The sequence below is a fragment of the Micromonospora sp. DT31 genome (assembly GCF_049841795.1).
Lineage (GTDB): Bacteria > Actinomycetota > Actinomycetes > Mycobacteriales > Micromonosporaceae > Micromonospora.
This window is the reverse complement of sequence record NZ_JBNCKZ010000001.1, coordinates 115,343-230,685: the sequence shown is the minus strand read 5'-3', so window position 1 is coordinate 230,685 and position 115,343 is coordinate 115,343. Positions and strand designations below refer to the sequence as shown.

Genomic DNA, 115,343 nt, shown 5'->3' with positions numbered 1-115,343 from the left:
CCGCCGGCACGAGCGGCGGCACCTCGACGCCGGCCTCCTGCAACGCCGCCCGCCAGCCCTCGATCCGGCCGGCGCTGTCGAACCAGTCCGACGGGCCGGACACGTGCCAGACCGTGCGGTGCCCGGCGTTCAGGAGATGCTCGGTGGCGGCCCGGGCACCGGCGACCTGGTCGACGGTCACCAACGGGATCGGCCGGCGCGGATCGCCGTCGACGGTCACCAGGGGCACGTCGTGCGGCAGACGTTCGAGCGCCTCCCCGGCGGACTCCACAGGCGCGATGACCACGATGCCGGCCACGCGGTGCGCCAGGTGCCGTTCCACGGCCGCCGAGATGGAACGGTGGTCCAGGTCGCTGACGCTGCCCACGCTGACCGCGAAGCCGGCCTCGGCGGCGGTCTGCTCCAACGCGGCCAGCAGGGACGCCGGGCCGTAGAGCGTGGTGTTCTGGGCGACCACACCGATCACCTGGGAACGGCCGGTCACCAGCGCGCGGGCCGCCCGGTTGGGTCGGTAACCGAGTTCGGTGATGGCGGCCTGGACCCGCAGTCGCGTCTGCTCACGCACATTGGGGTGTCCATTGAGGACGCGCGACACCGTCTGGTGCGAAACACCGGCGAGGCGGGCCACGTCCGTCATCGCAGGACCGCGCACGGCCACCTCACTCTCGCAACTGCCCGCAGTGGCCGCACCCGGTCGACCATGACCGGACCGGCCCGGGTGGCGACAGTCTACGCCAGCCGTCCCACCGGGAACGGCACCACCGAACCGTCGATAGGCAGCCGTGGCGTCGCAATACGAGGAATCGGCGACGACTCCTTCCCCTCCCCCGCCCGGAACCGCTTCACGGCAGGTCGGCGCGGGTGCGATCGGGCCCGGGGCGAGGCTTTTCGGGTGGTGCCGAAATCCCGCCCCGGGCAATTGACGGATCTGTCAACGGCGTCGAATGGTGACCGTTGTCACGGCGTTGTCAGCGAGAACTGCCGCACCGTCACCGCGCCACCGAGCGATTGCGTGGCGTAGTTGAAGAAGCCGAACCGATAGCCCATGAAGAACTGCCACGCGTTGTTGAGCGTCAACGCGTTGCCCAACGGGACGTAGGTGACCCCGTCGGTGCTGTAGGAGAACCGCGCCTGCCGGCCCGAGCCGGGTCGGATGTCGGCGTTGGCCCGCAACCAGATCCGCCCGCCGGAGACCGCCGCGCCGGCGACTTCCGTACCGGTGCTCGTGGTGTTCCAGTCCGCGCCCATGGTCAGGCCGTTCGTCATCACCACCCGGGTGGCGCCGTTGTCCCGCCGCACCCCGATCCAGGCCGAACTGTCCCGCAGCATCGCCAGGCCGGCCCGGTCACCGTCGCGCATGCCCGAGTAGTCCAGCTCGATCGTGCCGGTGGAGCTGGGGCCCTGGATGCGGTGGGTCAGGGTGTTGCGGGCCCGGTAGAGGTCGTTGGTCACGGTGGCGGTCTGCAACCGCAGGCCGTCGTTCACCGACCACCGGCTGTTGTCCGGGTTGTGGTTCCACTCGTACTGCACGCCGAGCGTGGTGCCGGGGAACGTGTCGGTGCCGGTGAGCGGCTTGACCGGCCGCGTCGGCAGCGGGTTGGGGTAGCTGGCGCCCCACGCCCCGTTGACGGTCTGCACCTGCGGCCAGCCGTCGGCGGTCCAGGTGATCGGCGCCAGCGTCGGCATCCGCCCGCCCGGGTACGCGTCGGTGAACGCCATGTAGTACCAGGCGCCGGTCTGCGTCTGCACCAACCCGCCCTGGTGCGGCACGCCGCCGCCGGAGATCGGGCCGGGCAGGTTGAGCAGCACCTGCCGCTGCTCGTACGGGCCGAACGGGCCGTTCGTGGACTTGAGCACGTACTGGCCGTTGGCCGGGCGGGTGAGCCAGATGTAGTACGCGCCGTTGCGCTTGTAGAAGCGCGCCCCCTCCAGCGTGCCGATGCTCGACGGGGTCTGGTAGACCTGCTGCGCCCGCACCTGGGTGCGCCCGTCGGCGGAGAGCTGGGCCACGCTTATCGTGCCGTTGCCGTACGCCACGTACATGGTGTCGTTGTCGTCGATCAGCATGCCGGCGTCGTAGTAGCAGTTGGGGATGGTGCTCAGCCGGCTCCACGCGCCGTCGACCGCGCCTGCGGTGTAGATGTGGGTCTGGGCGAAGTCGATGCACCCGGCCCAGTAGAACGTGCGGTTGCTCGGCCGGTAGTTAAGCGTCGAGGCCCAGATACCGTCCACGTACGCCTGGCTGCCGCTGGGCAGGTCGTACTTCGTGCCGAAGTCCAGCCGTGGCACCGAGTGTCCGGCGAACTCCCAGTTCACCAGGTCCCAGGAGCGCAGCACCGGTGCGCCGGGCGAGTAGTGCATGGTCGAGGCGGACATGTAGTAGACGTCGCCGACCCGGATGATGTCGACGTCGGCGAAGTCCTGCCAGACCGCGGGGTTGGTGAAGCTGCCGCCCGGGTTGCCGGGGTTGCCGCCGTCACCGACCCGGACCAGTTGCCACTGCTGGTTCGTGCCGTTCCAGTCGTCGTACTGGACGATGTTGCCGCCGTCGGTGGTGGCGGCGTTCTGCACCTCCACCGCCTTGTTCGAGTTCCGGTTGATCAGCCGGACGTACCCGCCGTCCGAGTCGGCAAGCCGGAACTGCTGGTTGGTCCCGTTGTGGTCCGACCACTGCACGACGGCGGTGCCGTTGGCGGTGGACGCGCCGGTCACGTCGAGCACCTTGCCGGAGTGCCGGGAGCGCAGCCGGTAGAAGCCGCCGCCGGAGTCCACGAACTGCCACTGCTGCCACGCCCCGTCGTTGCGCGTCCACTGGGTGATGCGCGCACCGTCGTTCGTGGCCTGGTTGTACAGGTCCAACGCCTTGCCGCTGTTGCGGTTCACCAGCACGTACCAGGCGGCGGTGTCCACCGTGGCCGCCGCGACCGGCGTCGGGGCCACACCCACCACCACGCCGCCGACCAGCAGTGCCACCAACCCGGCCAACAGCCGGGCCGGCCATCCGCGTCCATGCGACAGTCGAGCTGTCACCACGATGATCCTCCTTCGTCCAGGCGGAGCCCGGGCAGGGCGACGCCGGCCGCGAACGGCCTCGTTATCGCTAACAGCAATGGCCCCCGCCCGAGGGGAGTCGGATCCCTGGCAACTGCGGCGCAGATCGCGCCCGGAACGGCCCGCGAGCGGTGCCGGCGACCCAATACATCGACTGTGAGCGATAACATGCCGTTCGTCAAGCGGAGGCTCCCGCCCCGGCCGGGTCGCGGCGGGCGACCCGGGCCCGCTCAGAAACCGCGGGCGAGCCGGTAGTACGCCTGGTTCCAGCGCAGCTCGTCGGCGAAGCGGGGGCCCCGGGTGTCGGCGTCGATGACCAGCAGTTCGGTGCGGGCCATCGCGGCCAGGTCGCGCAGCTCCTCCACGCCCACCGCCTGGGACAACACGGTGTGGTGCGGCCCGCCCGCGGTGATCCATGCCTCCGCCGAGGTGGGCAGGTCCGGCTGGGGCCGCCAGACCGCGCGGGCCACCGGCAGCCGGCGCAACGGCTGCGGCGGCGGCACCACGTCGACCGCGTTCGCGACCAGTCGGAACCGCTCCCCCATGTCCACCATGCCGAGCACCACCGCCGGGCCGGGCGACGCGTCGAAGACCAGGCGCACCGGGTCCTCGCGCCCGCCGATGCCCAACGGGTGCACCTGGGCGCTGGGCACCCCGACGGCGATGCTCGGGCAGACCTCCAACATGTGCGCGCCGAGGATCAGCTCCTGGCCGAACGTCAGGTCGTAGGTGTAGTCCTCCATGAACGAGGTCCCGCCCTCGACACCGACGGCCATCGCCTTGAGCATCCGCACCAGCACCGAGGTCTTCCAGTCGCCCTCGCCGCCGAACCCGTAGCCGTCGGCCATCAGACGCTGCACCGCGATGCCGGGGAGCTGGCGCAGGCCGCCGAGGTCCTCGAAGTTCGTGGTGAACGCCCGGAACCCGCCGGCGTCCAGGAACGTGCGCAGGCCCAGCTCCTGACGTGCGGCATAGCGCAGCGACTCGTGCCGGTCACCGTCGGGCCGCAGCTCGGGACGGACCCGGTAGGTGTCGTCGTACTCCTTGACCAGGTCGTCCACCTGCGCGTCGGCGACCTGGTCGACCGCCGCGACGAGATCGTTGACGCCGTAGGTGTTGACCGAGACACCGAAGCGCAGCTCGGCCTCGACCTTGTCCCCCTCGGTCACCGCGACGTCGCGCATGTTGTCGCCGAACCGGGCCAGCCGCAGCGTCCGCACCGCCGACCAGCCGATCGCGGCCCGCGCCCAGGCGGCGACGCGGCCCACCACGCGCGGGTCGGTGACGTGACCGGCGACGGTCTTACGGGCCACCCCGAGCCGGGTCTGGATGTAGCCGAACTCCCGGTCACCGTGCGCGGCCTGGTTGAGGTTCATGAAGTCCATGTCGATGTCGTCCCACGGCAGGACGACGTTGGCCTGGGTGTGCAGGTGCAGCAGCGGCGTCTGCAACGCGTCCAGGCCGGAGATCCACATCTTCGCCGGGGAGAACGTGTGCATCCAGGCGATCACCCCGACCACGCCCTGCGCCGCCGCGTCCCGGCAGGCCGCGAGGATGTCCGAGCTCGACGTCAGGACCGGCTTCCAGACCACGCGTACGGGGATGTCCGGCGACTCGTCCAGCCGGGCGGCGATCTGCCGGGACTGGTCGGCGACCTGCCGCAGGGTGTCCTCGCCGTAGAGGCCCTGGCTGCCGGTGAGGAACCAGACCTCGGGCTGGGGGTGAGTGGGCATGTTGTCGCCTTCCGCGCTAGTCACTTGAACCGGATGCCGATGAGGCGCTGGAGGAGGATGAACGCGAAGAGCAGCCCGCCGATCACGATCTTCGTCCACCAGGAGTTGAGGCTGCCGTCGAATGTGATGAGCGTCTGGATGACCCCCAGCACCAGCACGCCGAGCACGGTGCCGAACACGTACCCGGAGCCGCCGGTGAGCACGGTGCCGCCGATCACCACCGCGGCGATCACGTCCAGTTCCATGCCGACGGCGATCAGCGGCGCGCCGGAGAGCGTGTAGAACGACAGCAGGAGCCCGCCGATCGCCGAGCACAGTCCGCTGATGGTGTAGACCGCGATCCGGGTCCGCGCCACCGGCAGGCCCATCAGCAGCGCCGACTGCGCGTTCCCGCCGACCGCGTAGACGTTGCGGCCGAACCGGGTGTACGCCAGCACGTACGCCGCGATCAGCACCACCGCGAACGCGATCAGCACGCTTACCGACACGAAGTTGCCCGCCGGGTTCCCGATCCGCTCCTGCGACGTGGACGTCCAGAAGCCGTCGGTGATGGAGATGGAGGAGTCGCTGATGAACGTGCACATGCCCCGGGCGAAGAACATCCCGGCGAGGGTGACGATGAACGGCTGGATCTCGAAGAAGTGGATCGCGCAGCCCATCAGGAACCCCAGGGTCGGGCCGATCAGCAACGCGATCACCAGGACCAGGGCCGCCGGCAGGCCGTCGCGCAGCAGCGCGGCGGACACCATCGCGGTCATCGCGACCACCGACCCGACGGACAGGTCGATGCCGCCGGTGAGGATCACGAAGGTCATGCCGACCGCGACGACGAGCAGGAAGCCGTTGTCGATGAAGACGTTGAAGACCACCTGGACGTTGGAGAACGCCTGGTACTGGGACACGCCGATGCCGTACATGACCAGCAGCAGGACGAGCGTGGCCAGGACCGGGACGTGCCGCCGGGGCAGGCTCGGCCGCCAGGACCGACCGGTGGTCAGGGACGTGCTGCTCATGCCGACACCTGCTCCTTCGCCCGCTGCGGCGTCGCCGGCCCGGGTTCGGCACCGCGCCGGCGCCGGCGCAGCCGGGCCCGGAACGCCGGGGCCTGCACCAGGCAGACGGCGATGACGACGACCGCCTTGAACAGCAGCGACGTCTGCGGCGAGATGTTCATGGCGTACACCGTGGTGGTCAGGGTCTGGATGATCAGGGCGCCGAGGACGGTGCCGCCGAGGGAGAACCGGCCGCCGGCAAGCGAGGTGCCGCCGATCACCACGGCGAGGATCGCGTCGAGCTCGATCCACAGGCCGGCGGCGTTGCCGTCGGCGCTGGACACGTTCGCGGTGACCATGAAGCCGGCGAGCGCGGCGCAGGCGGCGCTGACCACGTAGACGAGGAAGACGATCCGCCGGGAGCGGATGCCGGCCAGCCGGCTGGCCTCGGCGTTGCCGCCGACCGACTCGACGATCAGCCCGAGCGCGGTGCGCCGGGTGAACGCGGCCACCAGCAGCGCGGCGGCCAGGGCGATCAGGATGGCCAGCGGCAGCGTGAGGAAGTGCCCCAGCCCGATCGCCCGGTACGGCCCGGAGTTGATCGTGATGATCTGCCCCTCGGTGACCAGCTGGGCGATGCCCCGGCCGGCCACCATGAGGATCAGCGTGGCGATGATCGGTTGGATGCCGATCACGGCGACGAGCACCCCGTTCCACGCGCCGAGCACCAGTGCCGCGCCGAAGGCCAGGGCCAGTGCGGTGGCCACGGTGGCCGGGCTGTTCTGGTCGGCGGCCCCGCTGATGTGCAGGCAGGCGATCGCTCCGCTGATCGCGCAGAGCGAGCCGACGGACAGGTCGATGCCGCCGGTGGCGATGACCAGGGTCATGCCGAGCGCGACGAGCATCAGCGGGGCACTCAGCCGCAGGATGTCGATCGGCGTGCCGTACAGGTGACCGTCCTTGACCTCGACGGCGAGGAAGCCGGGACGGTAGACGGTGTTCGCGGCGAGCATGACCACGAGCACCAGAGCCGGCCAGAACAGACGGTGGCCGGTCAGCGGGCGGAGGCGGTCGGCGAGTGCGGTCATCGGTTCACCTCCTCCCGGGGGGTGCCACTGGCGATGGTGCGCATGACGCGGTCGGCGTCGAGCGTGTCGTCGTTGGTGAGCTGGGCGACCATCTCCCGGTCGCGCATGACCGCGACCCGGTGGCTCAGCCGCAGCACCTCCTCCAACTCGGCGGAGATGAACAGCACGGCCATGCCGCCGTCGGAGAGCTGCACCACGAGCTTCTGGATCTCGGCCTTGGCGCCGACGTCGATGCCGCGGGTCGGCTCGTCCAGGATGAGCAACCGTGGCTCGGTGATGAGCCAGCGGGCCAGCAGCACCTTCTGCTGGTTGCCGCCGGACAGGTTGCGCACCGGCAGCTCCGGGTTCGCCGGACGGATGCTCAGCGCCTCGACGTACCGGCGGACCAGCTCGTCCTGGCGGCGGCGCGGGATGGGCCGCAACCAGCCGCGCGCGGCCTGCATCGCGAGGATCATGTTCTCCCGGACCGACAGCTCCGGGACGATGCCCTCCGCTCGGCGGTTCTCCGAGCAGAAGCCGACGCCCTGCCCGATGGCCTGGATCGGGTTGCGCACCGGCGCCCGGCCGCCGTCGAGCCGGATCTGGCCGTGGTCGGCGCGGTCGGCGCCGAAGATCAGTCGCGCCACCTCGGTACGCCCGGAGCCGAGCAGGCCGGCCAGGCCGACCACCTCACCCGCGTGGATGCGCAGGCTGAACGGGGCGACCGCGCCCCGGCGGCCCAGGTCGGCGGCGTCCACGAGCGGTGGGCCGTCGGTGCCGACGGTGGCCCGTTTCTGCTGCTCGTCCAGTCGTTCCAGCACGTCCAGCTCCTGGCCGATCATCTTCTCGACCAGGCTGAACTGCGGCAGTTCCTCGGTGCGGTACTCCCCCACCAGGGTGCCGTTGCGCAGCACCGTGATCCGGTCGGCGATGCCGTAGACCTGGTCGAGGAAGTGCGTGACGAACAGGATCGCGATCCCCTCGTCGCGGAGCTGCCGCATGATCCGGAACAGCTGCGCCACCTCGCCCGCGTCCAGACTGGAGGTCGGCTCGTCCAGGATCAGCACCCGGGCCTGCACGTCGATCGCCCGGGCGATGGCGACCATCTGCTGCACCGCCAGCGAGTAGCTGCCCAGCGGCGCGGTGACGTCGAGGTCGAGGTCGAGCCGGGCGAGCAGTTCCCGCGCTCGCCGGCGCATCTCGCCCCAGCGCACCGCGCCGAGGCGGCGCGGCTCCCGGCCGATGAACACGTTCTCCGCCACCGACAGGTTGGCGCAGAGGTTGACCTCCTGGTAGACGGTGCTGACACCGGCCGCCGCGGCCTGCATCGGACCGGTGAAGGCGACCTGCTCGCCGTGGAGCGTGACAACGCCGGCGTCCGTCCCGTAGACGCCGGTCAACACTTTGATCAGGGTGGACTTGCCGGCGCCGTTCTCGCCCATGAGGGCGTGGACCTCGCCCGGGAACAGCCGGAAGTCGACGTCGTGGAGTGCGCGGACCCCGGGGAAGGTCTTGCTGATGCCGGTCATGGTCAGGACCGGACGGCTACCCGTCATCCCATCGGCCTTTTCTTCGACGGTGGTGGCACGGGGGGTCGCCGTCGGTGTGACGGCGACCCCGGGTGTCGGTCAGTACTTGCGGTTGGGCAGCGCCTCCTTGGCCTGCTCCTGGGTGAAGGTGGTCTCCTCGGTCTCGATCCGCGGGGGCACCTCTTCGCCGGCCTTGACCTTCTTGGCCAGGTCCATCAGCTGCGGGCCGAGCAGCGGGCTGCACTCGGCGATGAAGTTGAACTTGCCGTCCGCGAGGGCCTGCATGCCGTCCTTCACCGCGTCCACGGTGATGATGGTGATGTCCTTGCCGGGCACCTTGCCCGCCGCGGTGATCGCCTCCAGCGCGCCCAGCCCCATGTCGTCGTTGTGCGCGAAGAGCACGTCGATCTTGGGGTTGGCCTTGAGGAACTGCTCCATGACCTGCTTGCCGCCGGCCCGGGTGAAGTCACCGGACTGCGAGGCGACGATCTTCAGGTTGGGGTTGGTCGCGATCGCCTCGCCGAACCCCTTCTTCCGGTCGTTCGCCGGCGCCGAGCCGGTCGTGCCCTGCAACTCGACGATGGTGACCGGGCCGGACGCCGCCTTCTTCTGCTCCACCAGCCACTCGCCGGCGAGCCGGCCCTCCTTGACGAAGTCCGAGCCGAGGAAGGTCTTGTAGAGCGACTTATCGGCCGAGTCGACCGCGCGGTCGGTCAGGATCACCGGGATCTTCGCGTCCTTGGCCTCCTTGAGCACGGTGTCCCAGCCGGACTCGACCACCGGCGAGAAGGCGATCACGTCGACCTTCTGCTGGATGAAGTTGCGGATCGCCTTGATCTGGTTTTCCTGCTTCTGCTGGGCGTCGTCGAACTTCAGCTCGACGCCGGCCGCCGCCGCCGCCTCCTTGATCGAGGTGGTGTTGGCGGTGCGCCAGCCGCTCTCGGCGCCCACCTGGGAGAAGCCCAGGACGAGCTTGTCATTGCCGCCACCGGAACCGCCGCCGGTGTCGCTGTTCCCGCAGGCAGCCATGCCGCCGGCGAGCAGGACGCCGGCGAGGGCCGCGACGACCGTACGTGCCGTGCTCCTGGTTCTCATCGGTTCTCCTCGGGTTGGATGATCCGGACGCGTCATCGGCGAGGGCCGGCGGGCGCCCGGGTGTGGTGGTGGGATAGGTGTGTGGTGCCGGCCCGGGTCACCCGGCCGGCGGGCGTTGGCCGTACACGTTCTGGTAGCGGTCGTAGAGCGAGTCGATGTCGGCCGGCGCGATCGGCAGCGGCTGACCCAGCGCACGGGCCAGGTGCGCGGTGCGGGCCACGTCCTCGCACATCACCGCGGCCTTGACCGCGGCCCGCGCGTCCCGGCCGACGGCGAAGACGCCGTGGTTGCGCATGAGCACCGCGGGCGACCGGTGGCCGGCCAGCGTACTGACGACGCCCTTGCCGATGTCGTCGCCGCCGATCAGCGCGAACGGCCCGACCGGGATCTCCCCGCCGAACTCGTCGGCCTGGGCGGTCAGCCAGCACGGGATCGACTCACCCCGGGCGGCCCAGGCGGTGGCGTAGCCGCTGTGCGTGTGCACGACGCCGCCCACCTCGGGCATCGCCCGGTAGACGTAGGCGTGCGCGGCGGTGTCGCTGGACGGGGAGCCACCGTCGACGACCGCGCCGGTGAGGTCGCAGACCACCATGGTGTCGGCGGTCAGGTCGTCGTAGTCCACCCCGCTGGGCTTGATGACCATCAACTCCTGGCCGGGGACCCGGGCCGAGACGTTGCCGGAGGTCCAGGCCACCAGGCCGTTGCGGGTCAACTCCCGGTGCAGTCGGGCCACGGTCTCCCGCAGCGCGGCGACCTGCCGGGCGACGTCGGCGTTCATCCCACCACCTCCAGGGTCGGTGCCGGGCCCGCGGCGACGCTGTCCGCCGCCGCGTTGCGGATCGCCCGCAGGCGCAGCATCACGTCGTTCGCGCCACGACCGAAGTGGTCGTGCAGCGCCCGGTACTCGGCGTAGAGCGCGTCGTAGGCCCGGACGTTCTCCGGCACGGGCCGGTAGACGCCCTCGTCCACCCGACCCATCGCGGCCGACGCCTCGTGGATCGTCGGGTACGCCCCGGCGGCGACCGCCGCGTGGATGGCCGAGCCGAGCGCCGGTCCCTGCGCGGAGCCGATGACGCCCAGCGGTCGGTTGGTGACGTCGGCGTAGATCTGCATGAGCAGCGGGTTCGAGGTGAGCCCGCCGGCGGCCACCAGGTCCTCGACCGGCACCCCCGCCTCGGCGAACGCCTCGATGATCATCCGCGTGCCGTACGCGGTGGCCTCCAGCAACGCGCGGTAGACGTCGGCTGGCCGGGTGGCCAGCGTCAGCCCGATGATCAGTCCGCTGAGGTCGTGGTTGACCAGCAGCGAACGGTTGCCGTTCCACCAGTCCAGCGCCACCAGGCCGTGCGCGCCGATCGGCTGGGCGGCGGCGAGTTCGGTGAGCCGCTCGTGCGAGTCGAGGCCGGCCGGTGCGGCGTGCCGCACGAACCAGCCGAAGATGTCCCCCACGCCGCTCTGCCCGGCCTCGTAGCCCCAGGCGCCGGGGCTGATGCCGCCGTCGACGACACCGCACATGCCGGGCACCTCGGCGGGACGGGCACCGTTGAGCACGTGGCAGGTGGAGGTGCCCATGATGGCCACCAGCCGGCCGGGGTGCAGCGCCTGGGCGGCGGCGGCGGTGACGTGGGCGTCCACGTTGCCCGCGGCCACCGCGACGCCCTCGGGCAGCCCGGTCCAGACCGCGGCGCGGGCGCCGAGCGTGCCGGCCCGGGCCCCCAGTGGCAGCAGCGGACCGTCCAGCTTGGCGACGAAGTCGACGAAGTCGGGGTCGAGTGCCCCCAGGTAGTCCGCCGACGGGTATCGACCGTCCTGCCGGATGCCCTTGTAGCCCGCCGTGCAGACGTTGCGGGTCTCGACTCCGCACAGTTCCCACACGATCCAGTCGGCGGCCTCGATGAAGCGATCGGCCCGCCGGTAGACCTCCGGATCCTCGTCGAGGATCTGCAGGCCCTTGGCGAACTGCCACTCGGCGGAGATCTTGCCGCCGTAGCGGCCGATCCACGGCTCGCCCCGCTCGTGCGCGAGCGCGTTGATCCGGTCGGCGTGCGGCTGCGCGGCGTGGTGCTTCCACAGCTTGACCCAGGCGTGCGGGCGACGGCGCAGTTCGGGGACCTCGCACAGCGGGGTGCCGTCGGCCAGCGTGGGCAGCACGGTGCAGGCGGTGAAGTCGATGCCGAGGCCGATCACCCGGGACGGGTCCACGCCGGCGGCGGTCAGCGCCGCGGGCACCGCGTGGCGCAGCACGTCGCGGTAGTCGTCGGGATCCTGCAGCGCCCAGTCCGGCGGCAGTGGCGGGCCGCCGTCGGGCAGCGCGCTCTCGATGACCCCGTGCCGGTATTCGTGCACCGCTGTGCCGAGTTCGGCGCCGTCGCGGACGCGCACCACGAGCGCCCGCCCGGACAACGTGCCGAAGTCGACCCCGATCACGTACCGGTCGGCCGCGTCCACATCGCTCATTTGCACCTCCGCCGTGTCACGGAGCTAGTGTTAGCGCTCACATACATATCCGTCAAGACACCTCCGGGCAACAGCTGCGTAACGAGGACCGCCACCCGGAACGGGCGACTGTCGCACGGCGCGGACCGGCCCGGCCGCCGATCGAGGAGATCCACGCCGGAGTCGCCCGCAGCGCGCCGGCCAGGCCCGGACGGCAGCCATGTTAGCGACAACAATCAATGGAACTTCCGGAAGAAGTACCGGCGCACTCGGACACCCGGGACCCGCACACCCGGCCACCGTCGTACGGTCGCCACAGCGCGTCTCAGCGGCCCTTTCTCCCGCCACGGCACCCGTCATCGTCACCCTCGGCGAGCCGCCCGGAACACCCGACCCTATTTACAGCCTTTGATGTCAGCGATAACATTTCCGGCACCCCACACTGTGGCGCCGCCGTCCGGGAAACCCCGGCGCCGCAGCCGGGCGGCGACGACGGCGACCCCGTCGACCGCCGAACCCCACCACCCATGAGCGCCCGCCGGCACCGTCCGGCCCTCTGGAACTGCCGTTGCCGCGTACGTCCCCCGTGCACCACGGGCGACGCCGCGTGGCCGGCGGGCCGCTCCGTTCCGGGCACCGGCACGGACGGCGCCCGGCGACCGAGGAGGACTCAGTGCGCAGATGGACCCGACGGATGCTCGCCGTCCTGGGTGTCGCGGCGGTGACGCTCGCGGCCACCGTCACCGGCGAAGCGGTCACCCCCCGCCCGGCACAGGCGCTCGACAACGGCGTCGCCCGTACGCCCCCGATGGGGTGGAACACCTGGAACACCTTCGGCTGCAACATCAACGAGACGCTCATCCGGCAGACCGCCGACGCGATCGTGGCCAACGGCCTGCGCGACCTCGGCTACAAGTACGTCGTGGTGGACGACTGCTGGTTCGACCCCAACCGGGACGCCCAGGGCAACCTCCAGGCGCACCCGCAGCGGTTCCCGAGCGGAATGAAGTCGCTCGGCGACTACCTGCACGCGCGGGGCCTGCTGTTCGGCATCTACCAGGTGCCGCTGGACAAGACCTGCGCCCAGGTCGGCGGCGCGTTCCCCGGCGCCACCGGCAGCCTCAACCACGAATACCAGGACGCGCGGCAGTTCGCCGCCTGGGGCGTGGACTACCTGAAGTACGACTGGTGCTCCTCCACCGGCACCATAAACGACCAGGTGGCGCGGTTCGGCATCATGCGCGACGCGTTGGCCTCCACCGGCCGGCCGATCGTCTACAGCATCAACCCCAACAGCTACCACGCCAAGACCGGGCCGCAGCGCAACTGGAGCGACGTGGCGAACCTGTGGCGGACCACCGAGGACATCACCAACGCGTGGAACACCGGCCAGACAAACGGCTACCCGATGGGCATCCAGAACATCGTCGACGTCACGGTGCCGCTGGCCGGCTACGCCGCGCCCGGCGGGTTCAACGACCCGGACATGCTCGAGGTCGGTCGAGGGGGCATGACCGACACCGAGATGCGCAGCCACTTCGCGCTCTGGACGATCCTGGCCGCGCCGCTGATGATGGGCAACGACGTGCGCTCGGCGAGCACGGCCACGCTGGCGATCCTGCGCAACCCGAACCTGGTCGCCATCAACCAGGACACCCTCGGCCGCCAGGCGGTCCAGGTCTCCTTCGACGGCACCCGGCGGGTGCTGGCCAAGCCGCTGGCCAACGGTGACGTGGCGGTCGCCCTGTTCAACCAGGGCAGCGCCACCACCACGGTCTCCACCACGGCGGCGGCGGTGGGCAAGAGCGGCAGCTCGTTCACGCTGCGCGACGCGTGGACGGACGCCACCTCCACCAGCACCGGCACGATCTCCGCCAGCGTGCCGGCACACGGCACGGTGGTCTACCGGGTCAGCGGGGGCGGCACCACCACCCCGCCGCCGGTCCCGACCACGTTCCGACTGCGCAGCGAGTCGTCCGGCCGGTGCCTCGACGTGGACAACGCCAGCTCCGCAAACGGCACCGGAACCCTGATCTGGGACTGCCACGGCAACCCCAACCAGCAGTTCACCGCCAGCGGCCAGGCGTTGCAGGTGCTCGGCAAGTGCCTGGACATCCCGACCACCGCGACCGCCGGCACCCGGGTGCAGATCTGGGACTGCAACGGCGGCACCAACCAGCAGTGGACGTTCAACGGCAACGGCACGGTGAGCAGCGTCCGCTTCCCGACCCTGTGCCTGGACGTCGACAACGCCGGCACCGCCAACGGCACCCGGGTGCTCGTCTGGACCTGCCACGGCAACACCAACCAGCGGTGGAGCCGGGCGTGAGCGGCTGCGGCCGGTGAACGGCGGTCGGCCGGACGACAAGGGCGAGCGTCCGGCCGACCGTCACCGGGTGCCGGCGGCGCGGCGCTTGTTCCAGATGTCGAACGCCACGGCGACCAGGAGCACCAGGCCCTTCACCACCGACTGCACGGACTGGTCGACGCTCATGAGCTGCATGCCGTTGCTCATCACCGCCATGATCAGGCCACCCACCATGGCGCCGACAACGGTGCCGACGCCGCCGGTGACCGCCGCGCCGCCGATGAACGCCGCCGCGATCGCGTCCAGCTCGAACATGTTGCCCGCCGCGGGCTGGGCGCCGTTGGACCGGGAGGAGTAGATCACGCCGGCCACGCCGGACAGGAAGCCCATGTTGACGAAGATCCAGAAGTTGACCCGTTTCACCCGGACCCCGGACAGCATCGCCGCGGGCAGGTTGCCGCCGATCGCGTACACCCGGCGGCCGAACACCGTACGGCGGGTGAGCAGGCCGTAGACAAGCACGAGCACGGCCAGCACGATGAGCACGATCGGCAGGCCACGGGCGTGGGCGAGCTGCCAGGCGAACCACATCACCACGGCACCGACCACCACGACCCGCAGGACGAACAGCGGGAACGACTCCACGGGCTGCTCGTGGCGCACCCGGGCGACCCGGGTCCGGAACACGCTCGCGGCGTACCCGACCACCGCGAACGCGCCGATGAACAGCGTGAAGGCGTCGAAGCCCTGGCCGCCGAGGAGCCCGTTGAGGAAGCCGGCGGCGACCCGCTGGTACTCCTCGGGAAACGGCGACAGCGAGATGTTGTCCAGCACGCGAAGGGTCAAACCGCGGAACAGGAGCATGCCGGCCAGGGTGACGATGAACGCCGGGATGCCGGCGTACGCGACCCAGAGCCCGTGCCAGGCGCCGACCGCGACGCCCACCGCGAGCGCGGCCAGGACGCCGACCCACCAGGGCAGGCCCTCGCGGATGACGAGCACCGCCGAGACCGCGCCGGTGAGCGCCACCACCGATCCCACCGACAGGTCGATGTGGCCGCCGATGATCACGATGACCATGCCGATCGCGAGGACCAGGATGTAGGAGTACTGGAGCACGATGTTCGTGAGGTTGCCGGGGCTGAGCGAGACGCCGTCGGTGAGGACGGCGAACAGCGCGACGATCACCACCAGCGCGATGTAGATGCCGCTCTGCCGCAGGTTGCCGAGGATCAGCGCGCGCGGGTCGCTGGTGCCGGTGTGCAGGGTCGCCGTGCCGGCGTCCGGCGCGGCGGCCTTCGGGGAGCTGGGCTTCGTGGTCGTCATCGAACGAGATCCCTGTCCTTGGTCATGAGTTGCATCAGGTTCTCCTGGGTGGCCTCACCCACCGGCACCTCCCCGGTGATCCGGCCGGCCGCCAGGGTGTAGACGCGGTCGCACATGCCGAGCAGCTCGGGCAGCTCGGAGGAGATCAGAACGACTGCCTTGCCTTCGGCCACCAGCCGGTTGACGATCGTGTAGATCTCGAACTTCGCACCCACGTCGATGCCCCGGGTCGGCTCGTCGAGGATCAGCACGTCCGGGTCGGTGAACAGCCACTTCGCCAGCACGACCTTCTGCTGGTTGCCGCCGGAGAGCTTGCCCACCACCGACATCACCGTCGGCGCCTTGATGTTCATGTCGCGCCGGCCCCGCTCGGCGACCTGGATCTCCCGGTTGCCGTCGATCCAGCCGTGCCGGGCGAGCTTGCCGAGCGCGGCGGCCGACACGTTGCCCCGTACGTCGTCGATGAGGTTGAGGCCGTAGTGCTTGCGGTCCTCGGTGGCGTACGCGATGCCGTTGGCGATGGCCTCGGCCACCGTCCGCGCCCGCACCTCGCGGCCCCTGAGGAACAGCCGCCCGCTGATGTCCCGGCCGTAGGCCCGGCCGAACACGCTCATCGCCAGCTCGGTGCGCCCGGCCCCCATCAGGCCGGCGATGCCGACGACCTCCCCGGCGCGCACGTGCAGCGACGCCCGGTCGACCACCAGGCGGTCCTGGGTCGGGTGGCGCACCGTCCAGTCCTCGATCCGCAGCACCTCGGCCCCGGGAGTCACGTCGCGGGTCGGGTAGAAGGTGGCCAGGTCGCGTCCGACCATGCCACGGATGATCCGGTCCTGGGTGACGGCGCCGTCGGCCATGTCCAGCGTCTCGACGGTACGGCCGTCGCGGATCACCGTTGTCGAGTCGGCGACCGCGGTGATCTCGCCGAGCTTGTGCGAGATCATGATGCAGGTGATGCCCTGGTCGCGCAGCCGGCGCATCAGGTCCAGCAGGTGCGCCGAGTCGACGTCGTTGAGCGCCGCGGTGGGCTCGTCGAGGATCAGCAGTCGCACCTTCTTGGACAACGCCTTGGCGATCTCCACGAGCTGCTGCTTGCCGACGCCGAGCTGCATGACGGGGGTGACCGGGTTCTCGTGCAGCCCGACCGAGCGCAGCAGCGCCGCGGCCTCCGCGTTGGTCCGGTGCCAGTCGATGAGCCCGCCGCGGCCCCGGCGCTCGTTGCCGAGGAAGATGTTCTCCGCGATCGACAGGTACGGGATCAGGGCCAGTTCCTGGTGGATGATGACGATGCCGCGGGCTTCGCTGTCCTGGATCCCCCGGAAGCCGACCGGTTCGCCGTCGAAGACGATCTGGCCGTCGTAGCTGCCGACCGGGTGGACCCCAGACAGCACCTTCATCAGGGTGGACTTGCCGGCGCCGTTCTCGCCGCAGATCGCGTGGATCTCGCCGCGCCGTACGGCGAGCGAGACGTCCTGCAGCGCGGTCACCCCGGGGAAGGTCTTCGTGATGCCACGCATCTCGAGGATGTGGTCGCTCATCGGTATCCGTCCTGCTCGTGGTCGTGGTGTCCGGAGCGGGGCGGGCCCGGTGGCACGTCACACCACCGGGCCCGCCGCCCGGATCAGCCGGCTCGCCCGGCGGCGACCTCCTGTGCGGTCAGGTAGCCGGAGTCGATCAAGACGGACCTGATGTCCTCCTTGTAGACGGTCTGCACGGGCAGCAGGAAGGCGGGCACGACCTTGACGCCGTTGTTGTACGCCTTGGTCTCGTTCGCCTTCGGCTCCTCCTCGCGCAGGAACGCCTCGGCGGCGATCGCCGCCTGCTCGGCCAGCAGCCGGGTGTCCTTGAACACGGTGGAGCTCTGCACCCCGTCGTCGATGAGCTTGACCGACGCGACCTCGGCGTCCTGACCGGTCACCACAGGCATCTTCTTGGCGCCGCCGCGGTAGCCGGCGTTCTGCAGGGCGGTGATGATGCCCCGGGACAGGCCGTCGAAGGGCGACAGCACGCCGTCGACCTTGCTGCCGTCGTTGTAGCTGGAGGTGAGCAGGTCCTCCATCCGCTTCTGCGCGGTCTCCTGCTGCCACCGCAGGATGGCCGCCTGCTCGATCTTGGTCTGCCCGGACTTGACCTTCAGCGTCCCGGCGTCGAAGTACGGCTTGAGCGTGTCCATCGCGCCGGTGAAGAAGAACCCCGCGTTGTTGTCGTCGAGCGAGCCGGCGAACAACTCCACGTTGAACGGGCCGGTCGCGGTGCCCTTGGCGCCGTCCTTGGTCAGCAGGCCGAGGCCGACCAGAAGCGCGTTGGCCTGCGCCACGCCGACCTTGTAGTTGTCGAAGCTGACGTAGAAGCTGACGTTCGGGCTGTTGCGGATGAGCCGGTCGTAGGAGATGACCGGGATCTTCGCGTTCGCGGCGGCTTGGAGCTGGCCGCTGAGCGCGGTGCCGTCGATCGGGGCGATGACCAGCACGTCAGCGCCCCGAGTGATCATCTGGTCGATCTGCTGCGACTGGGTGGGGATGTCGTCCCCGGCGTACTGCAGGTCGACCTTGTAGCCCTTCGCCTGCAGCTTCTCCTTCACCGAGTTGCCGTCGGCGATCCACCGTTCCGAGGTCTGGGTCGGCATCGAGACGCCGATCGTCAGGTCGCCGGGCTTGGCGGAGCTGGTGTCCGAGCCGCCTCCGGCGCCCTCGCCGCTGCACGCGGCCAGGCTGATCGCGAGCGCGGCGCCGCTGACTGCGGCCAGGATTCGTCTGCGCACGAGCGTCCTCTCTCCCCTCCGTGGCCCCTGTGACACAGGTAACCGTCAGGGTGAGTGTTAACGCTCACAAGTTGTCTCGTCAATCAATCCCGCGAAATGTGCATGTCTCTTTCTTGTAACAGGGGCGCGTCCAGGTAGGACGGGCGGACCGCGCGGGGACGGCGCGACGTGCCGCCCCCGCGTCCGGCTCAGGAGGCGGAACAGGTGGGCGTCAGGCCCGATCCGCTGCCGTTGCCCTGGAACCCGAACTCGGCGCTCTGGCCGGCACCGAGCTGACCGTTGTAGTCCACGTTGGCGAACCGCACCGTGCCGGTGCTGCCGCTGGCGGTCGCGCTCCAGGTGTTCGTCACGCTCGCCCCGCCGGGCAGCGTCATGGTGACCGTCCACCCCCGGGTGCCCGACGAACCCGCCGTCACCTTCACCGAGGCCACGAAGCCACCGGCCCAGGAGTTCAGCGACACCGAGGCGGAACATCCGCCCGGGCCCGGCGGCGGAGTGGTCGGGTTGTTCGGCGGCGGGGTGGTGGTCGGCGGCGGCGGGTTGTTCCCGCCCGCGTTCAGCGCGTCGAGCACCGCGTTGTACGCGGCCTTCTTGTTGCCGTTGCAGTCGAACAGCAGCGCGTTGTCCGAACCGCGCCAGGAGTCGCAGTCCCGCACGCCCCACACCGTGATGCCGGTGCACCGCGACACCGCCAGGCAGGCGCGGGTCACCGCGCCGTAGATGTTCGCCTGGTTGCCGCCGGTCGTCACGTCCAGCTCGGTGATCTGCACGTCCACGCCCAGGTCGGCGAAACGCTGGAGGTTGGCCTGGTAGTCACCGGGGATCGTGGTGCCCAGGTGGGACTGGAAGCCGACGCAGTCGATCGGCACCCCGCGGGACCTGAAGTCCCGCACCATGTTGTAGATGCCCGTCGACTTCGCGTTGACGCCGTCGGTGTTGTAGTCGTTGTAGCAGAGCTTCGCGCCCGGGTCGGCGGCCCGCGCCGCCCGGAACGCCGCCTCGATCCAGTCGTTGCCGGTGCGCTGCAGGTTGGAGTCGCGGCGTCCGCCGCTGCCGCCGTCGGCGAACGCCTCGTTCACGACATCCCAGGCGTAGATCTGCCCCCGGAAGTGGGTGGCGACCTGGGTGACGTGGTTGATCGCCGCGTTGCGCAGCGCGCTGCCCGACAGGGCCTGCGCCCACGGCGGTTGCTGGTTGTGCCAGAGCAGGGCGTGACCGCGTACGGTCATCCCGTTGGCGCGGGCGTGGCTGACCACCCGGTCGCCGCCGGTGAAGGTGAACCTTCCCTGCTGCGGCTCGGTGGCGTCCCACTTCATCTCGTTCTCGGCCACCACGGAGTTGAACTCGCGGTTCAGCACCGTCGCGTACGTGTTGTCGGACAGCTTGTTTGTGGCGATCGCGGCGCCGAAGTAGCGGCCCTTCTCGGCCGCCGCGGCGCGCAGCGTGGTCCCGGCGCTCGCGGCCGGCGCCAACGCCACCGCCATGCCGGCGGCGAGCGCGCCGGCCAGGATGCCGGTGGCCAGCAGGGCTCTCTTTCGTCTCATGCGGATTCCTCTTCCGGGTTGCAACGGTGATGGTGCGACCCCTCGACCCGCCTCCGGCGACGGTGTCGAGGTACGACCAACGCGGCTCGCCCGGTGAGCCCTGCGCGCTCGTGCCCTGACATCGACTGTGAGCGATAACATTCGCCGCGTCAAGCCCGCGGCGGGATCAGGGATGGACGTCCTCGTGCGCCTTGCAGTAGTCGACGATCTCGCTCAGCCGCCCGGCGGCGGCGTGCGTCACCCAGGCCGGGTTGCCGAGCAACGCGCGGCCCACCGCCACCAGGTCGAACTCGCCGTCCGTGACCCGCCCGACCAGCCCGGACACCGACTCCGGGCCGCCCGGGCGCAGGAAGTCGCGGGTCAACCCGACCGATCCCACCGTGATCGACGGCAGCCCGGTGAGGTGCTTCGCCCAACCGGCCAGGTTCCACGCCGAGCCGGCGAACGCCGGCTGCCAGAACCGGCGCTGCGAGGCGTGCAGAAGGTCGGCCCCGGCGTCGGCGAACGCGGTCAGGATCTCCGCCAGCTCGGTCGGCGTCTCGGCGATCCGGGCGTCGAACGCCCGCTCCTTGAACTGCGAGAACCGCACGATCAGCGGGAGCCGCGCGGGAAGCTGCGCGCGTACCGCGCGGACCACCGCGGCCGGGAACGCCGCCCGCCGCACCGGTGAGCCGCCGAACGCGTCGGTCCGGCGATTGGTGTACGGCCAGAGGAACTCGTCGAGCAGGTACCCGTGCGCGGCGTGGATCTCCACCGCGTCGAATCCCGCCCGGACCGCCACCCGGGCCGCCTCCCCGTACGCCGCCAGCAGCGTGTCGAGGTCGGCGACCGTCATGGCGCGGGTCGCCGGCCGGCCGGTTTCGCGTACGCCCGACGGGGTCCACGCCGGACGGCCGTCCACCGGCTCGCGCAGGCTGCCCAGGTGCCACAGCTGGGCGGCGATCCGGCCACCGGCGGCGTGGACCGCGTCCACCACGGCCCGCCAGCCGACCTCGGCAGCCCCGGCGCTCAACCGGGGCACGGTGTCCTCGTGCCCGGCGCTGGGATGGTCCACCAGCGCCCCCTCGGTGACGACCAGACCGAGGCCGTGGGCGGCGCGGCGCCGGTAGTACTCGGCCATCTGCGGCGTCGGCACGCCACCCAGCGCCCGGTGTCGGGTCATCGGGGCCATGACGAGGCGGGACCGCAGCGGCAGCCCGGCGACGGTGACGGGGGTGAGCAGCGGTGCCAGCGCGGGCGCGGTGTCCAGGTTCGTGGTGTCCAGGTTCGTGGCCATGGCGCGACGGTAGGAGCTGACACCGGTGTCAGGGGCAAGCGCTCAGGCCGCCGCCCTGCGGGTGTCCTCGGCCACAGACACGGTCATGTCGGCGACCACGTCGTCGAGCACCGCGACGGTGCGGGACAGCCGGGCCATCTCCGCGAGCAGCCGGGACCGCTCCTCGCGCAGCCGGTCGGTCAGCCACGGCGTCCGGATGTCCGGGTCGGTCACGCACGGCAGCAGCTCGGCCATCCGGCGGCTGCTCAACCCGGCCTCGAAGAGCCGTCGGATGAGCCGTACCCGCTCGACCGCCGACTCCGCGAAGACCCGCTGCCCGGCGGCGGTACGCGTCGAGGCCAGCAGGCCCTGCTGCTCGTAGTAGCGGATGGACCGGGCGCTCACCCCGGTACGCGCCGACAGTTCCCCGATCCGCACCGCGCCTCCCGAACCGCGTCCGACCTCTCCGTCGAGGATGCCAGGCGCGGCGGCGTCCGGTCAGCCCAGGAGTTCCACGTACCCGTCGCCGCCGTGCACGCGGATGCGCTGCCCGTCGCGGATCAGCCGGGTGGCCCCGGTGACGCCCACGACCGCCGGCAGGCCGTACTCGCGGGCGATCACCGCGCCGTGGGTCATCCGTCCGCCGATCTCCGTGACCAGGGCCGCCGCGGCGACGAACAGCGGTGTCCAACTCGGATCGGTGCAGGCCGTGACGAGGATGTCGCCCGGCTCCAGCGCGGCCCGGGCGAGGTCGGTGACCACCCGTGCGCGGCCCTGCACCACGCCGGAGGAGACGGCCAGGCCGACGAGCGCGCCGTCCGGCACGTCGTCGCGCCGGTACGCCCCGTCGAACCGTTCCCCGTCGGAGGTCAGCACGCGGGGCGGGGTGAGCGCCTGGTGCGTGCGGAACTCCTCCCGGCGTCGGTGGATCAGCCCGTGGTCCACCCGGTGCGTGGCCGCCACCGCGCGGAACTCCTCGAACGTCAGGTAGAAGACGTCCTCCCGGTCGCCGAGCACGCCGGCGCGCACCAGCCGGTCCGCCTCGCCCAGCAGCGCCTGCCGGTAGACCAGGTAGCGGCAGACGATGTCGTACTTCGGGTACTCGCGGTAGCCGGTGAAGGCCCGCACCCGGTCGATCATCCGCCGCGCCTCGTCGGCCCTGCGGTCCCCGTCCGGCAGCGCCCGCAGGCGCGCCAGCACCTCCCGGGCCGTCCGTTCCGCCGTCTCGCGGCCCTGCGCGTAACGGCGGGCCGCGGCACCCGGGGCGACGTTGCGGACGTGGTCGAGGATCAGTGGTACGAGAGTGGTGGGGCGTTCACACCACCGTGGCCGGGTGATGTCGATCTCCCCGGCGCCGCGCATGCCGTACCGGTCCAGGAAGTCCGCGACGGCCGCGCGCGCCCGCTCCCCGCCCGGACGTGCCGGCAGCTCCGCCAGGAACCCGTCGTCGTCGCCGACCGTGCCCAGGAAAGCCACCACCTCCGGGTACGGGCGGATCACGTCGGCGACGTCGAGCAGCGCCAGGCCCATCTCGGCGGTGACGTTGCCGGGGACGGACAGGGTGAGGGCGTCGACGGCGCTCCGCTCGCCCAACCACTCCCCCAGCCTGTCGGTGAGCCACCAGGCGGCCTCCATCCCCGCCATCAGCACCCGCGCGCTCCGCGGATCGGTGAGTACCCGCCGGTGTTCCTCGAACGCCTCGTCCAGGAAGTCGAACAGCGCCGGCCCGGACCGGCCCCGGATGTCGCGTCGCAGCGCGGCCAGCGACGCCCGGCTGCGCTCGACCAGCTCCGCCACGACCGCCGGGTCGGCGTCGGGCGCCGGTGCCGCGTCGCGGGTCGGCGGCGGTCCGGCGGTCGTCGTACCGGTGGTGGTTCCGGCGGACGGCGGCCCGGCGGACGGCGGCGTGCCGGCGGGCAGCCCGTCGCCGCGCTCCAGGGCCGCCTGGAGCGCGTCCCGAGCCAGCGGGTCGGAACGTCCGATCATCTCCAGCAGGCCGGCCCGGCGGGCGGGATCGGCGAGCAGCGGCGTGGCGTCGACGAACAGCCGCCCGCCGGCCTCGTGCATCGGCGTCATGGCGGTCAGCCGCCACATCGACAGCCCGAGGGGTTTCATCGCGTCGGTCATCATCTGCTGGTGCCCGACCGAGAGGTAGACGTGTCGGGCCCCGTCCGAGACCGCCGGGACGGGGAACAACGTGGTGATCGGCCGGCTCTGCAGGACGTACGCGTCGTCGCCGACCAGCGCCCACTCGACGTCCTGCGGGCAGCCGAACTCCGCCTCGACCAGCCGGCCCAGCCGCGCCAGGCGTACCGCCTGGTCGTCGGTGAGCGCCGGCTGCTCCCGGCGCGCCGGGTCGACGTCCCGCTCCCGGGTCCCGCCACCGGGCACCGGCAGGACGGCCCGTCGCTTGTCGGCGACGGTCCGGGCGATCACCCGGCCGCCCCGCACCGTGAACACGTCCGGGTTCACCAGACCGGCGACCAGCGCCTCGCCCAGGCCGAACCCGGCCTCCAGGGAGACCGTGGTGCGGTTGCCGGTGACCGGGTCGGCGGTGAACATGATCCCGGCCGCGTCCGGAATCACCATCCGCTGCACCACCACCGCCATCGCGACGGTCCGGTCGTCGACGCCGTGCCGCCGGCGGTAGGTGACCGCCCGCTCGCTGAACAGCGACGCCCAGCAGCGACGCACGTGCGCGCCCACCTCGGCCGGGCCCACCACGTTCAGGTAGGTGTCGTGCTGGCCGGCGAACGAGGTGGTGGGCAGGTCCTCGGCGGTGGCGCTGGACCGCACGGCGTACCCGACCTCCCCGCCGAGCCGCTCCACCGCGCCGGTGAGCGCGTCGGCCACGTCGGCGGGCAGCGCGACCCCCTCGACGGCACGGCGCAGCCCGGCGGCGACCGTCCGGATCGTCTCCCGGTCGTCCGGGTCGGTCCGGGCCAGCCGCCGCAACCCGTCGGCGACCGCGGGCGCGCCCGCCACCGCCTGCCGGAAGGCGTCCGTCGTCACGCAGAAGCCCTCCGGTACGCGGACCCCGTCGACCCGGGCCAACGCGCCCAGGTTCGCGCCCTTGCCACCGACCGTGGCGACCGCCGTCCGGTCGATGTCGCGCAGTGCCGTCACATAGCGTCCCGTCATCGTCGTACCCCGTCTGCCCAGCTCAACAACGTCCGGCCGCCGATTCTGGGACACCACCCGGGTCTTGCGGCAAGCCCCGCGGTGCGATATATGTTGAAGGTGGCAGGGAGCTGGGTCTCCCTGCCTTTCGGTTTTCCGCACGGCTTTCCGCCCGACGTCACCGGCGCCCCACAGGCGCGCCGTCCGGCACCACCCTGTTCTCCTCCTCGCCCGACCGGCGTGACCGCGCTCTCGTCGCCCGGTGGGTGGGGTGTATGCCGGACCCGGTGGGGCAAGAGACGACGAGGGACGCGACGACGCGACCCGGACGGACAGGATCGGGAGCGGTGGGGGGAGACTCGGGCGATGACCAGCGCTGACTTCGACCCGCGTACGCGCGCCGACGTGTTCGCCGTCGACAGCGAGATCGGCCCGGACCTGGCCCTGGTCGACTGGTCGGCGCATCCGCTGGGACCGCCGGAGACGTGGCCGCAAAGCCTGCGGACCGCGGTGCGCATCCTGCTGTCCTCCCGCTTCCCGATGTGGATGGCGTGGGGACCGCAGTTGAGCTTCTTCTGCAACGCCGCCTACCGCCGGGACACGCTGGGCCGCAAGTACCCGTGGGCACTGGGTCGACCGGCCTACGAGGTGTGGGCGGAGATCTGGGACGACATCGGTCCCCGCGTCGACACGGTGCTGCGCACCGGCGAGGCGACCTGGGACGAGGGCCTGCTGCTGTTCCTGGAACGCGCCGGCTACCGGGAGGAGACCTACCACACGTTCTCCTACAGCCCACTGCACGACGACGACGGTGGCCTGGTCGGGATGCTCTGCGTGGTCAGCGAGGACACCGAACGCGTCATCGGCGAGCGACGGATGGCCACGCTGCGCGACCTGGGCTCCGACCCGAGCGTCATCCGCACCGAGCAGGAGACGCTCGCCTTCGTCAGCCGCCAGTTGGGCCGCAACCCGCGGGACCTGCCGTTCACGCTGACCTACCTGTTCGACGACGGCGGGGCCGCCCGACTGGTGGCGGCCACCGGACTGGACACCGGCCACCCGGCCGCGCCGGCGACGCTGTCCTGCGCCGACCCGGCGACGCCGTGGCCGGCCGGGGCGCTCACCGAGGGCGAGTCGGTACAGATCCCGCTCGACGGCCCGGCCTTCACCGACCTGCCCGCGGGCGTGTGGCCGGCCCCACCCACCGAGGCACTCCTGGTGCCCCTGCATCAGCAGGGCGCCGCGCCGTACGGGTTCCTGGTGGCCGGGCTGAACCGCTACCGGGCGCTCGACGAGAGCTACCGCGGGTTCGTCGAACTGGCGGCCGGGCACCTGGCCACCGGCATCGCCAGCGCCCGCAGCTACCAGGCGCAGCAGCGGCGCGCCGAGGAACTCGCCGAACTGGACCGCGCCAAGACCACGTTCTTCTCCAACATCAGCCACGAGTTCCGCACCCCACTGACGCTGATCATGGGTCCGGTGGACGAGCTGCGCGGGCGGTTGCGGGACGCCGACGAGCAGACCCGCGCGGAGTTGGACGTCATCCGGCGCAACGGGTTGCGCCTCGGCAAGCTGGTCAACAGCCTGCTCGACTTCTCCCGGATCGAGGCCGGCCGGATGCAGGCCCGGTACGAGCCGGTGGACCTGGCCGCGGTGACCGCCGACCTGGCCAGCGTGTTCCGATCGGCGATCGAACGCGCCGGGCTGACCTTCGAGGTCGACTGCCCACCCCTGCGCGAGCCGGTGCACCTGGACCGGGGAATGTGGGAGAAGGTGGTCCTCAACCTGCTCAGCAACGCGCTGAAGTTCACCTTCGACGGCACGGTGCGGGTGCGGTTGCGCGCCGAACGCGGGCACGCCGTCCTGGAGGTCTCCGACACCGGCATCGGCGTCGCCGAGGAGGAGATGCCCCGGCTGTTCGAGCGGTTCCACCGCATCGAGAACGCGCGGTCCCGCTCGGGCGAGGGCAGCGGAATCGGTCTCGCCCTGGTCAAGGAGCTGATCGGGCTGCACGGCGGCACCATCGAGGCCAGCAGCACGGTGGGCCGGGGCACCACCTTCGCGGTCCGCCTGCCGTTCGGCACCGCCCACCTGCCCGCCGAGGCGCTCGCCCCGGCCGGCAGCGGCCAGGTCTCCGTGACCGCGGAACCGTTCGTGCAGGAGGCGCTGCGCTGGCTGCCCGCCGGCCCGACCGACGAGATGGCCACGGACGGCCCTCCCTCGACCGACGAGCCGGCCCGACCGCTGCCCGGCGGGGCGCCGGCACGGATCCTGGTCGCCGACGACAACACCGACATGCGGGAGTACCTGACCCGGCTGCTGCGCTCCGCCGGACACCAGGTGTACGCCGTCGCCGACGGGCGGGCCGCGCTGGACGCCGCCCGGGCGCAGACGCCCGACCTGGTGGTCAGCGACGTGATGATGCCCCGCCTCGACGGGCTGCAACTGGTGGGCGCTCTGCGCGCCGAGCCCCACACGGCCGGCACGCCGGTCCTGCTGCTGTCCGCCCGCGCCGGGCAGGAGGCGTCGATCGAAGGGCTGGACGCGGGCGCCGACGACTATCTGGTCAAGCCGTTCCCGGCCGCCGAACTGCTCGCCCGGGTACGGACCAACGTGGAACTGGCCCGGCTGCGCAACCACCACGCCCGCTGGCGTACCGCCCTTGTCGAATCGTTGCAGGAGGCGTTCTTCGTCTGTGACGAGACCGGCGCCGTGGTCGAGATAAACACCGCGTTCACCGACGTCCTCGGTTACGGAACCGACGGCCTGCCCTATCCGGCGGTGCACCCGTGGTGGCCGGACCAGGACGCCGAACCCGACGCGCACCGCCAGGTGGCCGCCGCGTTCTCGACGCTCGTCGGCCAGTCCCGCGGCACCTACACGGTGCCGGTGACCCACCGTGACGGACACCGCCTCTGGATCTCCGCCGCGTTCAACCACGTCGAGGATCCGGACACCGGCCGGCGGATGATCGTCGGTACGTTCCGCGACGTCACCGCCGAGCACTACGCCGTGCAGCGGGAGACCGCGCTGGCCGGGCTCAGCATGCGGCTGGCCCGGGCCGACGACCTCACCGACGCGCTGCGCGGCGTCCTGGACGAGCTGCGCAAGCTGTGGCGGGCCGCGGACGTGCTCACCGCCGTGTTCGGCGACGACCCGACCCCCACCGTCACCGCCGGCGACCCGACCGCCCACTGGGACATCCTGCCCGAGAAGCGGCGGCAGGCGTTGCTCGCGCTGCGGGACACCCCGCTGCTGACCCCGGTCGCGACCCGTACGCACGGCGCCGGCATCGCCGTGGAGCACCCGCACGGCACCATGGCGCTCTGGATCGACCTCGGCGAGAAGCGGCCCTTCACCGAGCAGGACCAGACCCTGCTGGCGCTGCTCGGCGGGCACGTCGGTCAAGGGCTGCACCGGGTGCACCAGGTCGACCAGCAGCGCGAGATCGCGCTGGCGCTGCAACGGGCGATCCTAGGCCCGGCGCGCCTGCCCGCCGGCTTCGCGGTGCGCTACTCCCCCGCGGCGGTGCCGCTCAAGGTCGGCGGCGACTGGTACGACACCGTCGAGCTGCCGGACGGGCGGATCGGCATCGTGGTCGGCGACTGTGTCGGGCACGGTCTGCGCGCGGCCGCCGTGATGGGCCAGCTGCGCAGCGCCTGCCGGGCCCTGCTGTTGCAGGACGCCAGCCCCGCCGGGGTGCTCGTCGCCCTGGACCGGTTCGCGGCCCTGCTGCCCGGGGCGGCCTGCGCCACCGTCTTCTGCGGCGTCCTGGACCCGGCCACCGGCCGGTTGCGCTACTCCAGCGCCGGGCATCCGCCGGCCATCGTCGTGCACCCCGACGGCACGCCCCGGCTGCTCGAACACGGCCGGTCCCGGCCGCTGGCCGTCCGCCCCGGCCAGGACCGCCCGGAGGCCGAGGCGATCGTGCCGCCACGGGCGACGCTCATGCTCTACACCGACGGTCTGGTGGAGCGCCGCCGTCAGCCGATCACCGTGGGCATCGCCCGCGCCACCGGTGCCGTCCAACAGGGACACCGCGCGCCGGTGGACGTGCTCGCCACCGATATCATGGCCCGGATGGCCCCGGACGGCGGCTACCACGACGACGTGGCCCTGCTGCTCTACCGCCATCCCGGGCCGCTGGAGCTGGACTTCCCCGCCGAGCCGACCCGGCTGGCCGAGGTCCGCTCCACGCTGCGGGGCTGGCTGGACCGGTGCGGTCTGGCGCCGGCGAACGCCTACAACATCCTGGTCGCCGCGGGCGAGGCGTGCGCCAACGCCGTCGAGCACGGGCACCGGGGCAGCCCGGGCGGGTGGATCCGCCTGCGTGCCGCCGTCACGGCCGGCGACCTGCAGCTGAGCGTCACCGACAGCGGGCGGTGGCGGGAACCGGAGCCACGCGCCGATTCGCACCGGGGCCGAGGGCTGGTGCTCATGCGCGCGCTGATGGACAGCATCAGCGTGACCCAGGGGGCGGCTGGCACCACTGTCGACATGCGCGCGAAGATCGCCTCATGAGTCCGTCCCTGACCCTCACCACGAGCGACGGCGCCGACGGCGTGCGGGTGCTGTCCGTCGCCGGCGAGATCGACATGAGCAACGCGGACACGTTCGGGGCCGCGCTCACCGACGCGGTGCGGCCCGACGGCGGGCCCCTGGTCGTGGACCTGACGAAGGTGGAATACCTGGACAGCGCCGGCCTGGCGGTCCTGTTCCCGCACGCCGAGCGCATCTCGCTGGTCGCCGGCCCGGTGTTGGCGCCGCTGCTCACCATCTCCGGCCTGGCCGACCTGACCACCGTACGCAGCGGGTAGCGGCCGGGTCGCGCGCACCGCATCGGCGAGGCGGGGGCTTCGCCGACGCGGTGGCGTCAGGCGGACGCGGGCCCCGGTGCGTCGCGGACGATGACCAGCGGGGACTGCGCGTGGTGCAGCACCGCGTGGCTGACCGAACCGAGCAGCAACCCGCCCAGCGCGCCGTGGCCGTGCGCCCCGACCACCATCAGCTGGGCTGCCTTCGACTCCTCCACAAGCACCCGCGCCGGGGCGCCGCGCACCGACCGCTGGTGTACCCGCACGTCCGGGTAACGCCCGGACCAGCCGGCCACCGACTCGGCGACCACCCGGCGGGACTCCTCGGCGCACTCCTCGGGGTCGTGGACCAGCGGCAGGATGTCGCCGGGGCCGATCGGCACGGGGTGGAGCCAGGCGTGCACCACGACGAGCGGCGTGTCCCGGCGGGCGGCCTCCGCGTACGCGAACCCGACCGCCGCGGTGGAGATCGCCGAGCCGTCCACGCCCACCACGACCGGGCCGTCGGCCCGCGCCTCCCCCCGGGTGACCAGCACCGGGCAGTGCGCGCGGGCGGACACCTGGAGCGTGACCGAGCCGATCAGCAGGCCGGCGAAGCCACCGAGGCCCCGGTGGCCGAGCACCACGAGCGCCGCGTTCCGCGACTCCGCGACCAGCACCGCCCCGGCGGCGCCGTCGGCGACGACGCCGGTGACCGGGACGTCGGGTGCCGTCTTGCCGGCCTCGGCGACCGCCTCGGTCACGATCCGCTCGGCCTGGTTGCGCAGGCCGGCGCCGGCGGGTGCGCCCGGTGCGGGGGTCAGCGGCGCGCGGGTCAGCGGCCAGATGAAGGCGTGCACCACCTGAAGCGGGCGGTTGCGGTCGGCGGCCTCGCGGGCGGCGACCCGGACCGCGTCCAGGGCGGCTGCGGAGCCGTCGACGCCGACCACGACGGGGGCCCGGGAGTGGATTGTCATGACGTCCTCCTTCGCTGGCCTCAGCCTGCCCGGCCGGTGGGCCGGCCGGTAGGGCCGCCCGACCCGGCCGCCGGGCCGTCGGTCCCGGTCGGGGCGCGGAAGCGGCGGGCCAGCCGCAGCACCAGGCCGGGCAGCACGCCCACCAGGGCGCAACCGAGCAGGTCCAGCGCGGTCAGCGGCTCGGTGCCGAGCAGTTCGCGCAGCGGCGGCAGCAGCACGCCGGCCACCTGCAACACCGCCGAGACCGCCACCGCCACCGGCAGCGCGCGGTTGCGGTCACGCGAACCGGGCGGGCGGGGTGCCCGGACCGCCAGAGCCACCCCGAGCTGGGCCAGGCCGAGCACCACGAAGACCACCGACTGCCAGGGGCGGTCCGCGTACGCGGCCGCGACGCCGGCACCGAGTGCCGCCGCGGCGATCAGCGCGCCGGTGACCAGCACGTCCCGGCCGAGGCCGCCGCCGAGCACCGACTCCTGCGGCGAGCGGGGCTTGCGGCGCAGCATGCCGGGCTCGGCCGGTTCCGCGCCCAGCGCCACCCCGGGCACGCCGTGGGTGAGCAGGTTGATCCAGAGAATCTGCGCCGGCAGCAGCGGCACGGCCAGGCCGAGCAGCGGGCCGAGCAGCATCACCGCGATCTCGGCCAGCCCGCCGGCCAGGGCGTAGCGCAGGAACCGGCGGATGTTGTCGTAGATCCGGCGTCCCTCGCCGATGGCCGTCGCCACCGTGGTCAGGTCGTCGTCGACGAGGACCAGGTCGGCGGCCTGGCGGGCGACCTCCGTGCCGCCGCCCATCGCCACGCCGATGTCCGCGCGGCGCAGCGCCGGGGCGTCGTTGACGCCGTCGCCGGTCATCGCCACCACGTGCCCCCGGCTCTGGAGGCCGGCGATGATGTCGAGCTTCTGCTCCGGCTGGGTCCGCGCGTACACCCGGGTCTCGGGGTGGGCCTGGCCGGGGTCGCCGTCGTCGCCGTTGGCCAGGGGGTCGCCGTCGCGCCACAGCCCGAGTTGGCCGCCGATCGCCGCGGCGGTCGCCGGGTGGTCGCCGGTGATCAACAGCAGCCGGATGCCGGCCGCCTCGAAGCCGGCGGCGATGCCGGCGGCCTGGGCGCGCAGCGGGTCGCCGACCGCCACCAGGCCCAGCGGTCGCAGGCCGGTCGGTCGGGTCGGGTCGGGCGGGCTGTCGGCCTCGGCGGCGGTCACCGCCAGCACCCGCAGCCCTTCGGAGGCGAGCAGGTGCGCGGCGCCGGTCAGCTCGGCCAACTCCTCGGCGCCGGCGTCCACGAGCGGCGCGCACAGCACGTTCTCCGGGGCGCCCTTGCACACGACCAGGTAACGCCCGTCGTGGCGGTGCACCGTGGTCATCCGGCGCAACTCCTGGTCGAACGGGTGCTCGGCGATCCGGGGCCAGGCCTCGCGGGTGGCCTCCGGATCGAGGCCGCACCGGGCGGCGAAGGTGACCAGCGCCGCCTCCAGCGGGTCCCCGATCGCGGCCCACTCCGGCCGCTGCTCGGTGGGCGGAGCCACCGTGGCATCGTTGCAGAGCAGCCCGGCCCGGGCCAGTTCGGCCAGTTCGTCCGGGGCGGACACCGGCTCACCCCGGTGGTGCAGCACGCCGTCGGGGGCGTACCCGGTGCCGGTGACGGCATACCGGTCACGGCCGGGGACGACCGCGTGCTGGACCGCCATCCGCCCCTCGGTGAGCGTGCCGGTCTTGTCGGAGGCGATCACGGTGACCGACCCGAGGGTCTCCACCGCGTGCAGCCGTCGGGGGATGGCCCGGTTGCCGGCCATCCGGCGGGCGCCCAGGGCGAGCGCGAGCGTGACGACCGCGGGCAACGACTCCGGTACGGCCGCCACCACGAGACTGACCGCGGTGACCGCCATCTCGCTGACCGGCCGCCCGTTGAACACGCCCAGGGCGAAGACGAGTGCGGAGAGGAGCACGGCGGTCAGGCCGAGGACCCGGCCGAGCGAGGCCAGGCGTCGTTGCAGCGGGGTGGGCGCCGGGCGGGTGGCCGCCACCAGGGCGCTGATCCGGCCCAGCGCGCTGGACGCGCCGGTGCGCAGCACGATGCCGGTGCCACGTCCGGTGGTGACCACGGTGCCGGCGCTGGCCTCCTCCCCCGCCGCCCGGGCCACCGGCACCGACTCGCCGGTCAACGCCGACTCGTCCAGGGTCAGCCGGAACGCGTCGGTGAGGCTCAGGTCGGCCGGCACGACATCGCCGGCCTCCAACCGGACCAGGTCGTCCCGGACCAGGTCCGAGGCGGGCAGCACGAGGTCGCTGCCGTCGCGGACCGCCCGCGCGGTGGGGGCGGCGAGCCGGTCCAGCGCGGCGACCGCCCGGTCGGCGCGGACCTCCTGCACCACCCCGATCGCCGTGTTGATCACCACGACCAGCACGATCACCGCGGTGTCCGGGTAGTCACGCAGCAGCGTGGTCACCACGGCGGCGGCCAGCAGGAGCGCCACCAGGGGGTCGGTGAGCTGGCGCAGCACCCGGCCGGCGAGCCCGCGACGGCGCGGCGCGGCCACCGTGTTGGGCCCGTCGGCGGCCAGCCGGGCGGCGGCCTCGGCGGTGGTGAGCCCGGCCGGCGACGCCGGAATCGAGGCGATCTCGGTGGGCTTCGCGCTGCCCGGCCGGCCCTTGCTCAACTCCATCACCCTCACGTTGTTCCTGCTCAGCGTGTCGACCCCACCCCAGCATGCCGCGCTGACCGGGCCGGTGCAGGGGCTTAGCGTCCCCGCAGCCCGGGACCAACGGCCCCCCGCTCGGCAAGGGGACAGCGCCACCGGCGACAGGTCGGTAACCTCACGCCGGTGAGCGGATCACGTAACGGCGCCCACAGCGGAGCACGGCGCGTCCGGGGCCTCTGCTGGGTGGCCGCGGCGACCGCCCTGGCGCTGGCCGGGTGCGGTGATGCGGAGTCCGGGGACGCGCAGGCGCGGACCATGGCGGCGGCCGAGGCGAAGGAGCTCAACCACAACCTGGGGCACCGCAACCGGGTGCGCGACGCCGCGTCGATCGCGGCGGCCGAGATCCTCCGGGACATTGACCGGACGCCACCGACCGGCCGCACGGGGGTACGACGGGAGGCACTGGCCTGGTCCGGTCGCACCGCCCGCGACGTGCGGGCCACGGTCGACGTCCGGTTCGTGGCAACCGTCGAGGAACAACTGCCGGTGTCGTTCGGCGACCCCGGCACCACGCCCGGCGAGGCCACCCGCTGCTACCGCTACCAGTTCGAGTTGTCCCGCTACACGACCTACCAGGAGATCGACTGCCCCGGCGGGCACGCCCCACCGCCGCCGACCGCCGCGCCGGTGCCGCAGGTGCCGCAGGACGGGCCGAAACGGCTCACCGCGGTGCTGCGTACCGCCACCCCGGGCACGCTTGCCGACGCGGTGCGCAAGGCGTTCCCCGAGGACTGGATCACGGTCGACACGACAACCCACGAGGGCGCGTTGGTGGCCGCGGTCGGCGTGCCCGCCGAGCGGGACTGCCTCCTGCTGGTCCGCACGCCCGCCGGGAAGATCGTCGCCCCCTCGTACGACCGGATCTGGCTGGAGCCGGGCGAGACCGGCTGCCGGACCGGGCTGTACGTCTCGCCGCCGCGCTGAGGCGGCAGCCGGTTTGCCGGCGCATGCCCGGGGCACTTGACGGTCATGACCGATCCCGAGCAGTTCCGCCGGCAGCAGGAGAGCGCGCTGGAGAGCGGGCAGGTGTTCCAGGACGCCGAGGGCCGCCGAACCGCGGACCCGGCCGCCGGGGAGGCGAACGCCGGGAGCGAGGCCGACCGCAACGCCGAGCACCTGGCGCGCGGTGAGGTGGGCCCGGGCGTCCCGGAGGACTAGCGGCCGCCCGTCAATGTACCGTTGACAGGTGACCGCGGAGCTGACGTCGCTGGCCGAGATCGCCCCGGCCCGTGTCGCGCTCGACGAACGGGAACTGGAGCTGATCGACCGGGCCCGGCACGCCGGTGCCACCTGGGCCGACGTCGCCGAAGCGTTGGGGTTGAGCAGCCGCCAGGCCGCCGAGCAGCGGCGGCAACGGCTCGTGGCCGCCCGCCGGGCCCGACTGAGCCGGCTGGACCGGGCCTGGTCGGTGGACCTCACGGCGCTCCGGTCCGCGGTGGGCGACCTGCACCGCTGGATCGAGGCGGACCGGTCGTGGGACGACCGGTTCCGCCGGGCGGCCCTGACCCGCCGCACCTGCGTGCTCGCGCTCGACGCCACACCCGGGGCGCTGTACGCGCTGGCCGGTCATCTCGTCGACGACCTCACCGCTGCCGGGCCCGGCCTGCCGCGTCCGGCACACCACGCGGCGCGGAGCATGTCGACGAGGCTGTCAACAGCACATTGACGAGCCGCCGAGGCATTGCCCGCCCGTGGCTCAACTCCGCAGGATGTGAGTCCTCCCCGCTCCACCTGGAGGGCTCATGCGCCGCAACGCGGGCCTGTTCGTGGCCATCTCGCTGTTCTCCGGCCTCGGCGGCGGCGCGATGGCCCTGGTCGCCGGGGTCTGGGTGCTCGACCTCACCGGCTCCACCGGCCTGGCCGCACTGGCCGGGCTCTGCGTCTACGCGCCGACGCTTGCCGGCCCGTGGCTCGGTGCCCTGCTCGACCGGGCACCCCGACGCCCCCTGGTGATCGGCGTCAACCTCGCTCTCGCCGTCGCGCTGCTGAGCCTGCTCGCCGTGCGCGGGCCCGAACAGACCTGGCTGATCTACGCCGTCTCGCTCGCCTACGGCGTCAGCTACGTGCTGATCGACGCGGGCGAGACCGCGCTGCTGCCGGCCGCGCTGTCCCCGGCCCGGCTCGCCGACGTCAACGGCTGGCGATCCAGCGCGCAGGAGGGCATGAAACTTGTCGCCCCGCTGGCCGGCGCGGGCCTGTACGCGTGGCAGGGCGGGCACGTCGTCGCCGTGCTCGCCGCCGCCACGCCGGTGCTCGTCGCCGTCCTCTACGGCGCCCTACGACTGACCCGGACACCACCGGACGGTCCCCCGCCGGCACGTGCCGCCGGGCTGCGGGACGGGCTCGGCGTGCTCCTGGGCCGGCGGGCGGTACGCGTACCCGTCGCGCTCGCGGCGGTGTCCATCGCGATGTCCGGCTTCACCACCGCGGCGCTGTACGACGTGGTGGTCACCGGGTTGGCACTGCCGTCGACGTTCCTCGGCGTGCTGGCCAGCGCCCAGGGCGGTGGCTCGCTGCTCGCCGGGCTGGTCGTCGGCCGGCTGGTCCGCAGCCGGGGCGAGGTCGCGGTGGGGATCGCGGGCGCCGCCCTGTTCGCCGCCGGCTGCCTGGGGCGCTGCCTGCCGTGGTGGCCGGGCACGGTGGCCGCGTCGGCGGTGATCGGGGTGGGCCTGCCGTGGACGCTCGTCGCGGCGGTCACCGCGGTGCAGACGCACACTCCGCCGGCGATGCTCGGGCGGGTGGCCGGGACCGCGAACACGGCCATGTTCGGCCCGATCACGCTGGCCATCCCGCTCGGCTCAGCCGCCGTGCAGGTCGGCGGCCGACCGCCGCTGGTGGTCGCCGCCGGGGTGTGCCTGGCCGCCGCGTTCGCGGCCGCCAGCCGGCGGGCGGGTGTCGAGAGAGGGCCCCGCGTCGAGGCGGCCGACGGCACGGGCGAGCCCCGGCCCGTCGCGCGAGCGACGGACCGGGGCTCGTCGGTGTGTGCGTGGATCAGGACAGGTCGAAGCGGTCCAGCTCCATGACCTTCGTCCAGGCGGCGACGAAGTCGGACACGAACTTCTCCTTCGCGTCGTCGCTGGCGTACACCTCGGCCAGCGCCCGCAGCTGCGAGTTCGAGCCGAAGATGAGGTCGACCGCGGTGGCGGTCCACTTCACCTGGTCGGTGCCCAGGTCCCGGATCTCGTACACGTGCTCCTCGGACTCCGACGCCTTCCACCGGGTGCCCGGGGAGAGCAGGTTGGCGAAGAAGTCGTTGGTGAGCACGCCGGGCCGGTCGGTGAGCACGCCGTGCGACGCGCCACCGACGTTGTTGCCCAGGGCGCGCAGGCCGCCGACCAGGACGGTCATCTCCGGCGCGGTCAGGTTCAGCATGTAGGCGCGGTCGATGAGCAGCACCTCCGGCTGGGTCTTCTCGCCCGGCCGCAGGTAGTTGCGGAACCCGTCGGCGCGCGGCTCCATGACCCGGAACGACTCGACGTCGGTCTGCTCCTGGGTGGCGTCGGTGCGACCCGGGTGGAACGGCACCGTCACCTCGACGCCGGCGTCCCGCGCCGCCTTCTCGACGGCGGCCGAACCGGCCAGCACGATCAGGTCCGCGAGCGAGATCTGGGCGCCGCCGGCGGCGTTGAACTCCTGCTGGATGCCCTCCAGGGTCGACAGCACGGTGGCGAGCTGCTCGGGCTGGTTGACCTCCCAGTTGCGCTGCGGCTCCAGCCGGATCCGCGCGCCGTTGGCGCCACCGCGCTTGTCGGTGTAGCGGTAGCTCGCGGCCGAGGCCCAGGCGGTGGAGACCAGCTGGGCGGTGGTCAGGCCGGACTCCAGCACCTTCGCCTTGAGCGCGGCGACGTCGGCGTCGCCGACCAGCTCGTGCTCGACGGCCGGCACCGGGTCCTGCCACAGCTGGGCCTCCGGCACCCACGGGCCGAGGAAGCGGCTGACCGGACCCATGTCGCGGTGCAGCAGCTTGTACCACGCCTTGGCGAACGCCAGCGCGAACTCGTCCGGGTTCTCCAGGAAGCGGCGGGAGATCTTCTCGTACGCCGGGTCCACGCGCAGCGACAGGTCGGTGGTGAGCATGGTCGGCTTGTGCTTCCTGGACGGGTCGTGGGCGTCCGGGATGATCGCCTCGGCGTCCTTGGCCACCCACTGCTTCGCCCCGCCCGGGCTGGTGGTCAGCTCCCACTCGTAGCCGAAGAGGATCTCGAAGAAGCGGTTGCTCCACTGCGTCGGCCGGTCGGTCCAGGTCACCTCGAGACCGCTGGTGATCGTGTCCCCGGCCTTGCCCTCGCCGTACGTGCTCAGCCAGCCCAGCCCCTGCGTCTCCAGCGGCGCGCCCTCCGGCTCCGGGCCGACGTGCCCGTCGGCGGGGCCGGCGCCGTGGGTCTTGCCGAAGGTGTGGCCGCCGGCGATCAGCGCCACGGTCTCCTCGTCGTTCATCGCCATCCGGCGGAACGTCTCACGGATGAAGTGCGCCGCGGCGAGCGGGTCGGCGTTGCCGCGCGGGCCCTCCGGGTTGACGTAGATCAGACCCATCTCGGTGGCGCCGACGCCGGCCACCATCTCCTGCTCGGAGGAGTAGCGCTCGTCGCCGAGCCAGGCGTCCTCGGGGCCCCAGAAGATCTCCTCCGGCTCCCAGACGTCCTCGCGGCCGAAGCCGAAGCCGAAGGTCTTGAAGCCCATCGACTCCAGGGACACGTTGCCGGCGAGCACCAGCAGGTCGGCCCAGGAGACCTTCTGGCCGTACTTCTGCTTGACCGGCCAGAGCAGCCGGCGGGCCTTGTCCAGGTTGGCGTTGTCCGGCCAGCTGTTCAGCGGGGCGAACCGCTGCCCGCCGTCGCCGGCGCCGCCGCGCCCGTCCTCGATGCGGTAGGTGCCCGCGGCGTGCCAGCTCATCCGGATCATCAGACCGCCGTAGTGGCCGAAGTCGGCCGGCCACCAGTCCTGCGAGGTGGTGAGGACCTCGGTGATGTCACGCTTGAGCGCCTCGACGTCGAGCTTGGCGAACTCCTTGGCGTACTCGAAGTCCGGGCCCAGCGGGTTGCCCTTGTCGGAGTGGGCGTGCAGCACGGACAGGTCGAGCTGGTTGGGCCACCAGTCACGGTTGGAGCGCGGACGACCTCCGGTCTTCGGCGTCGGCGAGTCGATCGCCGGGTTCTCGCTCTCGCTGCCGTGCGCGGTCACGGAGTCGTGCGCGACCGGGCATCCGGCCGCCTCCTTGGCGTCCACGCCCTGCGGGCTGACTGGCCGGTTGTCCTGGGTGTCGCTCATCTGTTTCCTTCCGAACTGGCGGATCACTGGGCGGTGCGGTCGGCCGCGCAACCGGGGCAGGTGCCCCAGTAGACGACCTCCGCCTCGTCGACCACGAAACCGTGGTCGTCGGAGGCGGTGAGACAGGGGGCATTGCCGACGGCGCACTCGACGTCGGCAATCGTGCCGCAGGAGCGGCACACGACGTGGTGGTGGTTGTCCCCCACCCGCGACTCGTAGCGGGCCGTGGCGCCGGCCGGCTGGATGCGCCGGATCAGGCCGGCCTCGGTGAGCGCCCGAAGCACATCGTAAACCGCTTGGTGGGACACCGTGGGCTGCTCGGCGCGAACCAGGGAGAGCACCGTTTCGGTGTCGATGTGCGGGTGGTCGCGCAGCGCGGCGAGCACGGCAAGGCGCGGTCGGGTCACGCGCAACGAGACCGACCGGAGCTGGGTCTCGAAGTCGGCCGTCATGGGACGACCCTAGCCTGTTTTTTTGGAATCAATCAAGTTTCGGCCCAGGTGTGTCGGCCGCCACGCCCGCCGTCCGCGCACGGGAACGGGGGTGCCGCGCCAGGCGCGACACCCCCTCCCGGAAGGGTTCAGGCGGCCGAACAACTCGCTGTGGGCGTGCTGTTGTTGCCGTTCTTGTAGAGCGTGATGCCGAAGCTGTTGCCGTTGCCGTTGGGCCGGGCGGTGAGCGTGCCGCTGGTGCCGCTCACCGACGCGTTCCAGCTGTTCTGCAGGCTCTGGCCACCCTGCGTCTGGATGTTGACCGCCCAGTTGCTGGTGCCGCTGACCGAGAACGTCACGTTGAAGCGGTCACCCCACTCCTCGGCCCGGCTGACACTCACCGTGCACCCGCCGTTGTTCGGCGGCGGGGTGGTCGGGTTACCGCTGGTGCCGCCGACCGTGATGTTGGAGTTGCCGCTGCTCTGGTAGCCCTCGGTGGCCATGATCTGGTAGTAGTGGGAGCCGAGGTTCATCCCGGAACGGGCCCAGGCGTCGAAGTGGTTGCCGGCGTTGATCGTGCCGCCCACCCGCTTCGACTGCCGGACGCTCCAGTACTGGTAGAAGGTGCGCGTGCCGTCGATGGAGGGGGCGTTGACCCGCTGCGTCCGGTAGATGTCGTAGGTGCCGCCGTCGCTGGTGACCGTGCCCATGAAGCCGCTGCCCGGCGGCCGCCAGCTGCCCCAGCTGTCGATGATGTAGTACTCGACGAGCGGGTTGCGCGTCCACCCGTAGAGGGTGAGGTAGGCGTTGCCGGAGGGGTTGAAGCTGCCGGAGTAGCTGACCGTCTGGCGGGAGCCGGGCATCCAGCCCTTACCGGCGACGAAGTTGTTGACGTTGCTCCACTGGGTGCTGTATTGACCGCCGTTGCCCATGGTCATGGACACGTTGCCACTGTCTTTCCAGAAGGAGAAGAAGTAGCCGTTGTGCGTGCCTTCCAGGTTGGACGTCACGGTCTGGTCGGCGTACGCCGGACCGGTCAGGACGGTCGTCGTTCCGGCGACGAGGAGCGCCGCGGCGGAGACGCCGCCGAGGAGCATCCGGATGCGTCCGCGCCGGCGGGTGCCCGTGCGGGCGGGGGCGTCTTTCATGGACGGGTTCCTCCCTGTGATCGCGCCACGGTGGTGGGCAGGCATCGACATGAATCGAGATATGCCGATGGCCACAGTATTGGAGTGGCGGTTCACACTGTCAACAAGTTCCGGAAATATTGTGGAAACGGGAACTCGAACAAAAGCGTCTATAACACGCGCAGTTGCGGACAATCTCCAGGCCAGGCGACCTATATCCTTCACCGAGAGAAGGGACCCGCCCGAAAGTTTCGGTGGCCTTCCGGTCAGTCCGAAAGCAGCGTGGCGCTGATCTCGCGGACGAACGCCCGCATCTGCCCCGCCCGGCCGGGGTCGCTGTCCCGGCCACCGACGTACCACCAGTCGCGGGCCCAGCGGATCAGGTCGGCCCACTGCGGCAGGGCGTCGACGCTCGCGTCGGCGGCTGCCCGCTTGGACATCTGCCGGTCGTACCGCAGACGCTGGACCGCCCGGCAGACGGTGAGCACGGCGTAGGACTGCGCACCCGGCGTGGTCATCTCGGCCGACCAGCCGGGCCAGTCACGGACGTGGGCGACAAGCGCCGCACGGACGCGTTCCGGGCCGACGGCCGGCAGCAACGCGCCGGGCGGCGGGCCGAACAGGGTCCGGCCGTGGTCGTGGACGGCGGCCCAGGTGACGACGCGGTGACCGGTGGCGGGCAGCAGGTGCAGCAGTTCGCCGGGGCTGACCCGGGCGATGCGGTGCGGGATGTCGGCTCCCCCGGTCACGTCCCGCACGGCGTCCGGGGAGACGTACTCGACCTCGACCCGGCCGACCCAGCGCGGGTGCCGCCGGTCGAGGCCGGCGTGCAGTCCGGCCAGGACGGCGAGGAGGTCCCGGTCCGGGTCGCGGTCGAGCACCGCGAGCACGTCGAGGTCGCTGCGCTCCGGGGCGAAGTCCCCGGACACCAGCGAGCCGTGCGCGTACAGCCCGAGCAGGACACGGTCGAGCCGACCCGCCCACGCGGCGGCGAGGTCGGCCAGCACGGCGTCCGGCGACGTCGCCGGGGTCGTCACGACCCCATCGCCGGGAAGACCACCGCCATGCCGCCGCAGCAGCACAGTCCGACGACGACAAGCGTGACGATCAGGACGGTGTAGTTCGACCACATGCCGAACCTGGTGACGTCGGTGCCGTAGCCGTCGTGCACCCGGTTGCGCCACGCGCCGAAGCGGAAGTCGAGGTGGTGCGCGGCGCCCGGCTGGACCGCGATCGACGTGGTGATGACCGGGACGCCCATGAAGTCGGTGTACCGGACGTCGTGCGGGCCGGCCGGCACCGCGACGTGCCAGGTCCCCTCGCCGGGAATCGGGACGTCCCGCTTGTCGATCTTGAAACGGCTGCTCGTGGTCACCGGAATCGCGTACGGCCCGCGATTGACCTTGACGACGAGGACGCCGTGGCCGGGCGGCGGAGTGATCGGGTGCGGGTACGCGATCATCGGGGTGACCCCGCCGTGCATCGGCGGGTAGGGCTGCGAGGGGAGGTAGGACACGGCGCGATTCTGGCACGGGCCCGCCACCCGCCGACGCGAGCGGTACGCGGGCGCGAAGCGCCGTTACGCTGCCGTCCATGCGGGACACCGTCCGTGTCTGGTTCATCCCGGTCGCCGTGCCGCCGCACGAGATGGCCCGCTACCGGTCGGTGCTCGACGCCGCCGAGCGGGCCCGCGGCGCGCGGCTCGACGCCGGCCGGCTGCGGGACCGGTTCACCGTGGCGCACGGCGCGCTGCGCGTTCTGGCCGGTCAGGCGGTGGGCACCGCGCCGGCCGCACTGACCTGGCGGCCGGGCCGGCACGGCAAGCCGTTCCTGACCGGTCCCGGGGCCGGGCTGCACACCAGCCTGTCGTACTCGGGCGACCTCGTGGCGGTGGCGCTGAGCGCGGACCGGCCGGTCGGGGTGGACCTGGAGCACGTGGCGCCGGGCGGCGACCCGGTGTCCGCGTCCGCGCGCTTCTTCCACCCGGACGAGGCGCGGCACGTCGCCGCCGCACCCGACCACGACGCGCGGGCGCGGCGGTTCACCCGACTGTGGGTCCGCAAGGAGGCGCTCGTGAAGGCCGCCGGGGGCCGCCTGCGCCCCAACCTCGCGGTGCCTGTGCACGGCGGCGACGTCGTCGAGTGCGCCGATCCACCAGGTCCGCACCGCCTCGCCGACCTACCCTCGCCCGCCGCGTTCCGGGCGGCCGTCGCGTTGGCCGGCGACCGGCCGTACACCGTCCGGACGTACCCCGGAGCGGGGTGAGCCGGACCGGTCAGTCCGGCCGGGTGGCGCAGTCGTCGTCGCGTACGCCGGCGAGCATGTCGGCGGTCGTGTGCGCCCGGATACCGGGCGGTGTCGGCTCGGCGAACCGGGCGACGACCGCCCGGACGTGCCGTGCCGCCGGTTCGGCCAGCCCGTCGTAGACGGCCGCGAACAGGTCCCGCGCCGGCTGCCGCAGCCAGCCCGGGGGCAGGATCTCCCGGGGCAGCCGCGGGTCGAGCGCGGGGAACCGGCGGAACGTGTCCATCACCTCGGTCCGCGCCCGCACCGCCGCCGCGCCGTCGACGGCGCCGAGCCGGGACGCCAGCGGCGTCCACCGGCGCAGGAACGCCTCGTACTGCCCGGCGATCGCGTCGATGTCCCACGCCTGGACCGGGGCGCGTTGGCCGACGGCGTCCCACACCACCTGCCGCCCCCGGAGCACCGTGAACGCGCCGAGGGCGAGCTGGGCCAGTCGCGCCCGCGCCGGCTCGCCCAGCTCGTACGGCGAGATCCACAGTCCGTCGTACAACGGCGCGTAGCCCAGCCAGCGCAGTTGGCCACGCAGGGCGCGGCGTTGCGGGCCGTGTTCCTGCGGCAGCGAGAACGCGACGACGGTCCAGCGTCCGTCCCAGGGCGGCACCGCGGCGGTGGACGCCATGATCCAGTTTCCGCCGGCGGAGAGGTCCGCCGCGGCGCCGGCGCTGAGCCGGTAGAAACTGTGGCGGCCCTGCCGGCTGCCCTCCAGCACGCCCCGGCGGGCCAGGCGGCTGATCGTGGTGCGCGCCCCGGCGCTCGTCACGCCGGCCTCGGCGAGCAACGCGACGATGGCGGCAGACGGCAGCGCCACCCGCTCGCGCAGGGTGTAGTCGGCGAGCAGGGTCACCGTGACGCTCTGCGGTGACGCGCCGGCCTGCCGCCGGGGCAGCCGGGGCGCGGCGCGCGCGTCGTCGGGGTAGATCTCCTCGATGTCGAACGGGCCTGCCACACGCGCTCCGGGCTCGACTCAGGGACGGGTGCACCGACTGTAGACGACCGCCGGCGCGGCATATCGGGGTGCATCGATTGACACTTCGCGGTCCGGCGGGAACACTATGTGCCACGCGAGCGCACGGAGCCGGGCCGGGCACGCCACACCCCGTGGGCGGGGCACCTCCACCGCCCGATCCCAGCCTGCACAGGCGATCGAAGGAGTCTGCGTGAAACTCAGAGCCACGATGCTGGCGGCCCTGGCCGCCACACTGGCGGGCGCCGCCCTGGTGGTCCCCGCCGTCCAACCCGCGTATGCGGCGTCGCTGAACGAGGTCACCAGCTTCGGCGACAACCCGGGGCGGATGCGCATGCACGTCTACGTGCCGGACAACCGGCCGGCCCGCCCGGCGACCGTGGTGGCCATGCACGGCTGCGGCGGCTCCGGACCCGGGTTCTATTCCGGCAGCGAGTTCGCCGGCCTCGCCGACCGCTACGGTTTCATCGTCATCTACCCCACCGCGACCCAGCAGGCCGGCTTCGGCAACTGTTTCGACACCTGGTCCGACACGGCCAAGCGGCGCGGCGCCGGCAGCGACCCGGTCTCCCTCATCTCGATGATCCGCTACGTCGAGCAGCAGTACGGCGCGGACCCCGGCCGGGTCTACGCCACCGGCAGCTCGTCCGGCGGCATGATGACCAACCACATGCTGGCGCTCTACCCCGACGTCTTCCAGGCGGGGGCGGCGTTCATGGGCGTGCCGTTCAACTGCTTCTCCGGCGCGGCCGACTACCCGCCCGGAGCCAGCCAGTGCACCGGCGGCGCCATGAACCGCACCCCGCAGCAGTGGGGTGACGCCGTCCGCGCGGCTTACCCCGGCTACACCGGCCCCCGCCCCCGGGTCCAGCTGTGGCACGGCACCGCGGACACCCTCGTGCCGTACTCGCTGCTCCAGGAGTCGATCGAGCAGTGGACGAACGTGTTCGGGTTGAGCCAGACACCCACGTCCACCGACACGCCGCAGCCCAACTGGAACCGCCGCCGCTACGCCGACGCCACCGGCACCGTGCAGGTGGAGGCGTACAGCATCCAGGGCGCCGGGCACAGCCTGCCCTCCGCCGGCATGGCCGCGGCGGCGGTGGCGTTCTTCGGCCTGACCACGTCGCCCAGCCCCACCGTCTCACCCAGCCCCACCGTCTCACCCAGCCCCACCGTCTCCCCCAGCCCCACCGTCTCACCCAGCCCCACCGTCTCACCCAGCCCGACCGTGTCGCCGACTCCCACCACCCCGCCGCCGGGTCCCGGCGCCTGCCGGGTGAGCGTCGACCTCAACGCGTGGAACACCGGGCTGACCGAGAACATCACCATCACCAACACCGGAGCCGGCGCCGTCAACGGATGGACGTTGAGCTTCACCCTGCCCGGCGGGCAGACCATCACCTCCGGCTGGAACGCCACCTACTCCCCCACCTCCGGCCAGGTGAGCGCCCGCAACGTCGCCTACAACGGCACCATCCCCGCCAACGGGTCGACGAGCATCGGCTTCCAGGCCACGCACACCGGCAACACCGGCCGGCCCGGCTCGTTCACCCTCAACGGCCAGCCCTGCACCCTCGCCTGACCGGCGTACCTCCCGGCCCGTCCACCCGGCGGCCCCACGACCCGCGTCGTGGGGCCGCCGTCGGCGCGTCCCGCGGTCGGGTGGCCGGCGGTGCCGCGGCTGGTCGCCGCTGGGCATGCGACAGTGAGGGCCGGACGGCGACCCACCCGCACGTCCCCGCGCAGGGAGGCAGCCCGCCGATGTTCAGCACCGCACGCCTTCAGGTGGTCCTGGAGATCGCCCGCCACGGCACCGTCGTCGCCGCCGCGGAACAGTTGCGGCTGAGCCCGTCCGCCGTCTCCCACCAGCTCGCCGCGCTCGAACGGGAGGCGGGGGTGGCGCTTGTGGACCGCGGCCCGCGCAGCCTGCGGCTCACCGTCGCCGGCCAGCGCCTGGCGGACTACGCGCAGCAGATCGCCGACCTGATGTCGGCCGCCCGGGACGAGCTGTCCGCCCACGGCGAGGGCCGCCGGGGCCTGCTGCGGATCGGGTTCTTCGCCACCGCCGGCACCGAACTGCTCCCACGCGCGTTGTCGGGTTTCACCGACGACCATCCGCAGGTCGAGCTGGCGTTGATCCTGGGGCAGCCGGACGACCTGCTCCCCCGCCTGCAACAGGGCGAGCTGGACCTGGTGGTGGTGTTCGACCATCCGCTGAGTCCGACCCGGGAGCCCTCGTACGCGGCGGTTCAGCCGCTGATGCGGGACCCGCAGTTGGTGGTGCTTCCGGACGGGCATCCACTCACCGGGCGGCGACGGCTACGCCTGACCGACCTGGCCGGCGAGCCGTGGATCACCACCCTGGGCGTGCAGGGCGAGGTGTCGGTCCTGGAGCTGGCGGCGCGGGCCGAGGGTTTCACCCCGCGGGTCCGCTGCCGCACCGACCACTACGAGGTGGTGCTGGGCCTGGTACGGGCCGGGGTCGGGGTGGCGCTGGTGCCGTCGCTGGGCCTGCGCAGCCCGGGCGGGGTCGCGATACGACAGCTCGCGCACGGCGGGCTGCACCGGGAGATCGGTGTGGCCCTGCGCCCCGGCAACCCCAATCCGGTGGTCGGCAGCTTCGTCGCGCGACTGACCGAGGTGGCGGCGACGCTCAGTCAGGAGCTGTCCGACCGGTGGGGACCGGCGAGTTCGTCGACCACCGTGCCCCAGCGACGCAGCTCGGCCACGGCGGCCCGCTCGGCGCCGGGGGCGAACGCCGCGACCACCGCGTAGACGACGGTGTGCCGGCCGGACACGATCCCGACGTCGGCGCGTACCCCGGTGTCGGTGCCGGTCTTGTTCTGCACGCCGATGTCCTCGCCCGACCACGGGCCTCGGCCGATGGCGTCGGCGACCAGGGCGCGGTCGGTGTTCCCGGCGAGCCAGCCGCGCAGCAGCCGGCACGCCCGCGGACTCTGCCAGGTCCCGTCCGCCACGTCCGCGAGGAAGGCGCAGAGTTCACGGGCCGTCCCGGTGGCGAAGGTCCGCGGTACGCCGGGGCCGCGCTCGCCCCGGATCAGGTCGTGCACGGCGGTGTCCCGCAGTCCGGCGCGGCGGGCCAGTTCACCCACCGCGTCGAGGGTCACCAGGCGCAGCAGCGCGTTGGTGGCGGCGTTGTCGCTGACCGCTCCGACGGCCGTGGCGAGGTCGGCGACCGTCCACCTGCGGGGGGACAGCCGGCCGAGCAGGCCGGTCCCGCCGACCAGCCGGTCGTCGTCGCGCAGGTCGACCGGCAGGTCGGCGGCGAGCGTGCCGTCGGCGAGCCGCCGGGCCACCTCGGCGAGCACCAGCACCTTGCCCACGCTGGCCAGGGGTAGCACCAGGTCCGGGTCGGCCGACCGGACGTGGCCGTCGGACAGGCGCCGCACCGTCGCCGCGACCCGCACCCGCGGGCTCACCGCCGATCCGGCACGGCCAGCACCCGGCCCGGTCGCGCCCCGGTGACGGTGCCGTCGTCCACCACGATCCGGCCGCCGACCACCACGCACCGCACCCCGCCCGGCGGCGACAACGGCTCGGCGTAGGTGGCGCCGTCGGTGACCCGCCGCGGGTCGAGGACCACCAGGTCGGCGGCGTACCCGTCGGCGAGCAGCCCGCGGCCGGCCAGCCCGAACCGGTGGGCGGGCATCCCGGTCATCTTGTGCACCGCGTCCGCCAGCTCCAGCAGCCGCACCTCGCGCACGTAGTGCCCGAGCACCCGGGCAAAGCTGCCCGCCCACCGCGGGTGGGGCCGTCCCCCCTTCGGCACGCCGTCGGAGCAGACCATGGTCAGCGGGCTGGCCAGCACCCGGCGCACGTCGTCCTCGTGCATGGAGTGGCTGAGGATGGTGACGTCGCCGTTCTCGGCGGCGAGCAGGTCGCAGGCGTAGTCGACCGGGTCGACGCCACCGGCCGCGGCCAGTTCGGCGACGGTGTGGCCCTCGGCGTGCGGGTGGTGCGGGGCGGAGGCGATCCGGATCAGGTCCCAGCCCCCGTTGCCGACGGTGTTCTCCCAGCCCGGCACGCCGGCGACCAGGTCGACGCGGATCCGGTCGCGGACCGCCGGGTCGGCCGCCGCGGCCAGCATCGCCGGCACCCCGTCGGCGATCAGCCACGGCGGCAGCATGGCGTGCAGGGCGGTGCTGCCCGCGGTGTACGGGTAGACGTCGCAGGTGACATCCAGCCCGTCGGCGCGCGCCCGCGCCAACCGGGCGAGGGTGCGGACGGTGGCGCCCCAGGCGCGCCGTCCGGCCGTCTTGTGGTGCGAGACCTGCAACGCGGCCCCGGCCGCGCGGGCGATCTCCAGCGCCTCTTCCAGCGCGGCCTCCACCTGGGACATCTCGTCGCGCAGGTGGGTCACGTACGGCTTGCCGTGCGCGGCGGCGACCCGGGCCAGCGCGATCACCTCGTAGGTGCCGGCGTTGACCCCCGGCGAATAGATCAACCCGGTCGACAGGCCGGCCGCGCCCGCGGCCAGCGCCTCGTCGAGCAGGCCGCACATCCGGCGGGTCTCCTCCGGCGTGGCCCGTCGCTGGGCGAAGCCGACCACCGCGGCGCGCAGCGTGCCGTGGCCGACGAGGGCGGCGAGGTGGTTGCGTCGCGACCGGCCCTGGGCGGCCGCGAACCCGGCGAACGACGGGTACGTCGACGAGGGCGGCCCGAACGTCGCGGCGATCAACTCCCGCACCGGACCCACTCGTTCGGTGGGCACCGGGAAGGGGCTGATCCCGCAGTTGCCGCAGATCTCCGTGGTGACGCCCTGCAGCAGCGGCGCCCGGCGTAGCGTCTCCCGCCGCTCGTCGTCGCCGGCGAGCAGGTCGGAGTGGGTGTGCACGTCGATGAAGCCGGGTGTGACGACCAGCCCGGCCGCGTCGACGACCTCGGTGGCGGCGGCGCCGCTGTCCGCCGGCAGCAGCACCAGCTTCCCGGCGCGCACGCCGACGTCGGCGGGGCGGGCCGGGGAGCCGCTGCCGTCGAGCAGTTCCCCGTTGGTGACCAGCAGGTCCAGCCGCGGCATCAGAGCACCTTGGACAGGAACGCGCGGGTCCGTTCGTGCCGCGGCGCGGCGAGCACCTCCCGGGGCGGTCCCTCCTCGACGACCAGACCCTCGTCCATGAAGACGAGATGGTCGCCGACCTCCCGGGCGAAGCCCATCTCGTGGGTCACCACGATCATGGTCATGCCGCTCGCCGCGAGATCCTTCATCACGTCGAGCACCTCGCCGACCAGTTCCGGGTCCAGGGCCGAGGTCGGCTCGTCGAAGAGCATCAGTTTCGGCGACATGGCCAGTGACCGGGCGATGGCGACCCGCTGCTGCTGGCCGCCGGACAGTTGCGCCGGGTAGTGGTGGGCGCGGTCGGCCAGGCCGACCCGGTCCAGCAGGTCGGCCGCGTGCCGGCGGGCCTGGGCCGAGGAGACGCCCTTCACGGCGACCGGCCCCTCCATCACGTTCTCCAGCGCGGTGCGGTGCGGGAACAGGTGGAAGCGCTGGAACACCATGCCGATGGACTCGCGCTGGCGGCGCAGCCGCGCGTCCGGCAGAGGGCGCAGCCGGCCGTCGCGTTCGGCGTATCCGATCAGCTCACCGTCGACGTAGACCCGGCCGCCCTGCGGCTCCTCCAGGTGGTTCAGGCAGCGCAGCAGCGTGGACTTGCCGGAGCCGGACGGGCCGACGACGCAGACCACCCGCCCGCGCCCGATGGTCAGGTCGATGCCGCGCAGCACCTCGATCCGACCGAAGCTCTTGCGCAGGGACTCGCAGCGCACCATCGGCGGGGTCATCGCGCGCTCCCGGAGAAACGCAGGTTGCGGGCCACACGGCCGCGCAGGTTGCCCGGCACGGTGGTGCCGAATCCGCGACTGAACCGGCGTTCCAGGAAGTACTGGCCGACGCTGGCCACGGTGGTCAGGACCAGGTACCAGATGGACGCGACGATCAACAGGGCGATCACCTCGAAGTTGGTGAGGTAGAGCCGCTGGGCGACGGTGAGCAGGTCGGCGCCGGCGATCACCGACACCAGCGAGGTGGTCTTGAGCATGGAGATGAACTGGTTGCCGGTCGGCGGGACGATGATCCGCATCGCCTGCGGCAGCACCACCCGCCGCATGATCTTCGCCCGGGACATGCCAAGCGATGCCGCGGCCTCCTGCTGGCCGGGATCGACCGAGCGCAGGCCGGCCCGGACGATCTCGCTCATGTAGGCGCCCTCGTTGATGCTGAGCCCGAGTAGGGCCGCGACGAAGCCGGTGACAAGCGCGTTCGTCTCCCAGGTGACCAGCTTGGGGCCACCGAACGGCACCCCCAGGCCGATCTCCGGGAAGATCAGGGCGATGTTGAACCAGAAGATCAGCTGCACCAGCAGCGGTGTGCCCCGGAAGAACCAGACGTAGGCCACCGCGCCGGTGCGCAGGACGCGGCTGTCGGAGACCTGCATCAGCGCCACCACCACGCCGAGCACGACGCCGATCACCATGGACGCGACCGTGAGCTGGATGGTGACCCAGAGTCCCTGCAGGATGACCCGGTCGAACTGGTACTCGACGACGATGTCCCAGTGCAGGTTCGGGTTGACCGCGACCGACCAGGTCAGCCAGGCGAGGATCAGGGCGGTCACCCCGGCGGCCAGCCAGCGCCCGGGGCGCAGCGGGTGGCTGATCCGGTTCGTCAGCTCACCGGCCGGGCCGTCCGGCCCGGCCGGAGCCGGGGAGCCCGCCTCGACGGGTGCGTTCACTTCTGGTCGTTGACCGTGGCGGACCGCACGGCGCCGCCCTGGACGCCCCACTTCTCCAGGATCTTGGTGTACTCACCCGAGTCGATCAGCTCCTGCAACGCCCGCTGGACGGCGTCACGCAGTTGACTGTCCTTCTTGTCGATGGCGATGCCCCACGGTCCGGCGTCGTACTGTGCCTCCAGCACCTCGTACTTGCCGCTCTGCTGGGCCAGCATCTTGGCCACCGGGTAGTCGACGATCGTCGCCACCGCACGTCCCGCGTCGATCTGGAGCAGGCCGGTCGGGGCGTCCTCACTCTGCGAGATGGTCATCTTCTTGGCGCACGAGGCGTTCTGCTTCTCCCCGATGGCGAGGTTCGAGCTGCCCTTGGCGAGCACGACCGCCCGTCCACACAGGTCCGCCAGGTCCTTGACCCCGGCCGGGTTGCCCTTCGCCACCATGATCGCGCCACCGGCGCGGAAGTAGTCGACGAAGTCGACGGCCTTGCGGCGCTCCTCGGTGTCGCTCATCGAGGACATGGCCAGGTCCCACCGGTCGGCCTGCAGGCCCGGGATGAGCCCGGGGAAGCTGGCGTTCGTCATCTCCAGCTTCAGGCCGAGCCGCCCGGCGATCGCGGCGGCCAGCTCCGGGTCGACGCCGATCAGATCCTGGGTCCCCTCCTTGTACATCTCCATCGGCGGGTAGCCCTCGGCGGTGGCGACCCGCAGCACGCCCTTGTCCTTGATCGCGGCCGGGACCAGGTCGGCGGCCTTGGCGTCGGCGGCCGCCGAGGCGGAGCCGCCCGACTGCGGCGACTGGTCGGTGGTGGACCGACCGCAGCCGGTGACCGCGAGGGACAGTGCGGCGAACCCGACGACAACGCGCAACGCGTGCTTCCCGACCACCGGAAACCTCCTGCTCAAGACCATGGCGGGCACCCTATCTGGGATCTTGGACCATGAACAGCCCGAACCCTTTACCGCCTGAGCATCATATTTTTCGACCCTCGCGAGCCCATCACCGCCGAGTCGACACGTGTAGCGGACAACATTGAACCAAATGGTTCAGTGTCCTAACGTGAGCCACGTGATTCAGCAAGAAACACTCGACCGGGTGTTCGCCGGCCTGGCCGACCCGACCCGGCGCGGCATCCTGGTCCGGCTCGGCCAGGGCCCGGCCACCATGAGCGAGCTCACCGAACCGACCGGGATGAGCCTGACCGGCATGCGCAAGCACGTGCGGGCCCTGGAGGACGCCGGGCTCGTGGTGACGCGCAAGGTCGGCCGGTCCCGGCAGTGCCACCTCGTCGCCGAGCCGCTCGACGCGGCGATGGCCTGGATCAGCTTCTACCAGCGACTCTGGGCGCGCCGACTGGACGGGCTCGACGCCTACCTGACCCCCCAACGGAAGGACCGTGACCCATGACGGTGCAACTGCGCCTGACCCGGCAGCTCCCGGGCACTCCCGCCGAGGTGTTCGACGCCTACACCGACGCCGAGAAGCAGAAGACCTGGTTCAGCATCCTGGACGAGGCACCAGGCGTCCTGGAGATCGACGTGGACCTGCGGGTCGGCGGGAAACAGACCGCCGCCTGGGGGCCCTCCTCCGACGAGCTGTTCCGTGAGACGCAGACGTTCCTGGAGATCGACCGCCCGCACCGGCTCGTCACCGAGTCGACGGGCAGCAGTCCCGACGGCGCCAGCATGACCACCCGCATCGAGATCACCTTCGAGGAGAAGGACGGCGGCACGCTGATGACCGTGGTGCAGAGCGGCTTCCCGGAGCCGCAGACGCGCGACTTCTTCGTCGGCGAGGCGTGGCCGGGGGCGTTCGACCGCATCGGGGCGTACCTGGCGCGCGAACACGGCACCGGGGCCGCCGGCGGCTGATCCCCACGCACGCGAGCACCGCCGGGCCGTGCGGCGCCGGTCGCCCAGGTCCGCCCGGCGCCGCACGGCTGTGTGGTCGGGACGACAACCGGCCCGACCTCTTTTGCCGACACCGCGTTGATAACATGGCGACATGGCGTCGACAAGATTGAGAGGTGGCGGCTGATGTTCCTGGCCATCCGGGAGCTGGGGTTCGCCCGGCTGCGATTCGCCCTGATGGGCGCGGTCATCGCGCTGATCTCGGTGCTGATGGTGATGTTGTCCGGCCTGTCCGTCGGGCTGGTGCGCGACGGCGTATCCGGACTGCAGAACCTGCCGGTCACCTCGTTCGCGTTCGCCCACGGCGTCCAGCACGACTCGGCGTTCTCGCGCAGCGTCGTGGACGCCTCTACGGTCGAGGTCTGGCGCGACCAGCCCGGCGTGGCGGAGGCGACGCCGTTCGGCAACACGCTCGTCAACGGGCGCACCGACGGGGGCACCGAGGTCGACCTGGCGCTGTTCGGCATCGAGACGGGCTCCTTCCTGTCCCCCGCCGTCAGCGAGGGTGACCGGCTCGGCCCGGCGGACGGGATCGTGGTGAGCCCCACCGCGATCGACGCGGGCCTGCGGGTCGGCGACACCGTGACCGTGGACCGGCTGGACACCCGGTTGCGCGTCGTCGGCGTCACCCAGCAGCAGGACACCTTCGGCCACGTCGACGTGGCGTACGTGCCGCTGGCGACGTGGCAGGCGATCAAGTCCGGCACCCCGGCCGGCGCGGCACTGCCGGCGCAGGCGACCCAGGAGATCACCGCAGTGGCGGTCCGTGCCGCCGACGGCGACTCGGTTGACCTGGCCGCGGGCGACAAGGCGGCGGGCACCGAGAGCCTGACCCTGGAGGAGTCCTACGGCGCCTCGCCCGGCTACACCGCCGAGACCACCACGCTGAACCTGATCCAGGGCTTCCTCTACGCCATCTCGGCCCTGGTGGCCGGCGCCTTCTTCGCCGTCTGGGCGATCCAGCGCAAGCAGGAGGTGGCCGTGCTGCGCGCACTCGGCGCCGCCACCGGCTGGGTGCTGCGTGACGCCCTGACCCAGGCCCTGATCCTGCTGGCCATCGCCATCGCCGTCGGCATGGGACTCGGCCTCGGCCTGGGCGCCCTGGTGGCCGGCAGCGACATCCCGTTCGCGTTGCACCTGCCCAGCATCGCCGCCGCCGCGGCCGGCCTGCTGGCGCTCGGACTGATCGGCGCGGCCGCCGCCGTCGCCCGCCTGACCTCCATCGACCCGGCGACCGCCCTGGGAGGAAACCGATGAGCAGCCGGCCCACCCCGTCCGCACCGACCCCGGCGCCCCGAGCCGACCACCTCGGCCTGGTGATGCGCGGCGTGCATCTGCGCCACGGCAACGACGCGGAGATCGTGCAGGCCCTCGACGACGTCGACCTCACCGTGGCGCCGGGCGAGCTGGCCGCGATCGTCGGCCCCTCCGGAGCCGGCAAGTCCAGCCTGCTGGCCGTGGCCGGCGGACTGGCCCGACCGGACCAGGGCACGGTGACCGTGGCCGGACAGGACATGACCGTGCCCAGCCGGCGCACACGCACCGAGCTGCGCCGCCGGCACGTCGGTTTCGTGTTCCAGTCCGGCAACCTCCTGCCCGCGCTGACCGCCGCCGACCAGTTGCGCCTGCCGCTGCGGCTGGGTGGGCGACGGGAGCGGTCCGGCCGCGACCCGCTGGAGATGCTCGCCCACGTCGGCATGGCCGACAAGGCCGACCGCCGTCCGCACCAGCTCTCCGGGGGCGAACGCCAGCGCGTCGGGATCGCCCGGGCGCTGGTGACCGGCCCGTCCGTGCTGCTCGTCGACGAGCCGACGGCGGCGCTTGACCGGGCCCGCAGCCACGACATCGTCCGGCTTCTCGCCCAGGAGGCCCGGCAGCGGTCGGTGGCCGTCGTGATGGTCACTCACGACCATGACGTGCTGGACTACTGTGACACGATCTACGAGATGGTCGACGGCAAGCTCGCCGTGCGGGACTGACCGCGACAGCAGGGCGCGGCGGAGACCCGGTGGGCATCCGCCGGTGACGAACTTGGAGGGTCGGCGTGCCGAAGATCCAGGCCGCAACCGTCGCCGAGCACCGGGCCGCCCAGCGGGCCGCGCTGCTGGAGGCCGCCCGCGCCCTGCTGTCGCAGCGCCCGGACCAGATCCCCAGCCTCGCCGACGTCGCCCGGCAGGCCGGACTGGCCCGGTCCAGCGCGTATTCCTACTTCCGGTCCCGCACCGACATGTTCGACGAGTTGGTCGCCGACACGTTCCCCCGCTGGTCGGCCTATGTGGAGAAGCGGATGAGCGAGGCCGGCACGCCCGGGAGGAAGGTCCTGGCGTACGTCGAGGCCAACCTGCACCTGGTCGCCCGGGGGGACCACGCGCTGGCCCGGGCGCTGGCCACGGCCGGCAACAGCGAGGTGTTGGCGGCGTCTAGCCGGCTGCTGCACGAGCGCCTGGAGGCGCCGCTGCGCGCCGCCCTGGCCGAGCACGGCGCCGGCGACCCCAGCCGGATGGCCGAGGTCGTCCAGTCGATCGTCTTCGCCCTGAGCCGGATGATCGAAAGCGGTCTCGGCCTTACGGAGGCGACCGGGCTCGCCCGCGAGCTGCTCACGCCGTACGTGCACCCGGCCACGAGCTGACCCCGCCCACCACGGCACCGGCCGCACGTCGTCGGGCGAACCGTCACGTCCGGTTCGGAGCGGTCCCGGAACGTGACCCCGGACGGGCTCGTGCGCGACCGGGACGACGCGCTCACCTCGCCACCCCCCACCGCGGCGGGCGCGCCTGAAGCACCGCGCCTGTCTCGCTCTACACCTGGCGTTCTTTCCGTTCGGGAAAAGCGCGCAGAATCGTCGTTCCGAGGGACAGCATAATTCCGCAACGACCAAGGTAAGCCTTATCTTTGTTCGCGTGGACAGCGGCGTGGAAATGCGATGTGCGACCGACGCGGCGCCCATTCCGCTGTTAGGGTGGGTTCGATCGTCCACGACTTCGCCGGGGTTTGGTTTCGGCCCGTGCGGCAAATAGTGAATGGCGTTCGAGCGCGAGCGGGACAGCACCGTCAGGCCCTGCTCACCCGAGAACTTGGAGGCACCATGAAGACTCTGTTGCAGTCACCGCCGGTACGCGAATGCGCCGCCACGGCGTGCAGTTTCAACGCCCAGGGCTGCCACGCCCCGGCAATCACCGTGGCGTCGACCGGCGACGCGGCCTCCTGCGCCACGTTCGTGGAGTCCTCGGTCACCGGCGGGATCGCGGAGGTCACCGGTGCGGTGGGGGCGTGTGCCCGGGCCGAGTGCGTCCACAACACCAACCTCGCCTGCACCGCCAAGTCGATCACGGTCGGGCCGGGCGCCACGGTCAGCGACTGTCTGACCTACCAGCCGGCCTGACAACCGGACGACGCGACCGAACGGGCCACGACGGGACACCGTCGTGGCCCGCCGCGTTCGGGACACCACCCGCCGTTGCAAAGGTAAGCCTTACCTACTAACGTCTGACCTGGGCCGACTTCACCCCGCACCTCGGCCGAGGAGACAGACATGGCGTTGCACCCCACCGGGAGGCCGGCCGAGCTGGCAGGCGCCGCCGCGACGACCGAACGGTCCACGGCGGGCGCGGCCGGCACGTCGACGCCCGAGGATGCCGTCGCCGCCCGGTCCGTGCTGGCCGCCGCCACCTCGCTGCGGCTCACGCTCGGCGACGTCACCACCGACCTGCTCTGCGGGCACACCGTCCTGCCCGACGGCACGATCGTCCTCGCCGTCGACGCGATGAGCAGCACCGGCGGCCTGCTGGTCGCCGCGCGCGGCCGCGCGGGCGCGGTTCGCCTCGACCTGACCCACCTCGCGCCGGTCGCCGTGCGCGCCCGGGTGCGTGCCCGGCTGTCCATCCTCGGCACGGCCCGGCGCTTCGACCCGGCCAGCCTCGACTCGTGCGATCCCGCCGCCGTCATGTCACTGCTCGACCTGCCCCCGGTGGCGCTGTGGGCTGTCGAACCGGTCGAGATCGTGCTCACCCGCGAGACCGGCCCGGCCGAGGTCGGCCCGGACGCCTACCGCGTCGCGCGGCCCGACCCGGTGGCCGCCGACGAGGCCGCACACCTGGCGCACCTGAGCCGGTGTCACCGGGACGTCGTCGACCGGCTCGCCGCCCTGCTCGACCCGCTCGCCACGGCCGGAGCGACGCGGGTGGTGCCGGTCGCCGTCGACGCCCGGGGCATCGTGCTGCGCGCGGAGCGGCCGGACGGCCACACCGACACCCGGTTGCCCTTCGCCCGGGCACTCACCGCGAGCGCCGGACTGGCCGAGGCGCTGCGCATGCTGCTCGGCTGATCCCCTCGCCCGGCACGACAGGCAGGGCCCGATCCGGGCGGCACCGGCGGCGGCTCGGGGGCGACCCGGGCGACGGGCGGTGAGGCCCCGCCACCGGGCGGGAAGCCTCGGGCGGATCCGCCCGCGCCCGCCCCGATGATGCCCCTTGATCACCGATACCCGGGCCGGTAGAAACAGGCGGGGGCCGGACCAACGGGGGACGGTCCAGGGCTGCCGGGTCCGCCGTCGACAGGAGACCAGTCATGACCGATGTCGATGGGCCGCTGTCCGCGACACCCCGGACCCGGCTACGCCGGATGAAGGAGAAGGGGCGCCCCGACCGGGCCGCCCTGTTCCACGTGCTGCGGGCCGGCTTCGTCTGCCACCTGGGTGTCCTGGTCGACGGCGCCCCGATGGTCGTGCCGACCGTCTACGGGTTCGACGAACGACACCTCTACCTGCACGGTTCGGTGGCCAGCCGGAGCCTGCGCGCCGACGCGGAGGTCTGCGTCACGGTCACCGTCGTCGACGGCCTGGTGCTCGCGCGCTCGGTGTTCGAGCACGGGATCAACTACCGCAGCGCGATGATCTACGGTCGGCCGCGGTGGGTGACCGACGACGACGAGAAGCTGCACGGGCTGCGGGTGCTGACCGAGCACGTCGCCCCCGGCCAGTGGGAATACGCTCGCCTGCCGAACCGCAAGGAACTCGCGGCCACGGCCCTGCTGGCGCTCCCGCTCACCGAGGCCTCGGTGAAGACCCGCAGCGGTCCGCCCGACGACGGCGACAGCCCGGACGCCGCGCTCGGACACTGGGCCGGGGAGCTACCACTTGTCGCGCGCTGGCAGGAGCCGGTCCCCGATCCGGCGCTGCCGGCACCGACGCCGACGCCGGCACACGTGGCCGCCCGCGCCGGCGCCCGGGTCGACCAGACCTGACCGGGACGGGCCGGCGGTGACCTGCCGGGTCGCCGGTGACGGGTCGTGGCGGCGCCCGCAGCCGCCACGACCGGCCACCCCACGAACGCCGGGGCGCCCACCCCCGGCCGTCGGCCGGCTACCGCAGTTGCCGGGCTAACTCCGCCAGGGGCAGCCGCGGTTGGACGGCGGCACGGGCGGCCACCACCGCCAGCGCCCGGGGCACCCCGGCGCAGCGGGCGACGATCTGCCGCGCCGCCTCCCGCTCGGCGCTGAGGCGGCGCTCGCCGAGCCGGGCCTGGAGCAGCTGCCACGCCTCGCACGGGGCCAGTTCGTCCACCACGACCGGATGCGCGGCCTCGCCGACCACCAGGCCGGTGAGGCGGTCCCGGCTGGTCACCACCACCATGCAGCCGGGCACACCGGGCAGCAACGGCCGCACCTGGTCGGCGTCCCGGGCGTCATCGAGCATGATCAACATCCGGCGTCCGGCGAGGGCACTGCGGTACAACCCGGCTCGCGCCGCCGGGCCGCACGGCACGCCCCCCGGCACGTCCAACGCCTCGATCAGGCAACCGAGCGCCTCCGACGGGGTGACCGCCGGCTTCTTCGGGTCGCTGCCGCCCAGGTGGACGTGCAACACCCCGTCGGCGAACCGGGCGGCGGACCGGTGTGCCCAGCGCAGCGCCAGCGCCGTCTTGCCGATCCCGGGACGTCCGGACAGGACGCCCACCACGACGGAGGACATCCGCCGCGGCCCGCCGTCCAGCAGCCGGTCGAGTTGTTCGAGTTGGGGCCGACGGCCGGTGAACCCGGGAATCTCCAGCGGCAGCTGCATGGGGCGCAGGCGCGCCGACGGTGACGGGTGCGCCGGCAGGCCGAGCACGTCGCGCAGTAGCCGGACGGTTGCCGGGCGTGGCCGGGTGACCCGCGCGGACTCCAGATTGCGGATACTGCGGACACTGAGTCCGGTCCGAGCGGCCAACTCCTCCTGAGTAAGGTTGGCCCGCTGTCGGGCCGTGACGATTTCATCACTCAGCATATCTATATAGCCGATCACAGCGTCGTCTCCGTACAGGTTCCGGCTGATTCGTGCCGGCGAACCACCGCAGCAGAGGTCGCTGAGCGGGCAGTCAGCAGCGACATTGCCGGTGATCTGCCGGTCTAGCTCCTGTTGGCTCGCACAGATTATGTCCACAGTGTCATTTACGCCATCGATGTCCGTGACGCGGGCGAACGCCTCGCGCCCGCGTACGACATCGCACGAAAGTCCAGTTCGACCAGTCTGCGTACCACCGTTCCCATGCCCGAGGTCGCGACCAGGAGGACGAACATGCGAAAGTACGTCAGCGACACCGCCGAGCTCACCGACGAGTACGGCATCCAGATCGGCCGGTGGACGCAGTACCGGGACCTCGGCCAGCTGCCGTTCGACGCCATGTGGTGCGTGATCCCGCCCGGCGGCAGCAGCACCGAGGACGTCCACCCGGAGGTCGAGTTCGCGGTGGTGACCCGCGGCACCGCCATCTACGAGGCCGGCGGGGAGAAGGTCGAGGTGCCCACCGGCGGCGTGATCCTGCTCGAACCCGAGCGGCGCCACGTCATCCACAACCCCTCACCGGAACAGCCGCTCACCATCCTCAGCATCTACTGGATGCCGCGCCCGGAGAGCGCCGAGGACGCGGGCGACGGAGCCGACCGTGGCTGACGCCCCGACCACCGGCGCCCCGGGGGCGGTGCTGGTGGTGACGCCGCCGCCGACGCCGAACGGCCCCCTGCACATCGGGCACCTCAGCGGCCCGTACGTGGCCGGGGACATCGCGGCCCGGGCGCTGCGCGCCGCCGGCCGGCGGGTGGTCACCCAGTGCGGCCTGGACGCCCACCAGAACTACGTGCCGGCCCGGGCCGAGGCGAACGGGGAGGCACCCGCCGACACCGCCGCCCACTACGGTTCGTTGATCGGCACCGCCCTGGCCGCCGCACGTATCCGGTACGACATCATGGTCGACCCGCTGGCCGACGCGGCCTACCGCGACGCGGTGTCCGCGCTGCTCACCGAACTGGTCGAGGCGAAGGTCGTCGAGGTCGCGCCGGTGTCGCTGCGGGCCTGCGCGGCCTGTCACCGGACGCTGCACCACGTCCGGGTCGCCGGGCGCTGCCCGGTCTGCGGGGCGGGTGCGGCCGGCGGGACGTGCGAGGGGTGTGGCAGCTTCTGCACCGCCGCGAACCTGGTCGACGCGCGATCGACCTGCTGCTCGGCCCCACCCGAGTCGGTCACCCACACCGTGCCGGTGCTGCGGCTGGCCGAGCACCGGGACCGGCTCGCCGAGTTCTGGGCCCGTGCGGTGCTGCCGCCGCGGCTGCGCCGGCTGACCGCCTCCTACCTCGACGACGGGCTGCCGGACGTGCCGCTGGCATACCCGTCCGACTGGGGCATCGAGTGGGAGGACGGCCTACGCATCGACGTGTGGGCGGAGATGGCGTTGGCGAACCTGCTGCTGCCCGCCCGCCACCTGCGGCCCGACGCCAACACGCTGGCCGGGTACCTGGACGCCTGGCGTGAGGTCGACGAGCAGTGGATCTTCCTCGGCGTCGACAACGCGTTCTACTACGCGGTGCTCATCCCGGCCCTGCACCTGGCCGCCGGGCTGCCCGACCGGCACACCGGGCTGGTGGTCAACGAGTTCTACCGGCTCACCGGCGCGAAGTTCTCCACCAGCCGGCAGCACGCCATCTGGGCACACGAGTTCCTGGCCACCGAGGACCCGGCCGTGGTGCGGGCGTTCCTGGCCTGGGACCGGCCGGACACCTACGAGTCGGACTTCCGGCCGCAGGCGTACGCGGCGTTCGCCGCGCGGTACGCCGCCACCCTCTCCGGGGCCGGCGCCGGCCAGGACGTCGCGCTGGCGGACGCCGAACTGGCACGCGGCGAGCAGGCGCTGCGGCCGGAGCACTTCGACCCGGCCGGCGCGGTGCGGGCGGCGCTGGCCGCGTACCCCGACCGTCCGGACCGGGCGGGCGTCCTGCTGGCTCTCATCGGCGGCGTCGACCCGGCGGGTTCCGGTGGTTGAGCTTCGGGTGCTCGTCGTCGGCGCCGGCCTCAGCGGCGTCCTGCTCGCCCGGCGGTTGCAGGACGCCGGCGCCGAGGCGGTGTTGATCGGCGCCGGGCCGCAGGTCCGGCAGGCCGACGCCACCGCCGCCTCGGGCGGACTGATCCGCGCGTTCGAGCCCGACCCGACCGCCCGGTCCCTGGCCGGCGCGGGCCTCGCCGAACTGCTCGCCGATCCGGCGCTCGCCGCGGACGCCGGTTGGCAGCGCACCGGCTCGCTCTACCTGCTGGCCGCCGGCGACGCGGCGGGCGCGGCGGAGGTCGACGCCGAGGTGCTGGACAGCTCCGACGTGGCCCGCCGGTTCGGGCTCCACGGGTTGCCGCAGGAGACCGTGGGGATCTGGGAGCGGCAGGCCGGGTACCTCGTGCCGGAACGGTTGCGCCGGGCCGTCCTGCGGGGCGTGCGCCGCACCGAGGCGGCCCCGATGGCCCGGTTCGACGACGGCGTGGTCGAGTTGCGCGACGGCCGCCGGCTCACCGGCGACCTGGTCGTCCTGGCCGCCGGCGCGTGGACCCCGGGCCTGCTGCGTGCCGCCGGCCTGCCGGGCACGTTGCGCACGAAGCACATCCAGTACGCCCACTACGCCACCGACCGGGCCGACCTGCCGTGCTTCGTGGACGAGACGAGCGGCCTCTACGGCCGACCGGCCGGGCCGGGTCGGTTGCTGCTCGGACTGCCCAGCCCCCGCTGGGACGTCGACCCGCCGACCCCGGCGCCGGACGCCGACCTGGCGGCGCGGGTCGGGGAGGTCGCCGGGCGCCGCCTCCCGGGCCTGGACCTGCGGCCGGTGGGCCCGCCGGTCAGCGCCGTCGACTGCTACAGCGAGCCCGCCGGCCTGGCCCTGCGCGCCGTGACCGACGCCGTGCACACCTTCACCGGCGGCAGCGGCGGCGCCGCCAAGACGGCCCTGGCCGCCAGCCGGGTCGCCGCCACCGTCCTGCTGAACTCCCGATCCGCGATCCCTGTCCCCCACGGCCAGACAGAGGCAGACTGATGACGCAGACCTATCACACAGTGGGTATCGGCGCGGGGCCGGCGAACCTGAGCCTCGCCGCGATGTACGGCGTGCTCGCCCCGCACGACATCGCCCTGTTCGAATCCCGCGAGCGGCCGGGCTGGCACGACGGGATGCTGCACAGCGGCGTCCGGATGCAGACCGGCTGGGTCAAGGACCTGGTGTCGCTCTACGACCCGACCCACCCCCTGTCGTTCCTCAACTACCTGGTCACCACCGGCCGGGTGTACGCGCTGTTGGGCGCCGGGTTCGACACGATTCCCCGGATCGAGTACCAGCAGTACCTGGTGTGGGCGGCGGGCAAGCTCCCGCTGATCACCTACGGCACCCGGATCGACCTCGTCGAGTTCGACGGCGCCCTGGTGAGCCGCAGCGACGGTACGGCGGTCGCCCGCTCCGAGCACCTCGTCATCGGCAGTGGCACCGTGCCCTACATGCCGGAGTTCCTGGACGCCCTCGACCCCCGGCACGTCTTCGTCGCCGACCAGCTGCACCAGCGGCTGGCCACCGTCCCGGACGAGCCGGACGAGCCGTGGATCGTCATCGGCAGCGGCCAGACCAGCGCGGAGTGCGTGGCGGCGCTGCTCGTCCGCGGCTGCCGGGACATCAAGTGGATCGGCCGGCGGTCGTGGTTCGCGCCGCTGGAGGACTCGCCGTCGGCGAACGACCTGTACCGGCCCGCCTACCAGGAGGCGTTCCTCACCCTGTCCCGGGACGTGCGGGAACGCCTCGTCTCCGGGCAGATCCTGACCAGTGACGGCATCTCCCCCGGCACGCTGCGCGGCATCTACCAGCAGAACTACGAGGAGCGGCTGCGCACCGGGCGGTTCCCAGTGACGATCATGCCGAGCCGTACCGTGACCGGCGCCCGGCAGCTGGACGGGGAGATCGAGCTGGAGTGCCTCACCGCGGGCAGCGGGGAGGAACGGCACCGGGCCTCGAACGTCATCGTCGCGGCGGGCCGCCGGGTCGCGCCCCTGCCCTTCGACCCGGAGTTGTCCGCGCTCGTCGACCTGGACGAACGCGGCGAACCGATCATCGAGTCGGACTACTCGATCCGGTGGAAGCACGCCGACGACCACAAGATCTTCCTGCTGAACCGGGGGCGGTACGTGCAGGGGCTCGTCGACTCCAACCTCAGCATCCTGCCGATCCGCAGCGCGATGATCCTGAACTCGATCGCCGGCCGGGCCGTCTGCCAGTTCCACGACGACTACCTGAGCACCCAGTGGGCGTGAACACGATGATCCCTTTCAACTACGACGACCGGCTCTTCGTCTCCGTGGACCACGCCGGTGACGACGCGCCCCTGCGGGGGCACTACCACCAGCGGGGCGACCTGGTCTGGGCGGAGATCACCGGCGGGCCCGTCCGGCACGGCTCGCTCGCCGGCACCTGCGACTCCGAGGGCGTGGTGCGCTTCGCCTACCTGGAGGTGCTCACCGACGGCACCATAGTGGTCGGTGAGTGCGTCTCGCGCCCGGAACGGCTGCCGGACGGGCGGATCCGGCTCCGCGAGCAGTGGCGCCGGCACGGGCCGCGCCCCGACAGCGGCGTCTCCGTCATCGAGGAGGCCACCGCCGCCCTCGTCGGCTCGATCGAGGAGCAGCAGCGTGTCTGACATCCAGATCGTCAGTTTCGTCGCCGCCAGCCTGTTGATCATCATCGTGCCGGGGGTGGACTTCGCGCTCGTCACCCGGCAGACCGTCCGGTACGGGCGGCGGGCCGGCTTCGTGGTGCTGGCCGGGCTCTTCGCGGCCGCCCTGGTGCACGCGACGCTGGCCACCGCCGGCCTGTCCGCCCTGCTGGTCTCCTCACCGCGGCTCTACACCGCGGTGCGCATCGCCGGGGCCCTGTACCTGCTCTACCTGGGCGGCACGATCCTCTGGGCCACCCGGCCCCGCCGGACGACCGCCGCGCAGCCGGTTCCGGTGGCCGCGGGTACGGCCGGCGGCGGCGCCCCCGCCCCGGACGCGCCGCCGGTCGAGGAGCCGGCGGTCACCGCGGCCGAGGACCGGCACGTGGCCCGGCGCTCGTTCGTCATGGGCATCACCAGCCAACTGCTGAACATCAAGGTGGTCGTCTTCTACGTCACCTTCGTCCCGCAGTTCGTCACGCCCGGCGCTGGCGCGGCGGCCCGTACGGCGGTGCTGGCCGCCACGTTCATCGGCCTCGCCGTGCTCTGGTGGGCGTGCTACATCATGCTCATCGACCGGCTTCAGCCCTGGCTGACCCGGCCGTCCGTCCTCACCGTGATCGAACGGTTGACCGGGCTGATCCTGGTCGTCCTGGCGATCCGGATCGCGCTGAGCCACTGAGCGCGCGCCGGGCCGGTTCCCGTCAGCACGACGGGACCGGCCCGGCGCGGTTTGCGCAGGTGGGTTCAGGAGTTCCGGGGGCGGTGGGCGACGGTGAGGACGTGGGTGGTCGGCCAGTCCAGCGGCCGGCCATCCAGGTCGGTGACGGACGCGACCGGCGCGATCCGGTTGTCGATCACCCAGTCGTTGCGGATCGGCGCGGAGGCCGGGCCGATCTCGAAGCCCACCTCGGTCAGCAGGTTCGTCCAGTCGGCGAACCCGAGGCCGCAGAACTGCTCCTTCGTCTCCGACAGCCAGTTGTCCGTGTAGTCCTTGCGGGTCAGGAAGTCCATCGCGGCGCCCAGTTCCAGCCGCACCGAGCCGTCGGCCTGCGCCTGGTGGGCGAAGGGGAACGCGAAGTCCACCGCGAACTGGTCCAGCCGCGCCCGCGTCGACAGCCCGCCGACGTACCGCTTCACCTCGGCGGAACCCAGCCCGGCCAGGTCCCGGCGGGGAGCCGGCGGGTTGTCGCCGTCGTCGGCGGCCAGCCGCAGGAGCACCGGGCGGTGCGGGTCGTCGGGGCCGCACACGTCACTGTTGATCCAGACGCCGCCGGGCACCGTGTGGTCGTGGATGCGGCGGGCGAACTGGCGCAGCGACTCCCGCTGCCGCCCGTACGACCAGATCTCGTGGGTCAACGCGAAGGTGAGCGTGGTGTCCACCGACCGGTCCTTCAGGACCGCGCCGCCCAGGACGTTGCGGTGGAAGAAGTAGACGTTGGCGTTGCGGAACACCCCCTGGGCCTTCTTGTGCAGGCACTCCTGGTAGAGGTGCCGGGCCACCTCCACGCCGATGAGGTCGCTCTCCCGCAGGCCGGCCTCCCGGTCGGCCAGTTCCAGGACCGCCCCGGCGCCGCAGCCGATGTCCACGATCCGGCCGGGCTGCACGTACCGGCGCACCGACGTCCACTTGCGCTCGGCGGCCCCGGCGAACGCCTCCACGTACGTCCGGTAGTCGCGGGTCACGGTGAGGCCGCCCTCGTCGCCGACGAGGGGGTCGTTGACCACCGACCGGATCGCGTCGACCAGGCGGTAACGCTCGAACACGTCGACCGACGCCGGGTGGGTCAGCTCCCGCCACGTCTCGTCGCCCCCGGCCAGGCGCAGCAGGACGTCCCAGGGCCGCTCGGGCACCTCCGGCAGGCCCGGGTCGGCCTCGACCTGCGCGATCGGGAAACCGAGCCGCTCGTAGAGCTTCGCGACCTGCGGGGTGGAGCAGGCCACCACGGTGTCGGCGGGGGTGAGTTCGAGGCCGGTGGTCACCGCGATGTTCTTCAGGGTCACCTCCGCGAACGCGTCGGTGTACGCGGTGTCGAAGACCGGCACCACGAGTGACCGCAGCCCGCTCAGCACGCTGAACCGCTCGATCGCCGCCTCGCGTCGGTGGTACGCGACCGGGTTGCGTCGGGTGTTCTCGTGGTTGGCCGAGGTGACCGCCCAGACGACTGTGGTGTCCCCGTCCTCGGCCAGTCCCCGCAGGTAGTCGGCCTGGAACCGGGTCAACAGGTGATGCCGGCCGGGAAAGAGGACGAAGCGGGCCGGCGAGCTTTCCATGATCACCCCAGAGGTACGGGTCGACGTGCGGCCGGCGGTCATACCGGCACCCGCCAGGAGCGCCACAGGTGACCGTAGCGGCCCCCGGCGGCCAACAACTCCTCGTGCGTGCCCTGTTCCACCACCCGGCCGTGGTCGAGCAGCACGATCCGGTCGGCGGTCACCGCCTGGCTGAGCCGGTGGGCCACGATGAGCGTCGTCCGCCCCTCGGTGGCCGCCAGCGCCGCCCGGTCCAGGTCACGGGCGCCGGCGCTGCCGGCCTCGGCGGTCGCCTCGTCCAGGACGGCGACCGCGGGCGCGGCCAGTACCAGCCGGGCCAGGGCGACCTGCTGAGCCTGCGCGGCGGTGAGCCGGTGGCCCCCTTCACCGACCGGGGTCGCGAGCCCCTGCGGCAGGGCGCGCAGCCAGCCGGTGGCGCCGACCCGGTCCAACGCGTCGAGCAGGTCGGCGTCGGTCGCGTCCGGGACGGCCAACCGCAGGTCCTCGGCCAGCGGGCCGGCGAAGACGTGCACCTCCTGGCTGATCAGGGCCAGTTCCCGCCGTACGGCGTGTTCGCCCAGCTCGGTCAGGGGCACGCCGCGCAGGCGTACCGACCCGTCGGCGGGCACGATGATGCCGGCGGCGATGCCGGCGAGGGTGCTCTTGCCGGCGCCGCTGGCGCCGACCAGCGCGACCCGTTCGCCCGGGGCGAGGCGCAGGTCGATGTCGGCAAGCACCGGCGGCCCGTCCGGGTAGTGGTGTCGGCGCACCGTGATGTCCAGGGCCGCCGACCCGTCCGCGCCCGCCCGCTGCCGGCCCACCGGAGCCGTTCCCGCCGGAGGTGGCGCGGCCGGGGTCGGGTCGACGGCGGCCGGGGTCGGGTCGACGGTGGGCGGGGTCTCGGCGGCGGCCGGGGCCGGATCGGTGGCGGCCGGGCCGGCGGTGCCGGGCAGGGTGGCCACGCCGACCAGGCGGGCCAGGCTCGCGCCGGCCTGCAACACCGAGCCGGACTCCATAAGCAGCAGCCCGATCGGGTTGAACAGGCGGTGGAAGTAGAGCGCGGCGGTGGTCGCCGCGCCGACCGTGACCAGGTCGCCGCGGACCAGCCCGAACCCGGCGACCAGCACGGCGGCCAGGCCGACGAACTCCGACCGGTTCATCCGCAGGCCGAAGCGGGTGTGCAGGTCGAAGATCTCCAGCGACAGGTCACGCGCCGCGCCGGAGCGTTCCGCGATCGCGGCGACGTGCGCGTCCTCGGTCCGGTACGCGCGCACGGTCGCCGCGCCCCGCAACGCGCCCGCCATGGCCTGCGTCCGCTCACCGGTGGCCACCCGCTCCCGGGCGTAGTAGGGCACCGACCGGCGCAGGTACCAGCGCAGCGCCAACGCGTACGCCGGCGCGGCCACCAGCCCGGCCAGGCCGAGCCGCCAGTCCAGTGCGGCCAGCCCGACCACCGTCAACAACACCGACAGCAGCGCGCCGACGAGCGCCGGACCGCTCACCGCGATCACGTTCGTCACCACGGCCACGTCGTCGCCCACCCGGGCCAGCAGGTCGCCGGTGCCGGCCCGTTCCAGTGTCGACGAGGGCAGGTGCAACGCCCGGTCGAGGACCCGTTCGCGCAGCCTGGCCAGCACGGTCTCACCGAGCCGGGCGGCGAGCGTGGCGCCGACGGCGGTGAGCAGGCCGGTGAGCAGGGCCGCGCCGAGCAGCACCGCCACCCGGGCGCCGACCCGGGAGGCGGGGGCCGCGGCGATGACGTCGTCGACGAGGCGACCGAGCACCCAGGGGGCGACCAGTCCGCACGCCGCGGCGGCGACCAGCACGGACGTCGCGGCGGCACCGAGCGCGGGCAGCCGCCGGAACTCGGCGACGAGCGTCGCCCAGGTCTGCCGGGCGGACGCGGTCGGCAGCAGCGGACGGGCGGGTTCGGGCACGCTGGGGTCGGCGCTCACCGCAGGGTCTCCTCCCGGTAGCGGGCCTCGGTGGCCAGCAGGTGGTCGTGCGGCCCCTCGGCGACGACCCGGCCGTCGGCGATCACGACCACCCGGTCGGTGATCCGCAGCAGGGCCGGACTGCTGGTGATCAGCATCGTGGCCCGCCGGCCGGCCCGGCGCGCGCCGGCGAGCCCGTCGGCGATCTGCGCCTCGGTCGCCGCGTCGACCGCGGTGGTGGGGTCGTGCAGCACCAGCACCGGCGGGTCGGCGCCCAGCGCCCGGGCCAGGCCGAGTCGTTGACGCTGGCCGCCGGAGAGGTTCGCGCCCCGCTCCACGAGGCGGTGTGCCAGGCCGCCCGGATGCGCGTCCACCACGTCCTGCGCGGCCGCCGCGCGCACGGCGGCGTGCAGCCGCTGCGCCTCCGCCGGCCGCCCGGCGGCCAGGTTCGCGGCCAGGGTGCCCTCGAAGAGCATCACGTCGTGCGGTTCGACGAGAACCGCGGCCCGCAAATCGTCGAGGCGCAGCTCGTCGGCGGGCAGGCCGTCGACGCGGACCACGCCGCGCCTCCCGTCCGCGGGCACCCGCCCGGCCAGCAGCGCCACCAGCGCCTCGGCGTCGGCCGGGTCGTACGCCAGCACCCCGACGATCTCGCCCGGGTCGACGCGCAGGCACACCTCGTCCAGCCCGGCGTGCCCGACCCGGTCCAGAGCCAGCCGGGGCCCGTCGACCCGGTCCGGCCGGCGCGCGTCGCCGGGCCGGACCAGCGGCTCGGCGCCGAGCACCCGCGCCACCCGGGCCGCCGAGGCACGGGCCATCGCGAACAGCTGCACGCAGAAGCCGAGCGTCTGCACCGGCTCGGCGACGAACTGCGCGAGCCCCACCACGGTCACCAGCTCGCCGACGGTGAGCCGGCCCTGCAGGGCGAGCCAACCGGCGACCCCGGCGACCGCGGCGAGGAACAGGCCGTTGGCGGCGGTGGTCAGCCCCAGGTGCAACCCCTTGGAGGTGGCGGCGCGCAGGGTCACCGCGAGGGCGTGGCGGCTGGCGGCGGCGTACCGCCCGGCGGCGTGGGGCTGGGCACCGATGCCGCGCAGCACCCGCAGCCCGGAGACCAGGTCCACGGCCAGCGCGGTGGTGTCCGCCAACGCCTCCTGCTGCGCGGCGCTGCGCCGGGACAGCAGCGGCGCCATCCGGTTGAGCGCCAGGACCAGCAGCGGCACGCCGACAAGCACGCCGAGCCCGAGCGGGACGTCCACCACCAGCAGCGCCACCGCCGCGGCGGTCAACGCGGTGAGCGCGGCCACGCCCATCCCGGCCACCCGGACCACGAGGGCGGACAGCTCGGCGTCGGAGGCGGTGACCGCCAGCAGCTCACCGTCGCGCAGCCCGGCGCGGTGCCCGCGCGGATCCAGCGCGCGTGCGGCGAGTTCCACCCGGATCAGGTGCGCCTCGCGTTCCACCGCCGCGTACGCCTGGCGCGCGCCGATGCGGTAGGCGAACGCGAGCACGGTGAACAGGGCGGCCAGACCGGCGACCGAGTACAGCAGGGCCCACCCGTCGCCGGTCACCACGGCCCGGTCGATGATGACGCCGATCGCCACCGGGACGAGCACCTCGGCGACCTGGTGCAGGCTGAGCAGGGCCACCCCGACCAGCACCCGCCGTCGCTGACGACGTAACGCCCGGCGCAGCACGCTCCGGCCGGTGACCGTCTCGTCCGTCACCGCCCGAGCGGTCCCGTCGTCGCGGTCCGCACCCGCGTACCGGTGCCGGGCGGTGCGAGGGCCGGGGTGCCGGCGCACCGGGACACGCCGGAGATCCCGGAGTCGGCGGGGACGGAGAGGAACGGGCGCACGGGGGAAGCCTCCAGTGATCGAAGTCAGGTCAGCCTAACCTCAGGCTCCGGGCGTGCCCACGGCCGGCCGGCCCGGCGTCGGCCCTGCTCGGCCGCCGGTAGATTCTCGGCTCGGAACCGGACGGGAGGGCGGCATGGTCGACGGGTGGCACGGCTGGTTCGGCACGATCCCCGGCGCGGTCCTCTGCACGGTGCTCCTGCTGCCGGTGGCCGTGCTGGCGGTCGGGGCGCTGGCGCGTCGGCGGACCGCCGCCGGTTGCCCGCCCCCACGGGCCTGGCGGTTGTCGCTGGCCGAGGTCGGCCTCGTCTACGGGACGGCACCGTGGGTGTGGATGATCCTCCTGCCGGGCGACCAGGCCGGCGCGGCGCCCGCCCGGGTCAGCCTGGTGCCGCTGCGCGACCTGCTCACCGTCCTCGCCGGCGAGCCGGTCACGGTGCTCGTCCAGGTCGTCGGCAACCTGCTGGTCTTCGCCGCGCTGGGCTTCTTCGCACCACTGCGGTTCCCGGCGCTGGCGTCGGTGCCGCGCGTCCTGGCGCTCGCCGCCGGCTGTTCGATCCTGGTCGAGGTGGCACAGTACGCCCTGCGGCTGGACCGGGTGTCGTCGGTGGACGACGTGCTGCTCAACACCGCCGGCGCCGTCCTGGCCGCGCTGGCGTCGCGCCGGTGGTGGCGTACCCCGGCGGGAGCGCGACCGACAGCGGTGTCGTAGCCGGCGGTCGCCACGTACGCTGCCGCGGTGACCGCACCGGCCCGCATCCTGGTCTACGGCGTGTACGGCGCCGGCAAGTCCACCCTGGCGGCAGCGCTGGCGGAGCGGCTCGGGCTGCCCTGGTGCCCGGTGGACGACATGCTGTGGCAGCCGGGCTGGGTGGAGGTGCCGGTGGCCGAGCAGCGCAGCCGCATCGAGGCGGTCTGCCGTGGCGACCGGTGGATCCTCGACGGGGCGTACCACGGGTGGCGGGACGTGGTGCTTGCCCGCGCCGACCTCGTCGTCGGCCTGGACTATCCCCGCCGGCTCTCGTTCTGGCGGCTGCTGCGGCGCACCACCCGCCGGCTGGCCAGCGGGGAGGTGATCTGCAACGGCAACCGGGAGACGCTGCGCAGCGTCCTGTCCCGTGACTCGGTCCTGGTGTGGCATGTCAGCGCGTTCGGCCGGGCGCGACGGCGGATGCGCGCCTGGCGGGCCGACCCGGCCGGACCGCCGGTGCTGCTGTTCGGCTCCCCGGCGGAGTTGGACCGCTGGCTGGCCGGGCTGCCGGGGCCGCCGTCGCGGTGAGGCGATCCCGGGCGCGAGCGCCAACTGCTTGACCTGGCGCAGCACCAGCGTGGTCTCCCCGGTACGGATGCCGTCCAGCGCCGCCGCCGCGACGTTCAGCACGTCAATGACGCCTCGTCACCGGTGTCGACGCCCAGGACCGCGGTGATGCGCCGGTACGCGTCCACCCGGGCCCGGACCTGAGCCGCGTTCCCACCTCCGCACTCCAGCGCCCCGTTGATGCTCCGGACGGTCTCCCCGAACCCGCCGCCGGTGATCGCGGCGTGCGGGGTGGTCGTGCCCGCGCCCCGCTGGGTCATCCAGAACCAGAGCGCGGTCTGCCACGCCACCGACGGGTCCGTCGCCACCAGGTCCGGGTTGCCGAGGAGGTCGAGCCCGAGCGCGTCGCCGGCCGCCTTGTAGTTGGTGTTCCAGCTGAGCTGGATGGGTCCGCGGCCGTGGTAGGCGCTGCGTCCCGCGGGGCACCCGTATGCCTGGGCGCCGTCGCAGTAGTTGCCCCAGGCAGCCCGGTCGATCTCCTCGACGTGGACCAGGCCGCCGGACTCGTGGTCGACGTTGGCCAGGAACGCCGCCACCTCCCGCTTGCGGGTCGACTCGTCCCCGGTGGCGGCGAAGGCGGGGAACTTCGCCATCGCGTCGACGAGCCCGGCGTACGTGTAGAAGGGGTTGCGGCTGGGGAACAGGGCGTCGAATGTCGACCCGGTGAGCATCGTGCCGTCGTCCTTCGGCGGCACTCGTTTCTTCGCACCGGACGGCCCAGCGGGCGCGGACGGCGTGGGCGAGGCGGTGGACGCGCCCGCCCCACCGGTCGCGTAGCGACTGAACAGTCCCCGCACCTTGAAGGGGTAGCTGTCCAACACGATGATCGGCATTCCGCCCTGGGCCTCGACCGCCTCCAGGCCCAACTCCCAGGCCATCAGCGTCAGGGTGAGGTGGTCACCGACGACGGTCTTCGCGTCCAGCAGCCGCTGGGTCTCTTTGGCCAGGTGGCAGAACCACCGCGCGTGGGCGTGGATCGAGTCCTCCGGGTCCAGCACCGAGGCCTCGCCGCTGTCGTCGTCGTCCTCGCCGTAGCGGTCGAAGACCTCAGGTGTCAACTGCGACAGTCCTTTCCTGCCCTGCTGGCCCTCCTTGTCCGCGTCGAAGTCGGACGCGTAGTCGATCTGCGCCGCGAGGATCACGGGGGTGAGCAGGTCGCATTCCCCGGCGGCGGCCCGGATCGGCGCGGCCAGTTCCGGGTCGGGCAGGCGTGACTCGTCGAACTCGCCGCGGCCGTCGCCGCCGGCGAGTTCGACCAGGACGCTGCCGGCGGCGCCCGGGCCGAGCGTGCTGGACGGGTCCGGCGAGTAGGACGTCAGCTGCGAGCCACTGAGCAGCAGGATGATCACCAGGACGATCAGGGCCAGGGCCGCCAGCAGCACCAACGGGAACATCCCGACGGCCGAGATGATCAGCCAGGCGAACTGCGTGGTGCCGAACGAACTCGTCGCCTGGTGCGCCGCTCGCGCGGTCCGCATCTTCGACATGCCGTCACTCCGCCCGCTGGTGCCAGGCCGCCGCCGCACGCTCGGTGACCGCCAGCAACTCGGCGCGCGACGCTGCCGCGATCGGCGCCGCGTCCGGTTCCTTGTACCAGGGACGCAACCGGATCATCGCCGGCCGCACGCCGGTTGCCAGCAGTAGCGCGCTCCCCTTGGGCAGCGCCCTGATCCGGTCCGCCGGCAGCGCCTGCTCCTGCCGGTACGACACCGACCGGGAGGAGCCCTCGCGGGAGCGCGAGTAGGACTGGGTACGCACGTCGTGCTGGCCGACCAGGCGGGCCACCTTGTCCACGAAGTCGGCGTCGTCCAGTCCGGCACCCAACAGCTTGACCGTGGCGGCGCTCCACAGCGCGTCCATCCCCGCCTCACCCCAGACCCGCACCCCCTGCCGGTAGCTCTGGAGCAGCGTCACCACGCTGATGCCCCGCGAGCCGAGATGGCTGTAGAGGTCGGGCAGGTCGGCGATGCGGCACACGTTCGCCGCCTCGTCCAGTACCGCGGTCATCGGCGGGTCCAGGCGGCCACCCATCCGTTCGGCGGCCACCACACCGGCCCGGACCACGGCGTCCGCCAGTCCGGCGATCACCCCCGCAGCCGATCCGCCGCCGTCCTTGGACAGCAGGTAGAGCGTGTCCCGGCCGAGCACATGCTCCTCCGGGACGAACTCCGGGCGGTCCGGGTCAGGGCTGACCCACGCCAGGATCTCCGGGTCGAGCAGGCAGGCGACGCACTGCCGGGCGGTTTCGTAGATGCCGTCGCGGGTCTCCACGGCGCCGCGTACGGTGCCCTGGAGCTGGTCGGCCATGGCGTCCAGGCCACTGTCCCGAAGCAGGTCGACGGGGGTGCGGTCGCCCGGGTCCGCGAGCCAGGACAGCATGTCGCCGATCGTCGCACCGCCGCGCGCGGCGGCGAGGAAGAGAGCGGTTAGTGTGTTCTGCGCGGCGGTGATCCAGAAGTCCCGCTTGGACGAGTCGTCGTTGACCGAGCTGACGAAGTGCCCGGCGATCCGCCGCGCCCCCTCCAGGGTGCGGCAGCACCCAAGAATGTCCCACCACATGTCCCGTTCGGTCCAGACGATCCCCTGCGGGTCGAACGTCCACACCCGCCCGACCCGGGACCGCTCCTGCCGGGTGACGAGGAAGACGTCCGACTTGTTCGACGTCAACAGCACCGCACCTGGCGCCCGCAGCACCCGGGGGACGGCGATGCCGGTGGACTTCCCGGCCCGCGGAGCCATCAGGTCGAGTTCCACGTCCTCGTACGAGGAACGCAGTTCGGGTCCCGACGGCAGGAGGTCGCCCAGTAGGTTGCCGGTGTCGTCCGGCCGCAGGTGGGCGACACCGCGCAGGGACGGGCGCAGCTCACGGGCCCGGGCCTCGGCCGCTTTGCCCGTCATGGCCCGCAGGTCGGCCGCGCCGGCGAGGTTCGACGGCTGTTGCGCACGGCGGATGAGGGCACGGGTCACCGCGATCACCGGGACGACGACGGCCGGCACGAGCCCGACCGCACCGCCGTACACCAGTGCCGGCGGCACGCCCGGCCAGACCGTCGTGGTGTCGCCGCCGAGCAGGCTGAGGTAGACGCCCGGGCTGAACGGCGGTGGTTGCCAGCCATAACCACCCAGCGCGGTGGCGAGTGTGCCGCCGAGCCACAGCAGGACGAAGAGGACGAGGTTGATCAGCGCGAGTACGGGAATCACCCAGGCCAGGAGATCGCCGCCGGCCCCACCGCGCTTCACCATGCCTCCGCTGCGGCCGTGCCGTGCAGGTCGCCGGCGGTGACGGCGCGTACCACGGCGGCCCGTTCGGCCAGCATCCGCTCCGCGTCGCCCTCGGCGATCCATCGCCTGTTCGTGTCGTGCAGGTGCCGCTCGGCCTCGGTGATCGCGACCCGGATCGGGATGCCGGGACGCCCACCGACCTTGATCAGGAAGCGGCCCCGGCCGGGCGGCTCCTCGTTGCCGCCCTCCTGCGCCCAGCCGGCCGGTGAGGACCACGACGAGACCAGTTCGATCTCCCGTCGGGAGAGCCCCACCACCCGGCCCAGGTCCTCCATCTCCGCCTTCGGCAGGCCGGCGCACGCCACCATGCCGGCGCGTTCGACGAAACCCCGTGCCTTTGCCTTGTCCGATTCGGTGCCCAGCGCCTCGGCGTCCTTCAAGGTGTGGGTGATCTTCGCGTCGGCGAGTCCGAGCGAGCGGTTCAGCCTGGTGAGGGCGTCGATCCGGTCGACGATGCCGGAGGCGGCGCGCAGCGGGCGCCACAGTTCGTCCAGGACGGTGAAGAACCAGCGCCGGGGCGCCAGGCCGGCGTCCGCCAGCGCGTGCGAGGCGGCCACCGTACCCAGACCGTCCGACCAGGCCGCGAGCATCGCGGCGGCGGTCAACTGCCCGTCGGACTCCCCGATGCCGGAGATGTCGATGCAGACGGCGGTGGCGTCCGGGTCGATCCGGGTGGCGCTCTCCGACGCGAAGGTGTCGGCGAGCGGACCGTCCAGGATGCCGAGCAACGACCGGTGCAGCGGGTCGACGGCGTCGCGGTACCGGGACTCCTGTCCCCGGTCCAGGGTGACCTGCCGGACCCGCGGCGGCCCCGCGTCGAGGACCGCGAGCAGGTCCGGCAATCGGTATGTCCGACCGGGCGGTGTTCGCTCACGCAGGTGCCGCAGGCAGGCGGAGAGCACCGACTGTTCGTGGTCGCTGATCGGCACGCCCCGCACGATGGTGAGCAGCGCCGCCACCATGTTCAGCACCCGGCCGTGGGTCTCGGCGGCCAGCGCCTGCCCGGCCTGCCCGCCGATCCGGGTGGCGGCGGCCCCCATCGCGCCGGGGTCCAGCACGTTGAGCCCGCCGACGCCGCGGGCGATGGAGATGACCTGCCCGCCGAGCGCGCGGACGGTGTCCGCGTAGTCGGGTTTCAGGTCGCCGAGCACCAGCGGGACGACACCCTGGGCGGCCAGGCCGATCAGCATCCGGTTGATCAACGTGGACTTGCCGAGGCCGGGCATGCCGAGCATGAACAGCGACGGGTTGGAGATGTACCGCGCCCTGGTGAACCAGTTGAGTGGATCTCCACACACCGTGGCCCCGGTGCTGATGTGCTGACCCAGGGGCACCCCGGTCATCGGAGCACCGGACCCGGAGGCGAACGGCCACAGCCCGCACGCCTGCACGGTGGTGGCCCGCCACATGGTCGGCGGATCCAGTGCGGCCACCCGGCCGCCGCCCACGGCGTGGGAGCCACGGTGCGGCACGCTGTCGTCGCGGTTCGCCCGGGCCAGCCGCCGCCGGTGACGCTGTTCGGCCGCCTCGTCCCGGGCCCGCTGCCGCTGGGCCCGCCGCATCGCGCGCGTGGTCTGCGCGCCCATCTCGTCGGGCTCCCGGTCCTGTTCGTCCACGTCCGGCACCACCAGCCCGGACATCGCCGTGCCCGGGCCCGACGCCCGACGGGGCCAGCCGGCGCCGAGATCCAGCACCCGGGTCCCGTCGCCGCCCACCCCCGCCGTCACAGCGCCTCCTGAAGCTCGTGCGGGATCATCGTCTGCTCCCAGGGCAGGATGCCGACAGGCAGTGCGCAGGTGAACGCCGCGGCCTGCATCCGGTCCGCCGGGCGCATCGCGACCCGGCTGGCGCCCAGCAGGTTCCGCATGGTCACGTCGGCGTCACGCACCTCGGCTGACGAGTCGACAGTCAGTGTCACCACCATCGAGAACTCCACCAGCCCGGCCCCGGACGCCTCCTCCGCCGCCGTCTGCTCGGCCGCCTCGATCTCCGCGATCGCGCGGGCCCGGACCAGGCCCTTCGTCGAGTTGGCCATGAACTGGGCGGACCGGCGGTCCGCCTCGACGATCCGGGCGGAGGTGGCCGGATCGATCGGGCGATAGATCAGCGCGACCCGTTTGCGGCGGATGCCGGCCGCCGGGTCGAGCAGGCTGCGCAGGATCCCGGCTCGCACCGTGCCGCGCGGTGCCATGGTCAGCAGCCAGGTCCGCGAGACGCCGGAGTCGTGCTGGTAGGACCTGACCGTCTCGACCGCCGCGGCCGGCCCGGCATCATCCCACTCCAGCCCGGTGTGGCCGTGCCGGGCGCGCACGTCGAGAACCTCGGCGGCGACGGCCGGGTCGTACGCGACCCGGACGACCTCGGCGACCCGTTCGGCCGACAGCGGCTCCGCCAACCCGCCACCAGCGGCAACCAGGCCGTTGAGCACGCCCTGCAGCCGCAGTGCCAGGTCGGTGAGCACGGTGTCGTCGTCCCGCCGGCCGCCGCCGGGTGCCGAGTAGGTGAGCGTCAGGTACGTGTTCATCTCGGAGGACGCGTCCGGGTATTCGTACACCACCTCCTCCATGACCGCCCGCGCGGCGGGCGGCGCGTCCGGGGAGAGGCGACCCAGCACCTCGGTGGCGAGCCGGGTGCCGGGGTCGGGAGCGGTCTCCACGATCACCGAGGCACCGCGCAGTCCCGGCTCGTGTGCCAGCCGAGAGAGCCACTCGCCCCACAGGGCGACCCAGGTGTCGACCTGATCCGGGTCGACGAGGGACCCGCCGTCCGGCTCACAGCTGAGCACGACGGTGTACTGGTGACGGTTGCGGTGGTACAGCACACCGAACGGACGGTCGTAGGAATCGCGACCCTCCAACATCGTCACCTGGCTCAACAGACCCGGCGGGCGGAACCGCCCGCCGGGTCGCATCGAGAGCGGGCCGGAGACGTAGAGGTGCTGCCGCTTGGACCGGCGTCGCAGCCAACCGACGCGCACACCTACCGTGCGGTAGACGTTGCGGCCGTCCTGGGTGCGGATGGCCAGCGGCGCCAGGGCCAGCGCGATCGGGATCCCCAGCACCACGGCCGCGTTCAGGGAGGCCATGGAGGCGATCAGGACCAGCACGAGGCCACCGAAGAGACCCACGGTCCCGACCAGGCCCAGTGAGCCCAGTCCGGCCTTGCGAGGGCGACGCCAGTTGCCGTACGTCGGTGTCCGGATCGGTTCGGGTGCCGCGGTCATGGTTGTCCTCCTGGGTAATTTCCGGCACTAGTCGCGGTCGGCATCTGGCAGCGCTCCCCCGGCGACACCGCTGGCGTGTCTGTGCACGCCGGCGACGGCGCCGGCGCTCTTCTGCACTGTCGAGGCCGCGAGCCCGACCGTGCCGAAGGCGACGCGTCTCGCCCTCGACGCGGCGCTGCCCGACGACCCGCCGGAGGCACCCGCCGACCCGCCGGAGGCACCCGCCGATCCACCGGAGACGCCCGCCGATCCACCACCGGGAGCGTTGCCCCCGGTGGGCGACTTGGACTTTTCGCGGCCGCCGGCGCCGGCCCGGCCAGCGGCTCCGGCGATCCTCTTGGCCCCGCTGGCCACGGCGCCCACCCCGGCGGCGCCGGCGGATACGCCCGCGCCGACTCCGTCCCGGGTGCCGAGCGTCGCCATGGCCGGCACGACCAGCCGCATCAGCGCAGGCAGGGCGACGGCGGCCATCAGCAGAATGGCGGCCCCCGCCAGCTTGTAGTGTTTGGCGTCGCCGCCCGTGGAGCCGATCATGGCCGCGCCCGAATACATGATCAGACCGACCACCGGCTTGAACGCCAGCCAGGCCACCATCCAGGCGATGTGCTTGCGCCACCACCCACCGCCCCAGTCGGACATCGAGGCCGCGGCCGCCAGCGGGAGCGTGCCGGTGAGCAGCACCATCACGCCGAGCCGCAGGTACATCAGGATCACGTGGATGCACCCGGCGACCAGCAGCAGGAGCCCGACGACGATCAGCAGGAAGGCGGTGAGCCCGTCGGTCCCGCAGCCGGCGATGAGCTTCAGCTGCGCCTTGATGCCCGCGTCGTACAGGTGTTCGCTGTAGGCGTCCGCCTGCCTGGCGAGCAGGGTGAGCACCAACCACGACGCCCCCACGGTGAGGATCATGCGGACCAGGCCCAGCAGGGCCGTCACCCCGGATTTCGCCTTGCGTTCCAGTGCCATCCGGAACGCCGCGGCCAGCAACGACGCCACCGCGATGGTCACGACGAGCCAGTTGGTCTGCATCCGGATGTTGTCGTTGAGCGTCTTGTCACCGAGGGCCGGGACGTTGCCGAGGTTGGCGAAGAGGTCGACAGCCGCGCCCATGATGGCACTGGCGATGTCGCTGAGGATCCCGTCGATCCCCCCCTCGAAGAAGCCGACCACCTGCCCCACCGTGCCGATGTAGACGGCATCACCGCTCGCGCACTCGCCCACCTCAGGTCTCGTTCCACAGGACGAAGCCGGCGAGGGAGAGGACGGGTGTGACCGCGCCGTACAGGCCGCCGGAGTTCAACGGTCGCAGCCGCCAGTCCACCCCGTTCCAGTCCACGGTGTAGTCGACGGAGAAGTACCGCACGGTCGGCTGGCGGACGAGTACCCGGACGACGGCGGTCCTGGGCGTATACCTCGTCACCAGGAACCCGGCCAGCCGATTGGCGGTCTGCGGTGGTCCGTCCTCCCCCATCGACTCGCGCATCGCGTCGAAGTAGTCCCGCCCCAGCCCCGGCACGAGCTGCTCGCGGCTGACCGCACGCCAGTCGGGGCCGCTCATCTGGCGGGAAATGGTGTGTGCCGCCATGACCGCGCCCATCGGGGTGTGCGCGAAACACCACCGGAGCGCTCCGGTCGTCCTCAGTGGACCCGCCGAGGCGGAGAAGGGCACTCCCGCCCCATTGAGCTGCCGCCAGGTGACGTCGCGCGGCGCCACGGCCGGAAGCGGCTGGGCGGCGTCGACGGTGCGACAGCCCTGTGGTCGCGACCCGTCGGGAGCGAGGGCGCCGATCACCGGCCCGGACACCGTCGCGGCGCGGGATCCGGTGTCGCCGCCGCCCAGCGCTGCGACCGTACCGGTGCAGAGGGCCAACACGACGAACGCGGCCGAGAACTGCCATCGACGGTCCCGCCAGAACAGCCCGTCCACCGTGGCCTCCCGATCGGCCGGGTGTCTCGGCCTCACGGCAGATGTCCGGTCCGGGCGGCGATCCGCCCTCAATTCGCCTCCCCCCCGCCCGAATCGCCGCCCGAGTCGCCGCCGAACACCCAGGCGACAATCGGCCCGGCCGTGGCGACCAGGATGCAGCCGGCCAGCACCACCCCCAGCCGGCTCATGTGCTCCGAACTCTCGCCCCGCTTGTGGGACATGGCCATCACCGCGCCGGTGACCAGTACGCCCATGACGCCCGCCGCCGTGCCCGCCCAGGAGATCAGGCCGAGCGCCTGCTCCACCATCGTGGCGAGTTCCTCCGGTGGCGTTCCACCGTCTGGCTGCGGAACGTCGGCCCTGGGCTGTGCCTCGGAGGCGAAGGACAGGCGTACCTGACCCGCCATCCGCACGAGGCCCCCGTAGTAGATGTCGGAGAGGCTCATGGATGCTCCTTGGAGATCGGGGGATGTGCTGCCGCCCGGACCGCCCGGGCGGATCATCACTGGCTGAATCCGAGGGCTTCGACGATCGGCCCGGCGGTGGTGGCGATCAAGCAGGCCGCGAACACGAGTGCGATCTGTCGGACGTACTCGGTCCGCTCCTCCAGCGCGCCGCGCCGCATCTGCGATGCCAGCGTCATGCCGGTCAGGAGCAGGCCGGCCACCGCGGCCGCGCTCACGCACCAGGCCATCAGGTTCAGTAGCTGCATGACGGGTGTTTCCGGGTCTTCAACGTCGATCGAGTACGGCTCGAATGACGGCGGGGTGAAGCTCTTCTTGTTGACCCCGCTGTCGCACCTGAACTTGCCGGCGTGCACGACGCCCGTGAACCAACACTTGGTGGATCCGGTGATGTCGATGTTGTCCTTGGTCACGGAGCCGGCGCCCACGATCATCTCGACGTCCATCCACACCGTGTCACCGGGCGTGAACGTGACAGTCATGTCGAATTCGCTCGCGGGCTTCCTGCCGGAGCACTGCCGGTCGTTCTTACCGGGGGGTCTGGTTGCCGGATTCACCGTGGTGCTGGTCTTCAGACAGAGAATGAAGACGAACGCGGTATCGGCATCGATCCGCACCGTGAGCTGTTCGGTGGCCGGCGTAGGGGCCGCCGTCGCGGCCGACGGCGTCAGTCCGATCAGCGCCAGGACCAGGGCGACGGCCGCAACCGGCCGCAACCGGCGACTCACCGCCGCTTCCCGTCGGATCCGGCGTCCACCAGCGCGGCCAGCCGTGCCAGTTGGCGGGGCTGCCGTTTGGGCTCCTCGCCCACCCGGAACGACGGGACCCACGGCACCCGCCACACCGGAGCGACCGACCGCAGCAACCGGATCCGGCCGACCAGCGGACCCGGTAGGCGACCGGGCGCGTCGGCGATCAGAACCACGCCCACCAGCCGCATGCCGGCCGGATGCCGGCCCTCCCGGATCGCGTTGAGGGCCCGGGATACGGCCCGCAACCCGTCCAGGTTGGTCCGGCCGACCACCACGACCCGAGCCGGTTCGCCGATCTCCCGGTCCGGCCACCGGCAGCCGAGGTCGGTGCCGCCGAGCAGCCGGGTGAGGGTGGTGACACCCGCGCCGCCGTGCGCACCGATCCAGCCGATCCCCTCCGCCGAGAGGCCGTCGTGGTGCCGGGCCCGACTCTCGTCGCGCTCCCCCGGCCGCCGCAGCATCACCGACTGGCTCATCGTCCGTCTCACCTCCGTTCCCTGCCCGCCGTCGCGCTCGCCCACCGCGTCACCGGCACCTCGCGGTGCGGCCGGAGCGCTCGACGGCCGCTCTACGACGCGACCGCCCGCTCGGTTCAGCGCGGGTCGCAGGTTTTTTCGCCCCGCCCGGCCGGGGAATCCGGTGACATCGCCGAACCACTGCGCCGTGGACCTCGTCGCCCGTCGCCCACACGAACGGGACTCCGGCGTCCAACCCGGCGGCGACCATGGCCGGGCCAGGGGCAGGCTTCGTGGCGAACCCGACGTCGTCCGGGATGCCCGCGGCGGTGAGGCGCTCGGGCCGGCTGCGGCAGGGGTCTCGGGTAGGCGCAAGCGATGGCCAGTGCGGGAGTACTGCCGCCGCACCCCCGGCAACCAGTCGCATCAGGATCGATCAGGCCGCCAGCCCGCGCAGGAAGGACGTCCAGGGCGAGCGGCCGCCGACCTTCGACCCGTCACCTACCGCCGTCACGCCGTCGAGCGCGGCATCAACCAGCCCTCCAAACGCCACGAGCAGTCGCCACCCGGTACGACGAACTCGACGTGCGCTACCGGCCACCCGGCGGGGTCCACGCTGTGGCACGCGGCCACCGCACGATCTTCGCTTGTCCTCACAGGCCATCGATGATCATGCGGTGGCCGCCTTCATGTCCGCGCCACACCCGACGCCGGAGCCGAATGACGTTGGAGTACTAGCGACGCCTCTCCTTCCCCTTCCCCTTATCGCTCCTGTGCCTCAGCCCCTCATGCGACGGCCGATCGCCAGGCCCCATGGACGAGGAGGCCTGACCCGGCGATCGGTCCGGAGACCTCCTGGAGGAGGAGGCCGGGGCCGTCGCGCGACGCTGCGGGGCGCTGAACGCCCCGACGGCTCTGGTGGCCGACTGCACGTCGTTCTCAACCGACGTCGCCAGCGGTCGCAAGGCCTTGGCGGCCTCCTTCCCCATGGCTTTCGCGACCGAAGGTTTCGTTGCCCACTTGCACACCTGGAGCGCCATCTGCGCCAGGGTAAGGCCGAACTGCACGTTTTTCTGGGTGACTTCGTCCTTGTTCAACGCGAAATCGACGACCGCCCGCGCGACCGAGATCGCACCGCTCGCGAGGGTGGAGACGACGAAAGCCGGATTATCTCTCTGCTCGCTCTTGGTAAGAAGTTCCACCACCCCGGTTCCGAGATTGGTGGCGGCGTTGGTGAGTTCGATAACCCGCCCTCCAGTTTGACTCTGGAAGGCAAAATCGTTGATCGCCGTGGCAAAAGCGGTGCTCGAGGTGGCGACTAGTATGACGTCATCGGCGATGCTGTTCGAGTTGATGTGCTGTCTCGTCCAAGCTGACGCAGCCCTAGCGAGAGAAATCTGCTGCTGCCCTTCCAGATCCGTCCCCTGAGGAGGGTATGTCTGGAGGGCATATCCTTGGTCCGCCGGTTGTGTCATCGGTCTCCCTCTCGATCAGAACGGTTCCTCGTGGTTCGCGATGCGATCAGCCGTCAGGGCACGGGCGAACCGGACCTGCGCCTGGCCGCCGGCACCGCACGAGGGCGACAATCGACGAAATCATCAATCATCGACGTACGGTGCTTCCTTCTCCCGGTGGTGCCCCCGCCGGCAACCCGCGAACGGGCCGGAGGGGTCACGCAGCGACTGCATCACCGGCCCGAGATGGTCTCGATGCCACAGCGCGGGACCCGACAGGGGAGCCGTCGGCCCGGTGTTCTCGTGCCAGGCCAACCACAGTCCGTGGAACTGGGCGACAGCTTCCGGGTGCCGGTGCCATTCAGGGCACCAGGGGAGCCCGGATGTCACCTCGCGGCCGTATACCGGCACCAGCAGGCTGTTCACCCACACCGTCAGCCGACGCAGTTCCTCCTGGTAGTCCGGGCCAGACAGATACAGAATGAAGAACGGTTCTTCAGGCTCCTGGCCGTCGGGCGGCCCGGAATGGGGCGGAGCCTCTGGCGGGCCGGTGGTCGACAGTTCGGGTTCTTGGGCAACCTGCGTCATGTTGCTGCTCCGATCCGACTCCGCATGGCGAGTCTCGCCGGATCACGTATGCGAGGCGCTCCCGGTTCACCCACGCGCCAACTTTTGTGTCAGCGGCCCGCCTGGCGCCAGTTCTGGTTGCTCTGGCTCGCGGCGCACTCCCAGATCTGCAACGGGGTGCCGTCGTCGGAGTTCCAGTCGCGTACGTCGAGGCACTTGCCCGAGTTCGGGTTGCGCAGCAGCCCACCCTCGCCGACCCACACCTGCGCCGGTCCGCCGTTGCAGTGCGCCAACTGCACCTTGGCCGCGTTGTCCCGCGACGCCCACGCGACGTCCATGCACTTGTCCAGCACCACCAGCGTGTCGCCGCGTCCGCGCGTGAACCGCTGGGCCGCGGTGCCGTTGCACCCCCACAGCTGCAACCGCACGCCGTCGACGGATTCGCCGCCCGGCACGTCGACGCACTTGTCCGCGTACCCGCGCAGCGCGAAGCCGGCGGCCGGCCCGGCGGCAGTACGCCCCGCCGGCGGGGTCGGCGCGGCCCCACCGCTGTGGAACGTCACCATGACGTCCGAGCAGCCCGGGCAGTTGTAGACCGTCTCGTTGCCGGCGACCCGGTCGTGGGTCGACCACAGGTAGGCACGGGGATCGAACGGGAGCAGCGCGGCGGTGTAGGCGCTCTCCGCGTCCCGGTTCGGGTTGACGCAGTTCACCCGGTCACCCCGGGCCGGGTCGCGGAGAGCGTGCGCCTCCGGGCAGGCGGCGAGCATCTGACCCGCGGAACAGTCCCACCGGGCGCAGCTGCCCGCCTTCTCCGGCCGCGGTGCGCCGGGCGCGTCGATCGTGATCGTCGTGGACAGCGCGTCAACGTAGCTGACGTTGTACCAGGGCGCCGCCGGGTTGTTCCGGTCGAAGTTGAACTCGGCCAGGCTCACCGGCTCAGCGCCCCGCTCACACCGGTCCGCGAAGGCACCGCAGTCACCGACGAGGCACCGGAACGCACCGTTGGGGTCGCCGTCACAGCGTTGGCGGGCGAAGAACCGGCCGCGCCAGTGGCCCGGCTCACCGTCGTCCGGGATGGCCACCGTGCTCGACTCACCGGGGCGCAGAGTGGGCAGGCCGGTGATCGGCCGGGAGCCGTCCCCACTCTCCCCCGCACCGATCCACAGTGTCTCCGCGGTGGCGTTGACGAACGTCACCCGCGCCCCGGCGGCGGCGGTCGCCGTACCGCCCGGCACGCCCACGGTCAGACCCAGCGCGAGCAGCACGACGGCGAGGAGTGCGGCCCTCCTGCGCGTTCCCGCCCCGCGGGTCGCCGATGATGCGGTCTTCACAGCCATGTAGCCCTCCGTTGGCCTGGTGGGGACGCCCACGTCCCCGACGAGTGCGCCAGACGCACGCCAACACGACGGTGCGGGAGGGTGTTCGGTTCAACCGGGACGACGCGGACCGGGCCGGCCGGTCAGCGAGAGATCGGCGCGGTGACCACCGAAGAGCCGTCGGGCAGGCCCACGCCGACGAAGGAGAGCTGATCGACCGGCGGTGACAACTCACCGGTCACCTCCTGCGGACCGGTCGAGGCGGTCCAGTCCCGTACCGGATGGGTGACGCCGTCGCGGGTCACCGCGAAGAGCCGGTAGCGCAGACCCGACCGCAGCCCGGTCGCGGTGATCCTGATCGTGGAACCCCGGCCCTCGTGAGTGGTGATCGAGACGGAGAGGTTCACGCCCTGACCGGGCGCCTCCCCGGTCGCGGTCAGCACCAGGTCGTCGCGGCCCCCGCCGCCCCCGACCGTGGCCACGACCCCCCCGGTGAGCACCGCGACCGCCAGCGTCACCGCCCCGGCCCAGAGCAGTAACCGGCGACGCGCGGACAGGGCCGGAGACCGGCCACCGCCGGGTCGGGTGCCATCGCCGGGCACCGTCGCCGGCCCCGTCGTGCCGCCACCCGGCCCCCGGACGGCTCTTACCGGTCGCCGACCCGTCGGCGCCGGCCCGCCGGCCGACTCGACCGGCCCGTCCAGGTCCGACCCGGACGCCGAAACAGCGGGCGGGAAGGATTCGGGCACGACGGGTGAGGCCACCTGCGCAAGGGCGGACGCCGCGGATTCCGCAGGGGTCCTCGGCGGCAGGACGGCGGCCGGTGGAAGCGCGAACTCGTCCCAGTCGGCCGCGCTCAGGCCACCGAGCCCACTGGTCACGCCGCCCAGGTCGGCCGCGGCGTGGAGGCACTCGTCGCAGCCCGCGAGGTGCGCCTCGAAGGCGACGCGGTCGACCTCGTCCAGCGCGCCGAGCAGATAGAGCGCCAGGGCTTCGTGCTCGGACGTCGGGTTCTCACCCCCGGTGCGCATCACGCCCCCTCCCGGTCCGACACAGGGTGCGCCAGCGTAACGATCCGGGTCACCGCACCGGTGCCCGGGATCGGACGGGGAGCCGCTGGGAGGTTCATCAAACCGACTCGACCGGGCCGATCACCGCGTGCAACGCCCGCACCGCGTAGTACGTCCGGGACTTTACCGTACCCTCGGGTATCCCGAGGCGCTCCGCGGCCTCCGCGACCGAGGCTCCCTTGTAGTACATCTCGACGAGGACCTCCCGGTGCTCCGGCTTGATCTGCCGCAGCGCCAGTCGGACGGTGTGGGCGTTGACCACCCGTTCCATCTCGTCCTCGGTCGAGGTGAGCCGGTTGAGGTCCGGCACGGCGACCTCGGGTGGCCGGGCCTGCCGGGCTCGGCCGGCGTCGACGGCCACGTGCCGAGCGACGGTGTAGAGCCAGGGCGCGATCCGGCGCGGCTCCTCGGCCAGCGTCGCCAGGTTGCGCCAGGCCCGCAGGAAGGTCTCCTGGACCAGATCCTCGGCCAGTTCCTGCCGGCCCAGGACGAGGCGGGTGACGAAACGCAGCAGCGGTTCCCGGTACTGCTCGTGCATCCACCGCATGAGGCTCTCGGGGGAACCCTGCGCTACGGCCCCACCCGGCACTCCGGGATCCACCGCCTCGTTGGGCACCGCCGACACAGAATGCCTCCCCGTGACGTGTGGGACACGCCCGCACGGTCGGCCCGACGCCCTGACGTCGAGCCCCTCTGGAGGAAGAGGATAACCGTACCGATCGGACGCCGCTCCCGGCCGGCCTCCGGCGACCAGGACGCCCACGCTCATCGGGGCGACCCCGGTCCGGGGCCGACAGGTCGACCCGCGGCCGTCCCGCTGACGGAGACACCTGTCGGTCCCGGGCCGGGCAGGTGCTGGCAAGTCGACATCGAGTGCTCCGATCGACGGTCCGGACAGCCAGCGGGTCGGTCCGACCGGCGGCGTCCACGTTGACGGCCCGACATGCTGATCGGTTCAATGGCTGCCGGACGGGATTCGGATCCGATTCCGGTCGGGTGAACCGAGGACGTCGCGCATCCGTCACGCCTACGACGTCATCACCGGAAGGGAAGCCCTCGTGACACCCAATCTTCCTGGCACCCGATCCCGGCTCGCCCGGATCCCGCGTCGTGTCGTCGCCGCCATCGCCGCCGGCCTCGCCGTGCTGTGCATGGTGGTCGCGTCCGTGAGCTGGGGAATCGCCACGGCCCGCGACGACAGGCTGACCGGCCGTACGGTCTCCGCCGAGCACCTGACCGCCGTCCGGGCCGCGGCCCGCTCCTGCCCCACGCTGACCCCGGCCCGCCTCGCCGGGCAGTTGATGACCGAGTCCGGGCTGGACGGGCGGGCCAAGAAGACCGCCTCCGGCGGTCGCGGCTTCGCCGGGCTGGACGACGACACGTGGAGTTCCTGGGCGCCGTGGCCGGGGGCGGAGCGCACCGACATCGCCGCGAACATCCTCGCGTTGGCCCACCGGATGTGCGACCTCAGCGGCCAGGTACGGGCGGCCGAGATCCCCGGTGACCCGTGGCGTTTGTCCTTGGCCGCGTTCCACACCGGAGTGGACCAGGTACGCGAGGAGAAGGGCGTGCCCCCGGATGCGGTCGGGTACGTCGACGACGTGAGCCGCTACGCGGCGTACTACGGCGAGCTGAGCGCGTTCGGCGGCTCCGGCACCACCCGACCGGACACCGCGCCGGCACAGCCCAAGGCGGTGCCGGCGGACTACGTACCGCTTGTGGTGCGGGCCGGCTCGGTGTGCCCGGAGGTCCCGCCGGCCGCGGTGGCGGCCCAGGTCATGGCGTCGTCCGGCTTCGACCCGAACCTGCTCGGCGACGACGGCCGGCGGGGGATCGCCCAGTTCCTGCCCGAGGTCTGGCGGGCACACGGGCCGGCGGGCGCCTCGCCGTGGGATCCGCAGGCGGCCCTACCGGCGGCGGGCGCCGCGGTCTGCGCGTTGCGGCGGGACCTCGCCGGCCTCGACGGCGACCCGGGGCTGCTGGCACTGGCCGCCTACCGGCACGGCCCCACCGCGCTACGCCAGAGCGGCGGTGAGCTCGACGCCGCGACGCAGGCGTTCCTGCGGAAGGTGCGGGAGTTCACCGACTTCTACGCCCTCGACGACCGGCTCCGCGTCGCGCCGGCCACCGCAAGCCCGTCCGCCACGCCCCCGTCGCCGCGGCCGACCGCGACGGTGACGCCTCGCCCAGCGCGGCCAAGCGGGTCGCCGTCGATCCGCCCGCCGGCCACGACGCAGAAGCCCGCGCCGCCGGCCCCGCCGGCCCGCCCGGCCGGCGCCAAGCAACTCTTCCTGACCGCGCTCGGACTGTGCGCCAGCGGTGGCAGCGGGGACGGGGTCCAGGTCGTCCTCCGGCAGTGCAGGGAGGAGCGGCTGCAGTGGTGGACGTTCCCGGCCGACGGGAGTGTCCGGGCGAACGGTCTCTGCCTGGATGTGGCCTGGGGTGAGAAGCGGGACGGCGCGGTTGTCCAGACCGCCCTGTGCAGCGGCAACCCGGCCCAGAAGTGGGAGTGGGTGGAGAACGACAAGGCCGTCCGGGTCCTGTTCAACCGGGCGACCAGCCGCTGTCTGGACCTCGGCGGGTACGGCGCGACCCCCCCATTGAACATGTGGACGTGCGTGTTCAACGGGGAGCAGGCCTGGTCGCTGCGGTAGCCACGCGGCGGCGCCCCGGTCACCCACTCGCGGTGACCGGGGCGCCGGGGCGTTCAGGTCAGCCCGCGTACCGGCGGCGACGCCGCCGGACGGCCAGGAAGCCGCCCGCGCCGAACACCAGCGCGAAGCCCAGGAGGACGGCGAGCAGCGCGCCCCCGCGCCGGTTGGCCTGCGCGGCGGTCTGTTCCTGACCGTCCAGGGTCGGCGCGACCGAGGCCGTCGGGTTGATCATGCCGGCGCCGTACCGTGTGTCCCCCTCGGCCACCTGCCCGCCCACCGGGTCGGCGGTGTCGCGGATCCGCTCCTCGACCTGCGCGGCGGTGAGGTCGGGCTGCGCGGCCCGGATCAGCGCGGCCTCACCGGCCACGAACGCGACCGCGAGTTCGGTGCCGGTTTTGCCGACCACCTTGCTCCCGCCGACACCGAGCGTCGCCACCTCGATGCCGGGCGCGACCACCTCGACCGACCCGTCGAGATATTTCTCGGCGAGTTGACCGCCGGCGCCGACGCCACCGGCGAGCAGCAGGGCCCCGGCGGCGGATTCCCCCCGGGGTGACGGGATCTTGGTGGGTTTGACCGGCGCACCGGCCACCACAAGCACGTCGTGCTTCAACGCGGTGGACAGCGACGCCGCCACGGCCGGGTCAGCCAGGTCGACCCGGGAGCCCAGCGCCACCACTGAGGCGCCCGTGCTGACCGCCACCTCGATGGCCGTCGCGGCGTCGGCCGGGCGGGCGTCCCCCGAGGACCGGACCATCCGCACCGGCACGATGGTCGCGTCCGGCGCGAGACCCACCGGGCTGCCGTCGACGCTGTCGTCAGCGGCGATGATGCCCGCCATCGCCGTACCGGAGCCGAGGCAGTCCGTGTCCCCCCGCCCGTTGCCGGCGGTGACGTCCGCGCCCACCGCGACCCGGCCGCTGAGCTGCTGGGCGCCGGCGTCGACGCCGGTGTCGACGACGGCGACCTTGACCCCGTTGCCGCGGGTCAGGGCCCACGCGCTGTCGGGGGCCATCCGCAACTGCGCCCACTCCGAGCGACTGCTCGATGCCGTGGTGGCGGTGCACCGGACGGTCGGGCTGGCACCACCGTTCGGGCGGGGGGCAGTGGACGTCGGACTCGGTGCCGGTCTGCCCCCCGGCCGGGCGCTCGGCGAGCGTGTCGGGACAGGTCGGCTTGACGGTCGGCCAGTGGTTGGCAACTGTCCGTATTCGACGCCCGGACCGACCGCATCCCACGGCAGGACCAGGTACCACCCGGCCCGCAGCGCGCCCGGATCGGTCAGCCGAGCCCCGTCCGGCTGGACCCGACCGGTGTTGAGCTGGTAGATCTCGGCGGCCCGCTCGCCACTGCCCAGCAGGCGCAGGGCTATCTCGGTAAGACTCTCCGGCTGGCTCTGGTGTCGCGCCGTGACCACGTAGTACTTCACGTACGGCTCGGTGTCCGGGGCGTTGGCGGCCGAGGGCAGTGGAGCGGCCAGGACCGCGCAGCCGGCCATGACGACTACGAGTAGTCGAACAAGGATGGAGTGCTTCGCCAGCACCAGGGTCCCCTTCCGTAACCGCGGCCCGCAGCGTTCGGCCGTCAACCTCTATTGCGGATCAGCGCCGACTTCGTTCAAATCAATCTGAACCAGATTTCCATGCCGCTCGTCATGGAGACCGCCGAGAGTACCGGCCTGGGGCGTCGGCCACTCCGGTCGAGGTGAGGCGTCGATGCGACGAAGGCGGGGACGGTGGGGACAGAGCTGACACGCACCGCCACCGTGGACGGCCCGGGGATCGACCGGGTGCCGACCACCCGCCGCTTCGACCCGCGCCGGCACCGGCGGGTCCCCGGCCTGCTGGATCTGTGGTTGGTCTGCGGTCCCCGGGGCAGGCCGGCGCTTCCCGCCGAACCGGATCGCCCGCTGGACGCGGCCGCCGTGGCGGACCTGGTGCGGCGCACCGGGGACGCCGCGGACGACGTGCGTATCCTGACCGACGACGGCGCCCGCCATGCCGAGCTGTTCACCGAGGTGGCCGGGCTGCTGGGGCACGACGTGCTGGTCAGCCCGGACGGCGCGGACATCAGGCAGGTGCTGGCCGGCCCCGCTCCCAACACCGACAACGGTCCGCTGCACGCGCTGCCACTGGACCGGGTCACCCGCCAACCGATGGACTGGCTGGTGCTGCAACCCCCCGACCTCGCCACTCCGCTGCCCGGTTGGTTCGCCGTGCAGGACGGCCTGGTCCGACCCCGGACCGGGGTGGTCAACCTGCCCCTGGGCACCGGTGTGGCACTGGCCACCCGGGCGGACTTCGTGTCCCGCCGGGCCACCGCCCACCGGCTCGGCGCCACCGCGGCGGACCTGGTGACGGTCTCCGTCACGGCCCGCTCCGGCGGCTTCCTGATCGGCGACTACAGCGGCACGCAGCAGGTGCGCGACGCCGGCCACCTCGCCGCGCTCCTGGGTGAGCTGCCGCTCTACGGCGCTGACCTGCGACTGTGGCTCACCTGGCCGTCCGAGTCGGACGAGCAGGCGAAGCTCGTGTCGCAGGCCACCGAACTGGCCGAGACGACCGGCGCGACGGTCTGGACGCCGCCGCCGGGAGGGCGGGCGGAACTCGTCGGCGGCGATCGCCACCTGCGCGCGCTCGACGCGGCGGGTGGCGTGGCGGCCTGGCAGGCCCACCGCCCGCGCTACGCCGACAACCAGCCGACCGTCCATGCCACCCCCGACGGCCGGCTGATGCTCCGGTCGGCGCGGGAGCGGATCGTGGTGGCTGTCGACGCCGAAGCCGACGCGCCGGCCGCCATGACGTCGGCCGGCGGTGAGGTCGCTGTCCCGGCCTCCTCCGTCCGCCCCACGCTGGCCGCCGAGCGCCGCCGCGCCGGCCGGTACGGGCCGCCCTGGCTGCGCCCCGGCCAGCAGGTAACCGCCACCGCCTTCGAGGCGTTCGTGCCGGTCGACGGCGGCCTTGCCCGGGCCGCGACCGAAGGCGTACCCAGTCCCGAGCTCTTTCTCGTCGCCTACCTGGACCCGCGCGCCGCGCCGCGCCGGGCCGATCTCCTGCGGGTGTGCATCGAACCCGGCGGCGCGATCCCGGTGCAGGCGTTGCGTTCCCACATCCCGGCACGGCTGCAGTACCTACTCGGGGCACCGGACACCTACCTGCTGCCGGCCGGCCGGCTGGACCGGACGCGGGTGCGCGACGGGTACCGGCAGATCGACGACGGCCGGTTCCGGCCGGTTGAAGGGCTAGCCGACGGGCCACTGCGGATCCGCTCCGCGCCGGCAGGCGCGTCGGTGGGCGGGCTGCCGCATGACGTGAGCCGGTGGCCGGCGCACGGCACCCGACGGGCGTACGCGCTGCTGCCGACCCGGTCCCGCGGCCTGGCACCGGGTTGGTTGCCGCTGTTCCGCAGGCGGCCGGCTGCGCGGCCCGGCCGGCTGCTCGTGGAGGTGCGGGTGCCACGGGGCCGCACGGTCGACATCGGCACCACCGCCGACGCTCTCGCCAGCCTGCCGTTGGTCCGCGGGCGGGCGGAACGACTACGGCGGGCCGGGGTCGAGTTGCTCCTCAGCAGCCGGTCCTACGACCGGGTGCAGGTGGACCGGGTCCACCTGGCACGCGAGGGGGTGTGGGAGGCGATGACCGGGGTGGCCGCGGGATCGCTGCCCGTGGTGCTGCGCGGCGTTCAGTCCGCGCCGACCGGATCTGCGTCCACGTCGAGCTGAAGCGACCAGCGTCCCGCTGGGACCGGTCCGAGCACCACGGGCACGCACCGCCCTCCGGTGGCGGCGGCGAGCCCACGCGCTCCGGCCGGCGGCGGACCGGCGGTGAACACCACGCACGGCTCCGGCAGCTTGCCTCCGGGCCCCGGCGGATCGGGCAGGCCGGGCAGCCGTCGGAAGCCGACCGGCGGCTGCGCTCCCAGCGCGTCCCCCACGACCGCCACACCGACACCGGCGGCCGACAGAGACCCGGCGAGCATCGCGGCGGCTCGGCCACAGATGTCCACCGGCCCGACGAGCGTGAGCACATCGGGCACCCGGGCGAGATCGACGTGCAGGCGCCACGGACCACTGCGTCCGAGCACCAACGGCAGCACCGCGGGTGGCGCCGCGTCCTCCGGGCCCAGCCAGGCGTACGGCGGCACGCCCCGGCCGGCGGCCACCCCGACCAGCCTGACCCGGGCCGGGCCGACGTCGGTGTCCAGATCGGCGGTGAGGTACGGCGCCTCGTTCCCGCCCGGCAACGGTGGGCGCGGCGTGTCCGGGGCCGACCCTTCCGGTGGTGCGACCGGCCGGGGGGGGGCGGGGGGGGGGGGGGGGCGGGGGGGCGGGGGGGGCGCGCCCCCAGCCGGCGTCGACCCCCCCCCCCCCGGGGGCCCCGGCGCCCCGGGCCGGGGGGGCCGCGGTCACCGCAGGTGGGGTCGGTGCGGCGGGCTCCAGTGGCGTCGTTGTGTCGTCCGACAGCGCCGGTGCGCCCGGTGCGCGGTCGGCGGGAGCAGGCGTGTGGTGCCGTTCGGGCGGCCACGGCCCGTCGTCGCCGACCACGGACAGGCGTCGACCCGAACGCAGCGGGCGCAGCAGCACGATTGCCGCCACCACGAGCAGCACCGACAGGACGCCCGCACCGAGCCGGATCACCAGCGGGTTGGCGCCGTCCAGGGTCGTCGACCTCTGTGGCGGGGGCGCGGCCGCCTGCGCGGTGGCCGGAGGCCGTGCCGGTGTGGATGGCGGGACCCGGGTGGGCGCGCCCGTGGTACGGGCCGGAGCGGCCGCGGTAGGCGGGGGCGTGGACCGCTCGGCGGCCGGCGTCCGGGCCACCGGCGGGGTGGTCCGGCCGCCGGTGCGGGGCAACGGGCCGACGCGTACGCCCTGGCCCCTCGCGTCCCGGGGCAGGACGAGCACCCAGCCCGGGTTCAGCGTCAGCCCATCGGTGAACATCTCACCGTCCGGCTGGGCCCGGCCGATGTTCAGGCCGACGATCTCTCGGTAGCGGTTGCCGTTGCCGAGCGTACGCACCGCGATGGCGTACAGGTACTCCCGTTGTCCGTCGACCGGCGGGCCGACCACGTAGTACCGGCCGGTCTCCGCTGGCGCGGCGTGCGCCGAAGCGGCCGGCGCCAGCCAGATCCCGACCAGCACCAGCACCGCCTGAACGGCTCGCCGCATCCGCACCCGTCGCCCTCCCTGTCTTTCGCCACCGTCATCCTGCCGTCCGGCTCACTACGGACTGGCCGGCCCACGGTTCAACCGCGATCACACCCGAGCCACGGTTTCCGATTCCGGTCACGGGCAGGGCATACCGACAACGAGGGTGGAATATTGACGTCTTTCGCTGCAGCGGTGACAGTAACCGCAACAGCTCCCGTCCGATTCGCCTGTGGGGACCGCAGCCAGGCGGTCGACGCGCCCACGCCGATCCTTTACCAGTGGCCAGCGCTGACCACCGTCCCTAGCGGCACGGTCACGGTCGTGAACCAGAGCTACGACGGGCGGGCGGCCGCCGGCCAGGCCACCAACTTCGGGTCCAGGGCACCGGGAACGGCAGCTACCCTCCCGCCGGGGTCAGTGCGCGACCACCGCCGCCGGCACCGGCTCCAGGCCGGCGAGGCGGGCCGGCCGGACGACGACGAGCAGCACCGCCAGCGCCGCCACCATGCCACCGGCCACCACCAGAGCCATCGCCAACGCCCCGGTGCCCAGCATCCCCACCAGCGGCGCAGCCACCGCGCCGACGCCGAACTGCACGGCGCCCAGCAGGGCCGACGCGGTCCCGGCCGCCTCACCGTGGCGGGACAGCGCCAGCGCGGGGGCGTTCGGCATGGCCAGGCCGGCCGCGGCGAGCACCGCCCACAACGAGCCCAGGAGCGCGGGCAGCCCACCGAAACCGGTCGCGGCGAACACCACCAGGGCCAGCCCGGCAAGCGTCCCCGCGACCAGGGCGACCACGAGGATCCGCTGGGAGGAATAGCGGCGCAACAACCGCACGTTGTACTGCGTCGCCGCGATCAGCCCCACCGCGCCCGCGCCGAACGCCAGGCCGAACTGCTGCTCGTCGAGGCCGTACCCGTCCTGGAGGACGAACGACGACCCGGCCACGTACGCGAACAGCGCCGCCATGGCCAGGCCGGCGACCACGACCAGGCCGACGAAGATGCGGTCCCGCAGCAGCGTGCGGTACAGCGACAGGGTCGCCAGCACACCGCCGCGCCGCCGACGTGCGGCCGGCAACGTCTCCGGCAGGCCGAACGCGGCGACCGCGATCAGCAGCACCCCGAAGACGGCCAGGGTGACGAACACGCCACGCCAGTCCGTCCAGCGCAGGACGCCGCCGCCGAGGGTCGGAGCGAGCACCGGCGCCGCGCCCATCACCAGCAGCAACCGGGACAGCATGGTGGCGAAGGCCGAACCGCTGAACAGGTCACGGACCACCGCCATCGCCACCACCGCGGTGGCGGCCACGCCCAGGCCCTGCACCACCCGCAGTACGCCGAGGACGGCGATGTTCGGCGCGACCACGCACAGCACCGACGCCACCACGTGCAGCAGGAGACCGGCGATCAGCGGGCGGCGCCGCCCGACGGCGTCGGACAACGGCCCGATCAGCAACTGCCCGGCCGCCAGGCCGGCGAGCGTGCCGGTCAGCGTCAACTGGACCGCCGCCGAGGTGGTCGCGAAGTCCGCGACGATCGCCGGCAGCGCGGGCAGGTACATGTCGATGGTCAGCGGACCCACGGCGATCAGCGAACCGAGGACCACCACCAGCCGCAGCCGCTGCCCGCGACTCATCAGGTCGCCGGGCGTCGGCGCGGCGGTCGTCCGCGCGTCGACGGCGGCATCGGTCATCGGGCGATCCCCGCCCCGGTCAGGCTGCGGCCGGGCGGAAGAGGGTGCGACAGTCACACCTTGCTTCAAATGCGCGGCGGCCGGCATGATTCCCGCCCCGGCGAGAGGTAACGCGGCTCACAGTCGCCCCGGGGCGACCAGACCCGCCTCGTAGGCGAAGACCACCAGCTGCGCGCGGTCGCGCGCCCGCAGCTTGGCCATGGCCCGGTTGAGGTGGGTCTTCGCGGTCAACGGGCTGATCACCATGTGGTCGGCGATCTCGTCGTTGGACAGGCCCCGGGCGGCCAGCGCCACCGCCTCACGTTCCCGGTTGGTCAGCTCGGACAGGCCGGGCAGGGCGTGCGCCGGGCGGGGCTCCGCGACGTACCTGTCGATCAACATGCGGGTGATCGACGGCGCGAGCAGGGCGTCACCGCGCACCGCGACCCGGACCGCGTGCAGCAGGTCGCCCGGCTCGATGTCCTTGACCAGGAACCCGGCGGCACCGGCACGCAAGGCGTGGAAGACGTACTCGTCGAGGCCGTAGTTCGTGAGGATGACCACGCGTACCCCGGCCAGTCGCGGATCCGCGACGATCTGCCGGGTCGTCTCGATGCCGTCCATGACCGGCATCTGGATGTCGACCAGGGCGAGGTCGGGTAGGTGGCTGCGGGCCAGGGCCAGGCCCGCCCGGCCGTCACCGGCCTCGGCCACCACCTCGATGTCGTCCTCGGCGTCGAGAAGCGCCCGGAACCCGCTGCGCAGCAGCGGCTGGTCGTCGAGCAGCAGAGCCCGGATCATGAGACGCGCACCACCGGCAGTTCCGCCTGGACGCTGAACCCGCCACCGGTACGCGGCTCCGCCCGCAACCGGCCGCCCAGCGCGACGACCCGTTCCTGCATGCCGAGCAGCCCGACGCCGGGCACCGGAGCGGCGCCCGGCTCGGCCGTGCCGTCGTCGTCGACCCGGACGGTCACACCGTCCGGCCGGCAGTGGATACGCACCGACGCGGCGGCGGCGGACGCGTGGCGGGCGGTGTTGGTGAGCGACTCCTGAACGATCCGGTAGGCGGTGCGGCCCACCGCCTCCGGCACGTCCTGCCGATCCCCCTCGATCGTCAACGTGGCGGCCAGACCGATCTTCTCGGCCCCGGCGAGCAGTTCCGGAAGGTGGTCGAGCCCGTACGGCGGGGGCGTCGTCGGGTCGCGCAGCGTCTCCAGGGTCGCCCGCAGCTCCCGGGTCGCCGCCCGGCCGGCCTCCTGGATCGCCAGCAACGACTCCGGCACGTGCTCACCCCGCTTACGCGCGAGGTGGACCGCGACCTCCGCCTGCACCTTGACGATCGAGATCTGGTGGGTGAGCGAGTCGTGGAGTTCCCGGGCGATGTGCAGCCTTTCCTCGGTCGCCCGCAGCCGCGCGGCCTCCTCCCGGGTGCGCTCGGCCTCGTCCGCCCGCCGCTCGGCCTGGCGCAGCGCCTCGCCCGCCGCGGCGGCGGCGATCAGCCAGGCCAGTTCCAGGACACCGCGGGACTGCGCGAGTGCTTCCCGCAGAGCCCCGTCCGCCGGGGAAGCCATGATCGCCAGTGGCAGGACGGCCAGCAGGACGACGCTCACCACCAGGGTGACGAGCCGGTGCCCGGCCCGGACCGCGGCATACACCGCGAACAGGTACGCCACGGCGGGCACCGGGAAGCCGACCGCGTTGTAGCCCACCACGCACAGCCCGGTCACCACCAGAACCAAGACCGGCGCACGGCGGCCGGCAGCCAACGCCAGACCGCCGGCCGCCACCAGCACGTAGCCGAGCGGCGCACCGCCACCGGCGGGACTGCCACCGGTCCACGCGCCGGCCAGCAGCACCAGCGCCACACCCACCGCGACGACCCCGCTTCTCCACCGCGCCCAGACATCGCGCAGTCCACTTCGCATAATCGCACCCTAATCGAGCGGAGCGGCTTTTCGTCCCGTCCGGTACGGCATTTACGCGCGCCTGCGGAGAACCGTTCTCCGCCGACGACGATGCGCCACGACAGCAGCCGACGACGGCCTGCGGGCCGCCCGACCGCAGGTCGTGAGCAGCTACATCATGCCCGATGGAATCGGTCGCGACGAATACTGCGAATGGAGTACCGCACCTGCGGCAGTACGCCGGCGGGCTGCCTTCATCCGTACGCGGGCACGTTTCCTGACCACGAGCACGGGCGAAGCAGTCGTTGAGCCATTCCACGTAACGACGGGCTGCGCCACGTGCGGCCTGGACCGGCCCGCCCGACACCGTGGACTGCAACCCGAACGGCCGAAAGATGTAGGCCCCCTTTCCGGGTGGACGAAACGCGCGGCGCGATCGACGAAGCCGAGTACCTGCGCCGTGTGCGAGAAGCAGCGCTGCGAGACTCCCGCCACGAGCAGCGCCCTCCGTTCCCGACGGACCTGACACCGGGGCGAGATCCGACACGTGGGAGTCGCACTTCTACCCGCCGCACGACGGCGCGATGATGCGCAACGTCCACGACATCCGTGGCCCCCGTATCCTGCTGCCGATCCGGCTGGGCCGACCCACCTGATCGACCTCATCGCCTCCGGCCACGCCGTTCCCGGGCGTGCCTGCGACACGCGTCGATGATGTCCGGGCGGAGCAGGTGCCCGAAGCCGGCGCGGTCGAGGCGCTGGACCAGCCCGTCCCGGTCGGTGCGCAGCGCCACGGCGGTGGCGTCGAGGTCCCAGTCGGTGGCGGCCAGTCGGGACAGCAGGTGGCCGCGGCGGGTCTGCGCGGCCGACAGCCGGTACGTCCTGAGGTAGGCCGTCCGGCCGGTCTCGTCGGTGATGGCCTCGCCGATGTGGTTTTCGGCGTCCGGGTCGAAGTCGGGAAGGAACCGGGACAGGGTGAAACGACCCATCCGTCGCACCGGGGTGACGGTGCGGCGTCGCGCGGAGAGAAGGCCGTCGGCCATGACCGCGTGGAAGGCCGTCCAGTCGGCGTCCACCCGGGCCAGCTGGGCGCGCAGGTGCGCCACCGTGGCGATGCGGCTGTCGTCGAGGCGGGAGACGAAGTCGGGTACGGCCGGGTACAGGTGGGCGTAGTGGAACAGCTGCTCGCCGTAGAAGTCGCGTAGAAGCGTGGGGTGCAGGGCGCGGTAGTCGTCCGGGTGCGGGACGACGAACGTGGCGGCGAGGGCGTCGGCGAGGTAGAGCACCATGCCGCACTGGTCGGGATGGATCTCGAAGACGCGCAGCGCGTCATCGAGGCCGGTGATCGCGGTGCCGGTGTAGCTGGCCTCCACGCGCGGGGACAGGCCACGGGTGACGGCGTCGCGGGTCCATTCCTGCCAGGCGATCGGCGGGCCGCCGAACTGGAGCGCGAGGTAGCCCTCCAGGGCCAGGTGCAACGGCAGGAAACGCAGCCGGTGCCGGTCCTCGCGGCGCGCCAGCCGGCGGCGGAACGCCAACCGGATGCCGGCGGGCGGGTCGGTGTCGGCGGGGTCGCGCAGCTGGGTGCCGTACGCGGCGGCCGGTGTGGCGTCGTCGGTCCAGGTGGCGACGAACGCGTGCGGGACGTACGACACGTACGCCGTCCGTGGGCCGGTGCGGACGACCGACAGTTCGTCGGGGTCGTAGAGCCGGGCGTGCAGCCGCAGGTCGGTGATCGGGGCCGGCCGCAGCAGCGGGACGAGACGGACCGCGCCCCACGTCTGGGCGGGGCCGGCGGTCAACCCGCTCAGGTCGACGCCGGCCGGGACGGCCGTCACGACGCCGCCTCCCGAACGTCGAGGAACCGTTCGACCCGGTCGGCGAGGTGCTGGCGCAACTCGGCGAAGCCGGCGTCGCCGGTGGCGAAGCGGGCCAGTTCGACGAGCGCGGCCGCGTCCTCGGCGTCCCGGACACCCACGGTGGCCACACCCGGGGCGAGGCGGCGGACGTCGAAGGTCTCGGCGTCGTACACCGGGTTGAGGTGCACGACGCTCGTGCCCTGATCGGGATCGAGGCGGGTACGCCAGACCCGCAACACCTCGGCGGCCAGCCCGGGCGGGTTGTTGTCCCCGCCGTCGGAGACGATGACGAGCCGGTCGGGTCGGCGTTCCAGGGCGTCCACGACACGCGCGCCGAGCCCGGTGGCGCCGACGGGGTGCACCAGCAGCGGGTCGCCGCGGTGGTGCAGCCACAGCCCGGTGTAGTCGACGGCGAGTGTCTCCAGGAGATAGTGCGTGGCCAGGGCGACGGCGAGCGGCCGGCGGCGCTTCACGGCGGAGCCGGCGGCCGAGTAGCTGTCGTCGAGCACGGCCACCACCCGGCCCCAGGTGCGCGCCTGCCCGCGCGCGGCCCGGCGCGCAGCCGCCCGCAGCGCGCCGGTCAGCTCGTCGCGGCGCCGGGCGCGTTCCGGGCGCGGCAGGGACAGCACGTAGATCGCGAGGCGGGTCAGGGGCGCGGTGGCCAGGTCCATGGCCACCGCGTCGACCCGGTGCCGGTGGGCGCTTCCCTGCAACCGCAGCCGTTCGCCGGCGGTGAGCCTGGGCGCGATGCCGGACAGGAACCGGGCCCGGTCGATGCCGTGTCGGGCGGCCAGTCCCTCGGCGACGGTGTACGGCAGGTCGTAGAGGGCCCGCTGCTCGTAGTGGGCGCGGCGCCACGCCTCCAGGATCGGTGTGGCGTAGCGCTTCGGGCGGCGCCAGTCGAACAGGGCCGTACCGACCTCGTCGGGCAGGCGCAGGTGGGCGTGGCGGGCGGCGACCGACAGGGAACGGCGGTACTTGACCGCGTCGAGGGCCAGGTCCGGTCGGGTCGCCACCCAGTCGCGCACGATGGCGCGGGTCCGCCGGTTGTTGATCCCCAGCCGGCGCAGGTCGCGGAACACGCCGTACACCCGCTGCGGTGGCAGCGACCGCAACCGCGCCGCGATCAGGCGTCCCTCCACGACGCGCTGGGTGCCGCTCGCCTCCCCCGCCGTGCGCAGCAGGTTCGTCACGACCATCGCGGTGTTGAGGTGGTTGACGTCGAGGGCCAGGGTCGCGGCGTACAGGTCGCGGTAGTTGCCCAGCACGTACTCGTGCAGGAACGCCAACGACAGGCGCTGCGTGCCGGCTGCGGAGCGGAACTCGCGTTGCGCCGTCGCGGCGACCGCGGCGTTGACGAACATGACCACGTCCTCGCACGCGACCCGATCCGCCCGTGACATGACCGCGAGTCAGCCTTCCGCGCAGGGCCGATGGGGCCGGCCGGGGATCGGGGGCACGAACTGCGAAGCATCGCTTCAGAGGCGGGTTCCGGAAGTCGCACCGGAGTCCCGCGGCCGGCCGGGCCACGATACCGCGGATGATCACCGGACCGCCCGCGCTTTTCCGGGCACCGTGGTGGCGCCGCGCCCGGGGACACACCCCCTAGGTCGTCCTAGGATACTGGTTCGGGGCTCGTGGGCTTCGCGACGCGTCGACGCCGGTCACGGGCAGGGTTGTCCCCCGCAGACATCGATCACCTTGCCGGTGAGCAGGAACACCGCCTTCTGCCGCTGCGCGCCGGCCTGCGCGCGCGGGAACTCGTGCGAATCCTGGCCGTACTCCGGCCCCACCGGGGCCAGGTTCGTCGACGGTGGCGCGTACGCCGCCCCGCTGTTCCACACCACCATCGCCGACCCGGCGTACGGGTAACTGCGGATCGGCGCGATGCCCCAGAACGGCCGCACGTCCGGGGACCAGCCGGCGGCGAGCGCCGGCGTGTGCAGACGGGCCCCGATGGTGCGCGCCTGCACCTCCGCCGCGACGGTCGACACCTGTTGGTCGGCGAACGCCACGTGCATCAGCACCCGGTGTGCCGGGGTGCGCGGCAGTGGGCGGTCGGTCATGTGCTGGGCGTACCCGTTGGCCTCGGACCGGTCCCACAACATCTGCAGCAGCGCGAGGATGAGCTGCTGGTCGACCCGGTCCGGGTAGCTGCCGTCCATCACCGCCTGGAACGGGGCGAAGTCCCGGCTTCGTTGCAGCAGCGTCGAGTAGTTCATCGCGGGCACGCCGAGCACCGACCGGGTCCAGTCCTGGGCGATGGCGGTCAGCGCGCCGCCGTTGATGCCGCCCTGGCTGTTGCCGTCGTAGTGCAGGCCGCCGGCCACGTCGACAAGTGGTCGCGCGGCGGCGTCCCGGAAGGCCGGGTGGGCGGCGAACCCGTCGCGGTGGATCATCGCCCGGCCCAGGAAGAGGAAGTTCAGGAAACTCTGCTGGAGCCGGTCGGCCACCGCCGGGAACGCGCTGAGGTCGGTGAAGGCACCGGCCACGAACGGCACGTCGGCGGCGGCCATGCCGATCCAACTTGTCGCGCAGAACGTGAAGTCGTACGTGTGCGACATCGTCTTGACGTTGCCGGCGTTGATCTCGGTCGGCCGGCCGAGCAGGCCGTGGCCGTAGAGCGACAGGTGCGCCGGCTTCGCGGCGGAGGCGCTGCGCGGGATGTTGCAGACGAAATCCGCCGCCACCGTCGCGCCCGACGGGGTGGGCAGGGCGTTCGGCGTCGGCGGGGTTCCGTCGCCGCCGGCCGGCCCGTAGTGCAGCCGCGAGCCGGGCCCGCCCCCGCCGGTGAGATAGGACGGCACGGTGACGCTGCCGGTCACCTGCCGGGCGATCAACGGGTCCTGCTCCGGCCGGTAGTCGGTCACCTGGCTGACGGTGAACGACGGCGCGGCCCGGCCGAGCGAGGCGAACGCGCCGTCCCGGATCGCCAGCATCCGCCCGGTCAGCCCGTGCCGGCTGGCCACGGTGAAGTCCCACGCCAGGTAGAGGCTGTGCCGCTTGACTCCGGCCCGGCTCAGGTCGGCGAGGATCCGCTTCATCTGCGGTGCGCGCCGGTCCCGGCGGTCGAGCCCGGCGCCGGTGACGTACTTCCGGAACGCCCTCGGGGCCCCGATCACCGCGCCGTCGCCGTCGCGCATGCCCCGCAGGCCGACGACGTACCGGGTGCCCTCGGTCAGCGCCACCGCCGGCCGGACGATCAGGACCTGCCGGTCCGGCCGGCCGGCCGCGTGCGCGTCCAACTCGGCCCAGTACGGGGTGCGCCGGCCGGTGCGGGCGTCGAGCAGCACGATCGGCGCGTCCGGTGCCAGGGAGCGGCCGACGTCGGTGACCGGCGCGATCCGCGTCCGCGCGGCGTCCAGCCCGGGCACCCGCACCAGGATCGGCGAGCCAGGGCTGAACCCGTCCTGCCGGTTCCACTCCGTCGGGTCGATCGGGGTGCCGAGCGTGTTGGCGGGCATCGCCGAGGCCGCGAGCCGCACCCGCTTGCCGGTGGCGCTGGTCCGGTCCGGCACGGTGAAGTAGTCGTTCGGGAACGGCAGCAGGCAGGCCGCCGGGTCGATCGGGTCGCAGGAGCCGGGTCCGGCCGGCGCGGGAACGGCTGGCGGCGCGGCGGTGGCGCCCGCGCCGAGCAACACGGCGGCGGTGGTCGCCAGCACGGACACGGCGAGGCGGAGCCGTCTGGGTGTGCGCACGCACGTCTCCTTCGACATCGGACGGTAGGTCGACACGGGGGGGGTCGACGGCGGGGGTGGCGTGGTGTCCTTCCTACGCGGACCCACCCGCCGGGGCAAGGGGCCACGGCCGCGCGCACGGCGACCCGCGCCCCGAACGCACCGGCACTGCCGGATCAACGACGAAGAAACCCCAGGTCAGTGACCCTTGTTTACGGTGGGTAGGGAAGCATCCCCGTCACCGGAGGACGGTCATGACGACTCCCGCTCCCCCGTCGCCGCCGCAACTCCAGGTCGCCCTCGGCAGCACCGCAGATCCCGGCTCGGTGCACGCCATCGCCGACACCGGCTCGGCGCTGCTCGTCACCCACTACCCGGCGTCCGGCGCGGGTCGGCTGCACGTGCTCGACCCGCGTACCCTCGCCCCGGTCCGCCCGTCCCTGCCGGTCGGCCACGAGCCGCGCGCGGTGGCCTGGCACCCCGGCCGGGGGCAGGCGTACGTGATGAACCGGGGCGTGCAGAGCTACAGCGTCTCCCGGTGCGACCTGGCCACCGGGACGGTCACCGACATCCCGATCGGCTTCGGATTGATCGCGATCGCCGTGGACCCGACCGCCGACCTGCTGTACATCGCCGACTGGGCGCACAAGCGGCTGCACCTGATCGAGCTGGCGGACCCGACGCGGCGACGCGTGGTGCCGCTGCCGTCGGCGCCGATCCGGCTCGCGGTGGCCGCCGACGGCACCGTCTACGCGACGCTGTACGTCAAGGGCCTCGTGCCGGCCGACGACGCGCTGGCCGTGCTGCGCCCCGACGGGACGCTGACCGTGTCGCCGATCGGGCCCGCGCACCTGCAACCGGGCGCCGTGGCCGTCGCCCACGACGCAATGATCTACGTGGGAGCCCTCGGCGGCGGGACGGTGCACCCACTGGCCGGCGTGCACCACCCGGACACCGGTGAACGGCTCGGCTCCGTGCGTACCGCCGCCGGCGTCCGCGATCTGGCGGCCGTCCCCGGGCTGTCCCGCGCCTGGGCGGCGACCGACAAGGGCGTGCAGCTCGTCGACGCCGTCAACCCGTACGCGCCGCGCACGCTGGACCCGATCACCACCGGGCACGCCCCGTACGCGGTCGCGGTCACCGCCGACGGGACGGCGTACGTGGGCGACGCGGTGGACGGCACCGTGTCACTGATCCGGCCGGACGTCGCGGCCCTGCCACTGGACGCCGTGGCGACACTGCTCAGCGAGGCGGGCTTCGCCCCCACGGCCGGGCTGGGCGCGGCGATCCGCGCCTACCAGACGTTCCACGAGCTGCCGGTGACCGGCCGGCCGGACGCCGTCACCGCCGCCCACCTGACCGCGCCCGGCTGCGGCAACCCGGACCGGACGACCGCTACGGGTTTCGTCCTGGAGGGGCACCACTTCCGGCACACGAACCTGACCTACCACCTCGGTGACATGTCCATGCCGCGCGCCCGCGACGACTTCACCGACGAACTGAAGCACGAACTGATCAAGGTGTCGTTCGAGCAGTGGCGCGCGGTGCTGGGCGAGAACTGGAACGGGCCGTTCGAGTTCACCCGGGTCCTCGACCCGGCCGAGGCGGACATCGTCTTCTCCGTCGGCGACGACCCGGTCTTCCACGACACCGGCTGGTTCCGCACCGTGTACGCGGTGACCAAGTGGGGCGCCGCTCCCGGCTGGCCGAGCGAGGGCGGGCAACTGCCTGTCGTCTTCAACCGCAGGATCGGTTGGGACGCGCACGGCTACTTCGACGTCGACCAGTACGGGCCGGACTTCCGGCACGTCGCCACGCACGAGATCGGCCACGCGTTCGGGCTCCACCACGGCAAGAGCGGCAACGTGATGCACCGCAACGCGAGCTGGTACCGGGTGCCCAAGTCCGACGACCGCAACGGCCTGTTCGCCGTGTACGGGCGGCTGCCGTTCACCGACGGCGTCGGCCTACGGGTGCTTCCCGGTGTCGACCATGTCGCCTACTCCGACTGCGAGCGGCACCTCGTGGTGCACCATCCCGAGGGCGACGGGTGGACGTGGACCCGCCTCACCCGGGAGGTGGGCGCACCCCGGATGAGCCGCGGCAGCGCCCCGTCGGCGTTCTTCGCCCACGACGGTGTCCCGTCCTACGTGTACGCGGGCGACGGCGGCCGTGTCCACCAGATCTGGTACGACCAGGGCCGGTGGTGGTGGGCCGACCTGACCACGGACAGCGGTGGCCCGCCCGCCGTGCGGTACGGCCCGCACGCCTACCGCAACGGCGACACCCAGCGGATCGTGTACAGCGCCACGGACGGCCGGACGGTGCGGCTGTCCCAGGCCGCCGGGCAGGGCTGGGTCTGGCAGGACGTGTCGGTCGAGGGCGCGGCCGTGGCCGACGGCACCCCCTTCGGGTACGTCGACGGCGTGACCGGCCTGGACGTGATCGTCTACCGGGACGCCGAGGAGCACCTGCGGATGCTGTGGGAGGGCCCGCAGGGTTGGGAGCAGATCTCCCTCACCTGGGCCACCCAGGCGGAGAACCCGCTGCCGTTGACCATGATGCCGGTGTGGGGCGAGCACCGGGCCGGCGAGCGGCACCGGGTGTTCGGTCTCGACCACCGGCAGGACATCCGAATGTACGCGGTGGGTGACGACGGCGCCTGGCACACCCGCTCGTTGACCGCGGAACTCGGCCTGCCGGAGTGCAGTGCGTCGGCCGTGCACCGGCTGCCGGGCGCGGACGGTGCCGCCGACACCTGGCTGCTCGTCTTCGCCGACTTCGCCGGCGGGCTGTGGCAACTCACCGGGGACGGTGACACCTGGCAGGCCGAGCAGGTGCAGATCGACGGCATGCCGCCGGTGGGCCGTAGCCTGCTGTCGGTGTGGCTGGGTGATGACCGGCTACACCTCACCTACACGGCGGCGAACGGCAACATCCAGTTGCTGTCGCGCGCCCTCGGTGACGACAACTGGCAGCGGACCAACCTGACCCGGGTGTCCGACGTGGTGTGACGGGCGGCCCGGTGCCCCTCAGGCCCCCCGGCGGCGTCAGCCGGCCGCCGGCTCGGCGGGCCGCCGGGGCGCGACGAGACGGGGCGGCCAGTTCCTGACCCGCGCCGGGTCGGCCCGGTGCAGGGCGGACAGCCGCTCCCCCACCGACAGTGCCCGCGACAGGCCACCGCGCACCTCGTAGCCGGCGGTGACGAACTTGGACACGTAGTGGATGCCGACACTGATCAGGACCAGGCCGAAGACGTACGCGTCGCGGTCGTGCAGGAAGCCGGCCTGCAGACCGACCGCGATGACGCAGATGACCGCCGCGTACAGCAGCATGGTCCACCACCACTGTTCGAAGCCCCGGGCCACGCCGCTGCTGGCCGGCGGCACGGTCGACAGGCCGCTGGTCGCCCCGGCGCGCAGGATCCGCCGGCTGAGCAGCAGGAGCAGGAGGTTGGTCACCGAGACGGCCACTGCCCCGGCGGCGCACCCCCACGCCCAGAGGGCGGGTTTCCAGAACACCGACAGCAGCACGGTCGGCAACGCGACGACGCACATGGCGCGGACGGCGACCTCCGTCACGCGGGCCAGGGCGCCGGGGATGTGTCGTGCGGTGAGCCGGGCCAGCACGCTCTGGTAGTACTTCGCCCCGACCAGCGCCTGGCAGAACCCGATGATCACGGCCGCCCGCAGGTCTCCCGGGGGGAGCGGCTTGTTCGAGAAGGTCAACACGTCGTCGACCTTCCACAGGGCGGTCTTGGCGCAGATGAACCACCAGCAGGCGGTGGCGACCAACGCGAACCCCATCAGGTACGTGTCGTGGGTGACGTTGGCCGCCCGGGCCACCCTGAGCTGCCGGTACTGGGTCCTGACCTCCCGGGAGGCGGGTGCGAGCCGCGCGGCCCAACGTCGCAACGCCGACCGGCTCGCCTCCGACTCCTGCGCGGCCAGGTCGAAGGTGACCGTCATCATCCGGCGCAGGTCGTCGAACCGGAACGGCCGGTCCGGCAGGAGCAGCAGCCGGTCCTTCGGCTGCTCCTCGATGAAGTCGTCGAGCATCCGGGCGATGGTGGGACTGACCGCGTAGACCCGGTCCGGCACCCGCCCGTCGCGGGCGGGGCTGCCGACCATCACCTGGATGAGGATGATCCCCAACGAGTAGACGTCGGCCACCTCGGACTGGCCGCGGTTCTTCACCTCGGGCGCGATGTAGACGGCGTCGTCGTGCTCGGCGATGCCGACCTGGCGGCTGTAGAGGTGGTTGACGCCGAGATCGATGAAGTGGATCCGGCCGTCGGACAGGATGATGTTCCCGGGTGACAGGTCGAGGTGCTGCCGTTCCCGGTGGTTCACGTCGACCGGCTCCGAGCGCGCCAGCCGGTGCAACGCCTCGGTGAGCAGCAGCCCGATCTGGCGGGCCTTGGCCACCCGCTCGCCCGGGGACGGCTCGGAACTCTCGAAATCGATCAGGTGGTCGCCGAGCGTCTCGCCCTCCTGGTAGGGCATGAGCACCCACTGGTCGGTCGACGCGAGGGGATGCACGACCACGTTCGGCGTGTTGGCCGCGCCGTAGCGGACCGCGTACTCGTCGGTGGCCTGGGCCACCGAGGTCAGCTTGCTCCACGGGAACAGCACGCACTTGAGCACCAGCGCGGGATGCAGGCCGGACTCGTCGACCGGTTCGCGGGTGGTGGCCCGGAGGATGAAGGAGGTGGTTCCCGCCCGGTGGTATTCGAGGGACCCGAAGTCGATGTCGCGCCACCGGCGCAGGTCGATCTCGGAGATCGGCCGGCTCACGCCGGGACGCCCGCCCGGCCGGTAGAGGGCTCGGACCGCCGCGGACACCGGCGTGGTCCGGAACAGCTCCCGGCAGTAGTCGTCGGAGGCATCCTGCTTGACCCGCTCGGGTGGCTCGAAGCGTCGGTCCAGGAGGGTGACGTTGAGGCAGAGGAACGCCAGCAGGGCCACCACCGGCGGATCGTGCGGATCCGGGGCCTGCCTCAACCGGGCCGACGCCGCCTGACAGCCGGCCAGGAAGGTGCCCACCCCGTGCGTGGACTCGTGGTCGGCGACGGTGTCCATCAGATCGGCGAGGAGCTGGTGCATCGCGACCAGCCGGGTCTCCGCTGGCGAGCCCAGCAGCCGATCGGTGTCGTCCGCGCTGTTGCGGCCCTGGATCTCGGCGAGCAGAAGCTGCCGTACCGCGAGGTCCGCCTCGCCGGCCGGCGCGACACCCCGTACGTCGTCCGCCACATCGCCAACCATAGGCGTTCGTCAACGGGTCGTGGGGGTCCCGCACGGCGACTGTCGCCCACCGGCCGTGACGGGGCGCTGGCGCAAACCACCTTGCGCTCGCGCCACGGCGTCGGCCACAGTGGTTTCATGATCTCCTACCGGAAGGGCGGCGACGCCCAGGCGCGTTGAGCGCCCCCGTGCGGCGCGACGACGCCGCCGAAACCCCGCCGGCCGTTCGCAGCGGCGACCCGTACGTCCGGTGGCAGCAGGCCGACCGGATCCGCCAGGAATGGCTCGAGCAGGCCCTGTCCACCCAGCCGGCCGACAGGTCGACCGCCGAGCGGTGCCTGACCGCTCTCTACGCCCGGGCGTCCCGACCACGACCGCGGTTCGAGTGGGTCGACTCGCCGGCCGAGGCGCGCCCCCTCGTCAGTGGCTGGCCCACCCTCGACGGCCTCCACGAGTGGGTCCGGGATCCCCGGCAGCGGGAGGCGCCACCACTGGCGAGCGACATCGCCATGGTCGTCTCCCGGTTGCGCGGCGCGCTGAGCGCCGGCGCCACTCACTCCGACCCCGAGCTGTCGCCCGCGCGCGCCCGCAAGACCAAGGAACCGTGGCCGGAGCTGGCGCCGTCGCGGGCACTCGACAGCGGCGTACCGCTCGCCGTCGTGCTGCACCAGGGCGTGCGGACGGCACTGCACCGCAGCCTCGCGCACGGGTACTACCTGCCCGTGCGTGCGGCGCTCGCGGTCGACGGCCCGGTGCCGGTGTGCTGGTACGGGCAGCAGGACGCGTCGTGGATCGCCTACTACGACGTGCTGCGTCGACTCGGCCTCGCCAGATACGCCACCGACGAGGCCGGACACCTCGACACCTGGGCCGACCTGGCCCGGTCCTGCGGCTGGTGGTGGCCAGGCGAGGACGTCTGCGTCGTGGTGGAACGACCCCTGTCGATCCGGACCGAGCCGGTCCGCGGAACACCGCACGACCAGATCCGACTGACCACCGACGGCGTGCGCTACCGCGACGGCTGGCAACCGCTGCTGAGCAGGTGACCTGAGCCGACAGCCGGCCGGGACGGGCAGTCGCCGGTCCCGGCCGGCCCGTTCGGCGCCCGACCCGCCTCGACCGTCAGGGTCGCCAGCAGCCCCGGATGGTCGGTCGTCCCGCGCATGTCCACCGACCGGTGGCAGCAGATCGTGCCGCCCGTGGCCAGGATCTGCTGCCGGGCGCCGTCGTCGACGCGGTGATAGCCCGTCGGCACGCACGAGCGCACGTCGGGCGTGCCCCCGGCGGCCAGGTTGAGGTCACCGCCGAGCACGGTCGGCCCGGCACCGGCCCGCCGCCGGATCGCCGGCACCACCGCGCCGAGCAGTTGCGCGCACTGGGCCAGCGCGACCTCGCCGCTGGTGTTCGCCAGGTGCGTGGTGCAGGCGTGCGGCCCGTCACCGGCCCGTACGCAGAGCCACACCCGCTCCTCCGGGTCGGCGCGGTCCTGCGCCGGATAGGTCCCCCGGTGCACGCTGGAGCGGGGGTTGTCCGCGTCGACGCGGGTCAGCAACCCGATCCCGTACGGCTGGCCGTTGTTGCACAGGGTGGGCGCGGTGGCGGGGCGGTCACCGGCGGCGTGGAACGCGGACACCACGGTGCCGCCGCGACGGGCCGCCCGCAACGCGCGCCCCAGCCGGTCCACGTCGTTGCGGCAGACCTCGTTGAGCATGACCAGGTCGGGCCGCTCGGCGGTGATCACCTCGGTGGCCCGGTCGACGGCCTGGCCGGTGTAGCAGCCGGCCCGGCCGCTGTTGCACAGGTTCATCTGGAGCACCCGCAGCGTCGCCGGGCCGGTGTCGCCGACCGTGGACGACCCGGCGGGCAGCCCGGCCACCAGGAGCAGGCACACGACGGCAAGCGCCCGGCGGACACGCCGGGCGGGGCGGGTGGTCGGCTGCGGGGACAGCGGGGCTCCGGCGGTACGGTCGGTGGCGGGGGCCCGGTGATCCTATCGCCGGCAGCGCCGGGCCGGTGCGGGCGCGTCACGTCGGCGGGACGTCGGGCATGAAGTAGCCGACGCCGCGCAGCGTCCGCAGGTAGCCGGCCCCGCCGGGCAGGGCGGACAGCCGCGAACGCAGGCGGTACACGGTGGATTTCACCGCGTCCCGGCCGCCGATGAGATCCGTCGTGCCCCAGACCGTGCGCAGCAGGTCCTGCCAGGACTGCGGCACGCCGCGCCGGTTCGCCAGGTGCACCAGGAGCTTGAGTTCGGTGAACGGCAGGTCGATCCGGCGGTCGTGCAGCGTGACGGTCTGCGCACCGGGGTCGATGACCAGGTCACCGACGCGGATGACGCTGTCGCTGCCGGGGCGCCGGCGGACCAGTGCCTGCGCCCGAAGGGCGACCTCGCGGGGGTGGAACGGCTTCGTGACGTAGTCGTCGGCGCCGTGTTCGAGGCCGCGGATGACGTCCTCGTGCTGGGTGAGCGCGGTCAGCATCATGATGGGCACCTGCGAGCGGGCCCGGATGCGCTCGCACAGCGTCAGCCCGTCCATGGTCGGCATCATGATGTCGAGGATGACCAGGTCGATCTGGTTGGTCCGGAGCAGGTGCAGCGCGGTCGCGCCGTCCTGGGCGGTGAGGACGTGGAAGTTCTGCGTCTGGAGGGCGAACTCGACGATCACCGCCATCTGCGGCTCGTCGTCGACGACGAGGGCGGTGGGCCGTGCCGGCGCGGTCACGACCGGCCCGGCAGGGTCAGCAGGAACGTCGTGCCGCGCGCCGACGCGGTGTGCACCATGATCTCGCCTCCGTGTAGCTCCACTATCGTCTTGGTGATGACCAGGCCGAGGCCGGTGCCGTCGGCGAGCGGGCGCCCGGTGGCGAAGCGCCGGAACAGCCGTTCGCGCTCGTTGCGGGTCATTCCGGCGCCGTCGTCGGTGACGTACACGGCCACGCCGCTGTCCATGGTCATCACCCGTACGTTGATGCTGCCACCGGTGGTGGTGAACCGGCTCGCGTTGGACAGCAGATTGGTCAGGGCCTGGGTGAGCAGCAGCGGGTCCGCCGGGATCCAGGGCATCACCTGCGGGGTGTCAACGGTGATCCGCTGCTGTCGTTGCCCGGTGAGCGAACGCATGGCGGCGACCACGTCCCGGGCGACCACCCCGACGTCCACCCTCTCCAGTCGCGGGGTGAACAGGCCCGCCTCGATCTTCGCCTGCAGCAGCAGGCTCTCGCAGAGCCCGATGACCTGCGTCGACTGGTGCGCGGCCACCGTGAGGAACTTCTCCTGTGCCGGGGTGAGCGGCCCGGGGGTGCCTTCGAGCAGCAGATCCGTCGTGCCCTTGATCATGCTGAGCGGGGTACGCAGCTCGTGGCTGAGCGCGTTCACCTGGTCGGCCCGGCGCTGTGCCAGCCGTTCCAGCGCGGTCAGCTCGGCGCGCAACCGGGACGACCGCCGGTGCAGTGCCGCGACCGCGACGCCCGCGCCGACGGCGACCCCGGCCAGGACCGCCGCCACCAGCCACCAGTCGATCACAACCACCTCGTCCGCACGTCGCAGGCTCGTGCCGGCCACCGTACGGGGTCGGGGTCGAGGGCCGGCGCCCGGTTGGTGACAGGGGCGTCACCGACGCTCACGTGGATGTCACCGAGGCGCCGTCACATCGTCCTAACCTGACCGAAACATTGCTCTACCAGAGCCATGCACCTTGACGATGGAGGTTGATCTCGTGACCACGAGATTCCCGGGCCGGCTGGCCGCGATCACCGCCGCACTCCTGGCCACCGGGTTGGCCGCTTCCGGCTGCGCCCGGGAGGACGCCGGCACCGACAACTCCGCCACCGACGGCGGTATCGTGCACGTCGCCTGCGGCGCCACCGAGGACTGGTGCGCGGCCACCACCAAGAAGTTCAGCGAGACCAGCGGCCTCAAGGCCGACTTCGTCCGGCTCTCCAGCGGCGAGGCACTCGCCCGGATCAAGGCCGGCAAGGGCAACGCCGAGTTCGACGTCTGGTACGGCGGCCCGGCCGACGGCTACTCGGCCGCCAGCGCCGAGAGCCTCCTGGAGCCGTACGTCTCTCCGAACGCCGCCGCGATCCCGGTGAAGTACAAGGACGCCACCGGCGCGTGGACCGGCGTATACGTCGGCGCGCTGGGCTTCTGCAGCAACCAGAAGGTGCTGGCGGAGCGCGGACTGTCGGTACCGCAGTCCTGGGCGGACCTGCACAACCCGAAGCTCGCCAAGGAGATCGGCATCGCGCACCCCTCCACCTCCGGCACCGCCTACACGGCACTCTGGACCCAGGTCCAGCTGGCCGGCGGCGACCAGGGCAAGGGGCTGGACTACATGCGCAAGCTGCATCCGAACGTGCTGCAGTACACCAAGTCCGGCGCCGCGCCCGCGCAGATGACCGCCCGCGGCGAGGTGGCCGTCGGCGTCATCTTCTCGCACGACTGCGTGGCCACCATCGAGGCCGGCTTCCCCGACCTGAAGGTGACCTTCCCCGCCGAGGGCTCCGGCTACGAGACCGGCGGCGTGGCACTGGTCAAGGGCGCCAAGAACCCGGTCAGCGGCAAGAAGTTCATCGACTGGGCGCTGACCACCGAGGCGCAGGAGATCGGCCCGACCGTCAAGGCGTACCAGTTCCCCACCCACCCGGACGCGAAGGTCTCCGACAAGGTGGTCAAGTTGGACAGCATCAAGCTCGTCGAGTACGACGCGGTGGCGGCCGGCGAGGCCAAGACCGCCCTGAACAAGCGGTTCGACGCCGAAGTCGCGCAGGCGCCGAAGTCATGACCGTGCTGCTGGCCGAGCCCGCGCCGGCCCCCACGCCGACACCGCCCACCAAGCGGCGGCGACGCAAGACCGACATGGGTGTCCGGGTGCTGATCGCCGTCAGCGTGCTGGTGGTGACGGTCGGCGCGGTCGTACCGCTGATCGCCGTGCTGGCGACGGCCTTCGCGCCGGACGCGCTGCCCCGCTACGCCGAGTTCTTCACCTCCGAGGTGGACCTGGGCATCCTGCGCAACACCCTGGTGCTCGGCGCGCTGGTCGGCGCCGGCGGCACCCTGCTGGGCTTCCTGTTCGCCTTCGTGCAGGCCCGGCTGGACGTGCCCGGCAAGAAGATCCTGCACCTGATCGCGATGCTGCCGGTGGTGAGCCCGCCGTTCGCCGTGGCGACGGCGACGGTGGTGCTGTACGGCCGCCGTGGCGTCATCAGTCACGGCCTCTTCGGGCTGGAGTACGACATCTACGGCCTGGACGGGCTCGTCTTCGTCCTGTCCCTGTCCCTGTTCCCGGTGGCCTACCTGGGCCTGCTCGGCATGCTGCGGGCGCTCGACCCGGCGCTGGAGGAGGCGGCCATGAACATGGGCGCCGGCCGTTGGCGGATCCTGCGCACGGTGATCCTGCCGCTGCTGGCGCCCGGGCTGGTCGCGCCGTTCCTGCTGCTGTTCGTCGAGGCGATCGCCGACCTGGCCAACCCGCTGGTCCTCGGTGGCGACTACACCGTGCTGGCCAGCCGGGCGTACCTGTCGGTCACCGGCGAGTACGACCTGACCAGCGCCTCGGTCTACTGCGTGATCCTGCTGGTGCCGTCGGTGGCGATGTACTTCGGCCAGCGGTGGTGGCTGAACCGCAAGGTGCGTACCACGATCACCGGACGCCCGTCGGGCAGCGTGCACCTGATCCGCGGCTGGAGCCGCTGGCCGGTGTACGCGCTGGCGCTCCTCGTCGCGGCCGTGATCGTCAGCATCTACGGCACGGTGCTCGTCGGCTCGGTGACCAAGGTGTTCGGTGTCGACAACTCGTTCACCCTGGACTACCTGCGGGAGGTGGTGAGCGGCCCCGGCGTGGAGGCGGTGCTGGACACCCTCACCTTCGCCGCGATCGCCACCCCGATCGCCGCGGCCATCGGGCTGGTCGTGGCGTGGCTGGTCGTGCGGCACCTGCGCCGCACGGCGTGGTTGCTGGACCTGGGTGGCACGCTGGGCGTCGCGGTGCCGGGCACCGTGCTCGGCATCGGCTTCGTGCTGGCGTACCGGCCGGACCGGTACGTCGGCGACTACGCGGTCTTCCCCAGTCTGGTGGGCGGCAGCGCGGTGGCCGCCGGCGCGGTCGCCATCGTGCTGGCGTACGTGGTCCGCAGCGTGCCGGCGGGTCAGCGCATCGCGGTCGGGGCACTGAGCCAACTGCACCCGCACATCGAGGAGGCGTCGACCGACCTGGGCGCGTCCCCGTTGCAGACGTTCCGCCGGGTGACGTTGCCGCTGATCCGGCCGGCGCTGCTCACCGGCCTGAGCTACAGCTTCGCTCGCAGCATGACCTCGGTGTCGACGATCGTGCTGCTGGTCACGCCGGAGACAAAGATCATTACCTCGCAGGTGCTGAGCGCCGCCAGCACGGGCCGCTACGGCGTGGCGTTCGCCTACTGCACCGTGCTCACCGCGATCGTGCTGGCCGGCTTCGGGCTGATCCGGCTCATCATCGGCGGCGGCGTCGCGCTGCAACGTACGGCCACCTCGGAAAGGCAGAAGAAATGAGCGTCACGTCCATCGGGGCCCCCACGGTCGAGCCGGGCAACGTCCCGCAGCCCGACCCCACCGCCGGCCGGCTGGAGCTGCAGGGCCTGACCAAGCGGTTCGACGGCCGTACCGGCACAGTGGTGGCCGTCGACCAGGTGAGTCTGGACGTCGCGCCGGGAGAGTTCATCACCCTGCTCGGGCCGTCCGGCTGTGGGAAGACCACGACCCTGCGGATGGTGGCCGGGTTCGAGGAGATCTCCGGCGGCGCCCTGCGGCTCGACGGCAAGGACATCGAGCGCGTGCCGGCCCAGCGGCGGCCGATGGCGATGGTGTTCCAGAGCTACGCGTTGTTCCCGCACCTGAATGTGGCGCAGAACATCGCGTACGGGCTCCGCCTGCAACGCAAGAAGAAGGAGGAGATCGCGACCGCGATGCGGATGGCCGTGACCAGCATGAACCTGGTCGGGCTGGAGGACCGCAGCCCGCACGAGCTCTCCGGCGGACAGCAGCAGCGGGTCGCCCTGGCCCGGGCGTTGGTGCTGCAACCCAAGGTGCTGCTCTTCGACGAGCCGCTGTCCAACCTGGACGCCAAGCTGCGCAACTCGATGCGGGCCGAAATCCGCCGGATCCAGAAGATGTTCGGCATCACCGCGCTCTACGTGACCCACGACCAGGACGAGGCGATGAGCATGTCCGACCGGATCGTGGTGATGAACAAGGGCCGGGTGGAGCAGGTGGCCACGCCGGGCGAGATCTATGCCCGGCCGGCCAGCGTGTTCGTGGCCGACTTCATCGGGCGGGCGAACTTCATCGAGGTCGTGCCCGAGCGCATCGAGGGCACCACGGCGACGGTGTCGGCGCTGGGCCGGCAGCTGACCGTCGAGGCGCATCCGACGGTCGCGGCGGGCGGCAGCGACGCGTACCTGATGGTGCGGCCCGAGACGATCCGGCTGGAGCCGGTGACCGACGGCGGTACCGGGCTCGGCGTGGTGCTGCGCTCGACCTTCCACGGGCCGAGCATCGACTACGAGGTGGAGACCACCGGCGGCACCGTCACGGTGACCGAGCAGGGCATCGACCCGCGCGACGCGGTGGCCGAGGGGGCCGCGGTCAACGTCACGATCGATCCGGAGCGCGCGTATCTGCTGACCCGGGACTGACCCGTCCACGGCGTACGTCCGGTGATCCCCGGGGGCGGGTCCGGGCTCGGACCCGCCCTCGGTCACCGGGGGCGTGCGGCAGCACTGCGGCAGGGCCCGGCGGGAGGTCCGTTACCAGCACGGACGGGGCGCGAGGCCCGACCGGGCACCGGACACGGCAGACGGACGATCACGGTCGTATGCTTGGCGCAACGTGATCAAGATTCGGTTTCAGCACTCGCCGAGGACCTGGCCGCCCGCCTGGAACCGGCGGTGCGGGCGTACGGTCGGGTGGTTCCGCTGTCCAGCGTCCTGGCCGACCTGCGGATTCTCGCGGACCAGGCCGATGGCGAGCCGGCGGAGGCCGCCGCGGGCGCCGCCGGTCCGGCGGCATCCGGCCCTGACGGCGGGGCGACGGCCCTGCCCGACGACGCCGTCAGCGGGGCGACGGCCCTGCCCGACGATCCGACGGTGTGGCGGCGCGCACCCCGACCGGCGGCGAAGAGCTGAGTCGCCGCCCGACCAGGGCCGCCGGAGCTCACCCGTGGCTTTCGCCGTCGCCGGCCGCGCCACCGGTGTCTCAGCACCAGGTGAGCGTCGAGTTGACGCGCGTGACGTTGCTGATCGTGTTGTTCGCTCCGCCGCAGGGACTCTGGGTGATGTTGGTGTTGGTGACGGTCAGGTTCTGGAAGCGGATGCCGGAGGAGATCGGGAACTCGGTCCGCGAGGCGATCCGCACCTCGCCGCCGCCGGTCACCGTCCCGGACACCCCGGCGATGGTGACGTTGTAGCAGTTCTCCACGAGGATCGAGTTGTTTCCGGTGTTCGAGATCGTCACCCGGTCGATGACCGCGCCGCCGGACTCCGAGACGCAGAAGATCCCCCGGCCGCCCCCGGACGCGATCACGGTGCCGACCCGGATGTTCGTCGGGTACGAGTTGCCCACCCGACCGTTGCGGTTGGCCATCCGGAACGCTGCGTAGCCGGTTCCGGCGCCGGCGCCCTGCGCGTCGACGGTGCCCACCGTGGCGTTGATCGTGTCGTTGAGCAGCAGGCCCGAGTAGCCGGTGTTGCGCGCGACGACCGTGCCGATCGTCAGCCCGTCCACGCCGTACGTCTCCACCCCGTGCGCGCCGGTGCCGGACACGTACACGTTGTCGATGCGCACGTTGCGCACCTTGACCGCCCGGTCGCCGCCGTGGTTGTCGATGCGCACCCCCAGGCCGCCGGAGAGCCGCATGT

At 72.7% G+C, this 115,343-nt stretch carries 94 protein-coding genes (2 of these 94 running past the window's edge); 34 read left to right on the top strand and 60 right to left on the bottom strand.

Annotated features, from left to right (window positions below):
* From ACLQ2X_RS00925 to araB, 9 genes are all read right to left on the bottom strand, one after another.
* On the bottom strand, positions 1–637 hold the 5' portion of the coding sequence (locus ACLQ2X_RS00925) for a LacI family DNA-binding transcriptional regulator (RefSeq protein ID WP_425678959.1). 353 nt of this gene lie to the left of the window's left edge; 637 of the gene's 990 nt are visible here — the first part of the coding sequence; the start codon lies at positions 635–637; the stop codon falls past the left edge of the window.
* Positions 638–957: 320 nt separating this feature from the next.
* On the bottom strand, positions 958–3,030 hold the full coding sequence (locus ACLQ2X_RS00920) for an RICIN domain-containing protein (protein WP_425679522.1): 2,073 nt from the start codon (positions 3,028–3,030) through the stop codon (positions 958–960).
* 251 nt (positions 3,031–3,281) lie between these two features.
* Positions 3,282–4,784: an L-arabinose isomerase gene (gene araA, locus ACLQ2X_RS00915; RefSeq protein ID WP_425678958.1), complete on the bottom strand. Its 1,503-nt coding sequence runs from the start codon at positions 4,782–4,784 to the stop codon at positions 3,282–3,284.
* A gap of 20 nt (positions 4,785–4,804) precedes the next feature.
* A complete protein-coding gene (gene yjfF, locus ACLQ2X_RS00910; RefSeq protein ID WP_425678957.1) occupies positions 4,805–5,797 on the bottom strand; it encodes a galactofuranose ABC transporter, permease protein YjfF in 993 nt (330 codons plus the stop codon).
* Complete coding sequence (locus tag ACLQ2X_RS00905; protein ID WP_425678956.1) at positions 5,794–6,864, bottom strand: ABC transporter permease; 1,071 nt, start codon at positions 6,862–6,864, stop codon at positions 5,794–5,796. Before ACLQ2X_RS00905 ends, yjfF begins: the two co-directional genes overlap by 4 nt.
* Entirely contained in the window at positions 6,861–8,399 is a 1,539-nt protein-coding gene (locus tag ACLQ2X_RS00900) for a sugar ABC transporter ATP-binding protein (protein WP_425678955.1), read from the bottom strand. Before ACLQ2X_RS00900 ends, ACLQ2X_RS00905 begins: the two co-directional genes overlap by 4 nt.
* A 72-nt stretch (positions 8,400–8,471) precedes the next feature.
* Complete coding sequence (locus ACLQ2X_RS00895; protein WP_425678954.1) at positions 8,472–9,467, bottom strand: ABC transporter substrate-binding protein; 996 nt, start codon at positions 9,465–9,467, stop codon at positions 8,472–8,474.
* Between the two features lie 97 nt (positions 9,468–9,564).
* The gene (locus ACLQ2X_RS00890; RefSeq protein ID WP_425678953.1) at positions 9,565–10,245 is read right to left on the bottom strand and encodes an L-ribulose-5-phosphate 4-epimerase; all 681 of its coding nucleotides are present in this window, start codon (positions 10,243–10,245) and stop codon (positions 9,565–9,567) included.
* Positions 10,242–11,924 carry a ribulokinase gene (gene araB, locus ACLQ2X_RS00885; protein WP_425678952.1) on the bottom strand — a complete coding sequence of 561 codons (1,683 nt, stop codon included), beginning with the start codon at positions 11,922–11,924 and terminating at the stop codon, positions 10,242–10,244. Before araB ends, ACLQ2X_RS00890 begins: the two co-directional genes overlap by 4 nt.
* Before the next feature lie 652 nt (positions 11,925–12,576).
* On the opposite strand from araB, the gene ACLQ2X_RS00880 reads away from it, so the two are divergent.
* A complete protein-coding gene (locus ACLQ2X_RS00880; protein ID WP_425678951.1) occupies positions 12,577–14,232 on the top strand; it encodes a glycoside hydrolase family 27 protein in 1,656 nt (551 codons plus the stop codon).
* A gap of 60 nt (positions 14,233–14,292) precedes the next feature.
* On the opposite strand, the gene mmsB is transcribed toward ACLQ2X_RS00880, so the two are convergent.
* From mmsB to rph, 7 genes are all read right to left on the bottom strand, one after another.
* Positions 14,293–15,537 carry a multiple monosaccharide ABC transporter permease gene (gene mmsB, locus ACLQ2X_RS00875; RefSeq protein ID WP_425678950.1) on the bottom strand — a complete coding sequence of 415 codons (1,245 nt, stop codon included), beginning with the start codon at positions 15,535–15,537 and terminating at the stop codon, positions 14,293–14,295.
* On the bottom strand, positions 15,534–17,072 hold the full coding sequence (gene mmsA / locus ACLQ2X_RS00870) for a multiple monosaccharide ABC transporter ATP-binding protein (RefSeq protein ID WP_425678949.1): 1,539 nt from the start codon (positions 17,070–17,072) through the stop codon (positions 15,534–15,536). The genes mmsB and mmsA overlap by 4 nt, the downstream gene beginning before the upstream one ends.
* 83 nt (positions 17,073–17,155) lie before the next feature.
* Positions 17,156–18,295 (bottom strand): multiple monosaccharide ABC transporter substrate-binding protein, encoded by a 1,140-nt coding sequence (gene chvE, locus ACLQ2X_RS00865; protein ID WP_425678948.1) that lies wholly within the window; start codon positions 18,293–18,295, stop codon positions 17,156–17,158.
* Between the two features lie 188 nt (positions 18,296–18,483).
* The gene (locus tag ACLQ2X_RS00860) at positions 18,484–19,839 is read right to left on the bottom strand and encodes an endo-1,4-beta-xylanase (RefSeq protein WP_425678947.1); all 1,356 of its coding nucleotides are present in this window, start codon (positions 19,837–19,839) and stop codon (positions 18,484–18,486) included.
* A gap of 166 nt (positions 19,840–20,005) precedes the next feature.
* Entirely contained in the window at positions 20,006–21,115 is a 1,110-nt protein-coding gene (locus ACLQ2X_RS00855) for a 12-oxophytodienoate reductase (protein ID WP_425678946.1), read from the bottom strand.
* 42 nt (positions 21,116–21,157) lie between these two features.
* Positions 21,158–21,532, bottom strand: coding sequence for a MerR family transcriptional regulator (locus ACLQ2X_RS00850; RefSeq protein ID WP_425678945.1), 375 nt, complete (start codon positions 21,530–21,532; stop codon positions 21,158–21,160).
* Between the two features lie 60 nt (positions 21,533–21,592).
* Positions 21,593–24,235: a rifamycin-inactivating phosphotransferase gene (gene rph / locus ACLQ2X_RS00845; RefSeq protein WP_425678944.1), complete on the bottom strand. Its 2,643-nt coding sequence runs from the start codon at positions 24,233–24,235 to the stop codon at positions 21,593–21,595.
* Between the two features lie 345 nt (positions 24,236–24,580).
* On the opposite strand from rph, the gene ACLQ2X_RS00840 reads away from it, so the two are divergent.
* Together ACLQ2X_RS00840 and ACLQ2X_RS00835 are read left to right on the top strand one after the other, a co-directional pair.
* The gene (locus ACLQ2X_RS00840) at positions 24,581–28,735 is read left to right on the top strand and encodes a SpoIIE family protein phosphatase (RefSeq protein ID WP_425678943.1); all 4,155 of its coding nucleotides are present in this window, start codon (positions 24,581–24,583) and stop codon (positions 28,733–28,735) included.
* Positions 28,732–29,031, top strand: a complete 300-nt coding sequence (locus tag ACLQ2X_RS00835; protein ID WP_425678942.1) for an STAS domain-containing protein — start codon at positions 28,732–28,734, stop codon at positions 29,029–29,031. The genes ACLQ2X_RS00840 and ACLQ2X_RS00835 overlap by 4 nt, the downstream gene beginning before the upstream one ends.
* 56 nt (positions 29,032–29,087) lie before the next feature.
* Here ACLQ2X_RS00835 and ACLQ2X_RS00830 read toward each other — a convergent pair whose 3' ends face one another.
* Both ACLQ2X_RS00830 and ACLQ2X_RS00825 read right to left on the bottom strand, forming a co-directional pair.
* Positions 29,088–29,984, bottom strand: a complete 897-nt coding sequence (locus tag ACLQ2X_RS00830; protein ID WP_425678941.1) for a universal stress protein — start codon at positions 29,982–29,984, stop codon at positions 29,088–29,090.
* Between the two features lie 20 nt (positions 29,985–30,004).
* Positions 30,005–32,644, bottom strand: a complete 2,640-nt coding sequence (locus tag ACLQ2X_RS00825; RefSeq protein ID WP_425678940.1) for a cation-translocating P-type ATPase — start codon at positions 32,642–32,644, stop codon at positions 30,005–30,007.
* A 159-nt stretch (positions 32,645–32,803) separates the two neighbouring features.
* Between ACLQ2X_RS00825 and ACLQ2X_RS00820 the strand changes: the two genes are divergently transcribed.
* The 4 genes from ACLQ2X_RS00820 (at position 32,804) to ACLQ2X_RS00805 (ending at position 35,703) form a co-directional block, all read left to right on the top strand.
* A complete protein-coding gene (locus ACLQ2X_RS00820; protein WP_425678939.1) occupies positions 32,804–33,604 on the top strand; it encodes a hypothetical protein in 801 nt (266 codons plus the stop codon).
* A gap of 45 nt (positions 33,605–33,649) precedes the next feature.
* Complete coding sequence (locus tag ACLQ2X_RS00815) at positions 33,650–33,838, top strand: ribonuclease (RefSeq protein ID WP_425678938.1); 189 nt, start codon at positions 33,650–33,652, stop codon at positions 33,836–33,838.
* A 28-nt stretch (positions 33,839–33,866) separates the two neighbouring features.
* A complete protein-coding gene (locus ACLQ2X_RS00810; protein WP_425678937.1) occupies positions 33,867–34,346 on the top strand; it encodes a hypothetical protein in 480 nt (159 codons plus the stop codon).
* Positions 34,347–34,422: 76 nt separating this feature from the next.
* Positions 34,423–35,703, top strand: a complete 1,281-nt coding sequence (locus ACLQ2X_RS00805; RefSeq protein WP_425678936.1) for an MFS transporter — start codon at positions 34,423–34,425, stop codon at positions 35,701–35,703.
* On the opposite strand, the gene katG is transcribed toward ACLQ2X_RS00805, so the two are convergent.
* The 5 genes from katG to ACLQ2X_RS00780 all read right to left on the bottom strand — a co-directional run bounded on the left by katG (position 35,672) and on the right by ACLQ2X_RS00780 (position 41,022).
* Positions 35,672–37,948, bottom strand: coding sequence for a catalase/peroxidase HPI (gene katG / locus ACLQ2X_RS00800; RefSeq protein WP_425678935.1), 2,277 nt, complete (start codon positions 37,946–37,948; stop codon positions 35,672–35,674). The genes ACLQ2X_RS00805 and katG overlap by 32 nt on opposite strands.
* 23 nt (positions 37,949–37,971) lie before the next feature.
* Complete coding sequence (locus tag ACLQ2X_RS00795; protein WP_425678934.1) at positions 37,972–38,400, bottom strand: Fur family transcriptional regulator; 429 nt, start codon at positions 38,398–38,400, stop codon at positions 37,972–37,974.
* Between the two features lie 128 nt (positions 38,401–38,528).
* Positions 38,529–39,527 carry a glycoside hydrolase family 11 protein gene (locus tag ACLQ2X_RS00790; protein WP_425678933.1) on the bottom strand — a complete coding sequence of 333 codons (999 nt, stop codon included), beginning with the start codon at positions 39,525–39,527 and terminating at the stop codon, positions 38,529–38,531.
* Between the two features lie 245 nt (positions 39,528–39,772).
* The gene (locus ACLQ2X_RS00785) at positions 39,773–40,543 is read right to left on the bottom strand and encodes an aminoglycoside adenylyltransferase domain-containing protein (protein ID WP_425678932.1); all 771 of its coding nucleotides are present in this window, start codon (positions 40,541–40,543) and stop codon (positions 39,773–39,775) included.
* Entirely contained in the window at positions 40,540–41,022 is a 483-nt protein-coding gene (locus tag ACLQ2X_RS00780) for a hypothetical protein (protein ID WP_425678931.1), read from the bottom strand. Before ACLQ2X_RS00780 ends, ACLQ2X_RS00785 begins: the two co-directional genes overlap by 4 nt.
* 77 nt (positions 41,023–41,099) lie before the next feature.
* Here ACLQ2X_RS00780 and ACLQ2X_RS00775 point away from each other — a divergent pair, with 77 nt between their 5' ends.
* Complete coding sequence (locus ACLQ2X_RS00775; RefSeq protein ID WP_425678930.1) at positions 41,100–41,771, top strand: 4'-phosphopantetheinyl transferase family protein; 672 nt, start codon at positions 41,100–41,102, stop codon at positions 41,769–41,771.
* A 10-nt stretch (positions 41,772–41,781) separates the two neighbouring features.
* Here the strand turns inward: ACLQ2X_RS00775 and ACLQ2X_RS00770 are convergent, their stop codons facing one another.
* The gene (locus ACLQ2X_RS00770) at positions 41,782–42,756 is read right to left on the bottom strand and encodes a PaaX family transcriptional regulator C-terminal domain-containing protein (RefSeq protein WP_425678929.1); all 975 of its coding nucleotides are present in this window, start codon (positions 42,754–42,756) and stop codon (positions 41,782–41,784) included.
* 211 nt (positions 42,757–42,967) lie between these two features.
* Between ACLQ2X_RS00770 and ACLQ2X_RS00765 the strand changes: the two genes are divergently transcribed.
* Together ACLQ2X_RS00765 and ACLQ2X_RS00760 are read left to right on the top strand one after the other, a co-directional pair.
* Positions 42,968–44,359: an extracellular catalytic domain type 1 short-chain-length polyhydroxyalkanoate depolymerase gene (locus ACLQ2X_RS00765; protein WP_425678928.1), complete on the top strand. Its 1,392-nt coding sequence runs from the start codon at positions 42,968–42,970 to the stop codon at positions 44,357–44,359.
* Positions 44,360–44,538: 179 nt separating this feature from the next.
* Positions 44,539–45,552 carry a LysR family transcriptional regulator gene (locus ACLQ2X_RS00760; RefSeq protein WP_425678927.1) on the top strand — a complete coding sequence of 338 codons (1,014 nt, stop codon included), beginning with the start codon at positions 44,539–44,541 and terminating at the stop codon, positions 45,550–45,552.
* Here the strand turns inward: ACLQ2X_RS00760 and ACLQ2X_RS00755 are convergent.
* Genes ACLQ2X_RS00755 through ACLQ2X_RS00735 form a run of 5 tightly spaced genes read right to left on the bottom strand, consistent with a single transcriptional unit; the run spans position 45,435 to position 50,437 of the window.
* Positions 45,435–46,217, bottom strand: coding sequence for a serine hydrolase (locus ACLQ2X_RS00755; RefSeq protein ID WP_425678926.1), 783 nt, complete (start codon positions 46,215–46,217; stop codon positions 45,435–45,437). The two genes, ACLQ2X_RS00760 and ACLQ2X_RS00755, sit on opposite strands and share 118 nt — an antisense overlap.
* Positions 46,214–47,815 (bottom strand): N-acyl-D-amino-acid deacylase family protein, encoded by a 1,602-nt coding sequence (locus ACLQ2X_RS00750; protein WP_425678925.1) that lies wholly within the window; start codon positions 47,813–47,815, stop codon positions 46,214–46,216. The genes ACLQ2X_RS00755 and ACLQ2X_RS00750 overlap by 4 nt, the downstream gene beginning before the upstream one ends.
* Complete coding sequence (locus ACLQ2X_RS00745) at positions 47,815–48,579, bottom strand: amino acid ABC transporter ATP-binding protein (protein ID WP_425678924.1); 765 nt, start codon at positions 48,577–48,579, stop codon at positions 47,815–47,817. Before ACLQ2X_RS00745 ends, ACLQ2X_RS00750 begins: the two co-directional genes overlap by 1 nt.
* Positions 48,576–49,529: an amino acid ABC transporter permease gene (locus ACLQ2X_RS00740; protein ID WP_425678923.1), complete on the bottom strand. Its 954-nt coding sequence runs from the start codon at positions 49,527–49,529 to the stop codon at positions 48,576–48,578. The genes ACLQ2X_RS00745 and ACLQ2X_RS00740 overlap by 4 nt, the downstream gene beginning before the upstream one ends.
* Positions 49,526–50,437, bottom strand: coding sequence for an ABC transporter substrate-binding protein (locus ACLQ2X_RS00735; RefSeq protein WP_425678922.1), 912 nt, complete (start codon positions 50,435–50,437; stop codon positions 49,526–49,528). The genes ACLQ2X_RS00740 and ACLQ2X_RS00735 overlap by 4 nt, the downstream gene beginning before the upstream one ends.
* A gap of 130 nt (positions 50,438–50,567) precedes the next feature.
* Here ACLQ2X_RS00735 and ACLQ2X_RS00730 point away from each other — a divergent pair, with 130 nt between their 5' ends.
* The 8 genes from ACLQ2X_RS00730 to ACLQ2X_RS00695 all read left to right on the top strand — a co-directional run bounded on the left by ACLQ2X_RS00730 (position 50,568) and on the right by ACLQ2X_RS00695 (position 56,677).
* Entirely contained in the window at positions 50,568–50,933 is a 366-nt protein-coding gene (locus ACLQ2X_RS00730) for an ArsR/SmtB family transcription factor (RefSeq protein ID WP_425678921.1), read from the top strand.
* Positions 50,930–51,397 carry an SRPBCC family protein gene (locus ACLQ2X_RS00725; protein WP_425678920.1) on the top strand — a complete coding sequence of 156 codons (468 nt, stop codon included), beginning with the start codon at positions 50,930–50,932 and terminating at the stop codon, positions 51,395–51,397. Before ACLQ2X_RS00730 ends, ACLQ2X_RS00725 begins: the two co-directional genes overlap by 4 nt.
* Before the next feature lie 165 nt (positions 51,398–51,562).
* Complete coding sequence (locus ACLQ2X_RS00720) at positions 51,563–52,693, top strand: FtsX-like permease family protein (RefSeq protein ID WP_425678919.1); 1,131 nt, start codon at positions 51,563–51,565, stop codon at positions 52,691–52,693.
* Positions 52,690–53,415 carry an ABC transporter ATP-binding protein gene (locus ACLQ2X_RS00715; RefSeq protein WP_425678918.1) on the top strand — a complete coding sequence of 242 codons (726 nt, stop codon included), beginning with the start codon at positions 52,690–52,692 and terminating at the stop codon, positions 53,413–53,415. Before ACLQ2X_RS00720 ends, ACLQ2X_RS00715 begins: the two co-directional genes overlap by 4 nt.
* A gap of 65 nt (positions 53,416–53,480) precedes the next feature.
* Positions 53,481–54,065 carry a TetR/AcrR family transcriptional regulator gene (locus ACLQ2X_RS00710; protein ID WP_425678917.1) on the top strand — a complete coding sequence of 195 codons (585 nt, stop codon included), beginning with the start codon at positions 53,481–53,483 and terminating at the stop codon, positions 54,063–54,065.
* Between the two features lie 456 nt (positions 54,066–54,521).
* Complete coding sequence (locus tag ACLQ2X_RS00705) at positions 54,522–54,818, top strand: DUF1540 domain-containing protein (RefSeq protein WP_425678916.1); 297 nt, start codon at positions 54,522–54,524, stop codon at positions 54,816–54,818.
* A 150-nt stretch (positions 54,819–54,968) separates the two neighbouring features.
* On the top strand, positions 54,969–55,760 hold the full coding sequence (locus tag ACLQ2X_RS00700) for a DUF2470 domain-containing protein (RefSeq protein WP_425678915.1): 792 nt from the start codon (positions 54,969–54,971) through the stop codon (positions 55,758–55,760).
* A 242-nt stretch (positions 55,761–56,002) separates the two neighbouring features.
* Positions 56,003–56,677 carry a pyridoxamine 5'-phosphate oxidase family protein gene (locus tag ACLQ2X_RS00695; RefSeq protein WP_425678914.1) on the top strand — a complete coding sequence of 225 codons (675 nt, stop codon included), beginning with the start codon at positions 56,003–56,005 and terminating at the stop codon, positions 56,675–56,677.
* Positions 56,678–56,795: 118 nt separating this feature from the next.
* On the opposite strand, the gene ACLQ2X_RS00690 is transcribed toward ACLQ2X_RS00695, so the two are convergent.
* Entirely contained in the window at positions 56,796–57,698 is a 903-nt protein-coding gene (locus ACLQ2X_RS00690) for an NB-ARC domain-containing protein (protein WP_425678913.1), read from the bottom strand.
* A gap of 291 nt (positions 57,699–57,989) precedes the next feature.
* Here ACLQ2X_RS00690 and ACLQ2X_RS00685 point away from each other — a divergent pair, with 291 nt between their 5' ends.
* From ACLQ2X_RS00685 to ACLQ2X_RS00660, 6 genes are read left to right on the top strand one after another with little or no spacing between them, the layout of a single operon-like run.
* Entirely contained in the window at positions 57,990–58,364 is a 375-nt protein-coding gene (locus ACLQ2X_RS00685) for a cupin domain-containing protein (RefSeq protein ID WP_425678912.1), read from the top strand.
* On the top strand, positions 58,357–59,727 hold the full coding sequence (locus ACLQ2X_RS00680; protein ID WP_425678911.1) for a class I tRNA ligase family protein: 1,371 nt from the start codon (positions 58,357–58,359) through the stop codon (positions 59,725–59,727). The genes ACLQ2X_RS00685 and ACLQ2X_RS00680 overlap by 8 nt, the downstream gene beginning before the upstream one ends.
* Positions 59,720–60,760, top strand: coding sequence for an NAD(P)/FAD-dependent oxidoreductase (locus ACLQ2X_RS00675; protein ID WP_425678910.1), 1,041 nt, complete (start codon positions 59,720–59,722; stop codon positions 60,758–60,760). Before ACLQ2X_RS00680 ends, ACLQ2X_RS00675 begins: the two co-directional genes overlap by 8 nt.
* Positions 60,760–62,019, top strand: a complete 1,260-nt coding sequence (locus tag ACLQ2X_RS00670; protein WP_425678909.1) for a SidA/IucD/PvdA family monooxygenase — start codon at positions 60,760–60,762, stop codon at positions 62,017–62,019. Before ACLQ2X_RS00675 ends, ACLQ2X_RS00670 begins: the two co-directional genes overlap by 1 nt.
* Positions 62,020–62,024: 5 nt before the next feature.
* Positions 62,025–62,402 carry a hypothetical protein gene (locus ACLQ2X_RS00665; RefSeq protein WP_425678908.1) on the top strand — a complete coding sequence of 126 codons (378 nt, stop codon included), beginning with the start codon at positions 62,025–62,027 and terminating at the stop codon, positions 62,400–62,402.
* On the top strand, positions 62,395–63,099 hold the full coding sequence (locus ACLQ2X_RS00660; RefSeq protein WP_425678907.1) for a LysE family translocator: 705 nt from the start codon (positions 62,395–62,397) through the stop codon (positions 63,097–63,099). The genes ACLQ2X_RS00665 and ACLQ2X_RS00660 overlap by 8 nt, the downstream gene beginning before the upstream one ends.
* 65 nt (positions 63,100–63,164) lie before the next feature.
* Here the strand turns inward: ACLQ2X_RS00660 and ACLQ2X_RS00655 are convergent, their stop codons facing one another.
* The 3 genes from ACLQ2X_RS00655 to ACLQ2X_RS00645 are packed head-to-tail and all read right to left on the bottom strand — an operon-like array spanning position 63,165 to position 68,331.
* Positions 63,165–64,733 carry a class I SAM-dependent methyltransferase gene (locus ACLQ2X_RS00655; protein WP_425678906.1) on the bottom strand — a complete coding sequence of 523 codons (1,569 nt, stop codon included), beginning with the start codon at positions 64,731–64,733 and terminating at the stop codon, positions 63,165–63,167.
* On the bottom strand, positions 64,730–66,625 hold the full coding sequence (locus ACLQ2X_RS00650; RefSeq protein WP_425678905.1) for an ABC transporter ATP-binding protein: 1,896 nt from the start codon (positions 66,623–66,625) through the stop codon (positions 64,730–64,732). Before ACLQ2X_RS00650 ends, ACLQ2X_RS00655 begins: the two co-directional genes overlap by 4 nt.
* The gene (locus tag ACLQ2X_RS00645; RefSeq protein WP_425678904.1) at positions 66,622–68,331 is read right to left on the bottom strand and encodes an ABC transporter transmembrane domain-containing protein; all 1,710 of its coding nucleotides are present in this window, start codon (positions 68,329–68,331) and stop codon (positions 66,622–66,624) included. Before ACLQ2X_RS00645 ends, ACLQ2X_RS00650 begins: the two co-directional genes overlap by 4 nt.
* A gap of 265 nt (positions 68,332–68,596) precedes the next feature.
* On the opposite strand from ACLQ2X_RS00645, the gene ACLQ2X_RS00640 reads away from it, so the two are divergent.
* Positions 68,597–69,172, top strand: a complete 576-nt coding sequence (locus ACLQ2X_RS00640; protein WP_425678903.1) for a VanZ family protein — start codon at positions 68,597–68,599, stop codon at positions 69,170–69,172.
* Positions 69,173–69,199: 27 nt separating this feature from the next.
* Positions 69,200–69,739 carry an adenylate kinase gene (locus ACLQ2X_RS00635; RefSeq protein ID WP_425678902.1) on the top strand — a complete coding sequence of 180 codons (540 nt, stop codon included), beginning with the start codon at positions 69,200–69,202 and terminating at the stop codon, positions 69,737–69,739.
* A 95-nt stretch (positions 69,740–69,834) separates the two neighbouring features.
* On the opposite strand, the gene ACLQ2X_RS00630 is transcribed toward ACLQ2X_RS00635, so the two are convergent.
* The 14 genes from ACLQ2X_RS00630 to ACLQ2X_RS00565 all read right to left on the bottom strand — a co-directional run bounded on the left by ACLQ2X_RS00630 (position 69,835) and on the right by ACLQ2X_RS00565 (position 84,838).
* Positions 69,835–71,265, bottom strand: coding sequence for a glycoside hydrolase family 19 protein (locus ACLQ2X_RS00630; protein ID WP_425678901.1), 1,431 nt, complete (start codon positions 71,263–71,265; stop codon positions 69,835–69,837).
* A gap of 4 nt (positions 71,266–71,269) precedes the next feature.
* Positions 71,270–72,979, bottom strand: a complete 1,710-nt coding sequence (locus ACLQ2X_RS00625) for a type IV secretory system conjugative DNA transfer family protein (RefSeq protein WP_425678900.1) — start codon at positions 72,977–72,979, stop codon at positions 71,270–71,272.
* Positions 72,980–73,014: 35 nt separating this feature from the next.
* The gene (locus ACLQ2X_RS00620; protein WP_425678899.1) at positions 73,015–74,787 is read right to left on the bottom strand and encodes an ATP/GTP-binding protein; all 1,773 of its coding nucleotides are present in this window, start codon (positions 74,785–74,787) and stop codon (positions 73,015–73,017) included.
* Positions 74,784–76,283: an SCO6880 family protein gene (locus ACLQ2X_RS00615; protein ID WP_425678898.1), complete on the bottom strand. Its 1,500-nt coding sequence runs from the start codon at positions 76,281–76,283 to the stop codon at positions 74,784–74,786. Before ACLQ2X_RS00615 ends, ACLQ2X_RS00620 begins: the two co-directional genes overlap by 4 nt.
* A 27-nt stretch (positions 76,284–76,310) precedes the next feature.
* Positions 76,311–77,504, bottom strand: a complete 1,194-nt coding sequence (locus ACLQ2X_RS00610) for a hypothetical protein (RefSeq protein ID WP_425678897.1) — start codon at positions 77,502–77,504, stop codon at positions 76,311–76,313.
* A gap of 1 nt (position 77,505) precedes the next feature.
* Positions 77,506–78,210: a hypothetical protein gene (locus ACLQ2X_RS00605; RefSeq protein ID WP_425678896.1), complete on the bottom strand. Its 705-nt coding sequence runs from the start codon at positions 78,208–78,210 to the stop codon at positions 77,506–77,508.
* A 68-nt stretch (positions 78,211–78,278) separates the two neighbouring features.
* Positions 78,279–78,656 (bottom strand): hypothetical protein, encoded by a 378-nt coding sequence (locus ACLQ2X_RS00600; protein WP_425678895.1) that lies wholly within the window; start codon positions 78,654–78,656, stop codon positions 78,279–78,281.
* Between the two features lie 56 nt (positions 78,657–78,712).
* Positions 78,713–79,402: a hypothetical protein gene (locus ACLQ2X_RS00595; protein WP_425678894.1), complete on the bottom strand. Its 690-nt coding sequence runs from the start codon at positions 79,400–79,402 to the stop codon at positions 78,713–78,715.
* Positions 79,399–79,902 (bottom strand): hypothetical protein, encoded by a 504-nt coding sequence (locus tag ACLQ2X_RS00590; protein ID WP_425678893.1) that lies wholly within the window; start codon positions 79,900–79,902, stop codon positions 79,399–79,401. Before ACLQ2X_RS00590 ends, ACLQ2X_RS00595 begins: the two co-directional genes overlap by 4 nt.
* A 713-nt stretch (positions 79,903–80,615) precedes the next feature.
* On the bottom strand, positions 80,616–81,356 hold the full coding sequence (locus ACLQ2X_RS00585; RefSeq protein ID WP_425678892.1) for a hypothetical protein: 741 nt from the start codon (positions 81,354–81,356) through the stop codon (positions 80,616–80,618).
* A 123-nt stretch (positions 81,357–81,479) separates the two neighbouring features.
* Positions 81,480–81,923 (bottom strand): DUF4913 domain-containing protein, encoded by a 444-nt coding sequence (locus ACLQ2X_RS00580; protein ID WP_425678891.1) that lies wholly within the window; start codon positions 81,921–81,923, stop codon positions 81,480–81,482.
* Between the two features lie 89 nt (positions 81,924–82,012).
* Positions 82,013–83,242 carry a ricin-type beta-trefoil lectin domain protein gene (locus ACLQ2X_RS00575; RefSeq protein ID WP_425678890.1) on the bottom strand — a complete coding sequence of 410 codons (1,230 nt, stop codon included), beginning with the start codon at positions 83,240–83,242 and terminating at the stop codon, positions 82,013–82,015.
* 122 nt (positions 83,243–83,364) lie between these two features.
* A complete protein-coding gene (locus ACLQ2X_RS00570) occupies positions 83,365–84,252 on the bottom strand; it encodes a zf-HC2 domain-containing protein (protein WP_425678889.1) in 888 nt (295 codons plus the stop codon).
* Positions 84,253–84,349: 97 nt separating this feature from the next.
* Positions 84,350–84,838 carry a sigma-70 family RNA polymerase sigma factor gene (locus ACLQ2X_RS00565; protein WP_425679521.1) on the bottom strand — a complete coding sequence of 163 codons (489 nt, stop codon included), beginning with the start codon at positions 84,836–84,838 and terminating at the stop codon, positions 84,350–84,352.
* 511 nt (positions 84,839–85,349) lie between these two features.
* Between ACLQ2X_RS00565 and ACLQ2X_RS00560 the strand changes: the two genes are divergently transcribed.
* A complete protein-coding gene (locus tag ACLQ2X_RS00560; protein ID WP_425678888.1) occupies positions 85,350–86,945 on the top strand; it encodes a ricin-type beta-trefoil lectin domain protein in 1,596 nt (531 codons plus the stop codon).
* Positions 86,946–87,003: 58 nt separating this feature from the next.
* Here ACLQ2X_RS00560 and ACLQ2X_RS00555 read toward each other — a convergent pair whose 3' ends face one another.
* On the bottom strand, positions 87,004–88,488 hold the full coding sequence (locus ACLQ2X_RS00555) for a S8 family serine peptidase (protein ID WP_425678887.1): 1,485 nt from the start codon (positions 88,486–88,488) through the stop codon (positions 87,004–87,006).
* A gap of 192 nt (positions 88,489–88,680) precedes the next feature.
* Between ACLQ2X_RS00555 and ACLQ2X_RS00550 the strand changes: the two genes are divergently transcribed.
* On the top strand, positions 88,681–90,666 hold the full coding sequence (locus tag ACLQ2X_RS00550) for a hypothetical protein (protein WP_425678886.1): 1,986 nt from the start codon (positions 88,681–88,683) through the stop codon (positions 90,664–90,666).
* Here ACLQ2X_RS00550 and ACLQ2X_RS00545 read toward each other — a convergent pair.
* The 7 genes from ACLQ2X_RS00545 to ACLQ2X_RS00515 all read right to left on the bottom strand — a co-directional run bounded on the left by ACLQ2X_RS00545 (position 90,627) and on the right by ACLQ2X_RS00515 (position 101,229).
* Positions 90,627–91,187 carry a hypothetical protein gene (locus ACLQ2X_RS00545; RefSeq protein WP_425678885.1) on the bottom strand — a complete coding sequence of 187 codons (561 nt, stop codon included), beginning with the start codon at positions 91,185–91,187 and terminating at the stop codon, positions 90,627–90,629. The genes ACLQ2X_RS00550 and ACLQ2X_RS00545 overlap by 40 nt on opposite strands.
* A gap of 1,318 nt (positions 91,188–92,505) precedes the next feature.
* Positions 92,506–93,729 (bottom strand): multidrug effflux MFS transporter, encoded by a 1,224-nt coding sequence (locus tag ACLQ2X_RS00540; protein ID WP_425679520.1) that lies wholly within the window; start codon positions 93,727–93,729, stop codon positions 92,506–92,508.
* 174 nt (positions 93,730–93,903) lie between these two features.
* A complete protein-coding gene (locus ACLQ2X_RS00535; RefSeq protein WP_425678884.1) occupies positions 93,904–94,566 on the bottom strand; it encodes a response regulator in 663 nt (220 codons plus the stop codon).
* On the bottom strand, positions 94,563–95,693 hold the full coding sequence (locus ACLQ2X_RS00530) for a sensor histidine kinase (RefSeq protein WP_425678883.1): 1,131 nt from the start codon (positions 95,691–95,693) through the stop codon (positions 94,563–94,565). Before ACLQ2X_RS00530 ends, ACLQ2X_RS00535 begins: the two co-directional genes overlap by 4 nt.
* 641 nt (positions 95,694–96,334) lie before the next feature.
* Positions 96,335–97,510: an ARPP-2 domain-containing protein gene (locus ACLQ2X_RS00525; RefSeq protein ID WP_425678882.1), complete on the bottom strand. Its 1,176-nt coding sequence runs from the start codon at positions 97,508–97,510 to the stop codon at positions 96,335–96,337.
* A complete protein-coding gene (locus ACLQ2X_RS00520; protein WP_425678881.1) occupies positions 97,507–98,934 on the bottom strand; it encodes a hypothetical protein in 1,428 nt (475 codons plus the stop codon). Before ACLQ2X_RS00520 ends, ACLQ2X_RS00525 begins: the two co-directional genes overlap by 4 nt.
* Positions 98,935–99,195: 261 nt before the next feature.
* Entirely contained in the window at positions 99,196–101,229 is a 2,034-nt protein-coding gene (locus ACLQ2X_RS00515; protein ID WP_425678880.1) for a hypothetical protein, read from the bottom strand.
* 233 nt (positions 101,230–101,462) lie between these two features.
* Between ACLQ2X_RS00515 and ACLQ2X_RS00510 the strand changes: the two genes are divergently transcribed.
* Positions 101,463–104,222 carry a matrixin family metalloprotease gene (locus ACLQ2X_RS00510; RefSeq protein WP_425678879.1) on the top strand — a complete coding sequence of 920 codons (2,760 nt, stop codon included), beginning with the start codon at positions 101,463–101,465 and terminating at the stop codon, positions 104,220–104,222.
* A 36-nt stretch (positions 104,223–104,258) separates the two neighbouring features.
* Here the strand turns inward: ACLQ2X_RS00510 and ACLQ2X_RS00505 are convergent, their stop codons facing one another.
* Complete coding sequence (locus ACLQ2X_RS00505; RefSeq protein ID WP_425678878.1) at positions 104,259–106,460, bottom strand: protein kinase domain-containing protein; 2,202 nt, start codon at positions 106,458–106,460, stop codon at positions 104,259–104,261.
* 179 nt (positions 106,461–106,639) lie between these two features.
* Here ACLQ2X_RS00505 and ACLQ2X_RS00500 point away from each other — a divergent pair, with 179 nt between their 5' ends.
* Positions 106,640–107,497 carry a DUF6745 domain-containing protein gene (locus ACLQ2X_RS00500; protein WP_425678877.1) on the top strand — a complete coding sequence of 286 codons (858 nt, stop codon included), beginning with the start codon at positions 106,640–106,642 and terminating at the stop codon, positions 107,495–107,497.
* Here the strand turns inward: ACLQ2X_RS00500 and ACLQ2X_RS00495 are convergent.
* The 3 genes from ACLQ2X_RS00495 to ACLQ2X_RS00485 all read right to left on the bottom strand — a co-directional run bounded on the left by ACLQ2X_RS00495 (position 107,461) and on the right by ACLQ2X_RS00485 (position 109,980).
* Positions 107,461–108,342, bottom strand: coding sequence for an endonuclease/exonuclease/phosphatase family protein (locus ACLQ2X_RS00495; RefSeq protein ID WP_425678876.1), 882 nt, complete (start codon positions 108,340–108,342; stop codon positions 107,461–107,463). The genes ACLQ2X_RS00500 and ACLQ2X_RS00495 overlap by 37 nt on opposite strands.
* A 133-nt stretch (positions 108,343–108,475) precedes the next feature.
* Positions 108,476–109,174, bottom strand: a complete 699-nt coding sequence (locus ACLQ2X_RS00490) for a response regulator transcription factor (RefSeq protein WP_425678875.1) — start codon at positions 109,172–109,174, stop codon at positions 108,476–108,478.
* A complete protein-coding gene (locus ACLQ2X_RS00485) occupies positions 109,171–109,980 on the bottom strand; it encodes a sensor histidine kinase (protein ID WP_425678874.1) in 810 nt (269 codons plus the stop codon). Before ACLQ2X_RS00485 ends, ACLQ2X_RS00490 begins: the two co-directional genes overlap by 4 nt.
* A gap of 187 nt (positions 109,981–110,167) precedes the next feature.
* Here ACLQ2X_RS00485 and ACLQ2X_RS00480 point away from each other — a divergent pair, with 187 nt between their 5' ends.
* From ACLQ2X_RS00480 to ACLQ2X_RS00465, 4 genes are all read left to right on the top strand, one after another.
* Positions 110,168–111,235, top strand: a complete 1,068-nt coding sequence (locus ACLQ2X_RS00480) for an ABC transporter substrate-binding protein (RefSeq protein ID WP_425678873.1) — start codon at positions 110,168–110,170, stop codon at positions 111,233–111,235.
* Complete coding sequence (locus ACLQ2X_RS00475; RefSeq protein ID WP_425678872.1) at positions 111,232–112,980, top strand: ABC transporter permease; 1,749 nt, start codon at positions 111,232–111,234, stop codon at positions 112,978–112,980. Before ACLQ2X_RS00480 ends, ACLQ2X_RS00475 begins: the two co-directional genes overlap by 4 nt.
* Positions 112,977–114,122 (top strand): ABC transporter ATP-binding protein, encoded by a 1,146-nt coding sequence (locus ACLQ2X_RS00470; RefSeq protein ID WP_425678871.1) that lies wholly within the window; start codon positions 112,977–112,979, stop codon positions 114,120–114,122. Before ACLQ2X_RS00475 ends, ACLQ2X_RS00470 begins: the two co-directional genes overlap by 4 nt.
* Positions 114,123–114,305: 183 nt before the next feature.
* Positions 114,306–114,611, top strand: coding sequence for a hypothetical protein (locus tag ACLQ2X_RS00465; protein ID WP_425678870.1), 306 nt, complete (start codon positions 114,306–114,308; stop codon positions 114,609–114,611).
* A 70-nt stretch (positions 114,612–114,681) separates the two neighbouring features.
* Here ACLQ2X_RS00465 and ACLQ2X_RS00460 read toward each other — a convergent pair whose 3' ends face one another.
* Positions 114,682–115,343: the end of an RICIN domain-containing protein gene (locus ACLQ2X_RS00460; protein ID WP_425678869.1), read on the bottom strand. Its footprint extends 964 nt past the window's final position; only the last 662 of its 1,626 coding nucleotides appear in the window; the start codon falls outside the window, past its right edge — the gene reads right to left on this strand; it ends in the stop codon at positions 114,682–114,684.

Coding starts and splice junctions, on each gene's coding strand:
- araA (WP_425678958.1), bottom strand. CDS start 4,784: ATGCCCACTCACCCCCAGCCCGAGGTCTGGTTCCTCACCGGCAGCCAG.
- yjfF (WP_425678957.1), bottom strand. CDS start 5,797: ATGAGCAGCACGTCCCTGACCACCGGTCGGTCCTGGCGGCCGAGCCTG.
- ACLQ2X_RS00905 (WP_425678956.1), bottom strand. CDS start 6,864: ATGACCGCACTCGCCGACCGCCTCCGCCCGCTGACCGGCCACCGTCTG.
- ACLQ2X_RS00900 (WP_425678955.1), bottom strand. CDS start 8,399: ATGACGGGTAGCCGTCCGGTCCTGACCATGACCGGCATCAGCAAGACC.
- ACLQ2X_RS00895 (WP_425678954.1), bottom strand. CDS start 9,467: ATGAGAACCAGGAGCACGGCACGTACGGTCGTCGCGGCCCTCGCCGGC.
- ACLQ2X_RS00890 (WP_425678953.1), bottom strand. CDS start 10,245: ATGAACGCCGACGTCGCCCGGCAGGTCGCCGCGCTGCGGGAGACCGTG.
- araB (WP_425678952.1), bottom strand. CDS start 11,924: ATGAGCGATGTGGACGCGGCCGACCGGTACGTGATCGGGGTCGACTTC.
- mmsB (WP_425678950.1), bottom strand. CDS start 15,537: ATGACGACCACGAAGCCCAGCTCCCCGAAGGCCGCCGCGCCGGACGCC.
- mmsA (WP_425678949.1), bottom strand. CDS start 17,072: ATGAGCGACCACATCCTCGAGATGCGTGGCATCACGAAGACCTTCCCC.
- ACLQ2X_RS00860 (WP_425678947.1), bottom strand. CDS start 19,839: ATGAGACGAAAGAGAGCCCTGCTGGCCACCGGCATCCTGGCCGGCGCG.
- ACLQ2X_RS00855 (WP_425678946.1), bottom strand. CDS start 21,115: ATGGCCACGAACCTGGACACCACGAACCTGGACACCGCGCCCGCGCTG.
- rph (WP_425678944.1), bottom strand. CDS start 24,235: ATGACGGGACGCTATGTGACGGCACTGCGCGACATCGACCGGACGGCG.
- ACLQ2X_RS00840 (WP_425678943.1), top strand. CDS start 24,581: ATGACCAGCGCTGACTTCGACCCGCGTACGCGCGCCGACGTGTTCGCC.
- ACLQ2X_RS00835 (WP_425678942.1), top strand. CDS start 28,732: ATGAGTCCGTCCCTGACCCTCACCACGAGCGACGGCGCCGACGGCGTG.
- ACLQ2X_RS00830 (WP_425678941.1), bottom strand. CDS start 29,984: ATGACAATCCACTCCCGGGCCCCCGTCGTGGTCGGCGTCGACGGCTCC.
- ACLQ2X_RS00825 (WP_425678940.1), bottom strand. CDS start 32,644: ATGGAGTTGAGCAAGGGCCGGCCGGGCAGCGCGAAGCCCACCGAGATC.
- ACLQ2X_RS00815 (WP_425678938.1), top strand. CDS start 33,650: ATGACCGATCCCGAGCAGTTCCGCCGGCAGCAGGAGAGCGCGCTGGAG.
- ACLQ2X_RS00805 (WP_425678936.1), top strand. CDS start 34,423: ATGCGCCGCAACGCGGGCCTGTTCGTGGCCATCTCGCTGTTCTCCGGC.
- katG (WP_425678935.1), bottom strand. CDS start 37,948: ATGAGCGACACCCAGGACAACCGGCCAGTCAGCCCGCAGGGCGTGGAC.
- ACLQ2X_RS00795 (WP_425678934.1), bottom strand. CDS start 38,400: ATGACGGCCGACTTCGAGACCCAGCTCCGGTCGGTCTCGTTGCGCGTG.
- ACLQ2X_RS00790 (WP_425678933.1), bottom strand. CDS start 39,527: ATGAAAGACGCCCCCGCCCGCACGGGCACCCGCCGGCGCGGACGCATC.
- ACLQ2X_RS00775 (WP_425678930.1), top strand. CDS start 41,100: ATGCGGGACACCGTCCGTGTCTGGTTCATCCCGGTCGCCGTGCCGCCG.
- ACLQ2X_RS00760 (WP_425678927.1), top strand. CDS start 44,539: ATGTTCAGCACCGCACGCCTTCAGGTGGTCCTGGAGATCGCCCGCCAC.
- ACLQ2X_RS00750 (WP_425678925.1), bottom strand. CDS start 47,815: ATGCCGCGGCTGGACCTGCTGGTCACCAACGGGGAACTGCTCGACGGC.
- ACLQ2X_RS00745 (WP_425678924.1), bottom strand. CDS start 48,579: ATGACCCCGCCGATGGTGCGCTGCGAGTCCCTGCGCAAGAGCTTCGGT.
- ACLQ2X_RS00735 (WP_425678922.1), bottom strand. CDS start 50,437: ATGGTCTTGAGCAGGAGGTTTCCGGTGGTCGGGAAGCACGCGTTGCGC.
- ACLQ2X_RS00730 (WP_425678921.1), top strand. CDS start 50,568: ATGGTTCAGTGTCCTAACGTGAGCCACGTGATTCAGCAAGAAACACTC.
- ACLQ2X_RS00725 (WP_425678920.1), top strand. CDS start 50,930: ATGACGGTGCAACTGCGCCTGACCCGGCAGCTCCCGGGCACTCCCGCC.
- ACLQ2X_RS00720 (WP_425678919.1), top strand. CDS start 51,563: ATGTTCCTGGCCATCCGGGAGCTGGGGTTCGCCCGGCTGCGATTCGCC.
- ACLQ2X_RS00715 (WP_425678918.1), top strand. CDS start 52,690: ATGAGCAGCCGGCCCACCCCGTCCGCACCGACCCCGGCGCCCCGAGCC.
- ACLQ2X_RS00705 (WP_425678916.1), top strand. CDS start 54,522: ATGAAGACTCTGTTGCAGTCACCGCCGGTACGCGAATGCGCCGCCACG.
- ACLQ2X_RS00700 (WP_425678915.1), top strand. CDS start 54,969: ATGGCGTTGCACCCCACCGGGAGGCCGGCCGAGCTGGCAGGCGCCGCC.
- ACLQ2X_RS00695 (WP_425678914.1), top strand. CDS start 56,003: ATGACCGATGTCGATGGGCCGCTGTCCGCGACACCCCGGACCCGGCTA.
- ACLQ2X_RS00690 (WP_425678913.1), bottom strand. CDS start 57,698: ATGCTGAGTGATGAAATCGTCACGGCCCGACAGCGGGCCAACCTTACT.
- ACLQ2X_RS00685 (WP_425678912.1), top strand. CDS start 57,990: ATGCGAAAGTACGTCAGCGACACCGCCGAGCTCACCGACGAGTACGGC.
- ACLQ2X_RS00670 (WP_425678909.1), top strand. CDS start 60,760: ATGACGCAGACCTATCACACAGTGGGTATCGGCGCGGGGCCGGCGAAC.
- ACLQ2X_RS00665 (WP_425678908.1), top strand. CDS start 62,025: ATGATCCCTTTCAACTACGACGACCGGCTCTTCGTCTCCGTGGACCAC.
- ACLQ2X_RS00655 (WP_425678906.1), bottom strand. CDS start 64,733: ATGACCGCCGGCCGCACGTCGACCCGTACCTCTGGGGTGATCATGGAA.
- ACLQ2X_RS00640 (WP_425678903.1), top strand. CDS start 68,597: ATGGTCGACGGGTGGCACGGCTGGTTCGGCACGATCCCCGGCGCGGTC.
- ACLQ2X_RS00630 (WP_425678901.1), bottom strand. CDS start 71,265: ATGTCGAAGATGCGGACCGCGCGAGCGGCGCACCAGGCGACGAGTTCG.
- ACLQ2X_RS00615 (WP_425678898.1), bottom strand. CDS start 76,283: ATGACCGCGGCACCCGAACCGATCCGGACACCGACGTACGGCAACTGG.
- ACLQ2X_RS00600 (WP_425678895.1), bottom strand. CDS start 78,656: ATGAGCCTCTCCGACATCTACTACGGGGGCCTCGTGCGGATGGCGGGT.
- ACLQ2X_RS00590 (WP_425678893.1), bottom strand. CDS start 79,902: ATGAGCCAGTCGGTGATGCTGCGGCGGCCGGGGGAGCGCGACGAGAGT.
- ACLQ2X_RS00585 (WP_425678892.1), bottom strand. CDS start 81,356: ATGACACAACCGGCGGACCAAGGATATGCCCTCCAGACATACCCTCCT.
- ACLQ2X_RS00580 (WP_425678891.1), bottom strand. CDS start 81,923: ATGACGCAGGTTGCCCAAGAACCCGAACTGTCGACCACCGGCCCGCCA.
- ACLQ2X_RS00575 (WP_425678890.1), bottom strand. CDS start 83,242: ATGGCTGTGAAGACCGCATCATCGGCGACCCGCGGGGCGGGAACGCGC.
- ACLQ2X_RS00570 (WP_425678889.1), bottom strand. CDS start 84,252: ATGCGCACCGGGGGTGAGAACCCGACGTCCGAGCACGAAGCCCTGGCG.
- ACLQ2X_RS00565 (WP_425679521.1), bottom strand. CDS start 84,838: ATGCGGTGGATGCACGAGCAGTACCGGGAACCGCTGCTGCGTTTCGTC.
- ACLQ2X_RS00540 (WP_425679520.1), bottom strand. CDS start 93,729: ATGAGTCGCGGGCAGCGGCTGCGGCTGGTGGTGGTCCTCGGTTCGCTG.
- ACLQ2X_RS00535 (WP_425678884.1), bottom strand. CDS start 94,566: ATGATCCGGGCTCTGCTGCTCGACGACCAGCCGCTGCTGCGCAGCGGG.
- ACLQ2X_RS00530 (WP_425678883.1), bottom strand. CDS start 95,693: ATGCGAAGTGGACTGCGCGATGTCTGGGCGCGGTGGAGAAGCGGGGTC.
- ACLQ2X_RS00520 (WP_425678881.1), bottom strand. CDS start 98,934: ATGTCACGGGCGGATCGGGTCGCGTGCGAGGACGTGGTCATGTTCGTC.
- ACLQ2X_RS00510 (WP_425678879.1), top strand. CDS start 101,463: ATGACGACTCCCGCTCCCCCGTCGCCGCCGCAACTCCAGGTCGCCCTC.
- ACLQ2X_RS00475 (WP_425678872.1), top strand. CDS start 111,232: ATGACCGTGCTGCTGGCCGAGCCCGCGCCGGCCCCCACGCCGACACCG.
- ACLQ2X_RS00470 (WP_425678871.1), top strand. CDS start 112,977: ATGAGCGTCACGTCCATCGGGGCCCCCACGGTCGAGCCGGGCAACGTC.